The 115343-nt window shown below is 45.5% G+C and carries 101 protein-coding genes and 2 pseudogenes (1 of these 103 running past the window's edge); 90 read left to right on the top strand and 13 right to left on the bottom strand.

Annotation, left to right across the window (positions count from 1 at the left end):
* From GB993_RS07640 to GB993_RS07555, 19 genes and pseudogenes are all read left to right on the top strand, one after another.
* Nucleotides 1–501 carry the 3' portion of an NUDIX hydrolase gene (locus tag GB993_RS07640; RefSeq protein ID WP_161003770.1) on the top strand. The gene continues 24 nt to the left of window position 1, outside the view, so 501 of the gene's 525 nt are visible here — the last part of the coding sequence; the start codon falls outside the window, past its left edge; it ends in the stop codon at nucleotides 499–501.
* A 34-nt stretch (nucleotides 502–535) separates the two neighbouring features.
* Nucleotides 536–754: pseudogene (locus tag GB993_RS07635) on the top strand (nitroreductase family protein); the annotation flags it as partial.
* Between the two features lie 88 nt (nucleotides 755–842).
* On the top strand, nucleotides 843–1136 hold the full coding sequence (locus tag GB993_RS07630) for a metal-sensing transcriptional repressor (protein WP_161003768.1): 294 nt from the start codon (nucleotides 843–845) through the stop codon (nucleotides 1134–1136).
* A 577-nt stretch (nucleotides 1137–1713) separates the two neighbouring features.
* A complete protein-coding gene (locus GB993_RS07625; protein ID WP_161003767.1) occupies nucleotides 1714–2199 on the top strand; it encodes an ASCH domain-containing protein in 486 nt (161 codons plus the stop codon).
* The gene (locus GB993_RS07620; protein ID WP_161003766.1) at nucleotides 2196–2753 is read left to right on the top strand and encodes a GNAT family N-acetyltransferase; all 558 of its coding nucleotides are present in this window, start codon (nucleotides 2196–2198) and stop codon (nucleotides 2751–2753) included. Before GB993_RS07625 ends, GB993_RS07620 begins: the two co-directional genes overlap by 4 nt.
* A complete protein-coding gene (locus tag GB993_RS07615; protein WP_161003765.1) occupies nucleotides 2750–3307 on the top strand; it encodes a GNAT family N-acetyltransferase in 558 nt (185 codons plus the stop codon). The genes GB993_RS07620 and GB993_RS07615 overlap by 4 nt, the downstream gene beginning before the upstream one ends.
* Nucleotides 3308–3343: 36 nt before the next feature.
* On the top strand, nucleotides 3344–4051 hold the full coding sequence (locus GB993_RS07610; protein ID WP_161003764.1) for an AzlC family ABC transporter permease: 708 nt from the start codon (nucleotides 3344–3346) through the stop codon (nucleotides 4049–4051).
* On the top strand, nucleotides 4038–4364 hold the full coding sequence (locus GB993_RS07605) for an AzlD domain-containing protein (protein WP_161003763.1): 327 nt from the start codon (nucleotides 4038–4040) through the stop codon (nucleotides 4362–4364). Before GB993_RS07610 ends, GB993_RS07605 begins: the two co-directional genes overlap by 14 nt.
* Nucleotides 4365–4457: 93 nt before the next feature.
* Nucleotides 4458–4583 carry a hypothetical protein gene (locus GB993_RS13140; protein WP_284142837.1) on the top strand — a complete coding sequence of 42 codons (126 nt, stop codon included), beginning with the start codon at nucleotides 4458–4460 and terminating at the stop codon, nucleotides 4581–4583.
* Between the two features lie 89 nt (nucleotides 4584–4672).
* Nucleotides 4673–5962, top strand: a complete 1290-nt coding sequence (locus GB993_RS07600; RefSeq protein ID WP_161003762.1) for a hypothetical protein — start codon at nucleotides 4673–4675, stop codon at nucleotides 5960–5962.
* A gap of 286 nt (nucleotides 5963–6248) precedes the next feature.
* Nucleotides 6249–6968 (top strand): annotated as a pseudogene (locus GB993_RS07595) (DUF1003 domain-containing protein); the annotation flags it as partial.
* Nucleotides 6969–7287: 319 nt separating this feature from the next.
* On the top strand, nucleotides 7288–7611 hold the full coding sequence (locus tag GB993_RS07590) for a DMT family transporter (protein WP_161003760.1): 324 nt from the start codon (nucleotides 7288–7290) through the stop codon (nucleotides 7609–7611).
* Nucleotides 7612–7702: 91 nt separating this feature from the next.
* Complete coding sequence (locus tag GB993_RS07585) at nucleotides 7703–8146, top strand: MerR family transcriptional regulator (RefSeq protein WP_161003759.1); 444 nt, start codon at nucleotides 7703–7705, stop codon at nucleotides 8144–8146.
* A gap of 462 nt (nucleotides 8147–8608) precedes the next feature.
* Nucleotides 8609–8947, top strand: a complete 339-nt coding sequence (locus GB993_RS07580; RefSeq protein ID WP_161003758.1) for a carboxymuconolactone decarboxylase family protein — start codon at nucleotides 8609–8611, stop codon at nucleotides 8945–8947.
* The gene (locus GB993_RS07575; protein ID WP_161003757.1) at nucleotides 8947–9363 is read left to right on the top strand and encodes a cupin domain-containing protein; all 417 of its coding nucleotides are present in this window, start codon (nucleotides 8947–8949) and stop codon (nucleotides 9361–9363) included. The genes GB993_RS07580 and GB993_RS07575 overlap by 1 nt, the downstream gene beginning before the upstream one ends.
* 25 nt (nucleotides 9364–9388) lie before the next feature.
* Nucleotides 9389–10132 (top strand): SDR family oxidoreductase, encoded by a 744-nt coding sequence (locus GB993_RS07570; RefSeq protein ID WP_161003756.1) that lies wholly within the window; start codon nucleotides 9389–9391, stop codon nucleotides 10130–10132.
* A gap of 406 nt (nucleotides 10133–10538) precedes the next feature.
* Nucleotides 10539–11159 carry an isochorismatase family protein gene (locus tag GB993_RS07565; RefSeq protein ID WP_161003755.1) on the top strand — a complete coding sequence of 207 codons (621 nt, stop codon included), beginning with the start codon at nucleotides 10539–10541 and terminating at the stop codon, nucleotides 11157–11159.
* A gap of 54 nt (nucleotides 11160–11213) precedes the next feature.
* Entirely contained in the window at nucleotides 11214–11573 is a 360-nt protein-coding gene (locus GB993_RS07560) for a hypothetical protein (RefSeq protein ID WP_161003754.1), read from the top strand.
* Between the two features lie 95 nt (nucleotides 11574–11668).
* Nucleotides 11669–12781 (top strand): glycerol dehydrogenase, encoded by a 1113-nt coding sequence (locus GB993_RS07555; RefSeq protein ID WP_161003753.1) that lies wholly within the window; start codon nucleotides 11669–11671, stop codon nucleotides 12779–12781.
* 98 nt (nucleotides 12782–12879) lie between these two features.
* On the opposite strand, the gene GB993_RS07550 is transcribed toward GB993_RS07555, so the two are convergent.
* The gene (locus tag GB993_RS07550) at nucleotides 12880–14652 is read right to left on the bottom strand and encodes an ABC transporter ATP-binding protein (protein WP_161003752.1); all 1773 of its coding nucleotides are present in this window, start codon (nucleotides 14650–14652) and stop codon (nucleotides 12880–12882) included.
* Between the two features lie 728 nt (nucleotides 14653–15380).
* On the opposite strand from GB993_RS07550, the gene GB993_RS07545 reads away from it, so the two are divergent.
* The 13 genes from GB993_RS07545 (at nucleotide 15381) to GB993_RS07485 (ending at nucleotide 35243) form a co-directional block, all read left to right on the top strand.
* Nucleotides 15381–15716: a type II toxin-antitoxin system antitoxin gene (locus GB993_RS07545; RefSeq protein WP_017260562.1), complete on the top strand. Its 336-nt coding sequence runs from the start codon at nucleotides 15381–15383 to the stop codon at nucleotides 15714–15716.
* A 104-nt stretch (nucleotides 15717–15820) separates the two neighbouring features.
* Nucleotides 15821–16639 (top strand): SPFH domain-containing protein, encoded by an 819-nt coding sequence (locus GB993_RS07540; RefSeq protein WP_161002273.1) that lies wholly within the window; start codon nucleotides 15821–15823, stop codon nucleotides 16637–16639.
* 27 nt (nucleotides 16640–16666) lie between these two features.
* Complete coding sequence (locus tag GB993_RS07535; protein WP_161003751.1) at nucleotides 16667–17164, top strand: GNAT family N-acetyltransferase; 498 nt, start codon at nucleotides 16667–16669, stop codon at nucleotides 17162–17164.
* A gap of 175 nt (nucleotides 17165–17339) precedes the next feature.
* A complete protein-coding gene (locus GB993_RS07530; RefSeq protein WP_161003786.1) occupies nucleotides 17340–17939 on the top strand; it encodes a sugar O-acetyltransferase in 600 nt (199 codons plus the stop codon).
* A gap of 291 nt (nucleotides 17940–18230) precedes the next feature.
* A complete protein-coding gene (locus GB993_RS07525) occupies nucleotides 18231–19766 on the top strand; it encodes a BCCT family transporter (RefSeq protein WP_161003785.1) in 1536 nt (511 codons plus the stop codon).
* A 519-nt stretch (nucleotides 19767–20285) separates the two neighbouring features.
* Nucleotides 20286–21734: a helix-turn-helix domain-containing protein gene (locus GB993_RS07520; protein ID WP_161003750.1), complete on the top strand. Its 1449-nt coding sequence runs from the start codon at nucleotides 20286–20288 to the stop codon at nucleotides 21732–21734.
* Between the two features lie 324 nt (nucleotides 21735–22058).
* Nucleotides 22059–23210 (top strand): WxL domain-containing protein, encoded by a 1152-nt coding sequence (locus GB993_RS07515; RefSeq protein WP_161003749.1) that lies wholly within the window; start codon nucleotides 22059–22061, stop codon nucleotides 23208–23210.
* Between the two features lie 110 nt (nucleotides 23211–23320).
* A complete protein-coding gene (locus GB993_RS07510; RefSeq protein WP_161003748.1) occupies nucleotides 23321–24754 on the top strand; it encodes a helix-turn-helix domain-containing protein in 1434 nt (477 codons plus the stop codon).
* Nucleotides 24755–25030: 276 nt separating this feature from the next.
* On the top strand, nucleotides 25031–26662 hold the full coding sequence (locus GB993_RS07505; RefSeq protein WP_161003747.1) for a hypothetical protein: 1632 nt from the start codon (nucleotides 25031–25033) through the stop codon (nucleotides 26660–26662).
* Between the two features lie 44 nt (nucleotides 26663–26706).
* Nucleotides 26707–27495, top strand: coding sequence for a WxL domain-containing protein (locus GB993_RS07500; protein WP_161003746.1), 789 nt, complete (start codon nucleotides 26707–26709; stop codon nucleotides 27493–27495).
* Nucleotides 27496–27529: 34 nt separating this feature from the next.
* On the top strand, nucleotides 27530–28564 hold the full coding sequence (locus GB993_RS07495; RefSeq protein ID WP_161003745.1) for a WxLIP family cell surface protein: 1035 nt from the start codon (nucleotides 27530–27532) through the stop codon (nucleotides 28562–28564).
* A 137-nt stretch (nucleotides 28565–28701) separates the two neighbouring features.
* Nucleotides 28702–28923, top strand: a complete 222-nt coding sequence (locus tag GB993_RS07490; protein ID WP_161003744.1) for a hypothetical protein — start codon at nucleotides 28702–28704, stop codon at nucleotides 28921–28923.
* Between the two features lie 440 nt (nucleotides 28924–29363).
* On the top strand, nucleotides 29364–35243 hold the full coding sequence (locus tag GB993_RS07485; RefSeq protein WP_161003743.1) for a KxYKxGKxW signal peptide domain-containing protein: 5880 nt from the start codon (nucleotides 29364–29366) through the stop codon (nucleotides 35241–35243).
* Between the two features lie 96 nt (nucleotides 35244–35339).
* Here the strand turns inward: GB993_RS07485 and GB993_RS07480 are convergent, their stop codons facing one another.
* Complete coding sequence (locus GB993_RS07480) at nucleotides 35340–35558, bottom strand: hypothetical protein (RefSeq protein ID WP_161003742.1); 219 nt, start codon at nucleotides 35556–35558, stop codon at nucleotides 35340–35342.
* A 191-nt stretch (nucleotides 35559–35749) separates the two neighbouring features.
* The gene (locus GB993_RS07475) at nucleotides 35750–36325 is read right to left on the bottom strand and encodes a nucleotidyltransferase family protein (protein WP_161003784.1); all 576 of its coding nucleotides are present in this window, start codon (nucleotides 36323–36325) and stop codon (nucleotides 35750–35752) included.
* Between the two features lie 124 nt (nucleotides 36326–36449).
* Here GB993_RS07475 and GB993_RS07470 point away from each other — a divergent pair, with 124 nt between their 5' ends.
* From GB993_RS07470 to GB993_RS07425, 10 genes are all read left to right on the top strand, one after another.
* Nucleotides 36450–37232, top strand: coding sequence for a DUF4931 domain-containing protein (locus tag GB993_RS07470; protein ID WP_161003741.1), 783 nt, complete (start codon nucleotides 36450–36452; stop codon nucleotides 37230–37232).
* The gene (locus tag GB993_RS07465; RefSeq protein WP_161003740.1) at nucleotides 37210–37923 is read left to right on the top strand and encodes a hypothetical protein; all 714 of its coding nucleotides are present in this window, start codon (nucleotides 37210–37212) and stop codon (nucleotides 37921–37923) included. The genes GB993_RS07470 and GB993_RS07465 overlap by 23 nt, the downstream gene beginning before the upstream one ends.
* Before the next feature lie 39 nt (nucleotides 37924–37962).
* Nucleotides 37963–38457 carry a hypothetical protein gene (locus GB993_RS07460; protein WP_161003739.1) on the top strand — a complete coding sequence of 165 codons (495 nt, stop codon included), beginning with the start codon at nucleotides 37963–37965 and terminating at the stop codon, nucleotides 38455–38457.
* Between the two features lie 902 nt (nucleotides 38458–39359).
* A complete protein-coding gene (gene tyrS, locus GB993_RS07455) occupies nucleotides 39360–40613 on the top strand; it encodes a tyrosine--tRNA ligase (protein WP_161003738.1) in 1254 nt (417 codons plus the stop codon).
* Nucleotides 40614–40817: 204 nt separating this feature from the next.
* The gene (locus GB993_RS07450) at nucleotides 40818–42350 is read left to right on the top strand and encodes an ABC transporter permease/substrate-binding protein (RefSeq protein WP_161003737.1); all 1533 of its coding nucleotides are present in this window, start codon (nucleotides 40818–40820) and stop codon (nucleotides 42348–42350) included.
* Nucleotides 42350–43375, top strand: coding sequence for an ABC transporter ATP-binding protein (locus tag GB993_RS07445; protein WP_161003736.1), 1026 nt, complete (start codon nucleotides 42350–42352; stop codon nucleotides 43373–43375). Before GB993_RS07450 ends, GB993_RS07445 begins: the two co-directional genes overlap by 1 nt.
* A 201-nt stretch (nucleotides 43376–43576) precedes the next feature.
* Nucleotides 43577–43846 carry a hypothetical protein gene (locus GB993_RS07440; protein ID WP_161003735.1) on the top strand — a complete coding sequence of 90 codons (270 nt, stop codon included), beginning with the start codon at nucleotides 43577–43579 and terminating at the stop codon, nucleotides 43844–43846.
* Between the two features lie 764 nt (nucleotides 43847–44610).
* Nucleotides 44611–45273, top strand: a complete 663-nt coding sequence (locus tag GB993_RS07435) for a TetR/AcrR family transcriptional regulator (RefSeq protein ID WP_161003734.1) — start codon at nucleotides 44611–44613, stop codon at nucleotides 45271–45273.
* 131 nt (nucleotides 45274–45404) lie between these two features.
* Nucleotides 45405–46742, top strand: coding sequence for a dihydrolipoyl dehydrogenase family protein (locus GB993_RS07430; RefSeq protein ID WP_431188880.1), 1338 nt, complete (start codon nucleotides 45405–45407; stop codon nucleotides 46740–46742).
* 18 nt (nucleotides 46743–46760) lie between these two features.
* Entirely contained in the window at nucleotides 46761–47939 is a 1179-nt protein-coding gene (locus tag GB993_RS07425; RefSeq protein WP_161003732.1) for a cation:proton antiporter, read from the top strand.
* A 508-nt stretch (nucleotides 47940–48447) separates the two neighbouring features.
* On the opposite strand, the gene GB993_RS07420 is transcribed toward GB993_RS07425, so the two are convergent.
* Nucleotides 48448–48921, bottom strand: coding sequence for an Rrf2 family transcriptional regulator (locus GB993_RS07420; protein WP_161003731.1), 474 nt, complete (start codon nucleotides 48919–48921; stop codon nucleotides 48448–48450).
* Nucleotides 48922–48970: 49 nt separating this feature from the next.
* The gene (gene helD, locus GB993_RS07415) at nucleotides 48971–51316 is read right to left on the bottom strand and encodes an RNA polymerase recycling motor HelD (RefSeq protein WP_186337675.1); all 2346 of its coding nucleotides are present in this window, start codon (nucleotides 51314–51316) and stop codon (nucleotides 48971–48973) included.
* A 965-nt stretch (nucleotides 51317–52281) separates the two neighbouring features.
* Between helD and trpS the strand changes: the two genes are divergently transcribed.
* From trpS to GB993_RS07345, 14 genes are all read left to right on the top strand, one after another.
* Nucleotides 52282–53316, top strand: coding sequence for a tryptophan--tRNA ligase (gene trpS / locus GB993_RS07410; protein WP_161003730.1), 1035 nt, complete (start codon nucleotides 52282–52284; stop codon nucleotides 53314–53316).
* Nucleotides 53317–53380: 64 nt separating this feature from the next.
* Nucleotides 53381–54316 carry a Ppx/GppA family phosphatase gene (locus tag GB993_RS07405; RefSeq protein ID WP_017260534.1) on the top strand — a complete coding sequence of 312 codons (936 nt, stop codon included), beginning with the start codon at nucleotides 53381–53383 and terminating at the stop codon, nucleotides 54314–54316.
* Between the two features lie 4 nt (nucleotides 54317–54320).
* On the top strand, nucleotides 54321–55604 hold the full coding sequence (locus GB993_RS07400; RefSeq protein ID WP_161003729.1) for a hydroxymethylglutaryl-CoA reductase, degradative: 1284 nt from the start codon (nucleotides 54321–54323) through the stop codon (nucleotides 55602–55604).
* A 621-nt stretch (nucleotides 55605–56225) separates the two neighbouring features.
* On the top strand, nucleotides 56226–57194 hold the full coding sequence (locus tag GB993_RS07395; protein WP_161003728.1) for an IpaB/EvcA family protein: 969 nt from the start codon (nucleotides 56226–56228) through the stop codon (nucleotides 57192–57194).
* Between the two features lie 34 nt (nucleotides 57195–57228).
* The gene (locus GB993_RS07390; RefSeq protein WP_161003727.1) at nucleotides 57229–57936 is read left to right on the top strand and encodes an NAD-dependent protein deacylase; all 708 of its coding nucleotides are present in this window, start codon (nucleotides 57229–57231) and stop codon (nucleotides 57934–57936) included.
* Between the two features lie 79 nt (nucleotides 57937–58015).
* Nucleotides 58016–58336 carry a hypothetical protein gene (locus tag GB993_RS07385; protein WP_017260530.1) on the top strand — a complete coding sequence of 107 codons (321 nt, stop codon included), beginning with the start codon at nucleotides 58016–58018 and terminating at the stop codon, nucleotides 58334–58336.
* A 106-nt stretch (nucleotides 58337–58442) separates the two neighbouring features.
* Nucleotides 58443–59291 carry a DUF72 domain-containing protein gene (locus GB993_RS07380; protein ID WP_161003726.1) on the top strand — a complete coding sequence of 283 codons (849 nt, stop codon included), beginning with the start codon at nucleotides 58443–58445 and terminating at the stop codon, nucleotides 59289–59291.
* Between the two features lie 120 nt (nucleotides 59292–59411).
* A complete protein-coding gene (gene metG, locus GB993_RS07375; RefSeq protein ID WP_161003725.1) occupies nucleotides 59412–61451 on the top strand; it encodes a methionine--tRNA ligase in 2040 nt (679 codons plus the stop codon).
* A 25-nt stretch (nucleotides 61452–61476) separates the two neighbouring features.
* A complete protein-coding gene (locus tag GB993_RS07370) occupies nucleotides 61477–62256 on the top strand; it encodes a TatD family hydrolase (RefSeq protein WP_161003724.1) in 780 nt (259 codons plus the stop codon).
* Nucleotides 62256–62804 carry a ribonuclease M5 gene (gene rnmV, locus GB993_RS07365; protein WP_161003723.1) on the top strand — a complete coding sequence of 183 codons (549 nt, stop codon included), beginning with the start codon at nucleotides 62256–62258 and terminating at the stop codon, nucleotides 62802–62804. The genes GB993_RS07370 and rnmV overlap by 1 nt, the downstream gene beginning before the upstream one ends.
* Before the next feature lie 66 nt (nucleotides 62805–62870).
* Nucleotides 62871–63773 carry a 16S rRNA (adenine(1518)-N(6)/adenine(1519)-N(6))-dimethyltransferase RsmA gene (rsmA, locus tag GB993_RS07360; protein ID WP_161003722.1) on the top strand — a complete coding sequence of 301 codons (903 nt, stop codon included), beginning with the start codon at nucleotides 62871–62873 and terminating at the stop codon, nucleotides 63771–63773.
* A 90-nt stretch (nucleotides 63774–63863) separates the two neighbouring features.
* Nucleotides 63864–64103, top strand: coding sequence for a Veg family protein (locus tag GB993_RS07355; RefSeq protein ID WP_017260524.1), 240 nt, complete (start codon nucleotides 63864–63866; stop codon nucleotides 64101–64103).
* Nucleotides 64104–64830: 727 nt separating this feature from the next.
* Nucleotides 64831–65748 (top strand): 4-(cytidine 5'-diphospho)-2-C-methyl-D-erythritol kinase, encoded by a 918-nt coding sequence (gene ispE, locus GB993_RS07350; RefSeq protein WP_431188879.1) that lies wholly within the window; start codon nucleotides 64831–64833, stop codon nucleotides 65746–65748.
* A gap of 37 nt (nucleotides 65749–65785) precedes the next feature.
* Nucleotides 65786–66718, top strand: coding sequence for an alpha/beta hydrolase (locus GB993_RS07345; RefSeq protein ID WP_161003721.1), 933 nt, complete (start codon nucleotides 65786–65788; stop codon nucleotides 66716–66718).
* 90 nt (nucleotides 66719–66808) lie between these two features.
* Here GB993_RS07345 and abc-f read toward each other — a convergent pair whose 3' ends face one another.
* A complete protein-coding gene (gene abc-f, locus GB993_RS07340) occupies nucleotides 66809–68272 on the bottom strand; it encodes a ribosomal protection-like ABC-F family protein (protein ID WP_161003720.1) in 1464 nt (487 codons plus the stop codon).
* A gap of 604 nt (nucleotides 68273–68876) precedes the next feature.
* On the opposite strand from abc-f, the gene GB993_RS07335 reads away from it, so the two are divergent.
* The 8 genes from GB993_RS07335 to GB993_RS07300 all read left to right on the top strand — a co-directional run bounded on the left by GB993_RS07335 (nucleotide 68877) and on the right by GB993_RS07300 (nucleotide 76580).
* A complete protein-coding gene (locus GB993_RS07335) occupies nucleotides 68877–69812 on the top strand; it encodes a metal ABC transporter solute-binding protein, Zn/Mn family (protein WP_238331625.1) in 936 nt (311 codons plus the stop codon).
* Nucleotides 69799–70551 carry a metal ABC transporter ATP-binding protein gene (locus GB993_RS07330; protein WP_161003719.1) on the top strand — a complete coding sequence of 251 codons (753 nt, stop codon included), beginning with the start codon at nucleotides 69799–69801 and terminating at the stop codon, nucleotides 70549–70551. Before GB993_RS07335 ends, GB993_RS07330 begins: the two co-directional genes overlap by 14 nt.
* Nucleotides 70544–71341 (top strand): metal ABC transporter permease, encoded by a 798-nt coding sequence (locus GB993_RS07325; protein WP_161002305.1) that lies wholly within the window; start codon nucleotides 70544–70546, stop codon nucleotides 71339–71341. The genes GB993_RS07330 and GB993_RS07325 overlap by 8 nt, the downstream gene beginning before the upstream one ends.
* A 142-nt stretch (nucleotides 71342–71483) precedes the next feature.
* Nucleotides 71484–72320, top strand: a complete 837-nt coding sequence (gene purR, locus GB993_RS07320) for a pur operon repressor (protein ID WP_161003718.1) — start codon at nucleotides 71484–71486, stop codon at nucleotides 72318–72320.
* A gap of 12 nt (nucleotides 72321–72332) precedes the next feature.
* Complete coding sequence (glmU, locus tag GB993_RS07315; protein WP_161003717.1) at nucleotides 72333–73715, top strand: bifunctional UDP-N-acetylglucosamine diphosphorylase/glucosamine-1-phosphate N-acetyltransferase GlmU; 1383 nt, start codon at nucleotides 72333–72335, stop codon at nucleotides 73713–73715.
* Nucleotides 73716–73805: 90 nt separating this feature from the next.
* The gene (locus GB993_RS07310; RefSeq protein ID WP_017260515.1) at nucleotides 73806–74792 is read left to right on the top strand and encodes a ribose-phosphate diphosphokinase; all 987 of its coding nucleotides are present in this window, start codon (nucleotides 73806–73808) and stop codon (nucleotides 74790–74792) included.
* Between the two features lie 365 nt (nucleotides 74793–75157).
* Entirely contained in the window at nucleotides 75158–76111 is a 954-nt protein-coding gene (locus tag GB993_RS07305) for a hypothetical protein (RefSeq protein ID WP_161003716.1), read from the top strand.
* A 100-nt stretch (nucleotides 76112–76211) separates the two neighbouring features.
* Nucleotides 76212–76580 carry a DUF3899 domain-containing protein gene (locus GB993_RS07300; protein ID WP_161003715.1) on the top strand — a complete coding sequence of 123 codons (369 nt, stop codon included), beginning with the start codon at nucleotides 76212–76214 and terminating at the stop codon, nucleotides 76578–76580.
* A gap of 564 nt (nucleotides 76581–77144) precedes the next feature.
* Here GB993_RS07300 and yidA read toward each other — a convergent pair.
* From yidA to GB993_RS07285, 3 genes are all read right to left on the bottom strand, one after another.
* Entirely contained in the window at nucleotides 77145–77954 is an 810-nt protein-coding gene (gene yidA / locus GB993_RS07295) for a sugar-phosphatase (RefSeq protein ID WP_161003714.1), read from the bottom strand.
* A complete protein-coding gene (locus GB993_RS07290; protein ID WP_161003713.1) occupies nucleotides 77944–79317 on the bottom strand; it encodes an HD domain-containing protein in 1374 nt (457 codons plus the stop codon). The genes yidA and GB993_RS07290 overlap by 11 nt, the downstream gene beginning before the upstream one ends.
* Before the next feature lie 62 nt (nucleotides 79318–79379).
* Nucleotides 79380–80204 carry a lipoate--protein ligase family protein gene (locus GB993_RS07285; RefSeq protein WP_161003712.1) on the bottom strand — a complete coding sequence of 275 codons (825 nt, stop codon included), beginning with the start codon at nucleotides 80202–80204 and terminating at the stop codon, nucleotides 79380–79382.
* 302 nt (nucleotides 80205–80506) lie between these two features.
* On the opposite strand from GB993_RS07285, the gene GB993_RS07280 reads away from it, so the two are divergent.
* From GB993_RS07280 to GB993_RS07255, 6 genes are all read left to right on the top strand, one after another.
* Complete coding sequence (locus GB993_RS07280; RefSeq protein WP_161003711.1) at nucleotides 80507–80938, top strand: DUF1934 family protein; 432 nt, start codon at nucleotides 80507–80509, stop codon at nucleotides 80936–80938.
* 44 nt (nucleotides 80939–80982) lie between these two features.
* Nucleotides 80983–81576, top strand: a complete 594-nt coding sequence (gene rpoE / locus GB993_RS07275) for a DNA-directed RNA polymerase subunit delta (RefSeq protein ID WP_161003710.1) — start codon at nucleotides 80983–80985, stop codon at nucleotides 81574–81576.
* A 210-nt stretch (nucleotides 81577–81786) separates the two neighbouring features.
* On the top strand, nucleotides 81787–83400 hold the full coding sequence (gene pyrG / locus GB993_RS07270) for a CTP synthase (RefSeq protein ID WP_161003709.1): 1614 nt from the start codon (nucleotides 81787–81789) through the stop codon (nucleotides 83398–83400).
* A gap of 386 nt (nucleotides 83401–83786) precedes the next feature.
* A complete protein-coding gene (gene murA, locus GB993_RS07265) occupies nucleotides 83787–85070 on the top strand; it encodes a UDP-N-acetylglucosamine 1-carboxyvinyltransferase (RefSeq protein WP_017260506.1) in 1284 nt (427 codons plus the stop codon).
* Nucleotides 85071–85315: 245 nt separating this feature from the next.
* Nucleotides 85316–85561 carry a type B 50S ribosomal protein L31 gene (locus tag GB993_RS07260; RefSeq protein WP_017260504.1) on the top strand — a complete coding sequence of 82 codons (246 nt, stop codon included), beginning with the start codon at nucleotides 85316–85318 and terminating at the stop codon, nucleotides 85559–85561.
* 136 nt (nucleotides 85562–85697) lie between these two features.
* Nucleotides 85698–87107, top strand: coding sequence for a DHA2 family efflux MFS transporter permease subunit (locus tag GB993_RS07255; protein WP_161003708.1), 1410 nt, complete (start codon nucleotides 85698–85700; stop codon nucleotides 87105–87107).
* A 98-nt stretch (nucleotides 87108–87205) separates the two neighbouring features.
* Here GB993_RS07255 and GB993_RS07250 read toward each other — a convergent pair whose 3' ends face one another.
* Complete coding sequence (locus GB993_RS07250) at nucleotides 87206–88429, bottom strand: multidrug efflux MFS transporter (RefSeq protein ID WP_161002316.1); 1224 nt, start codon at nucleotides 88427–88429, stop codon at nucleotides 87206–87208.
* Between the two features lie 164 nt (nucleotides 88430–88593).
* Here GB993_RS07250 and GB993_RS07245 point away from each other — a divergent pair, with 164 nt between their 5' ends.
* Entirely contained in the window at nucleotides 88594–89316 is a 723-nt protein-coding gene (locus tag GB993_RS07245; protein WP_161003707.1) for a class A sortase, read from the top strand.
* 613 nt (nucleotides 89317–89929) lie between these two features.
* Here GB993_RS07245 and GB993_RS07240 read toward each other — a convergent pair.
* A complete protein-coding gene (locus GB993_RS07240) occupies nucleotides 89930–90397 on the bottom strand; it encodes a low molecular weight protein-tyrosine-phosphatase (protein WP_161003706.1) in 468 nt (155 codons plus the stop codon).
* A gap of 260 nt (nucleotides 90398–90657) precedes the next feature.
* On the opposite strand from GB993_RS07240, the gene GB993_RS07235 reads away from it, so the two are divergent.
* From GB993_RS07235 to GB993_RS07205, 7 genes are all read left to right on the top strand, one after another.
* Nucleotides 90658–92055 carry a UDP-N-acetylmuramoyl-tripeptide--D-alanyl-D-alanine ligase gene (locus tag GB993_RS07235; protein ID WP_161003705.1) on the top strand — a complete coding sequence of 466 codons (1398 nt, stop codon included), beginning with the start codon at nucleotides 90658–90660 and terminating at the stop codon, nucleotides 92053–92055.
* Between the two features lie 229 nt (nucleotides 92056–92284).
* On the top strand, nucleotides 92285–93844 hold the full coding sequence (cshA, locus tag GB993_RS07230; protein WP_161003704.1) for a degradosome RNA helicase CshA: 1560 nt from the start codon (nucleotides 92285–92287) through the stop codon (nucleotides 93842–93844).
* Between the two features lie 200 nt (nucleotides 93845–94044).
* Nucleotides 94045–94413, top strand: coding sequence for a holo-ACP synthase (gene acpS, locus GB993_RS07225; protein ID WP_017260497.1), 369 nt, complete (start codon nucleotides 94045–94047; stop codon nucleotides 94411–94413).
* 1 nt (nucleotide 94414) lies between these two features.
* Nucleotides 94415–95569 carry an alanine racemase gene (gene alr, locus GB993_RS07220; RefSeq protein ID WP_161003703.1) on the top strand — a complete coding sequence of 385 codons (1155 nt, stop codon included), beginning with the start codon at nucleotides 94415–94417 and terminating at the stop codon, nucleotides 95567–95569.
* A gap of 115 nt (nucleotides 95570–95684) precedes the next feature.
* Nucleotides 95685–95939 (top strand): hypothetical protein, encoded by a 255-nt coding sequence (locus GB993_RS07215; RefSeq protein ID WP_017260495.1) that lies wholly within the window; start codon nucleotides 95685–95687, stop codon nucleotides 95937–95939.
* Between the two features lie 68 nt (nucleotides 95940–96007).
* Complete coding sequence (locus GB993_RS07210) at nucleotides 96008–96370, top strand: type II toxin-antitoxin system PemK/MazF family toxin (protein WP_017260494.1); 363 nt, start codon at nucleotides 96008–96010, stop codon at nucleotides 96368–96370.
* A 315-nt stretch (nucleotides 96371–96685) separates the two neighbouring features.
* Nucleotides 96686–96937 carry a hypothetical protein gene (locus GB993_RS07205; RefSeq protein WP_161003702.1) on the top strand — a complete coding sequence of 84 codons (252 nt, stop codon included), beginning with the start codon at nucleotides 96686–96688 and terminating at the stop codon, nucleotides 96935–96937.
* Between the two features lie 250 nt (nucleotides 96938–97187).
* On the opposite strand, the gene cbpA is transcribed toward GB993_RS07205, so the two are convergent.
* Together cbpA and GB993_RS07195 are read right to left on the bottom strand one after the other, a co-directional pair.
* On the bottom strand, nucleotides 97188–97826 hold the full coding sequence (cbpA, locus tag GB993_RS07200) for a cyclic di-AMP binding protein CbpA (protein WP_017260492.1): 639 nt from the start codon (nucleotides 97824–97826) through the stop codon (nucleotides 97188–97190).
* A gap of 198 nt (nucleotides 97827–98024) precedes the next feature.
* Nucleotides 98025–98987: an L-lactate dehydrogenase gene (locus tag GB993_RS07195; protein ID WP_161003701.1), complete on the bottom strand. Its 963-nt coding sequence runs from the start codon at nucleotides 98985–98987 to the stop codon at nucleotides 98025–98027.
* A gap of 293 nt (nucleotides 98988–99280) precedes the next feature.
* Here GB993_RS07195 and pth point away from each other — a divergent pair, with 293 nt between their 5' ends.
* The 12 genes from pth to lysS all read left to right on the top strand — a co-directional run bounded on the left by pth (nucleotide 99281) and on the right by lysS (nucleotide 114778).
* The gene (gene pth / locus GB993_RS07190) at nucleotides 99281–99838 is read left to right on the top strand and encodes an aminoacyl-tRNA hydrolase (RefSeq protein ID WP_161003700.1); all 558 of its coding nucleotides are present in this window, start codon (nucleotides 99281–99283) and stop codon (nucleotides 99836–99838) included.
* A gap of 29 nt (nucleotides 99839–99867) precedes the next feature.
* The gene (mfd, locus tag GB993_RS07185) at nucleotides 99868–103407 is read left to right on the top strand and encodes a transcription-repair coupling factor (protein WP_161003699.1); all 3540 of its coding nucleotides are present in this window, start codon (nucleotides 99868–99870) and stop codon (nucleotides 103405–103407) included.
* Between the two features lie 2 nt (nucleotides 103408–103409).
* Nucleotides 103410–105029, top strand: a complete 1620-nt coding sequence (locus tag GB993_RS07180; protein ID WP_161003698.1) for a putative polysaccharide biosynthesis protein — start codon at nucleotides 103410–103412, stop codon at nucleotides 105027–105029.
* 52 nt (nucleotides 105030–105081) lie between these two features.
* The gene (locus tag GB993_RS07175) at nucleotides 105082–105357 is read left to right on the top strand and encodes an RNA-binding S4 domain-containing protein (RefSeq protein ID WP_017260487.1); all 276 of its coding nucleotides are present in this window, start codon (nucleotides 105082–105084) and stop codon (nucleotides 105355–105357) included.
* A 156-nt stretch (nucleotides 105358–105513) separates the two neighbouring features.
* Complete coding sequence (locus tag GB993_RS07170; RefSeq protein ID WP_161003697.1) at nucleotides 105514–105897, top strand: FtsB family cell division protein; 384 nt, start codon at nucleotides 105514–105516, stop codon at nucleotides 105895–105897.
* A 108-nt stretch (nucleotides 105898–106005) separates the two neighbouring features.
* On the top strand, nucleotides 106006–106524 hold the full coding sequence (locus tag GB993_RS07165) for a S1 domain-containing RNA-binding protein (protein WP_161003696.1): 519 nt from the start codon (nucleotides 106006–106008) through the stop codon (nucleotides 106522–106524).
* Between the two features lie 375 nt (nucleotides 106525–106899).
* The gene (gene tilS, locus GB993_RS07160; protein ID WP_161003695.1) at nucleotides 106900–108285 is read left to right on the top strand and encodes a tRNA lysidine(34) synthetase TilS; all 1386 of its coding nucleotides are present in this window, start codon (nucleotides 106900–106902) and stop codon (nucleotides 108283–108285) included.
* On the top strand, nucleotides 108278–108823 hold the full coding sequence (hpt, locus tag GB993_RS07155; RefSeq protein WP_161002329.1) for a hypoxanthine phosphoribosyltransferase: 546 nt from the start codon (nucleotides 108278–108280) through the stop codon (nucleotides 108821–108823). Before tilS ends, hpt begins: the two co-directional genes overlap by 8 nt.
* Nucleotides 108824–109039: 216 nt before the next feature.
* Nucleotides 109040–111163 (top strand): ATP-dependent zinc metalloprotease FtsH, encoded by a 2124-nt coding sequence (gene ftsH, locus GB993_RS07150; protein ID WP_161003694.1) that lies wholly within the window; start codon nucleotides 109040–109042, stop codon nucleotides 111161–111163.
* Nucleotides 111164–111302: 139 nt separating this feature from the next.
* On the top strand, nucleotides 111303–112187 hold the full coding sequence (hslO, locus tag GB993_RS07145; protein WP_161003693.1) for an Hsp33 family molecular chaperone HslO: 885 nt from the start codon (nucleotides 111303–111305) through the stop codon (nucleotides 112185–112187).
* Between the two features lie 12 nt (nucleotides 112188–112199).
* Entirely contained in the window at nucleotides 112200–113213 is a 1014-nt protein-coding gene (dusB, locus tag GB993_RS07140; protein ID WP_161003692.1) for a tRNA dihydrouridine synthase DusB, read from the top strand.
* 77 nt (nucleotides 113214–113290) lie between these two features.
* Nucleotides 113291–114778, top strand: coding sequence for a lysine--tRNA ligase (lysS, locus tag GB993_RS07135; RefSeq protein WP_178914918.1), 1488 nt, complete (start codon nucleotides 113291–113293; stop codon nucleotides 114776–114778).
* Nucleotides 114779–115343: the final 565 nt, after the last annotated feature.

Raw genomic sequence — 115343 nt, 5'->3', positions numbered from 1 at the left:
GAATGGTGGGATCAGTACGACGAGCATGGAAATATCGTTGGCAAACAGCAGCGTCGTGACCGCGTTCCTGCTGGACGTTACCACCTTGTCGTTAATGCGTTTATCTTTGACCAAGACGGGGCGGTGTTGCTGCAACAACGAAGTTTGAGCAAACTGAATCATCCCGGAGCGTGGGATTGTTCTGCCGGCGGTTCTGCCTTGCGTGGAGAATCAGCGTTGAAAGCAATTCAGCGAGAAATAGCTGAAGAATTGGGACTGACATCGTTGGTCGATTTAAAATGGCACGATAGTTTTCGAGGATTGGATTGGGTGGAGGACTGGTTTGCCTTTCGCGGAGCGTTCAAATTGTCAGCTGTGAAACCACAGATCGCCGAAGTTGCTCAGATTGCTTTGTTTTCTCCAGAACGGGCGGTGGACAGGCTATATCAACAAGGCATTCTGAATACAAGCAAACAGTTACAAAAAGCGCTTAATTGGTTAGCATTTCAGAAACGACGGTAATTACCCCAGCGGGCATGTTACCGTCGTTTTTGCGCAAACGTTGATGCTCAGTGCCACGGATCGTGGTGTTGACAGTATGCCAGCATACGCGTTGATTGCATATCCCGATGTGTTACGGTCGGCATTAAATATTCCAAGTGATCAAGAAATCGTCATGGGTGTGGCTTTAGGACACGCCAAAGTAGATGATAAAATTAATACGGTTGCGCCAGGACGGTTAGCATTAGCTGATTTTGTTCACATTGCAAAGTAGCCGGTTTCAATGAACGGGAACCTTTTGATTAGTAAACATTATCCCGGGTGGGGTATAATGAACGAAATTAATTTGGAGGTTTTTGCTCATGATGAATGTGCCAGACGTGGCCCAAAAGACGGTGGCCAGCAAGCAAATTACCAATCGTTTAAAGCGTTCGCGTGGTCAAATGGATGGCGTGTTGCGCATGATGGATGAAGGCCGTGAATGTCAGGATATTTTGGTTCAGCTCGCTGCTGTTCGTTCCAGTGTGGATAAGGCGATGAAATTAGTGGTTGCTGAAAACATCCGCCAAACAGTTGAAAAAATGGGCGTTGCTGCTGACAGTGAGGAAGCTGCTTCGCTACAGAAGTCGTTGGATCTGATGATGAAAACGCGTTAAAACAAAGTTGAATATATTGTGTCTTAAGCCATTTCGTCAATGAAATGGCTTTTTTTGCTGCTTTTAGAAAAGTAAAAAACAACTTGCTTAGAAACTAATGAGAATGCTAAACTGTTTATAATTTAAGAGTGATGCCGAAGCTCGGGAAGGTTCGAGCAATTTTCGGTAAATTATGTGAGGGAGGACATTGCAATGTCTGCATTAACGTTTGCTAACTGGTTTGCCAATGCATTTACAATTTCGTATGTATCTGCGTTTAAGGGGACCAGTGTGCACTTTTTTAAACGTTAACGTAGGACTGAATGTCGTCATGGTGGTCATGCACCCGGCAAACAGCCGGGTGCTTTTTTTATAGCGTGATGCCAAAGCTCGGGAAGGTTCGAGCAATAACGTAAGGGTGGCAGCGTGCAAGCGCACTTTGCTTGTAGGATGACGGCTTTGGGTTATGCACAGGACCTTGAGCGACAGGTGCACGTTTTAGAAGAGTGATGCCGAAGCCCTGGGAGAAGTTGAGTAAGGGCTTCGCATTCCCTAAAAGCATTCACCATATCGACATTCCAACAATGGAGGACTCCACATGAAGCAAACTAGTACAACAGTGAAAAAATTCTGGCAAGCATACTGCCAGTCGATCGGTCGGCAATTACCACAACCGGACGCATGGTCGTTTGGGATGACAACGTCAATGGCAAACGAATTAGCCGACTTAGTGGTTAAAGGTAAAAAGACGGCGACGACATCCGCTTTTATTGAGGGTGAAGCGGTCACGCAAGTTGGTGACTATGACATTATTTTAAACGGTGACGATCAGCCAGTCGCGATTATTCAGAATGTCGTTTCGGAGATAATGCCTTATCAGCAGGTATCCGCGGAACATGCCTATCACGAAGGCGAGGGTGATCGTACATTAGCATATTGGCGCCGGGTTCACGAGGCGTTCTTTCGTGAAGAAGGTGCCCAGGACAACTATCAGTTTAGTAATCGGTTATTAATGAGCTGTGAAGTGTTTGAACTAAGGGCAACACAGGTAAGTTTGGCAGACAATCTGGAGGCAAACGAATGATGAGTAATTTTATGAGTGGAGAGTTGGTTCATTTAACTGAACTACGCCAGGGCGATACAGAATTATTTGCGCAAGAACAATGGACTGATGGCTGGTTCAGACAACTGAGCATGGACATGTCACGAGTATGGTTGCCAGAGGACTATAAAGAAGATCTTAAGGGTGAACACTGGGGCACCGATGAGTTCGTGTACGTGGTGCGGGCCAACGATACGGAAGCGACGGTTGGCTGGATCTCACTTGGGGATATTCAACTGAAGAATCGTGGTGCAGAAGTGGGCATCGCCATCGTGGAAAGCCAGCAGGGTCACGGTTATGGCACGGATGCGTTGCGGATTATTTTGAAGTTTGCGTTTGACGAGTTGAACATGCACCGAGTTCATTTAGAAGTCAATGGCAATAACGCTGGGGCCATCCACATTTATGAACGGGTTGGCTTTAAACGTGAAGGGGTTAATGTTGGCGCACTGTATCAAGATGGTCAGCGAATTGACCGGTACAGTTACGGAATCTTGCAAACGGAGTGGCGTGCATTAACGGAGGCAACAAAATGAAAGATGTGTTAAAAGGACGATTAGTGAACCTCACGGAGGCACGTGAAGGGGACGCAACTTATCTGCAAGAGCATCAATGGGCCGGTGCATTTGCGCGGAATAGCGAGTGGGATTTAGCCACAGTTAGAACACACGAAAGCTTCGTTAAAATGTTGGCCAACAACGAGCCAGACGGCATGATGCTGATTGTTCGCAAACAGACTGATGACAGCCCAGTTGGTTGGGTCGAGTTAGACGAGATTCAGTTGAAAAATCAGGTGTGTGAACTAGGAATCGGTATCGTTGACCCAGCCGAACGTGGCCACGGTTACGGGACTGACGCGATCAATTGCATGCTGGCCTATGCCTTCTTTGAAATGGGGCTGTATAAAGTTCGTTTGGGCGTGAACAGTAATAACGCGGCGGCTGTGCACACTTATGAACGTGTCGGATTCAAACGTGAAGTTGTGAACCGCGAGGGCCTTTATCAAGATGGCAAGTGGTTTGACCAATATGAATATGGCATTATGGGGTCGGCATGGATGGCTGCTCACCAAGATTGGCCGGAGTTTTAAGCTTATAAATGAACGTAAAGGAATGTGATTAGCTTCATGACAGATGAGCTCGATATAAAAACAGCAATTAAGGATACGTTGCCAACTGTGTTTGGTTATATTGGCATTGGCTTAGCATTTGGTGTGGTGAGTCAGTCCGTGGGCCTTAGTGTGCTCATGGTAGTGTTGATGTCCGCCATTACATATGCTGGATCCGCCCAATTTATCATGGTTAGCATGCTGGTATCTCATAACCCAGTGGTGTCGATCATGGTCGCTGTCTTTTTGGTAAACGCGCGGATGATCTTAATGAGTACGGTAGTTGCACCTTATTTCAAAAAAGATAGCATGTTGAAGAATATTTTCATTGGCGCGTTATTGACCGATGAAAGTTTCGCGTTGAGCATGAATAAGGTGAATTATACGGACCACAAAATGTCATTTGAGTGGTTTAATACTGCCAATTTAATTGCTTACTTTACATGGATGATCGCGTCGGGTGTTGGCGCGCTGCTGGGACAATTGGTTGCCCATCCAGAGCGACTCGGTCTGGATTTCGCATTAGTCGCCATGTTTATCGGGTTACTGTATTTGCAAGTTATCGCGGATCGTTCACTGGCGAAGTCACTGCAACTGATCGTGATTCTGGCTGAAGCAGTCATTATTTACCTAGGGCTTATTTTTATTCCGGGAAATCTGTTGCTTGTTGTGGGCACGCTGTTGGGCTGTGCGACGGGGGTGGTTATCAAACATGCTTTCTACTAGTTATGTACTTTTAACCATTGTCGGCTGTGGCATTGTGACTTTGTTATCGCGAACGTTGCCCTTTGTGCTGTTAAAAAATCATAGTTTGCCGCCGTTAGTGGTCGAATTACTGAGTTTTGTGCCCATCACGATTATGACTGCGTTGTGGGTAACAAATTTGTTCACGCAACATCTGGGGCATTTACCGAGTGTGAACTATGAAAATTTGTTTGCGTCGGTTCCCACTGTGATTACGGCTGCTATTACTAAAAGCTTGCTGTGGATCGTAATCGTCGGGGTAGTGTCGTTAGCAATATTAAGAGCGGTCATGTAAACGGATTCAAAATGTTTATGCAAAACATTAGGTGTTTGGTGTAAAGCATGATATACTCATACAAAATTACTGACAAAGCGAGGGTGATTATTTATGGAAACCTTGTTAGCAATTGGATTATTAGCTGTTACAACAGTTGGATTAGTCGTTTGTGATGTAAAGCTTGCGCGCCGCATGTCGGACACTGACACAACTGTTAAAGAAACAACCGAACTATAACCAATTATGATAAGTTTTAGAGCGTTCATTTCAAATTGGGATGAACGCTTTTCTTTGCCCAAAAATGAATTTGAAAAGGAAGTGTCCGTGTGGAAGTGTGGCAGGTAATATGGTTAATTATTTTAGTGATTGTTGTGCTGGGCCTAGCCACAGTGGTTACCGCCATTTGGCTAGTCAAACGGCGTTTAGTTCGCTGGCACCAAACGGCGGATAAAATGGCGACACCGACTCAAATTGCCGGTGCACAACGCTTTTATGTCCGGACGATTTATCGCCGGCAACACATAATGTACCTTCGGCGGATCATGATTGGACTATTTGTGCTGGCCGGTTTCATGGCATTGTGGGCTTTATGTGAGCAGTTCAACCTGTATACGACGTTTCCAAACGGCCGGGCGGCAATGAACTGGTTTCTCAGTGACCACACGTCGACACGAAACGTGGCCTTAGTCTTGCTGTTTTTAAATGTTTTAGGTGCATCATTACTGCGCTTGTTGCTGCTGAAACGAGTGGACGAAGTGCAAGTTGAAGAGGCAAATGAATCGGCACATGATATCTATGCGATTCCAGCAATCATGCGGCGCCGGTTGTTTGGCCTGCGGCATTTGTTACTTATTGGATTGCTAACCATTTCATTCTGGCTGGGTCTAGGCGCCATCACTAAGGCAATTCCACGGGCAACTAGTCCGTTTGAAACGAGTCATTCAATCACCCAACCGATTGAAACAAATTCAGCGACTAGTGGGTCAAGCAGTGATGAGATAAGATATGACGACTCATCCGATAATTCTTCATCAACCGCGTCAAATTCAGCAACTAGTAACACTGCGGGCAGTTCAAGTAGCAACGATACTACGGATGATGACCTGCCAATGCCCTCCACGCCGATTGCAGATGTCGTAAAGGCGAAACCTGCCGATAACGCGACGATGAAACAGTTATCGGAAGCTGATCAAGCCAGCCTAACATTCATGGCATATTGGGCCATGGAAGGGCAGGATCCGGCAACTTTATTTGCTACCAAGAATAGCACTGGTGGCGCGACGTTTTATTATCATTGGATTGCTAACAACGGTCATCCAATCATTATGTTTAACAGCTACAGTCCAGTGGCCAAAGCCATGGATGATATGTTTATTGCCAATATTGCAGGCAACGATGTCAGTTTTTATTCATTACATGACGAGACTGCGCAAACGAGTAAGCTGGCTAATATCATGGGTTTGACGATGAGCAACGGATACGCAACACCAAGTCAAGATCCATTAGATCATCGTTCGTATGACTTGCGAAAAATGACGACTGTTTACTACCAACAAGCGGGTTATCAAGCTGTTCATGACACCTTAAAGCCAGGCTATGCAATGACCATCAAATAGTAAAAGTTAGGGAACTATAACATAATTATCTCACTTAATTAAAAAACGCTCAGAAATGGGTAGGTTCGCTTGAACTTTTTTGGGCGTGTCCCCTATAATGGGTTTGTAGCAATAACTCAGGTCAACCTAGGAAAGGCAGGTGGGTTTTATGTCAGACGCAGATTATCATATATGTTCAACGAGTGATGACGGTCCCGCGTGTTCGCAATTCATAACTGGATATTTAACCCATGCTGTGAACTTTGCCGCACGTGAAATTTAGCATTTACTGAGGTGTTTTAGTCTAATGCAAGAATTTAACGGCACGGTTTACTGTCTCGTTGATCATAAAGAATATGATCTCGTAGACGGTGTTTTCCTAGGAGATTTGGATGGTCCGTTGAGGGCGTTGATTCGTCTCGACTTTCCAAAGGCGACAAACCAAGATTTTATCTGTAGTGAGCATTTGGTCCACTACCGTTTATTAAAGATGGATCAGATGATTGCGAAGGACTATCGCCAGAATCATAAGCTGAACCAAAAGCTTACGCGGGTACTTCAAAAAGATACCTATCAGGTGGTTGATGTCCGTCAGCAATTGGAACACTCACTAACAGTTGGTCAGCGGGTTGCGGATGCTGTTGCCCACTTCGGGGGTAGCTGGCCTTTTATTATTTCCTTTGTTCTCATTATGTTATTGTGGATTACTGTTAATTCATTACACCTATTTGGTGTGCATTTCGATCCTTATCCGTTTATTCTTTTGAATTTGTTCTTGAGCATGGTTGCCGCAATCCAGGCGCCACTCATTATGATGAGTCAAAACCGGTCAGCAGAGTATGACCGGATGGAATCGGCTAATGATTATCACGTTAACCAAAAATCGGAAGAGGAAATTCGGGTATTGCACTCCAAGGTTGACCACATGATTCAACAGGATCAGCCGAACATGTTGCAGATTCAAAAGATTCAAACAGAGATGTTGGGTTCGATTGAATCGCAGGTTAATGAACTACGGCGGTTGCAAACGTACTTCGATGATCACATGAATGATCAAGAAGGTAAGCAACCGAAACAACAGAAATCGTCTCAGCCGGCACGTCGGCAAACGGATTCGCCACAATCGGTTTCACATAATGAGCAGAGTCACAAACAATCAGATCACGGTTCACTTCATGTGAATAAATAGCGTGATGATTGGGAAGACAAAACCACAATTGATTAATGCTTAAATCGGACCAAAAATTTATCAGAAGGCCACCCTCGTTGCGGGTGGCTTTTTGCTTTACATCGGCTTTTTTTAGCGACATGATGAGGACCGAGAGAAATTTTATGGGGTGGTCACAATGGGGTATGTATATCTGGCTTTAGCCATTGTTGGTGAATTGATTGGTACAAACTTATTGAAGGCATCATCTGGTTTTACGTTAGTATGGCCCAGTTTAGGGGCTTTAATTGCCTATGGGACGTGCTTTTACTTTCTTGCGGTGTGCATGAAAACGGTGGATCTCAATATTGCTTACGCATTGTGGGCTGGCATCGGTGTGGTGTTGTCAACGTTAGTGGCCGTCTTGTTTTGGAAGGAACCAGTCAATTTGGCCAATGTGATTGGGATTGGCTTCATTCTGGTTGGCGTCGTGATTTTGAACTTGTTTGGTGCCAATGGCTAATTGCCTTTGACACAATAGTGGACAAGACTATGAACTATGAGTTAAAGTCGGCTTTAACTAATGTGCGTATCAACCGCTAGGAGGAACATTGATGACAATAAAAGCAGCTATAATAGAAAAGCATTATCGAATCGGTGAATTTGCAGCTAAAACCGGGTTGTCAGGTCCGACACTTCGTTATTATGAAAAAGAAGGTTTGGTCAAACCACATCGTTCAGACAACGGGTTACGTTACTATACGGATGCAGATGCGGACTGGATTAAGTTTCTGTTGCATTTGAAGGGTACTGGGATGACCATCGAACAGCTAAAACAGTATGTGACTTGGCGTGCTGAAGGGGATGCAACGATTACCAAACGTTTGCAGTTATTGAAGAATGTACGGCGTGGTTTCCTTCAGGAGTTTGAGGAATTACAGCACAGTATGACGATTTTAACTGACAAGATTGATTGGTATCAGGGAAAAGTTGATGGGCATATTAGTGACAACGAAGATTTTGCCAACTACCTTGCCAGTTTGAATCACGAAGAATAAATGATAGCGGTGAATGCCGCTTGCGGTTGTCCCCATTGACTCGCTTGCCGTGGGACCGGTTCAAGCCTCCTAAGTTCGGAGTCTTTCACCTCGTCGCAAGGCCTCGTGGAAAACCGAGTTTTTTCGACCGTCCGTATTGTAAATCCGGCAAAATGCATTCCGGATTAACAATACCTTCACGGTTCGGTATCAATGGGGACGCCCTCCAGCTAATATAGTCGGGACTTCATATTCAACGGAATAACGATTAATTCGGGCGATACCGCAACGAGTGTTTCAGACAATGCAGGCATTTTGAATTTCTATAATTTTGATTTAGAGCGACATAGCAGGTTATGTATCTGTTAAGTCGCTCTTTTTAGTTTTATGAAATTTAGGGCTTTACTTAAAGTGTACTTTAAGTGTTTTAATAAATTCAATCGCGTGAATCACGACGTTTTATTAATCGAGGAGGAACTTAACATGGCTAAAAAACCAACAGCAGGTCGCAAACAGTTGGGTGATTTTGCCCCACAGTTTGCTGCTTTAAATGATGATGTTTTATTTGGCGAGGTCTGGTCCAAAGAAGACGCTTTGTCTGCGCATGACCGTTCCTTAATTACGATTGCTAGCATTATTTCGGCCGGCAATACAGAACAATTGGAAGCTCATTTACGAATTGGCAAACAAAACGGCATTACAAAAGGCGAGATTGTTGCTGAAATTACTCACCTCGCATTTTACGCGGGGTGGCCAAAGGCATGGTCGGCGTTCAACCGAGCTAAGGAAATTTGGTCAGATGAAGAGGAGACACATAAGTAATGGCAAACGAAAAATTTGATACACAAAATATTTTTGGCCAAGGTGATAAAAATGACGCTTACGCGCAGTATTTTATCGGTCAAAGCTACTTAAAAAATTTGGTTAGTGCAGGCGATAATGTCAATGTGAATGTTGGCAATGTGACATTTGAACCAGGATGCCGCAATGATTGGCATATTCATCACAATGGTTATCAAATATTGCTTGTTACCGGTGGTGAAGGCTGGTATCAGGAAGATGGCAAGCCAGCACAGCTACTTCACCCCGGTGATGTGGTTGCCATCCACGAGGGTGTTAAACACTGGCACGGTGCAACAAAAGACAGTTGGTTTAGTCACGTCGCAATCACCACGGGGATGTCTGAGTGGCTGGAACCAGTCAGTGACGCTGCATACGATGCATTATCAAAAGATTGATTAGTCAGTTTAAAGGAGAATTTGAATGACAGTTCAAAATAAAGTTGTTGTAATTACTGGTGCTTCATCTGGGATTGGTGAAGTAACCGCAAAATTGTTGGCCAAAAATGGTGCAAAGGTTGTCCTTGGAGCTCGTCGCGAAGACCGTTTGGAAAAACTTGTCGCTGATATCAAAGCCGATGGCGGCCAAGCAGCGTATCAAACGGTTGATGTGCGGGATGCCGAACAAGTAGCCGCATTAGTCGCATATGCTAAAACCACGTTTGGTGGCTTGGATGTCATTTTCAATAATGCCGGAATTATGCCGACGTCGCCCATCAGTGCCTTGCACACGCAAGAATGGAATGACATGATCGACATTAACATCAAAGGCGTGCTCAATGGTGTTGCCGCTGTCATGCCAGACTTTGTGGCAAATAAGGGAGGTCATATCATTACGACCTCATCTGTTGCTGGATTGAAGAGCTTCCCTGGATCTGGTGTGTATGGTGCCACTAAGTTTGCTGTTCGAAACTTGATGGAAGTGATTCGGACGGAAAGTGCTAGTGAAGGCACCAATATTCGCACGACGACTTTGTACCCAGCGGCGATTAATACGGAATTGTTGAATACAATTTCCGATAAAGCGGCACGCAAGGGAATGGATGCTTTATACGATGCCGTGGGTATTAATCCTGATGCCATCGCGCGGGTTGTGAACTTCGCCATTGGCCAGCCAGAAGACGTTAACGTCAACGAATTTACGATATATCCAACGAAGCAGGCTTAGAGCGTGAACACCGCTGGGTAAAGTTGAGTAACAACGTAAAATGAATATCGTGCAAGCGATTTGTGCTTGTGCGATATTCATTTTTTGTTGTGCGCGGACTTTAGGTGGTGTGAGCGCGTTTGCAACAATGTAAAAGGGCAAGAGAGTTATGCACAGACTTCTGGGCGACAGTATCGCGTTTTCGCTATAAAAAATTCAGTTTGCCCGCTCATTTCCATCGCTCAACGCCGCATTTTAACCATTTCCAGACCTATTTAATTAAGTTAGCCAACTTGCCAAAGCAACCGAGCGGTTATGCTCGCTGATCTGCCTTCAATGGCTTATTTTTTAAGTCAATTAGTAGTTATAATTTTAGGCTACTGATCGATTTCAAACATGGTTATGATATGAAAGGAAGTATAACGATATGACAAGTATGGCAAAACGTTCTGCAGCAGATGATGAATTAATCAATCCGGAGAACAGTGTTTTCGCGTTGGTTGATTTTCAAGCAACACAGATTAATTCAGTTAATTCGATGGATCGGGCAACCTTAATTCGTAATATTGTCGCGACTCAATCGTTGATTAATAATTTTAAAATTCCGACGATTTTGTCTACCGTGAATGTTCAAACCGGGCGTAACCAAGACACAATTCCACAGTTAAAGGCGTTATTGCCAAACGTGACAAGTTACGATCGGACATCGATTAACGCTTGGGAAGATGCTGACTTTAACCGAGCCATTAAGGCCACGGGAAAGCACCAGATTATCATTGCAGCATTGTGGACGGAGGCGTGTTTAACATTTCCAGTACTGGACGCACTTAAGGAAGGTTATGACGTATTTCCTGTCGTTGATGCAGTGGGTGGAACCTCAACGGTGGCGCATGAAACAGCGATTGCACGGATGACGGCAAAGGGAGCTCAGCCAGTTACTATTGCACAGTTGGCTTGTGAACTCCAACGTGACTGGAATCGGACTGACACCGTACCCGGTTTCACCCAAAGTCTGTTTGATATCGGTGCATTTTTAAAGTTGAGTTAGCAATGATTCAGTTAGGGTGGCGGAAGGTCACTCATAGTAAGGAGAGCGACAAGCATGGTAGATGTTCAGGATTCAGTCAATCGTTTAATGGCGACGGCAAATGATCATTTTACTTATATTCAAGCAGGTCACGATTTTATTCGGGCGTGGGCCATTCAATTCGAGCTGGCTTACACCGACTACAGAACAATTGACCTAGCACTGCAATTTGATGGGACAGACAGTGACAAACTGAGGAAGGATTTTGTTAGCGCTTATCAGGCCGTTTACCGATTCGAGTATCCGTTTGCTGTCGGTGGTTTGGAACAATTCGACGAGCAGTGTGAAAACCAAATGCCGGATTATGAAGTCGCGGTTAATCAGCTTGATGAGGTGCTAGAGAAAGTTCGGCAGGTTGATAATTCAGTTGCCTAAATCATTTTGTGTTTCGTTTCAGACAAAGTTGCAGGGCTCAACGGATTAAGTGTATTCTGACTTTGTAAGTAAAATCGCAAAGGAGTTTACACATTATGATGAGTGTTTTTGGCAGTCCTGCAACGTATGTTCAGGGCAAAAATGTGTTATTTGATAGTGCTTCATATATTACCCGTTTGGGTCGTAAAGTTTTGTTATTGGCCGGCTCAACGGCGTACAAAATTGCTGGTCAGAAATACGTTGACTACCTGAAAGACAATGACGTCGACGTGGAATACGTACCGTTTAACGGTGAATCGTCAGTTAGCGAAATTGACCGAGTGACTGAAATTGGCAAGGAGTTCGGTGCTGACTTAGTTATCGGTCTTGGCGGCGGGAAGGCATTAGACAGTGCTAAAGCGATTGCTGACAATCTCCGCGTTAAAGTTGCCATCTTACCGACGTTGGCCTCGACAGATGCGCCATGTTCACGACTCTCCGTGCTGTATACGGACGAGGGTACCTTTTCAGCTTACCGTTTTTACGCGCAGAATCCTGATTTAGTGCTCGTTGATACCAAGATTATCGCCAATGCACCGGTACGGATGCTGACATCCGGTATTGCTGATGCATTGGCAACTAATGTAGAAGCACAGGCAGTAGCGCGTGGCGCTGGCAGCACAATGTTGGGTGCTAAACAAACGATGGTCGGTAACGCGATTGCGTCCAAGTGTGAGGAAACGTTGTTTGCTTATGGCACGCAGGCTGTGGCTTCAGTCGATAATCACGCGGCATCAAAAGCGCTGGAAAAAATTGTCGAAGCCAATACACTGATGAGTGGTGTTGGTTTTGAAAGTGGTGGTCTAGCCGCTGCACATGCCATCCATAATGGTTTAACTGCCTTAAATGGTCCAATTCATGATTTAACTCATGGTGAAAAGGTTGCGTTTGGAACATTAACGCAACTCTATCTCGAAGGTGCAGACCAGGAACGGTTTGATAAATTCCTGAAGTTCGATCTCGAATTGGGTCTGCCAACCACGTTTGCTGATTTGCAGATTCCCGATGTCAGTGATGAGGAGCTGATGCAGGTTGGTCAGTTATCAACGGCACCAAACGACACGATGGTGCAGATGCCATTTACTGTTGAGGCATCCGATGTTGTCGAAGCAATGAAGGGTGTCGATGCGTACAGCCGCTATTATCAAGCACATCACGTTAACAAATAAAGTTTTATCCAAACGAAAAGACTCAGATAGAATTCTTCATTAGGTTGAGGAATTCTTATCGGAGTCTTTTTTGCTGTCGTTTGACGTAGCAGACAGAATCAATTGAACTGTGCATTGTAGAGTTTGGCGTAAGGACCGTTTGCCGCAAGTAGCTCAGTATGTGTGCCTCGTTCCACCACCTGACCATGATCCATCACGATAATCTGGTCCGCATTATGGATGGTTGAAAGTCGGTGGGCGATGACGAGAGAAGTTCGCGACTGCATCAAGTTTTCAAGCGCATGCTGAATCGTCTTTTCGGATTCGTTATCCAAGCTGGCTGTGGCTTCGTCTAAAATGACGAGTTGGGCATTTTTCAACAAAGCGCGGGCAATCGACAAGCGCTGCTTTTGACCACCAGACAGTTTGACGCCGCGTTCGCCAATTTGCGTATCCAGTCCCTGTGGGAGACCGTGAACGAAGTCTGCAATGTCGGCCATTTCAATTACTTGCCAAATTTCATCATCGGTGGCGTTGCTACGGCCGTAGCGGACGTTATCGCGAATGCTGCCATCCAGCATGTAGATGTCTTGGGAAACGATGGCAATATTTTCGCGCAATGACTGTAACTGGATTTGGCTAATGGGACGGCCATCGAACAAAATATCACCGGCGTCAAGATTGTATAGATGGTCAATCAGTTTTGTCAGGGTCGTTTTACCTGAACCAGAGTGGCCAACCAGCGCTGTTGTTTTGCCAAACAGAATGTTGAAGCTGACATGACTGACGGCTGCCGGAATCTCACCAGTGCTCGGTTGGTCCGATTCCGGATAGGTAAATGAAACATCTTTCAGTTGCACGCCCGTAGTCATTGTTGGGAATGGCACCGCGTTTGGCTGATCGACAATAATTGGTCGCAACGCCATGATGTCCATCACACGCCCATAAGAAACTAACGATTGCTGTAGTTGATTCAGAATTTGAGTGAAGGCGCGAATCGGTCCTTGAAGCATGCCAATGTAAGCCAAGTAAGCGACAAGTTGCCCCACAGTTAGCTGATGGTGAATAACAAAGTAAGCACCAAATGCGAGGATGATGGCCGTACCAAGATAATTTACAAAATCAATGAGTGGTGAAAAGAGGGCTTGGTTTTGCGTCGCTCGAATCATGTCTTGTTTGTTTTTGTTAGCAAACGTGCCAAACCGTTGTTCCTCAAATTCTTCATTGGTGTAGCTTTTGATGAGGTCGATTTGTGTTAACGTATTCTGCATTTGATTCGACATCTGTGCTTGCGAAGCGCGAGCAGCCCGAAACGCGTTGTGGATGCGATTGCGAAAAATACGGTAGATCAAAAACATAAAGGGAAAGGTTATCGTGATGGCAATTGCCATTTGCCAATTGAGGATAAAAATGTAAATCCAGACGAAAATAAAGGTGATAATGCTGCCAATCATCGACAGCATGTTTGCTGAAATTAGGCTTTGTAGATTGTTAATGTCACTAGTCAAACGCACCATTAAATCGCCGGTTTTACTAGATTCAAAAAATTGGGTGTCTAGCTGGAGGGTGGATTGATAAAGTTCGGTGCGCAAATTTGTGATTGCGCCTTGGCTCATGACACCCATGTAATACGTTGATACATAAGATAAGACCCCGAGGACGATTGCTGTTGCCAATAAGCCGAGAACCACTTCGGTTAGGAGGCCAATGTCGTGTTTGGGGATGACGTGGTCAATGATGTATTGCGTGTATTGGGGGATGACGAATTCCAATAATGAAATAACTGTCAGCGCGACGATGTTTAGGATCAACAGCCATTTTCGGTTGAGGACTTGGCCGAAAACGAACCTGAACATGTTGCTGAGTGTGACTTTTTCCGTTGACTGTGCCATGTGGACACCTCCAGTTTGATCATCAACTAAAGGCTGTCGGTGTGCCAAACATTGTCTGTGATAGATATTGCCTTATATATGTCGCTTGCGGTTGTCAACATTGACACGCTCGCCGTGGGACCGGTTCGAACCTCCTGAAGGCCGGAGTTTCTCACCTCGCCGCAAAGCCTCGTGAGGAGCCGAGTCTTTGCGCCCGTCCGTGGTGTAAATTCGAATGGTTCTCTCGAATTAACACCACTCTCACGGCTCGGTATCAATGTTGACGCCCTCCAGCTCACATAGTAGTTTTTAGCTTCATCAGCTGGTTCTGTAAGCTACCAGTAAACAGCTAAATGTTACAGATTGCAGCCGAACAGAGACAGAGTTCGGCGTAACGGCAGGTGTCACTTCAGTAGCAATACTTGAGCCTTTAGTTATGAATAAACTAATCGTAATCAACTGAAACTGCCAACAAATTGCTCCATCCATTTATGATAATTAACAAACGTAACGAGCAACGTACTAAAGGCATTAATTTAATGCCTTAAAGAAATGATTTTGCAGGTATCACTAGCATCGCTACGATGAGCACAAGTTGATTCATCGGTAGAACAAAATAAAGTGTATGACAAGCTTTAACATTTTGTAACTATTTATAGGCGTATTAGCTTGAACTTTTATTTGAACGGTATTACAATATCACCGTGATATCAAATCAATATTGAATCGATATCGAAAGGGGCAAAACGATGGCGGATAAACCGAAGGAAAAACGGTTCTTGCTACGACTCGATGAAGATTTGTATGACCGTTTGGCTGCGGCGGCTGACCGTGAAAATCGGAGTGTAAATGCCCACATTGTGACCATCCTTGCAGCCAGTGCAAAACAGACCACGTTTGAGCATCGCCAAATTATTGGCCAAGCAATTGCGGGTAAACAGTTGAATCAAAAGAATGGGTTAGTAGAGTTGTCGGGGATTTACTATCGCTTTTTGATTGAAAACAACGATCCAGTGGATGCCAAGGCAAGCTACACCGTATTGGAAAGTAATGGCAATATTTTAACGTTGAAAAAAATCACGTAGGTTGCCAGTTTTTTCGGGATTACAGCTTCGGATTTTGAAAACAATGAGATGTCGAAACTAGGACAACACTGACTAAACTCGGCACATTGAAGGGGAAAATTATTATGCTTGGATTTAAAATTGTACCTCAAAATAATCAGGGATTAATTGAAACGTTGGGCCGTTACCGCCATAGCGTAGAGTCAGGACTACATTTTTATCTGCCATTTTTCCAAAAGATTCGCAACGTCAGTTTGGCGATGGAACCGTTAGCACTGCCCAACTACTCCATTATCACTAAGGATAATGCGGACGTGTCAGCCAGTCTGACGCTTAACTTTCATGTCACTGATGCAGTTAAATACCAATATGAAAACACGGATTCTGTAGAATCAATGGCACAACTCGTGCGTGGTCATTTGCGTGACATTATTGGCCGCATGGATTTGAATGAGGCACTGGGCTCTACCGCTAAAATCAACCAGGAATTGACGTTAGCTATTGGTGATTTAACGAACACTTACGGCATCAACGTCGATCGAATCAACATTGACGAGCTGACACCGTCTAAGGCCATTCAGGCTGCGATGGACAAACAGCTGACTGCTGACCGTGAAAAAGTGGCTGCCATTGCTCAGGCTGAAGGGGAAGCCCGCTCAATTCAATTGACGAATAAGGCTAAAAATGACGCATTAATGGCCACTGCGTCTGCGGAGGCTACTGCCACGAGGACCCGCGCCGATGCTGAACGTTACCGGATTGACACTGTCCAAGCTGGGTTAGCCAACGCAGATGACAAGTACTTCCAGAACCAGTCAATCAATGCCTTTTCACAGCTAGCTAATTCCAATGCGAACACGATTGTGGTGCCAAACGACGGGGCTGATCAGTTCGGCAAATTGCCGATTGTGGGCAAACTGTTAGAAAAAGGTGCAAACAATTAGTTTGAGCTGTACAAAGAAGGTGAGCGAATGAAAATTACCATTCGACGGCCAATTAGTACTGATCAGCCAGCTCATGTTGCTTCGTTATATTACCGAGTTTGGCAAACGGCTTATCGTGATATTTTGCCAGCAAGGTTTCTAAACGCGCTTTCTGTAAACAGTTGGCATCCTGAAAAACGATGGGCTAACACGTTACTTGCTGTTGATGAACAGAATACAATCTCCGGCGTATGCACGTTTGGCCCGAATCGTAACGATGACTATCTGAATACGTCGGAAATCTATTCGTTATATGTTGATGACGGCTGTCGTGGCAAGGGGATCGGTCATGATTTACTAAGCCAAGCGCTTGGCATGCTGCCAGACGATAGGGACTGCTTTGTCGTCGTGCTTACTGAAAATCGTTCAGCTCGCCATTTTTATAATCGCATGGGGTTCAAACAAAGTGGTGAACCTGAAACTTCGGTGACCAAGTACGGTCCGATCAATGAGGTTACGTTGGTTAAAAATGGCACTAATTTATAAATAAAAGTCTGCTTATTCAATAATCAAAATGTGTTAATTCGAATGAAAAAGTTAGGCTTTAAAAACAAATTTAATTGCCTGCTAGCCGCTTACTAATGCGGTTAGACGGGCATTTTTAGATTGTCGGCTTTTGCATGAAAATGGAATTAGTGCTAGCGTTATACACATGAAAGCAATGAAAACACAACGCGAAATCATGACCGCCGGCGAAAATTACAATCAGTTTGATCCCGAACTGATTGCGCGCCGAGTGGAAATCCGTCAGCAATTGCAGACGTTAAATGCAGAACCGGACAATGTCAAACGTAACCACGGTTTTCAGGATTTGTTGGCAGACAGTGGCCCGCACTTCTTTGTGGAGAGTAACTTCCGTTTTGATTACGGCTGGAACATTCACATTGGGGATCATTTCTACGCCAATTATGACAATACCTTTTTGGATACGTGTCCCATTACCATTGGGAGTCATTGTTATTTTGGCCCGGATGTTGGGCTTTACACGCCAATCCATCCGTTAACGCCTGAAGAGCGGAATGCGGATGTCGAACTTGGTGCTCCGATTACTATTGGCGATAGTGCTTGGTTTGGCGGTCACGTGACCGTGTTGCCGGGTGTTACGCTGGGAAACAATGTGGTCGTTGGTGCCGGATCAGTTGTCACGAAGAGTTTCGGTGACAATGTTGTCATTGCTGGGAACCCAGCAAGAATTATCAAACGTGTGCCTGAGGCTAAATCTTCAGTTGAAGCGGCAGAATTAAACACACAAGAAGTTTAGAGTGATCAATCCTGGCAGGTAACTGCGAGGATTGACGTTCATTTGTATATTCGGCGTTAGCCAATTTTTAACGCTGTGCAGGTGGTTCACTTCGGTGTCGGTGCACAGCGTTTTTGTGTGGAAAATAATTTTAGATTTATAAAAATAGGCGAGTGTTGTGGTGGGTCACACTATCACACAGCCATATCGCGCTCGCAGGTGCTTAAAGCATCTGCTCACGCTCACCCAAAACTTAGGAGGATTATTATTTTAAAGCGTCAGAATGTCGATCGAGCTGTCTTTGTACCAACCATGATTCTGTTTGGAATCGTGTCCCTGGTGTTAATCATTGGTGGCTCAGCCGTTCAGCAAACGATGAACGCGGTCTTGTCATTTCTCACGACGAAAACAGAATGGTTGTACGTCTTGATTTACGTTATTAACTTCATTTTTTTCATGGCGTTAGTGATGTCTAAATACGGGCGCATCAAGTTGGGTAAGCCTGGTGTTAAGGCTGACTACAACGGCTTCCAGTGGGGGAGCATGGTGTTTGCAACGGGGATTGACGCCAGCATTTTAATGTTGAGTGCCACCGACCCGTTACAATACCTGCAACACCCAGCCTTTGGTGCCAAGCCATTCTCATCTGCAGCTTACGTTTATGCAAACGTTGTTGGTGAATTTAACTGGGGTCCAATGGCCTGGATGATTTTCGCCACTGCTACCATTGCGATTGCGTACACCATGCACGTTAAGGGCAAGCATGTTCAACGTTTGAGTGCTGCGATTCCGTTGTTACAGGGACCTGGCCGGACACGTCATGTGTTACGTCAACTGATCGACTTTCTGGTTGTCTTTGGAATTATGGGTGGGATTGGTTCATCCATTGGGATGGAAATCCCCGTTATTGCCAAAGTATTGAGCACCATTACTGGTGTGCCGGATAACATTTATTTGAAATTGGCCTTATTCGTTGTGTTGTTTATTTTATTCGCACTGACGGTTTACGCCGGTTTGAATAAAGGAATTAAGAAACTCTCAGCTTGGCATATTTACCTGGCGATTGGATTCTTAATTATCGTTTTGCTGGTCGGTCCAACCACGAAACTGATCGGCGGCGAGGGGCAAACGTTGGCCCTGATGGTTCAACACTTTACTGCAATGTCATTTAACAAAGCTAATCCTGGTGTAAACAGTTTTGCGCAACACCAAACTATGTTCTACTGGGGCTGGTGGTTGTCTTACATGCCTGTTATGGGTTTGTTTATCGCCCGTATTTCTCGTGGTAAAACCATTCGTCAGGTCATCGTTGGCATGTTGACGTACGGTGTCGGTGGTTGTTTAAGCTTCTACGCAGTCTTAGGTGGCTACGCATTATGGTTGCAACAAACTGGCACGGTTAACTTAGTTCACATCTTGAACACGCAGGGTCAAGCGTCAGTATTGGCAGCATTGATTCAAACGTTACCGATGAAGATGATTATGTTAGTGATGTTTTGCCTGTCATGTTTCGTCTTCTTGGCAACGACCATTTCATCTTCCGCCTTTATCGTGTCTTCGTTCACCAGCCTGAAACTTTCGGGTACTGAACAACCAACGCGTTGGAACCGGATGGCCTGGGTGATTATCTTCATCGTCTTCTCACTGGGAATTGTTCTAGTGGGTGGCTTTGAAACCGTGCAAGCTATTTGTACGATTGCGGGATTCCCGTTGATCTTTGTGGCATTACTATTGCTGCATTCCATTTATCAGTCCGTCATGACGGATCCTTCTGTTCAACGTGCAAACTTGGTCGCACCGGCCAACGAGCGGCGTGAATGGATGCGTCAACGTTTATCTGAACAATAATATTGATATTTTCTTAGTCACTTACCTACATTGATGTTGGTGAGTGACTTTTTTATTTAAGGGCAACGTTTCCGCCTACGGTTGTCCGCTTTTGAACCCTCCTGTGGGACCGGTTCAAGCCCGAAGTTCGCGGTCTTTCACCTCGTCACCGAGCCTCGTGAACCCCCGAGTCTCAGTGACCGTCCTCGGTTGTAAATTCGGATAGAGCACCGAATTAACAACCTTTTCACAGTCGGGTTCAACGCGGACGCCCTTCAGCTCACATCCAATTGGCTTATTTCCGTTCAGTTCATTTTCAGTAAAGTAATATCGATTGGATAAGCGTATTAATCGTTTTTTTCGAAAAAGTTTTTGCAAACATCTTGTAGAGACAAATTATTTTAAAAAGGAGAAAACCGGTTAGTTGAGTTGACGAACAGTAAAGATTTAAAAAGTGTTCCACTATTGGCGACGTTAGCCACTTGTTTCCGTTTGAAAACACTGAGCTGTGATAAGCTAGGCGCACTTGGAGGAAGCAAGATGTATAAAGAAGATTTGCTGAATAAACGTGACCGGTTGGCGTACCGCATTATTTTGGATGTGTATCTGCAGAATGGAGAGACTACGCTAGCAGGCATCAGTCAACGGCTCCAGATACCATTGTCCAGCGTCAAACGTTATTTGGCGGGCTTAGTGCATGATCTGTCGCCGTGGACAAGTAACAAAAGGGTTCATTTTGAGGTCAACGGGACTAAAGTGATTTTCCAATTATTGGGAACGGTCACAATTGATGACTTGCTTGTCACACAGCAACTGCAGACGGCCGATAACGTGGTACTACTCAAATTTTTATACCAACACGGACTGCGTTTTAGAGCACCTCAATTGATGAACGTTATGCACGTAAGTGAAGCATCGCTGTATCGTAAGATAAAAACGCTTAACGAGTTGATAGCGCCTTTCGATTTGCGCGTAGCAAACGGACAATTAGTCGGCGATTTAAGTCAGTTGCAATTCTTCTATTTTAATTTTTGGCGGACCATTGGTGAGCACTTGCCTGCCAGCGATGATTTCGATTTGATGAAGAACTGGCTTAATAATGAAGGTTTTCGTTTAGATAACCATATGGTTGACCGGTTTCAAGACTGGTTAGCTATCGTGCAATATAGCGTGAACAATCAGTGGGCATATCGACGTGAAACGCCATTAAAGAGTCAGCGGTTGATGCGGCAAACACCCATCTTTGAACGACTACAAAGAGAGTCCGAATGGCCGGCGGCAAAGCGTCATGCGATGTTGCTATTCATCTTGTTGCACAGTGAGTTTATGTTTACAGACCAGATGTGGCAGTGTCTGTTATCGTCCAAAGAAACGTCGATTATCAGGTTAATGCGATTGGTAACTACCTGTAAACAGGCACTACGTGAAGCCTGGTCGGGCGTGCCGTTACCAGAGATGCTCACGGGGCAGCGACTTGCTGGTATTTTCATTGTGCCGATGATGACGGTCGGCGACGTGCAAATCTTTGATGATATTAGCTTTCATTATTTCACGAAGGACTTTTTCCGAAGCACAGACCGGCAAGCGTTTGACCGCGTTCGGTATCAATTGACACACACGGAAAGCGCTTGGATCAATCAGTTTGTGCGCCGTCACTGGGCGTATATTGAGCGTCGTTTGTGGCCTTACTTAGTGGTTCAATCACGGCGGGTACCACTTCATGTTGGGCTGGCGTTAGGCTTTTCAACAACGGTGACACAGTTTGCCAAGCGGGCGTTAATGGATGTTCTGACGCAAACGTTAGCGGTGACCATCAGTGATTATCAGACTGGGCAGTCATTTGATCTTGTTGTTGTGAATGAACGAACCGCTACGATGGTTTCAAGCTTAACTGAGACGCCAGTTGAGAAGATTACGGAGCTGGGAACAGAGCGGGATTATCAGCGAATCGCACAACGATTAAAGCTTTTATTAGAAAAACGCGACTGACTGATAGCGACACCGGTAGCCAAAATGTTTGCTCAATTAGTGAACGATGCTGGGTATGGTGGTGGCCGTTTAAAACGTTATTTACCGCAGAATGACGGCGTTTGTTGATATTAAATTGTGAAAAAAAGCAGACCCCGGTGGCCTGCATTTTTTTGACTGAAATACTGACGAAAAGAGGCTATTAATGACTGAAAAAATACGGTTTTTCGGTCATTAATGGCCATCTCAAGGGTCAAAAATGAGCGCGAAAAAGAGCCCCTTTCCGATAGAATAAGCAACGTGAATAACGTTAGCCGATGTTTTGCATGAGGAGGAGAGAGTGACATGACCAGTAACAAACGGCAGCTGGTGATAGCGTTAGCAAGCTTTATCACCGGTTTAGCCTTGTTGGCCGATCCAGGTCTAGCGGCACCGGTTGCTGATTCTCAAACAAGCGATCAACAGACTAGCAGTCAGCAAACGCAAGGTGTGCAATCTGCTGCTGAACCGCTTTCACCCGTTAATGAGATAAGCCAGATGTCCAGCGACGATTCGGTGGCGAGCAGTTCTACCATTGATGGCAGTAGCCTGTCGATGGCTAATCAAGACCGGTCAACCGTCACGGACAAGAATGCGGCAACAAGTCGGGCTGCTGTGATCGCTGGGCTGCCAATTTCGTTCACCATGAAACCGGTGTCCCGCAATCCAATCACGTTTAACGGCAATGATGTCACGGTGCCGATGCTTATGGATATTCCCAGAACTGGGACGGTTAACTTTTACGTGATGTTCTGGTGGGGAATCAACCAGTGGGTGGGTCGGCAAACGTTCAGCAAGGCAGGGGAGCAACAGCCGGTTAATTTTGTTATTCCAGCAAACGTCATTCCGCGTGATAACTCGATTCATACTGTGTCGTTATTTGCGACAGATGAATCTGGTCACCAAACGGGTTTAATTAATTTAATTCTGTTATCAAATGTTTCTGGTGAACAGAATGGTGCGCTTAAAGTGGTGGCACCCGGAAATATCAATTTTAATCAGGGTAAGGATAAATTGACGGTTGACGACGCGTGGGGCCATCAGTTGCCAGCCACAATTGAGGGACCTCAAGGAATCGGTCAAAGCGGCGTTGGTGGCAATCGGTTGGCGGTGCTAGATACGTATGGCAAAAAGCAAAACTGGACACTGACTGCAATGGCGAAGCAACCATTAACTGGACCGGATCGCGAGCCACTGGCAAATGCATTATTCTATGCACGAAATGGCAATCATCAACCCATTGAAGAAACCTCAGCGCTGGTGGCAACGAGCAATGATTACGCTACCGAAACCGTGAATGATGCTAGTAACGTGGCGCGGGGTCGCCAAACCAATATTTCGGGACACTGGGATCGTAATAATGGTCTTTTTCTAGAGGTGCCATATGGCATTGGCGGCGGCGAAACGTACAGTACCACCATTACATGGACGTTGACAGCTGGCGTGCCAAATCAATAAGCCCTTTTTTTAGCCTAGGCACACTCGCGCATTCGTGTGGGTGTGTCTTTTATGTTGAATGGAGGGGCGTTGAGCTGCTATGAGTTGATTGTGATAAGGAAGTGAACAAGGTGGATCGAACTGAATTATTGAATCAGGGGGATCGTCAAGCCTATCGAATTCTTGAGAGTATTTATCTGGCAGACGGTCAAACGAATCGAGCCAAGCTCATGAAAACGCTCGGTTTATCGCCAGCAACGTTAAGTCGTCATTTGCAAAAAATCATGGAAGATCTCCAGCAAGATATTGATGATGGCGCATTGACGTTGACGTTTGACCAAACACATGTGACGTTTGCCATGCAGGGGAAAATGACGTTGGATGGCTTAATGTTTGACCGCCAGGTGTTGCGTTCGGATATGTACCAGATTTATCTGTATCTTTATCAGCATGAATTTCATTTTCAAGTGTGGCAGTTAGCTAATGAACTGCACCTGAGTGAGAAAACGACGGCGCGCAAGATGATCAAGGCAAATGCGCTCCTTAAGGAATTTGGCTTGACGATTTATCGTGGCGAATTGAAGGGCACTCTGTTTCAGGTAACGTGGTTTTATTACAAACTGTTTCGTGAGCTGCATGTCAACCCAACGCAGGTAGCCAGTCACGATGAGTTGATCAAACGATTGACAGAAAGTGGTCTCAGAATCGATGAGTCAATGACCGACCGACTAACTCAGTGGTTGTCGGTAATGGACCACGTTCAGGTCAACTTCGCGCAGTTTAGCGACCAAGTCTCTGCGCTAGATGAACAGTTGACTAATGGCACCAAGCTGAAGGCGGTTGTTGATCGAACGGCATTACAATTGACGGAAAGTGAACGCGAAAATTTAACGTTGTTTCTGCTGCTTCATTGTGGGGCGGTTATCGCGGATACACAATTAGATGACTGGATTGGCATTACCCGGCCACAAAATCGTGAGCTATATGATAATTTACGCCGCATCCAATTACATTTTGCTCATGTTCAGGATATCCAACAGATCGTTCACATTAGCGTGGCACAGTTGTTTAGTTTGCTGGTGGTTCCCATGATCGGGATTGGCAGTATTGATCACTTTGATGATCTGAGCTTTGACCATGCGTTAGCCGTGAACATGCCATGCAATGGGGTGGTTGCGATGGCACGTTTGAAAACAACGTTATTGGAGACGACGACTGGCACGATTCACCATATTATTGACGAACACTGGCGCTATCTATCGCAATATCTATTACCCTTTTACGCATTATTGACTTCGACTACGCGACCAACGCGCCGTATTGGTTTGGCTCTTGGGACTAGTCGGGAGTTGACAGCACTATTTGCCAAACGACTGGTCAATGTGCTTGAACCAGTTGTGCAAGTCTCTTGGGAACTTTACGATGAGCGACATCAATACGATTTAATTGTCGTTAACGAACAAAATCGTCAAACGATTAAAACGGGCCAAACCTGTTACGAAATTTCAGCGTTGGGCAATGAGGATGACTTAAAGGCTATTTTGCAGCAAATGGTCGCGGTATGAAGACCGATGATTGATGAACCTGACTAACGTAAAAGGGGCCTAATTCCCGTATATGGGAATTAAGCCTCTTTTACATTAAACACGAACTCAAAACAAATGCGAGCCGATTTTTTTCCTGAGAAGCATTTGATGGTAGGACGATCGCCAGTAAGTTTGTTAGCTGACTAAAATCCAATTGCCCATTTATGAAATCACATTAGTCAAAATTGACGGTTTCTTAATACTGTTAACCAGTACAATTTAGTCATTCAGTAAAGCGAAAGGAGTAATGCACAGATGATACGTTGGCGCCGACTGGGTGTAATTAGTATGTTGTTGATCATCACGATGCTGTTTATCACGCCCAGTCATCGGATAAATGCGGCAAGTGGACCGGTGGTGACGTTTGCGACCGGCACTCAAGTTAATCCACAAAAAGTGCAGTTTGTTACGCAAAATGACACGGAGCAAAGCGCCACAATAACGCTGAGATTGCCCTCAACACTCATGGCTGATACTGGCGACGAAACGACTGCGGCTTTGAGCTGGAATGAACCGTTAACGCAAGCCAAGCTGACACTTTCTGCGCACCAAACGCAACGTTGGACGATTGCTGTTCAAACATTAACGCCAGGTTCTGGCGCGATTCAGGTGCTTGATAGCCAGCAACATCAATTGGCTGCACAGGAGATATCAGTAACACCGACTCAAAGTGCCAATGCCACAACGTCGAGTGATAGTGATGAGACCAGTACGACGGTAAAAAGTGAGTCGCAGACTGGTGTGAAAGGCAGTGAAGTTAACAGTAATAAAGATCAATCACACGTTCAGTTGACGCCAACTGAGACCGCTGACGCCGGGACATTGTCGACTGGTATGTCAACAGGCAGCTCGAGCATTGCAAGTTTGAAAGCTGTTCAAGATGATGAAGCAAAATCAAAGAACCATGCAAATTTTGATAAGAGTAGCGTTCAAACGTCGACTAATCAGACATCAACAGTAACGCCTTCGTCACCCACTCAAACCGAATCAGCACCGCAATCTAGCGAGCGGCATGCTAATGCTTCGCCGCAAACGCGGGCGGTTGACGATAATTCTGCTCCAGTGATTGATTATGGCGATCCACTTGCTGGCAATTACGTTCACTACACGGGTGGCTCGTTATCATTACCGATATTTTTGACAGTGCCCAAACCTGGTCGTTACCTGGTCTACTTAGAATTATGGTCAGACACATACCAGGGCGTTGATGAAGTTACGGTCGCCACAGCCACTAATCGTCAAAAGATTACCGTAACGATTCCAGCTCAATACATGCCGCAATATAGTGATCAACTGTCAGGTTTCAACATTCGTATTGGCGATGAGGACAATAATTTTAGTGACCCATTGCATTATGTACTGTCTCTGGATGTGCCAGATAAACCGGCTAATGCACTGTCCATCGCCGCACCACACACTGTTACGTTTAACCCGACCGATGAGCCACTAGATGCGGAAACGGTTTGGGGACAAAAGTTGCCAGCACGAATCTTACCGGTCAACAGTGATGAAATTGGCGCCAATACATTAAGTGTGGTCGACAATCGCGAGGGAACAAGATCGTGGACACTAACCGTATCAGCGGATCAGTCACAGCAATTATCCGATCCGGAACGCGATGTTTTACAGGATGCCATGCATTATGTGCGGCAAGGAAGAGATTTGCCAGTCAACAATCATCAAGTTTTGGTCGCTACCCAAGGAGACTATCCTAGCGAGGTTATTCATGACGTCGATTATCACTTATATACAGAAGTAACGAATATTTCACAACATTGGGATGCCAAGACCGGCTTGTTCCTAGAAGTCCCGACTGGCACCGAGGGAGGTGAGGCCTATTCGGGCAGTGTGACGTGGCATGTGACAGATGGTGTCGCAAATAATTAAATTACTTGAACCAAATAAAAATAACGAGAAGAAGGAGCATTAATATGTCATTATCAACAAAAATTAAACTTTTTTCCGCGCTTGGCCTTGCTGTAGCTGGTCTTGGCATGTCAGTGCCGACCGTTGCAATGGCCGCACAAACATCGACAGCAACTACCCGAGCAACCGTTGCATTTACACAGGATGACCAAACGCCTGAAACACCGGTTGACCCAGATAACCCGTCTAAACCTGGCGATGGTAGTAACCCTGGTACTGGTAACACGGGTGCCTTAACCCTGGACTACGTTTCAAACTTTGACTTTGGCGCCCACAAGATTTCACCAGCCAGGCAAACGTATATTGCCTCGATGGATAATGCTAATAAAACAGCCAACTTTGCTCAGGTAACCGACAAGCGAGCCGGCGATCCAAAGGGCTGGACACTCAAAGTGACTGAACAAGGTCAATTGCAGAGTGCCAAATCTCAAAAAGAATTAAACGGCGCTCAAATTAGTTTGACGAATTCACGAGCTGGTAGTGGTTTAGGCCTATCAGTTAATGAGGTTAGTGTTACAGACCAGGCGCTGTCACCAGGCAATCAAGCTGTTGTAATGAATGCTTTAGCCGGCAGTGGTTATGGTCTGTGGACGGACGCTTGGGGCACGAAGGACAACCCTGGCGTTAAGTTGACGGTGCCAACCGGCGCGTACCCTGAAGAAGATGTTTATACAACCAGTTTGAACTGGTCACTAGAGGATATTCCAACAAATGGTAGTAACCCAAATTCCCCAACCCCGACAACGGTTCCGGGTGGGGCTCAGGGGGCAGTTAATGCCGATCAAGGTAGCTAGTGAAGATGAAAGTTAATATTTGGGAGTGAATGAAATGACGCAGAAGAGAATCGGCAAACGTTGGCGGTGGTTATTAGGTCTATTCGTTGCGTTGACGACCCTGTTGTTTGGCATTCACGTCTCGGCAGACGGGCTGGCCTTTTCGGTACAGCCCGTTTTGCCGACTCAACAGGTGAATCAAAAAGTAACGTATTTTGATCTTCAAATGGGGCCTAGTGAACAAACGACACTGGTCGTCAACATTCATAACAATAAGAAAACACCACTACATTTGAGAACTGGCCTAGCGCAGGCCACAACGAACCTAAATGGGGTGGTGGAGTATGGAAAAAATAAGGAACGACTGGACGACAGCGTTCCAGCCGATTTTGCTAAAGTAGTGAAACTGCCTGTCAAGCCGATCACGATTGATCCAAATGGGGATGGTCAAGTGCGGATGCAGGTAATCATGCCGAAACATCATTTTGATGGACAATTAGCCGGCGGACTGACGTTGAGCGATGCAGACGCGGATGATGCGGTATCGTCACCAAATAAGCAACAGGCGGTGGCGATTCAAAATCGGTATCAGTTTGTGGTCGCAATTGTTTTGCGCAACAGTGTGAACAAGGTATCGCCCAAACTGTCATTAGGAACGGTGAAACCTAAGCAGATAAATGCTCGTAATGTTGTCAGCGGCGCCATTCACAATGAAACTGCTACTTTTGTTAATCAGCTGAAAGTAACGGGTGAAGTCAAAAGGGCTGACAGTCAGGCGGCGTTGTATACCACTAAGCAAGTTGGTTACCAGTTGGCACCCAATGCGGTGATGCAGTTTCCAGTATGGTTGAAGAATCGACCATTAAGCGCTGGTCGTTATACACTAACAATTACCGCAGTCTCGCAGAAGCGACGGTGGCAATTTAGTAAGAATTTCAAGGTCACAGCACAGAAAGCCCAGCATTTAAACCGGTCGTCCGTTGAAGTGAAGCCGGATAATACGTGGCGTAATGTTGCTATTGGAGCCGGAAGCGGGGCAACTGTTTTAGCCGGTATGCTGGCGTGGGCGCTTATTCGGCGGCGTCACTAATTAGTTGGCGCCAATAACTTTACGAATTGACGTACTGATAATGGAGAATTAATAATTTTATTTTAGTGAAAGCGTTCACACACTCGCCCTTATTTGTTACACTATTGATACAGTAAGAGATGAGGAAGTGACCCGTCATGATAACTAATGTAGAAGATTTTTTACCAGTATTAAAAGGGGTGCTCAGGGGATCATTTAGTGATGACCGTGAGCTAGTTGGTGGCGTCGTTTCCCGCTTGCAGGATTCTGATACGGTTCACTACGGCGTAACGCGCTGGCGAGCAAAAGACACACAAGATCATGAATTTACGTTTCAGAAAAATGAAGATGGTACATTTACGTATTTATACAAGCATTAAAACGCTATGTAAATGTGACACAAAGCGTGGCTCAATGGAAATTTCCGTAATGAGACACGCTTTTTTTGTACGTAAAGAGCGACGGATATAATTGATAATCGGTAAATATTAAGGAAATGTTAAGAATATAATTCGCGAAGATGACTGTCGATTTTCTAGATATTTTACCGCTTAAAATATGTTACCGGCTAAAGTATCTCAAAATCGTAACAAACCCCAATATAACAGCGTTTATTAAGGACGTTAATTAACTTAATTGTGTACAATTGTTTTTCTCTTAAAACAGCGTTATAACAGGCGAAACTCAATTGCTTTACATTAATAATCGACGATGACTATAATCGTTTGATAGATATAGCTAAATTACTTTTTTAAATTTTAAATGTTTTGTTACAGCGCTGTTAATTTAGTCAAAAGATAGTGGGAGGTTATTGCTAAAAATGACTGAAAATCGCCTAGGTCGTATTCCCGACACACAAAAGCAACATTATAAAATGTATAAGGCTGGTAAGCAGTGGCTTTTTGCGGGCTTAACTTTGCTGACCTTTGGGCTAGTCGAGGCAATGACTCAGGATGACGTGCATGCCGATCAGACACCGACGACGGTTCAAACACAAGCCGGTTCTGCGTCAGCCACTAATACGACATCTGCTGGCTCCGCGGTTCTTTCGACTGCAACCAGTCAGACGCAAACAACTAGTCAAGCAAGTGCCCAAAGTGAACACAGTGGTAGTCAAACATCGGTTGCTACCTCTGCTTCTTCTGAGACAGTTAAAAGCGACACAACGGCTAGTCAATCGAGTAAAACGACCGACTCAGAATTGACTTCTCGTGCCACCCTCAGCGATGCAAGCAGTGAGACTGTGCCAGCTTCTGCACCAGCACAGACACCGGGTTCGGTGACGAATACACTGATTAATCCAGCTACATTGGGCTCGCGGGCAACGCTAAGTGATGCTACAAGTGCGGCAACCTCTGCCAGCTCTACTGTTAGCGCTAAACCGGCCAATTCAGCCAGCCAAACGGAGACAACTTCCGTTAAGACCAATGCGGTAGCCCCAACAACCACTGCCACGACTGACAAAACTGTTGCTGCCTCAACAGAAACAAAGCAGACACCGGCGGCTTCTACAACCAGTGACCAGACTAGTACGGCTTCACAAAGTTTGACGGTGGTCAGTGTAGCCGCAGCAATCACTAATGATGAATTGAATACACTCAAGTCTTCTTTGGCCGCTACTAGCCAACCTGCTGAAATCGTTCGTATGGACGCGACAACGGGTACGACCAATGGCACTACTGGGACGACTACCGATGCTACAGGGACGACTAATGCAACCACTGCGGCACCGTCTAGTGAATACACAGCAGCGGCTCAGGCAGCTGTCACTGCTGCTAACAACGCTGCTACCAGTGCCAATGCTAATCTGACGACCGTTAATCATACATTGGCAACATTAGAAGCAACTGCGGCGACGGATCCAACGCAAACTAATGTGGCCGACTTACTGGCTTCAGCTGCTACGGCCCAGAAGAAGGCTAGTGATGCTGTAGCAACAGCAGGGATTGCACTGAAATCTGCACAGGATTTTGCAAATTCTGCCGCATCAGCTGAGACGGCAGGTGATAACGCAGCTGCCAGCGGCTTTGCCGATGATGCTAAAACGCAACAGACTGCTGCCGAAACGGCGCAAAACACAACTGCGGGCCAAGTTTCCACAATAAATGACTTGAATACTCAAGTAAACACTCAGGTTGCTAACGATAAAAAGGTTGCTAGTATCGGATCGTTTGTACAGGAAGCATCGACGGCTACGGCTAATCAAAATACCTCTAAAGTTGCATTAAGCGACACCGCTGGTCAAGCAGCAGCTGCTGCGGGCAAGGATACGCAAAATGGTTCGGTACAATCAGCCAATAATTCTATTCAAGCTGATTTAAATGAAGCGACCACTGATTCAGCTGCTGCGGTGACTGCATTGGCTAAAGCAAAAATTGCGTCAACTGCGGCAGAAGTATTGGGTTTAAGCTCTGATGCAGCACTGGCATTTGCAGAAGATGCGTCTAATGAAGCTTCAACGGCGACTTCTTTAGCTGACAAGACGGCTCAGGCGCTTGCCAATGCGAAAAATGGCCTCAACAAGATTCAGGGATGGTTGTCAGCGGACAGCATTGCAGCGCAGAGTGCAGCACAGAGTGCAGCTGGTGAAGCTCAAAGCGCAGCTGCTGAATTACCCAAGGTTACTAATGCAAACACACAAACGCAGAGTAATGTTTCGATTGCGGGGTCAATTGCCGGAACCGATTTAAAGAATAAGGATCTTCAAGCTAAAAATACTTCAACCCAGGCTAATGGTACTGATGCTAATGATTTGGTTACTAAAGCTCAAGATGCAGACACAGCTGCAAAAAGCTATGCCAATCAGGCAGCTAGTGCTGCGGATTTGTATGATCAAGTTGCAGCTAAGAGTTATGCAAATTTGGCGGCCAAAGAAAATACGCTGGCTTCTGGCTACACTACCAGTGCTAATTCCCTAGCTAGTGCAACGACGTCAGCTTATGCAAACATCAAGAGTGTTGTGACTTCTGATAGCACCGCGGCCAGTCAGGCGGCTGATTCGGTTGTTAACACGCACAACTATGCATCTGGTGTAATGAAAACCGTTAGTGACCAGATTAAAGCGATAGAGGCCTATACTTCAGAAGTTAATTCTGCAGAAGTTGCGGATCCAGCACTTGCTTCTAATAGTGCTTTTATGTCCGCACAGGCGGCATTAAAGTCGGCACAAACAAGTGCAGTGTCACAACAAATTGCTGCTCAAAATCAGTATGACACTACGTATCCGTATATGATTAATCATGCGCTTTCGGCGGCGGCAGAGAATGATGCTGCTTCAGCTAGTTATTTTGGGTATGACGGTGGTACGCTCCTTAATTCTATGTTTGCTGAGTTCCTTACGAAGACAAACAAAGCTGAATCGGTTGCTAACTCTGCTGCTGAACTCGCACAAAGTATCCTGATTGTTGATAGTACAATGGCGTCGCAACAAGTTACCTCCACTCAAATTGCTGCTGACGATATTAGTAAGCGGGTTAGTTCTGCGACATCTGATGTGAATAGCGTAAATAAGTATGCTAGTTCTGGAATCGCATTGGCTGCTTCTGATACTAACAACAGTGACGTTCAGAACTACAGTAAAAAATTGAAAGCCAATTCGGAATCAACATTAGTAATGCAGAGTGGTTTAACTAGCGGTCAAGCTACCGCAAACTCTCTGCTGTCTGCTGCATCTAATGCAGCCCTTAGTAATGATGTTGTAACTGCGAAAAGTTATGCTACTCAGGCTCTGCTGCTTGCTAGCAATATGGCCGAATTGCAAAATAAAATAGATAATAATCGTGATCAAGCGGCCAATACGTATACTCTTCTGTCAAACGCTGTTCACACGGATTCTATCGCTTCTTCTAACTTTGCAACATCAGCAGATAGTTCGTCAAAAGTTGTGAGTGGGGTTGCGAATAATGTCGACCCTGCGGCCAGCACGAATGCCGACTCTGCTGCAAAGTCAAGCGTGGCCAGTTTAGGTGCGGCAGATACAAAAAATGACAGCGTGCAACAAGCTATGAAGAGTTTGCAGTCTCTCCAAGGATCCCTGATCAGTGCGAATTCCACAATGCAGAGCTTGAAGACTGCAGCTTCTGTCTACGCCTCAACAGCGGCGAGTGCGGCAGATTCAAATAACGATGTCAGTTTGGCAAGCCAGAATGCCTCGGATGCCGCAAAAATGGAAGCTTCAGCGGCCAATGCTGGAACTAGCGTAACAAATTTAGCCTCGAGTATTGCCGATGGTCTCAAGAAGCTTACGGCTTCGGTTCAAGCTGATAGTGAGGCAGCCGCAAAATCCTCGAAAGAAGCGGCAAGTCAGGCGACGAGTGCCGACACAGCAAACACCTCTGCCGCAAAGGACAACACGTCTGCACAAGGACAAAATACGTCGGCACAAAATGCAGCTGATAGTGATAAATCGGATACAGCGGTTCAAAATTGGGCGAAGTCAGCCTCAACACAAGCGGCAACTGCAGCAAAGGCCGCTTCGGATGCGTCGAGTGCGTTAGACGCGGCCAACAGTTATGCAAGTGCAGCCTCCGATGCAGCTAAATTGAACGATGTTAAAGCAGCCAGTACTGCTGCCAGTTATGCTACTTCAGCTAATAAGCTAGCAAATGAAGCAGCAACGTCGGCTCAAAATGCACTGAGTTCATTAACAGACCTGAACACTTCGATTACTAACAAGGTTGAAGCGGATTCAAAGGCCGCTTCGAATGCCGCAAAGAGTGCAAACGACGCTGCAACAAGTGCCGCGACTGCTGCAACAGGTGCCGCAACTGCTTCCAGCACAGCTCCAACCAGTTCTGCCAAGACTGATTTGAGTAATGCTGCGGTACAGTCCATGGCATCGCAGAATAGTGATTGGGCAAAGGGTCTGAGTGCTGCTAATTCGACAGCACAGAAGGAGAATTCCATTGCTCAAAGCTATGCTAGTGCGGCGGATAAAGCGGCGAAAACAAATGATAGTGCAACTGCAATTGCTGATCGAGATTCCGCAATATCGGCCCAGAAAGCGGCCACCAATGCAGCTACTTCAGCAACTGAATTTGCCAAGAGTATTGCTTATCAAAATACCGCAATTGATAAGCAAGTGAAGGCTGATTCACTTGCTGCCTCTGAAGCCGCCGCCAGCGCCAGCGCTGCTGCTTCCACAGCTAACTCCAATGCGAGTGCTACGAATTCGTCAACGACGAGTGCAAGTAACGCTGCTACTAGTGCAACAAGCGCTGCTAAAACAGATTTGACGAACAGTGCAGTTCAGTCAATGGATAAGCAGAACCAAGGTTCATTGGCGGCATTAAGTGCTCAGAACTCCACTGCATTATCTGCTGCCTCAGTTGCTAAGAGCTATGCAGATGCTGCTTCAACAGCAGCAACAACAAACGACAGTGTTACTGCAGCATCTGACAAGGCTTCGGCCGAAAGTGCTGAAAAAGTGGCTGCTAATGCGACAGCTTCTGCAAACACTTTGTTGGGGCAAGTTAACCAATTGAATTCCGCCATCAATAAGGCCGTTAGCATCGATTCCGCAGCTGCTAGTTCATACGGTAGTACTGCTACCAGTGCTGCTACGTCCGCTGATCAGGCTAAGAGTGCGGTTACCAGCGCAACGCAGTCGACTCAGCAAAGTGCTACAGTGGCCGCTAGTCAAGCTGCAACGGATCAACAAAATAGCACCGTTCAATCACTTGCTAGTGAAGCTAACTCATTGATGAGCCAGTTGAACAGTACCGAATCGGCCGCTGCTTCTGAAAACTTGTTGGCTAGTGCTGCTGAGTCCAGTGCGTTGAGCGCTGCCAAACTGAATGATCCGAAGACGGCCAGTCAGTTTGCTTCAGAAGCTCAAAGTGCACAATCAGTACTTGCTGGCTTGAGTGCTGCTGCGGCTCAGTTCAGAAGTCGGATTGATGCAACGTTTGAAGATATTAACAAAGCGGTTAATAAGTACCACCATGATGCAAGTGTTGCAGCCAGTGAGGCCGCTTCCGCCGCGTCAAAGGCCGCTAGTGAAGCTTCTGCTGCTCAAAGCGATGCTGAACGGTTAGCAAGTTTGGCCAACCAGGCACACAGTCAGGGGCAGTCATCACTTGAAAACAAAGCCCAATCCTTAGTTAACCAGGCTAATAGTGCTGCTAGTGCAGCTGATTCATTGGCCAAACAAGCTGCTGAGGATGAAGAACTTGCCAAACAAGCATTGGCAGCAAATGACCCAACTCTCGCTAAGAAGTATTCTGATGCTGCTAGTCAGGCGTTGGATCAGGCAAATAAGTTACGCGAGTTTGCGGACAGCTTGGCTGCTCAGGCCGCTGACATTGAAGCTCAGCTAAAGGCGTTACTGCCCCCGAAGACGGCTGGTGACCCAACCGGGAATAATAGTAGTTCAGACCCAGCTGCAGCGGGCAGTTCCTCGTCTGTCAACGGTGGTTTGGGCAACGACCCATTGTCGGCTAACGGTGAAATGAGTAATGGTCAGTCATCAACGACTGGTACTCGTGTGGCTACAACCGGAGTCAACGGTGCACGTGGTTACAATGGTCAGCTGACTAATGGTAACCAGGCCTCATCACCTGTTGATCCACAGTATGTTGGCCGGCACTTACCGGACACCAACGAAGCAAGTGAACTTGAAGCGCTGTTAGGCCTTCTTGGCTTAACAACGTTGATCGGCTGGTTTGGTCTTCGTCGTAAGCACGATTCATTAAAACACTAGAACAGTATTATTGAACATCAAAAGACCCATCATCGTTGGCCGGTAACGAATTGTTACAGCTACGATGATGGGTCTTTTAAGTGTGTAATGGTCGTGCTAATCGAGCCGAATTTCCCACTGACTGGTTTTAAAGGTGCACGGTTCCTGCCGTGTTCGGGTGAGCACAAAAGCAACGGCACCAAGTTGCTGCCGTGCATTTGGCACGTAGTATTGGGGGAGATGCGTTTGTTGATCAGCATCGATTAGGGCAATAGATTCACAGTCATTGATAATCTTTTTAACTTTTGTTTGACGATTAACAAGTACAAGTTGCATGTGAAATCACCTCACGTTCACTGTAAGCATAGAACGACACTCTATGAAACGGCATCAAAGCCTGTTTCGAAATGCAAACTTTGCCCGTTTTTAGACGTTTGGTTGGTAAATCTGTTAAACGAGCTCGATTATCGTCAGTGTAGCATGGTTGCAAACGGAGATAAAATAGTGTGCTTGTTAGTGTGGTGGCTTTAGTGGGTTGAAATGACGAGCCGTGGCCATTTTTGTTGCCACTGTTTTTGGGCCATTCGTTGATTAAAAATCGCCATGTGTGCGGCGTCTTGTTGGTATGCTTGTACAGGTCGACAGACGAAGTTCAGCAGATCCGCCACGCCGTGTGGTGCAATCAAACGCAGCTGACCGGATTCGTCCAGATATGCGCCGACACAGGTAGGTGTTTCAACAAAATGACCAATCGCATCGGCAACCGAAGTAAATGGCGGCACATTATTAAAATTATGTGTATTCATGTACACTTCGTTTTTTACCTGCCATTCGTATTGTGGCAAACGGTCCTTTAGCTTAGCTTGAATCGTGAGGTTGTCTTCATAAGGACGTTTGGGATCGAAAAAGACGACGTCGATATCAGATGATAGTTGAATTCGTTGATGGCTTAGCACTTGCCACACTGTGTTACGAATACTTCCAGCGGCTAGTGCACCCTGGATGAGATGTTGATTGGCAATGGCGTGTAAAATGGTCATCAATTCTGGACTGTGTCGAATAATATTTAAAACTTGTTGTGATTGTTCGCTTTCATCTTTCATCATCTCAGTGTAGCACGCGTTTGAATGATTGTGCAGGAATGCCAAACCAGATGAATACTGGATTCTGCGATACGGGGTATAATTATTCAATAAAATACTTGTTAGGTTTATGTGGAGGAAACACATGACACAGGAACAACTTTCGTTTATCACACATGTTGCACAGGGAAAGCCGGAAAACATTGTTCATCAGAATGCGGCGTGTCCATTTTGTGACGTCACGCACCTGACAAACATTTTGGCACAGGAAGCGGATAGGATATGGCTCGTGAACAAGTTTCGAGTGTTAGCTGATACATTGCAGACAATCATTATTGAGTCCAGTAATCACACGGGTGACTGGTCAAACTATGATCAGCAGACGGCCGCCGCAATTATGGATTTCTCGTTGCGCAAGTGGGCAGAAATGCAACGAGATCCTCAATACAAGTCTGTAATTATGTATAAAAATTATGGACCACGCTCTGGCGGGTCGTTGGCCCACCCGCATATGCAGATTATTGGGCTCAATAAAGTGGACGGCTATGCGCACGTAACGCCTGCCAATCTTGGCGGTGAACCATTTTTGAACTTGGGAGCGGCGCAGCTAGCCGTTGCAAATGAACCGTTGCTGGGTTTCCTCGAATTCAACGTACGAATTCCCGGGATAAAAGCCGCATCCGATTTGGCTCAAGCTGTACGCGTGTTGACGCACTATATTTTGACGGATTATTTCCATGGGCGTTGTGATAGTTATAATTTGTTTTTCTACAATGTTCAGGATGGTGCGATCGTTTGCAAAGTAGTCCCACGTTTTAATGCCTCACCACTAAGCGTAGGTTACTTGGTTCCACAAGTGTTTCAGTCGGACCGAATCGCTGAAATTGGTCGGGAGGTCATAACCCATGCTAACGCCTATCTTGGATGATCACGCGGTGACAATTTTGTGTCGGGATTATCAACGACATTTGCCGAATACCTTCATGGGTGATTTCGATTTATTACCAGCGGATTTGGACTGGTTGCTAACAGATAAATTTGCCTTGTTATGCGGCGTGATTGCCGACCAATCCATTCCTGCAAACCGAGCTTGGCAACTACCGAAACGTTTGCGCGACCGAATTGGGCGGCAAAACTGGTCAGCTGCGTGGTTTGCCACACATCAATCCGATTTATTAACGGCGATTCAAACCAAACCCGCATTACACCGTTTTCCCAAAACGATGGCGCAAAATTTAGCTAGTCTGGGTCAAACGTTGGTAACGGAAGCGGACGATGACGCTGAGCGGTTTATTTCAACCACTACTTTCAAGGAGTTGGAAGCCCGTTTGTCGCCCATTCATGGCATGGGTCCAAAAAAGGTGAATGCATTAGCACTGATTATCGTGCTAGACTTAAGGCAGTCGCTAACGGGGATGGACAAAAGCAAGGCACTTTTTGACGTCCATTTAGCGCGTATTTTGAGTGATTATTTGCAACGGCCAGCAACGGCTGCAATTGCCAATGTCGTTTGCCAACAAATTGATCCGACCATGCCGGCCCGTGCAGCCACTTATCTGTGGCGGTTGGATCGTCAACACAGAACGTTGGCTTCAATCATTACGCAGCCCGTTAGTTAAAAAGAACGACAAACGAAATTTATTACTGGAGGCACTAAAATGAAAGTTACACATCGTAATTTAGTTACAGAACCAGCTCGCCAATTATTTGGACTCCCATACAAAAAGCAGGAACATGGCTCATATAACTATGCGTGGCTGGACTGGGAAACAACTGATAAGTTCAAACAATTGGAAACCATCAATAAACCACTAGATCCTGCCAAAATTGGCCTATTAGTCATTGATGGTGATGAAACAACTTACTGGATCGGCAAATGGTTCCGTAAGGGTCAGAAGGTGCCAGAAGGCTTTCAAGCCATTGCGGTGCCAGAAAGTTCTGCCGCGGTTGCGTGGGTTAACGGCAATCCTGACACTGGCGACCTGTTTGGTCAACGAGCGATAGAAACGGCGCACCAAGAATTGGTTACCCGCCATATGATGACGGAGGACGACTGGACTAACCTGAAGTATGTCTACGAACGCTATGATCCACAACGCTTCCAACCTGAAGAGAATCCGACGACGCTGGACTATATTTTCTATGTAAAATAGTTTTAACTGCCGCTTACGGTTGTCAGCATTGGAACGCCGCCGTGGGACCGGTTCAAGCCTCCTAGGTTCGGAGACTTTAACCTCGTCGCAAAGCCTCGTGAGGACCGCGAGTCTTTGTGACCGTCCATGTTGTAAATTCGGCAAACCACCGAATCAACAACATTTTCATGGCTTGGTTCCAATGCTGACGCCCTGCAGCTCTGTTTAGTTCATTGCTAAAGTGCAGCGTAAGCGGGCGTCAGTCTCTATTTAAATTTCGAATTATTTACGGTGACGTTTGTGGATCAAGTGATGTGGAACGCTACTTGATTTGTCAGATTATGTTAGTTTTCGGAGAGGTGTAGCTGGCGGGCGCTGATATTGAAGCGGAGTTGTGAAAGTGGCATTAACCCAGTGGGTTTGCTGGGTTTAGGCCACGGACGAGCTTGGAGACTCGGGTTGTGAGGCTTCAAGTCGAGGTCGAAGACCGCAACGCGGGCTAAGACCGGTCCCCACAACGGAGTTTCAATATCAGCAACCAGAAGCGGAAGCATCAGCAATCCAGGTCAAAACTTTTGAAATCCATGGTTGACATCAACGCCAATCAGTCAGTACAATGACAACAATATTTGATAACGAAAACGTGGTCGCTAGTGTCGAAACTGACAACCAAGTAGCGTCTTCAATCCCTCCCCAGAGAGCCGGTGGTCGTGTGAACCGGTGATATTGAATACGCGAAGTACAGCGTTTGTGATCGTTATCTCGGCGCACCCCGATACCGGTGAAGAGTGGTTGCAGTGATGCAATAACTTGGGTGGTACCGCGGAATAAATTCGTCCCTTGTCAACTTGGCTAATGTTAGCCAGTGACGGGGGACTTTTTTGTGCCCTAATAAACTGAAAAAATGAGAAGGAGAATAAGGAATGAATATTATTGATGAACTAAAATGGCGTGGCGCAATTAACCAAACCAGTGATGAAGAGGGCCTACGCGAATTAACTGACAAGAAGTCAATTGGCTTGTACTGTGGGATTGATCCAACTGGTGATTCGATGCACATTGGTCACCTGATTCCGTTTATGATTTTGAAACGATTCCAGTTAGCTGGTCACAAACCTGTGATCGTTATCGGTGGGGCAACGGGTTCTATCGGTGACCCATCTGGGAAGAAGTCCGAACGGGTCCTACAAACGATGGATCAAGTACATCACAACCAAGAGGCCTTGCGTGGTCAAATGGTCAAATTGTTTGGGGAAGACCAATTCCGGTTGGTTAATAACTACGATTGGCTGTCCAAACTATCATTGCTGGATTTCCTGCGTGATTACGGTAAGTTATTCAACGTCAAGACGATGCTGAATAAGGAAGTCGTGGCTTCCCGTTTGGAAGTGGGGATTTCCTTTACTGAATTCACTTACCAGATCTTGCAATCTATCGATTACTTAACTTTGTACCGTGAACAAGATGTGCAATTGCAAATCGGTGGTGGTGACCAATGGGGCAACATCACGGCTGGTTTGGACTTGATTCGTCGTGTGGAAGGACCAGAAACACCGGTCTTTGCATTAACGATTCCACTGTTGTTGAAGGCTGACGGGACCAAGTTTGGTAAGTCCGAAGGTGGCAACGTTTGGCTTGATCCTGAAAAGACAACCCCTTACGAATTTTACCAATTCTGGTTAAACCAAGACGATAATGATGTTGTGAAATTCTTGAAGTACTTCACGTTCTTGGATGAAGACGAAATTAATGATCTGGCCGAACAAGTGAAGAAGGAACCTTGGAAGCGGGCGGCACAACGTCGTTTGGCAGAAGAAGTGACTAAGTTTGTTCATGGTGACGCAGCTTTGAAGCAGGCCGAAAAGATCACGCAAGCACTGTTCTCTGGTGACGTGAAGGAATTAAGTGCTGATGAAATCGAACAGGGCTTCAAGGCATTCCCTAGTGTTGAAACGACTGGCGCAACCCAAAATATTGTCGACTTTTTAGCAGACAGTGGCATTGAAAAATCGCGGCGGCAAGCTCGTGAAGACGTGACAAACGGCGCCATTACTATTAATGGTGACAAACAAACATCTGTTGATGCAGACGTTGATCCCAAGTCCATGTTCGATGGTAAATTCGTTATCGTACGGCGTGGTAAGAAGCGCTACTTCCTTGCTCGCGTAAGTGATTAAAAGCAAATCGTCAATCTCACAAGCCTTTTGTTTGGGTCTTGAAAATAAGTAAGTTTATAATTAAGCACGCTATAAATAGTGTGCTTTTTTCTTATTGTTTGACAAACGTATGTTCGACTTGTAGAGTAAATGTTGCGTTTATCAGAACGAGCTGTGAAGTTTGAAAGCACAGAATTTCACATCGGAAAACGAGGACTTATACTTATGGATGCATTTTTTCAAACGCTGGTTGATCGGCGTTCGGCACTGTTAACTGCATTGTGGCAGCACATTGAGATTTCACTGGTGTCATTGCTGATTGCGATGGCCATTGCCATTCCATTGGCCATCTGGGCAACGCATCACAAACGTTTTGCGGCATTCATGTTGCAAATTGCCGGTGTGTTGCAGACCATTCCATCACTAGCTTTATTGGGATTACTGATTCCCATTGTCGGGATTGGTACTGTTCCAGCGGTCATTGCGTTGGTCATTTATGCGTTGCTCCCGATTTTTCAGAATACATATATCGGGATTGATGACATTGATCCGTCTATTGAAGAGGCTGCTGATGCGTTTGGCATGGGGCAAACGCGCAAACTATTCAAGGTTGAGTTACCTATTGCCGCCCCAGTGATTATCTCCGGGGTTCGTCAAGCGTTAGTCATGATTATCGGGACTGCAACGTTGGCAGCATTGATTGGTGCTGGTGGACTAGGGACCTTTATCCTGTTAGGGATTGACCGTAATGACACCGCATTGACGTTAATTGGGGCCATTAGTTCAGCGCTGTTAGCAATTATTTTGAGTTGGCTCATCAATCGTTTGCAACACATGCGTCCACGCTATCTAATCGGTGGCCTGGTTGTTTTGCTGCTCGGCATCGGTGGTGTCGGTGTTGCTAATGCCGTCCGTCAACCGGCCGATAACATTACGATTGCCGGTAAGCTGGGTTCCGAACCAGATATCTTAATTAATATGTATAAAGACCTGATTGAACAGGATAACAAACATGTTCACGTCACGTTAAAGCCTAATTTCGGGAAAACGAGCTTTCTGTTTAACGCCTTGAACCACAATCAAATCGATATTTATCCGGAATTTTCGGGTACTATTTTGGAAAGCTTGGTCAAAAAGCCACAATCTGATAAGGGATTAACGGCCAATCAAACGTACCAATTAGCACAAAAAGATATGCAGCAACAATTTAAACTCAGCTACTTGAAGCCAATGTCCTACAACAATACGTTTGCACTAGCTATTCGTGAGCAGGACGCAAAGGCTTGGAATGTTCACACAATTAGTGATTTGCAGACGGTAGAAAATAAGCTGAAACCAGGGATGACGCTTGAATTCATTGACCGACCAGATGGTTTGCCAGGTGTGAATAAGACATATGGACTGAATTTAAAAGCTCAGTCAATGGAGCCAAAATTACGCTACGAGGCCATTCATAACGGCAATATCAATGTCGTTGACGCCTACTCAACGGATAGCGAATTACGACAGTATCATTTGACAACGTTGAAGGACAACAAACATTTCTTCCCGTCCTATCAAGGTGCGCCGTTGATGAAAACATCCTTAGCCAAGAAGTATCCAGGCGTTGTAAAGAGTTTGAACAAGCTCGCCGGCCATATTTCTGAAAAGGATATGCAGGAAATGAACTATGAAGTTAATGTCGAAAAGAAGTCGGCTAAAACGGTGGCGCGTCAATACTTGGTTAGCCACCACTTGCTGAAGGGAGATGCTAAATAATGGCAACTACGGTTGATGAAAACAGCATCAATGAGCTGAAAGACGGCGAACCCATCATTCGGTTTGAACATGTTCAGCAGTCCTTTAACGACAATGTTGTGATTCCAGATTTGAACTTAACCATCAACGCCGGCGAACTATTTGTCCTGGTTGGCACTTCTGGTAGTGGGAAAACGACGACCCTGAAGATGGTCAATCAGCTGCAGCCGCAGAGTGGTGGCAAGATTTTTATCAAGGATGAAAACATTACGGATATCGGATTGCAGGAGTTACGGTGGAACATTGGTTACGTGCTTCAACAAATTGCGTTGTTTCCAACCATGACCGTCGCTCAAAACATTGCGGTCATTCCTGAAATGAAGGGTGTTAAACGTGAAGAGATTGACGCCACGATTGATCGATTATTGAATCAAGTCGGTTTGGACCCAGAAAAATACCGGAATCGGATGCCCAGTGAATTATCTGGTGGTGAGCAACAACGGATTGGCATTTGTCGGGCGATTGCTTCTGAACCACCAGTTGTCTTGATGGATGAACCGTTCTCAGCTTTGGATCCCATTTCACGCACACAATTGCAGGACTTAGTATTAAATCTCCATGCAAAGCGGCATGACACGATTATCTTTGTGACCCACGATATGGATGAAGCCCTTAAACTAGGTGACCGCATTGCGGTAATGAGTGAGGGAAAGATTCTTCAAGTGGATACACCTACGAATATTGCTCAACACCCAGCCAATCAGTTTGTTGAAGCATTTTTCTCCCAGAGTGTGGCGCACAATGTGTACGATGTTTATGTAGGGAAGATGGTGATGATGGGCTTTTCTGAATCGGTTTTGCCAGAAAGGCACACTGCGCCAATTGATATTTCATCCGATAAAACGTTAGGCGAGGCATTCGACGATTTGACCAATTGTGAGTATTTACGCGTGATGGATGGTGATCGTCAATTGGGATTTATTGATGCTCAAAACATCGTTAATTATCTGAGTCAGCGTAAACGTGATGAGGATGAAAATAATTAAATAACTAGATTGAAATGAAGCGACTTCATGTGTGTCAATTGCCGGTGGCAAACGCATATGGAGTCGCTTTTTTGAATGTAAAAATAAGTGGAAAAATATTTTTCAAAACGGTTGTATCCGGATTGAAAGGTGCTACAATGATGTTGTTGAGAAAGGCGAGTAATCACTCGCTCGACAATTAAAATCAAAGAAGGGATTATCATGTTTGCAACATCATTTTGGATTTTAGCTGTTTGGTTCGTTATTAACTGCATTTGGACATTCTTTGCAACAAGCAATCAGTCATTGATGAAGACATTTGCCTGGATCAATGTCGTCGCAGTTGTCTGGGGGTTCTGGGCATACTATGGTGCAGCAAGTGTGGCAAGCTTGTCCGGTTGGTTTGCAGCAGTTAACTGGTTGGCGGTTATCTTGGCCGTTGTTCAATTCTACTTTGGCTACCGCTCCGCTCATTCAGCTAAGCAAGCATAGGTGTTTCACGATTGATTTTTAATGGTTTTATCTAACTGAATAAAAAACAGATGACACGTTTGCGGCGTGTCATTTTTTGTAACAATTTGCAAAGTTGCTTAAGTGATGAAAGACCGTTGCGCCGGTAAGAGACGACGTTCCGTGGGGACTGGTCTCAACCCGCAAAGAACGCGGTTTTCGACCTCGATTCTGAGCCACAAATCGTCTCAGAAGTCGTCCCACAACACTAAATGGCCAACTCCATGCCATTAAGTGTTGTCGACACGGAACTCTGTCTCTTACCGCCTCCACTAGATATGTTTTTTGTGCTTGGGTATGTTCAGAAAATAACGGAACAATGTTGCAAATTACTCACATCATTTGTGAACTTTTTTCTTAGCAATTAAGCCTCGAATGTCATGGTTTTAAATTTTGTATGGTTCAGCCACGTAATGCAACGGTTGTCCGACGTTTTTGAGATATGAGCGGGAGGACGCCCGTGTTGAAATCGACGGTGATAGTGTTGTTAATTCGGTGGGTTTTGCGAATTTACAACATGGGACGGTCTGGAAGACACGGTTTAGGTGGCTTCCAGACGAGGCGAAAGACCGTGAACTGCGGGCTTGAACCGGTCCCACAGACGATTTCAAAAACGGGCAACTGGGAGTGGCAGATTTCCGTTTACAATGAATGCAAATACTTTGACTAGCCAAAATGACATTTTCGGAGCTCATGAGGTCTGCTATGATAGCAGTAGTGAATTTGGGAAAGTGATGGAAGAAATAATGGCAGATAAAAAAATCCTTGATGAATTTCCTGATTTAGTAAACGCAAATAAAAATTTAACGCAGAAACAAAAGGATGTTCTGATCGTCAGCATCCAATTATTCGCAAAACAGGGCTACGCCAACACGAGTACGCGTCAAATTGCTGAGGCAGCGCATCAGTCTGAAGGCACAATGTTCAAACACTTTAAGTCTAAAGCCAACATTTTACGCGAGGCCTTGGATCCAATTGTGCGTGAGGTCGTGCCCGATTTGTTAAACGAATTAGCTAGTGAGGCCATTCGTGAACAAACGGATAACATCCATGACTTCTTCGTTTTCTTTGTTCGCAATCGAATGAAGTTTGCCTCAGATAACGAAGATGCATTGAAAGTATTCCTCAGTGAAATTCTATACAACGCAGATCTACGCAAACAGTACTTATCGATCGCGCCAGAACGTTTTTTGAACTCGTTTAAAACGATTATCAAAGCGGCCCAAGATCGGGGACAACTCGTCGACTGGCCGTTCCGAATTATTTTCCGTTATTTGCTGTCTATTTTAGGAAGCTACTTCTTTGATCGCTATATTTTATTTCCGGAGCGAGACTGGGATGATGCGACCGAAGAAAAGTACATGGTCAGCGAACTGGACAAAACCTTGGCCGTTCATCCGGACGACTAAGTTAATTGATACAACGCTTGTATGAGTTTATTTGTTGACCAACAGTTAGCATTACGAGAGAGCATAATACTTTAGTCTCGATGTAAAAATCGGTACACTTTGGTTGCGAATGTTTGAAAGACTGGAGGTAGATTATGACACACGTTGAAACATTGATTATTGGTGGTGGCCCTGGCGGCTTAGCCTTGGCATACGCCCTTAAAGGGGCAGGTCAAACAGTTGCTATTGCAGAAGAAAATCTGTGGGGCGGCACGTGTCCAAACCGCGGATGTGATCCTAAAAAAATCTTATTGGCTGCTGTTGAAGCTAAACGGTCAGCTGAACATATGAATGGTCAAGGACTGAACGGCGACCCGACGATTAATTGGGCAGACCTTATGCGCAATAAGTTTGCCTATACTGACAGTATTCCGGATGGCACATTGAGTGGCCTAAAGCAGGCTGCCATTACGACGTTTACGGGCCATGCAGAGTTTGCTGATGATGGTCACGTCATGGTTGGCAGTGAAGAAGTTGCGGCTGACAAAGTGGTCTTAGCAACGGGGGAACGGCCACGACGGCTGGATATTCCCGGTGCGCAATATGTTGGGACGAGTACTGACTTTTTGAACATGCGTGAGTTACCACGTCGGCTGACATTTATCGGTGGCGGCTACATTGCGTTTGAATTGGCTGACATTGCCAATGCGGCGGGTGCTGACGTTTCACTTGTTTTACACAATGACAAACCGTTGCGCGCCTTTCCGGCAGATCTGGTTGCGAACTTAGTTGCTCAGTTAAAGACTGCTGGCGTTCATATTTATGAAAACGTTGATGTTGCCCAGGTTGATAAAACCGATGACGGATTGGTGTTGACGGACGGTCACGATTTTCAGTTGACGACAGATGCCGTGATTGGTGCAACAGGCCGAATCGCTAACGTTGATACGCTGAATCTGGCGGCTGTCGGCGTAGAGGCGGATGCTCATGGCGTTCAGGTGAACGATCATTTGCAGACCACTAATCCAAATATTTATGCGCTCGGCGATGTTATTGCCAAACGAACAGTACCTAAGCTGACGCCAGTTGCTGGCTACGATGCACGTTATTTAGCGGGACAGTTGACTGGTCAGCAGGCAGATGCACCAATTAGTTATCCAGCCATTCCGACGCTGGTTTTTGGCATGCCGAAGTTGGCCAAGGTCGGTGTGGATGTGACGGCTGCCGCCAAAGAGTCATCACTAACGGTGAAGAAAGTTGACATGACGCACTGGTACACCTATAACCGCATTCACGATGCAGTAGCTAAAGTGACCGTTGTATTGAATGACAAACAGCAACTTGTCGGTGCAGCGGTCTTAAGCAGTATTGCTGATGAAATGATTAATTATCTGACATTTTTAATCAACCAGCATGCTACAGCTGGTGACTTTGAAAACCAGATTATGGCTTACCCATCACCTGCCTCAGATATTGATTACCTCTTGTAAAGTAAAGGAGCGAGGCCCATGGCGTTTATTGGGACGCTGATTTTAATACTTGTTGCCACGACAATTGCTGGCCACTTTTCCGCACGGGTTGGGATCCCAGCCGTGATTGGCGAACTCCTCATCGGGATCATTATTGGTCCCGGTGTTTTGAATTGGGTGCATAATAGCAGCGCATTATCTGTATTTGCTAATATTGGGGTCATTTTACTGATGTTTATGGCGGGGCTTGAGAGTAATCTTGCCCAGTTAAAAAAGGTACTGCGTCCAGCGCTGGCGGTGGCAGTGTGTGGGGTCATCCTGCCAGTTGTCTTAATGGGTGGCGTTAGCCTTGCGTTTGGCTATCACTTTACGGAGGCGCTGTTTATAGGTGTGGTTTTCTCTGCCACATCGGTCAGCATTTCCGTGGTGGTGTTACGTGAATTTCACGCATTGGACACACGTGCCGGGGCGACTATTCTTGGCGCAGCCGTCGCTGACGATATTATCGGTGTGCTGTTGCTAAGTTTGATGGTTGCTCTGATTGGGGGCGGCGCAGGTGAACACGGCAACACTAATATGGGGCTTCAATTCTTGTTCCAGGTTGGTTTCTTTGTTGCCGCGTACTTGCTCGTCAAGTGGATTGCGCCGATGCTGATGCGCATTAGTGAACGGCTACTGATTCCAACTGCCCGCACGGTAACGGCTGTGGTTATCTGTTTGGGAATGGCTTACTTAGCCGAGGTTGTTGGTTTATCTGGGGCGATTGGTGCATTTTTTGCTGGCATTGCCGTTGCCCAAACGCATGTTAAACAGGTTATCGACGACCATATTGAACCAATCAGCAACGCGTTCTTTGTACCAGTATTTTTCGTTAGTATTGGTTTGAACGTGACGTTTGCACACTTCATTACGTCGTTACCGTTTATTGTCTTGATGACAATTCTCGCTGTTGTCACTAAATGGTGGGGTGGCGAGATTGGTGCGCGGCTAACGGGCTTCTCAAAAAGTGGCAGCCGGGTTGTTGGTACAGGGATGGTTGCCCGTGGTGAAATGGCGTTAATCACAGCACAGATTGGCTTTGATGCCCACTTGTTAGCAAACGGACTTTACGTTGACATGATTTTTGTAATCGTCTTTTCGACATTGGCCGCCCCACTGTTGTTGCGGTGGGCGTTGAGCAAGGACGATTCAACAGCAGTTTCCACATCAGATAAATAACCGTGTATACGCTGAAAATTTTGCTTGCGGTTGTCAACAGTGACACGCTCGCCGTGGGACCGGTTCAAGCCTGTAGACCGCAGTCTTTCACGGCTCGGTATCACTGTTGACGCCCTTCAGCTGACTTAGAAGCTGTAGATTAGGTGCGCTAAATAATCTGTGACGATCCGGCAAAGACTTTTGATTGTTATGTGAGTGGAGCTGACTTGAAATAGAGTTCCGTGTCGACACCACTTAATGGTATGGTTTTGGCCATTTAGTGGTGGTGGACGACTTCTGAGACGGTTTGTGGCTCAGAATCGAGGTAGAAAACCGCGTTTTTAGCGGGTTGAGACCGGTCCTCATGGAACGGCGTTTCAAGGCAGTGTAACGGAGTACGATGCGGTACTGCCGGCGTTTGAGGCTCCAAGGACGGGCGTTTCAGGTCAGCGCAACGGACTAAAATTGATATGAATATAAAAGCAGCGACGCTAAACTAAGATTGAAAGTTTAGTGGCGCTGCTTTTGTTTAATTCTGTTTGTTAACTAGATTGATGAAATAACCATGGTCATGCATATCGTTCTTTAGATCGGTCATGGTAAATCGATGGTAGAACTTCCGATAATCGGTATCCGCCAAGGTAAACAAATCCGTGAGGGTCTCGCCAATGTTTGCTGAAATATCCGTCGCATCCGTGTCGCTTTTGGTTAGGCCCTTGGAATCACCGGTAATAAAACGGGCATAACTGATGGTCGGCGGAATGGTGAGATCGTATAATTCACCAACATTCATGTCAGAAAGTGGCCGTTGAAGAAGGTAACCACCGTTTTTTCCCACGGATCCTTCAATGTACCCTTGCTTATGCAAGACGGACAGGATGTTACGGATCATCACCGGATTCAGTTGAAGCGACTTGGCGAGTTCAGCACTCGTGATTTTACGTGGCCGGCTTTCGTCCAAGTAAAGCAGGCTATGGACGGCAACGGAAAAGTCTAATTTCATGGGAGACCTCTTTCTGGAACGACAATTTCATCAATAGTTAAAAAAGATTTTATAACTCATGTTCAATGGACATCAGTTCAGAAGAAACGTGACTAATGACAGGGCTTGCTTCACCAATGGTGACTAATGACAAGTGGTGCATCGCGCGTGACGCAATCGTATAAAGAATTCCAATAGCATCATCAGTTGGGTAATTGCTGACCGACACATCATAGGCGATGACGGAGTCGAACTCGAGTCCCTTTGCTAAATAAACGGGCAGTACAATGACCCCTTTGGGCAATGTGCGGTCCATGTCATTCAGCAGGGTGATGGGAAAGTCATGGTGAAGCTCACGGTAGACGCGCTGGGCGGTGGTGACGTCCTTCGTTAAAATTGCGACGGTGCCATACGTATCAAGTTCCGCTTGCACCAGTTCCTTGGTGGCACTGATGGCGTCTTGTTCATTATACCGCAATAAAATCCGTGGCAAGTCGCCGGGACGATTGAACGCTTGAATTTGGTCACCATCTGGCAATAATCCCTTTGCAAAGTTAGTGATTGGTAGCGTGGAACGGTAGCTTCTGCTTAATGTGATTAAGTTTGGCCGTTTGGCATTAAACGCCTGGGCGAGATTGTCCAATAGTTCCTGTGGTCGCTGCATACGATTGAACAAAGCCTGCTCGCTATCCCCGAGAAGGGTGAACTTAGCTTTCGGAAATGCGTGACGGAAGTAACACATCTGTGTCATCGAATAGTCTTGCATTTCATCAATGAATAAATAGGCGATACTACGATTTTGACCGCCGCCGGTAATAAGATCTCGCAGATACAGCAGTGGCACTGCGTCATCTAAACTGATGCGGTGATATTCAATGTTTGTGTCGAAATCTTGTTCATGCATGTCCCAGTGATCAGCGTCAACATTTGCGGGTGTTACCGTTTGTAGAAAATGATCGTACTGGCGATAAACATCGAGAAAGTAATTATTGAATAATGCGTCATACACTGGCTCGTAACGCTTACGAACGATTTCTCGCGAAGCAAACTCGACTTCATCATCGAGCTCCTTAAATCGGCCAACCCGTTCACCTAGCAAATCGTGATAGTGCTCAGTGTCCAGATTATCGAGTTCTTCGGCGACCCAGTCGTCTTTTGCATCTGTGCGAATTCGCCGTTTGAGCTTTTTAATGAGTCTGTTTTTAGTGGCGAGAATCTTGCCAGTCGTGCTCATTGTCTCGGGTTGTTCTGCATAAATGGCAGCAATCGCTTCCTTGGTGAAGAAGAGTGAACCATCAAGGAGGATGTCGTTAAAACGAATGTCCTGGGTCGGAACATGTTTACAATAAGCCGTGACAGCTTTAACAAACGCGGTGCTTTCAAGATAGTCACGGACATCTCGGAACATTGGATTGGTATCATCAGCGTCTGATTCGTAGCGCTCAAATAACGTTTGAACGTTGAGGCCTTGCAAACGTTGGGTGAGAAAGTCGTCCAGCGTGACCTGCCGCATGTTTCGTTCCCCTAAACTAGGGAGCACTTCTGAAATGTAGTGACTGAACAAACGGTTAGGGGAGAACAGGATCATTTGATCGGCTTGCAATTCACTTTCACCACCGTTACGGCTGTGATAGAGCAAAAAGGCGATCCGCTGCAGAATGGCCGAGGTCTTACCAGATCCAGCTACTCCTTGAACGACCAATAGATCAGAACGGGTGTCACGAATAATATCGTTTTGCTCTTTCTGAATGGTAGCAACGATGTTTTGCATCACTTCGTCGTTTTGTTGCCCTAAAACAGCCTGCAACATTTCGTCACCAACCGTTTCGTTGGTATCAAACATGTTTTTGATCTGGCCATCTTTAATGGTGAATTGTCGTTTCTTCTTCAAATCCGTCGTTTGTTTGCCAGCGGGTGTCGTGTAGGCGACTATACCGAGTGTGCCGTTGTAATAGATACTGGAAATGGGTGCCCGCCAGTCGTAGACAACAAAGTCCTGAGCTTCGTTGGTGAGTGAGAATGTCCCAATGTATAAAGATTCTGGTTTGGACTCGCCGGCATCCTGAATGTCGATGCGTCCGAAATAAGGTGATTCTTTGAGTTGTTTTAAATTGTCGAGTTGTTGACGAATGGTCGCTTCGTTGGTCACGGCCAAATAAACTAATTGTCGTTGCTGTTGCAGCTGCGCGTTGGTCTCCATCGCATCATCGACTTCAAACGTGTTGACTGATGCGTTTTCAGCATAGTTTTTCTGAATGGCGCTAGTTTCGTGGTGTGCCCGTTCAAATTGTTGCTGATTGTCGACCAGCTGGCGGTTGATCTCGTCCATAACTTGATCTACACGCTGCTGCTCATGCTGTCGTTCTTCGTTATCCAAATAATTAGCCTCCGTGTGATCAGTGACAAGTCTGTTCATGACGCCTTGGGGCCTCATGTGAATATAAATAGTTCAATCTAAAAGTCCGCTTCCGGTTGGCGGTGGTGAAAACCGCTGTGGGACCGGATCAAGCCTCCTTAAAATCGGAGTCTTTCACCTCGCCTTGAAGCCGGAAACCGCGTCTTCAAGCGCGTCCGTGTTGTAAATCCGGCCCAAACCGCTGCACTAACAACACCTTCACAGCAGGTTTTCACCACCACCGCCCTCCAGCTACTAATGTGTAGCCTCTATCCACATACAGCTGAAATTTCAGCACTATCTTTTAAAATAGTAGTGAGCATTTATAACAATGTGTTGAAAGTGGGCAACTGTAACAGTAGTGGAGTCGGTCAGGGACAGAGTTTCGTGAAGGCAATCCTTGGTGGCGGGGTGGGCCACTTAGGATTGCGGGAAGAGCTTGAAGACTCGGGTTTGTGAGGCTTCAAGTCGAGGGCTTAGACCGTTCTGGGGGCTAAGCCCGGTCCCATGAAACGGCGTCCCTGACAGACGGAACGCAGGTACTTTATATAGATTTTGATTCGAATATCTAAGTGCATTCAAATTGTTGGTAACTAAACGCAAACCATTTTATGCGCGAAAAAGGTTTGTGTCAATCATGTTGAATTACAGTTTGTGTGACTGTGAGACTGGGCTTTGACAGGCTTCACGAAAGCCGTTATAATTAATTTATTGATCATGTTTTACCACGCTAACCGTAGAGTAGGTCTAACTACAGCGAGACTGAGATGTTGAGAGTCAGTCATCACGACCGAAGTGGGCAGTTAGCTATCAGGGTCAATCAACTAAATGACATTAATAAAGCGGGATGTCGTGTGCGTTTGCACGCCACGCATCCAAAATAGGTGGCACCGCGGGTAACCGTCCTATGATGACAATACAGTATTTGTGTTGGCGTCATGGGACGGTTTTTGTTTCCAACGTCAGCACGAAAAAAGGAGACCAATATGGCAAATGAAAATGAGAAAAAAATAATTTTAACGGGTGACCGGCCAACGGGCAAGTTGCACATTGGTCACTATGTAGGATCTTTGAGAAATCGAGTTGCCTTACAAAATTCTGGTGACTACGAAACGTTTATCATGATTGCTGACATGCAAGCGTTGACAGATAACGCGCGTGATCCAGAAAAAATCCGTAAAAGTTTGACAGAAGTGACGCTAGATTACTTGGCTGTTGGCATCGATCCGAAGAAGTCGACAATTTTAGTTCAATCGCAGATTCCTGCCCTCAACGAGTTGACCATGATCTACTTAAACTTAGTCACCTTAGCTCGTTTGGAACGAAATCCAACCGTCAAGTCAGAAATCAGTCAAAAAGGTTTCGGCCAAAGTATCCCAGCTGGTTTCTTGACGTATCCGGTGAGTCAAACGGCCGATATCACAGCGTTCAAGGCAACAACAGTGCCAGTCGGTGATGATCAAGAACCAATGCTGGAACAGGCACGGGAGCTTGTTCGTTCATTTAACGGTGCTTACCACAAAGATATTTTGGTTGAACCAGAAGGGGTATTCCCACCAAAGGGAGAAGGCCGGATTCCTGGCTTAGATGGTAACGCGAAGATGAGTAAATCACTCGGTAATGCGATCTATCTGTCGGATGACGCCGACACGGTCACCAAGAAAGTCATGTCGATGTATACAGACCCCGAACATATTAAAGTGAGCGATCCTGGCCACGTAGAAGGAAATACTGTCTTTACCTACCTCGATATTTTTGACCCAGACAAAGCCCATATTGCTGATTTAAAGGCGCAGTACCAAGCCGGTGGTCTCGGTGACGTCAAAATCAAACGTTACTTAAACGAAGTGTTAGAAGCAACGTTAGCACCAATTCGCAAACGGCGCGCAGAATACGCTGCTAATCTGGACTACGTTTACAAAGTTCTTGAAGATGGTTCGGCTCATGCCAATGAAGTTGCTAACAAAACACTTCAAGAAGTTCGTGACGCGATGGGCATCAACTACTTTACACAACGCTAGTCAGCCGTTATCCATGCTCGTATAATGGTGACAGCAAGTTTGATGAAGAACGAGGTAACCAAGGATGGAAAATTTAGCGATTGTCGATTTGGGCTCTAATTCTGTCCGAATGGGTGTCACTCAGATTGAAGATGACGGCTCCTTTAAGGAAGTTCGTCGGATCAAAGAAGACACCCGTATTTCTGAGGGCATGGGTGCTGAAAAACGGTTGACTAAAGTGGCGATGGATCGGACTATTGCCGCATTGGTTAACTTTAAAAAAGTGTATGAAAACCTCCCTAATCTGACCGTCCGGGCGATTACTACGGCGGCGGTTCGTCAAGCGGTCAACCAAAAAGAATTCCTTGACCGGGTGAAACACGAGGTTGGACTGTCCCTTCAAGTGTTATCGGGGGATGACGAAGCCTATTACGATTTCTTAGGTGCCATCAATGCACTGCCATTAGATGACTGCCTCATTTTGGATACTGGTGGTGCCAGCTGTGAATTGATTCATGTCGCTAAACGGCGGGCCAAGAACTTGATTAGCGTGCCCTTTGGCGCCGTTAATTTATCTGAACAATTTCATTTTGGCGATGTCATTACCGCTGGTCATTTGTTCTCTGGTCAAGTATTTGTTCGCAAACGTCTGCAAGATGTTTGGTGGTTGAACGAGGCGATGCATTTACCAATCGTGTTACTTGGTGGGGCAAACCGAACGTTGGCACGAATCAACCGTAAGGCTCAGAAAATGGCTCGTGTCGAAGACATTCACGGGTACCGTTTGAAAACGGAAACGGTGTTTAATACGTTTGACCGACTGATTTCAAAGAATAACAAACAGCGGCAGGCAATCGATGGCCTTGAATATGACCGGGCTGACATTATCGTTGGCGGCATGTTGCCGTTGGTTGAATTATTACAACTGCTTGATTCAGATCGGGTCATTTTCTCAGAAAGTGGTGTGCGCGAGGGCATCGTGTCCGAGTATGTCAGCAAGCACCCACGGTATAACGGGTGACCACATGACTGATGATGAAAAACAGAACATGAAAAAGCAGCTTGCTCAATTTCGGCGATTGACGTGGCAGCAGCGATTGGCGGTTGCCAGTCAGTTAGGCGACCTAACGACGATTCAACGGCAAATGCTGGCTGATAATGCCAGTGAGGATGATGCCCTGCTGACAGAAAACTACTTGACGAGTTATCATTTGCCAGAAGGATTGGCCGCGACTATTCGCATGAATGGTCACGACTATCTGGTGCCAATGGTAACGGAAGAACCCTCTGTCATTGCGGCTGCTAGTTATGGTGGCAAAATGGCCGCCGACGGTGACGGCATCGTAACGCGGACGGACACCAACTTGCTGATGGGGCAGATTGTCTTTCAAACGGTGACGGTGGCTGAAATTAGTCGTTTTGTGACACCTAATGAAGCAAAATTGCTGTCACTGGCTAACCAAGCGCATCCAAGCATCGTTAAGTACGGTGGTGGTGCTCGCAAACTGCGCGTCCGTTCGCTTGGAGAGGGTTTTGTTAGCGTTGATTTGTTTGTCGATACTGGTGAGGCCATGGGTGCTAACATTATGAACAGCATGTTGGAGGCTCTCGGCCATCATTTACAGGATGTCCTTGAACAACATCCGGTGATGAGCATTCTAGCAAACGATGGGCAACAGACTTTGGTCACAGCAGCGGCAAATGTGCCAGTCGCTAATTTAGCGAAACACAACGCTGCGGTTGGCCTAACCGTTGCTAAACGAATCGTTGCAGCTAGCCAGATTGCTCAGCTGGATGTTAGTCGGGCAACGACGCATAACAAGGGCATCATGAACGGTGTTGACGCAGTCGTGATGGCGACCGGTAATGACTGGCGGGCCGTTGAAGCTAGTGCGCATGCGTACGCAGCTAGAGATGGTCAGTATCGTGGACTGTCTCGTTGGCAATTAGCTGGTGATCGGTTGGTTGGCTCGCTAACGATGCCGATGCATTTAGGCGTTGTTGGCGGGGCGACGGCGTCATTGCCATTGGCCAAACTGAATCAGCAGATTCTACAAGTCAAGGATGTGGCTACGGTAAACCAACTAGCAGTTGCTTTGGGATTGGCCCAAAATCTGGCAGCGTTGCGAGCGCTGGTCAGCGAAGGTATTCAACAAGGTCATATGCAACTGCAATACCGCAACTTAGCGGTCGCAGCAGGTGCGACACCGGAGCAGGTACCGGCTGTAGTCGAAGCACTCAAAACACACGCCCATCCATCTGCTACCTTAGCCAAAGCAATTGTCACCAAGCTCAATCAACAAGGGTAGTTGCCACTTCCGGTTGGCGACATTGGAACGGCGTCGTGGGACCGGTTCAAGCCTTCTGAAAATCGAAGTCTTTCACCTCGCCGCCGAGCCTCGTGAGGAGCCGAGTCTCCGCGACCGTCCATGCTGTAAATTCGGGACACCACCGAATTAACACCATTTTCACGACTTGGTTCCAATGTCGCCGCCCTTCAGCTGATCTAACAGTTGTCCAGCTATGTATACGTCGATTTGCGTTAGATTACAGACAGGCGATGATTTGCTGATTGTAACTGTGGTTTTACTGAATCGCGGCGATGTTCGAAATTTGTTGAGTACAGCTAATGCTACCTGCAAGTAAGTTTGTCACTGTAGCTGGAGGTTGTCCGCGTTGAAAAAACTGTGAAAGTGATGTTAATGAAGCGGTTTTTGCTGAATTTACATCACGGACGAACTTGAAGACTCGGTTTTGGAGGCTTCAAGGCGAAGTAAGAGACCATGAACTTGCGGGCTCGAACCGGTCCACACAGTGGCTTCAACGCGGACAACCGGAGGCGGAAGCTTAAAGTAACCAACCGTAATTTGGTATTTTGGTATTAAATGTGAAACCGATAATGAATTTTATGTAGAAATAAAGGAGTAAACATGGCAGACATTAAATTAGCGCCAGCGGTTCAAACATTGTTGGACCAAGTCAACGAGCTATTTCCTGGCACGGTAATGGTCCAGTTCGGTGACAAACACGCCGGTTACGTTCGTGATGATCAGGTTGAACAACATGTGTTAAAAGACCGCCTGTTGATCTGGGTTGACGACATTACCGCGCCTCAGTATTCAGCGGCTCATGAACTGAGTCACTTGTTGATGCTGTTGCAAGGATTTCCTCAGATCGAATTTAACCTCACGTTTGGTGACGATGAATTGGATGAACAGCTGATGGCCATGTCGACCCAGTTGTTTAATATCGTGAACCACGTGGTGATTTTTCCAGCCTTGGCTGGTCATGGCTTGATTGACGACAAGGTCAGTGATGAATTTTATAACGGAATTTTTGCGACGATTGATCCTGAACCTGAAAAAGGTGCTGAAGATGACGCACAAAATGCATTACGGTTGCTCGTGTTACTGGATGCGCTCGTGTTTTATGGGGATGGCATCAGTAAGCATGAAAAAGAATTAAGTACTAACTTCCCGAAGACCTACTCAGCTGCTAAAAAGCTGTACGATGTGATGATGGCTAAAAAAATCAATACACCGTTTGAGGTTCGTCGAGCACTGGTTCGTTTGTACAAGGCGTTTGATGCACAACTGACTGACTGGGGTTTACCAGCATTGAATAGTACGGCATTTACAACGGTCACTAGCGTATTGAGTGAACGTCAATTGCGGTTGGAAATGCGTCAGATGTTTGAAATTTTCCATTCTGATTTGAAAGATAAAGAGTCTGGGGAACGGGCTTATGTTGCATTGAATCGTTCTGATCGGCAAAATGCATTTGTGATGACGCCGCCTAAAGATGATGCGGATAGTTCGTCGTTTTTCAAAGAAGTGTATGATACGCCGGTTAAGGATTTCCTTGAGGCGCATAACATTAGTTATATCGTGCGGGATTAGGTTGACGTGATCGGCAAACGGAAGGTGGTTCGTGATGACAGAGAATTTGCAAACATTGTTTGATGAAGCACAGCACATTACGTTTATGACTGGGGCAGGCGTTTCGACTGCTTCAGGCATTCCTGATTACCGGTCCAAGTCTGGGCTGTATTCGGCCAAGTTCAAGGGCTTACCACCAGAGTATTTGTTGAGCCATGATTGTTTCGTTGAGCAGCCTGAAATGTTTTATGATTTTGTGAAAGAGAATTTGTATTTTCCAGATGCCAAGCCCAACGTCATTCACGAAAAAATTGCGGCGTTGTCTCAATCAGGTCGAGCCTCATTGATTACACAAAACATTGATAATCTGGATAGAACAGCCGGTAATGACCAGGTCGTTGAGTTCCATGGTAATTTGTATCGCTGTTATTGTAGTAAGGACGGCGAGCAGGTCGATTGGCATGATTATATGAAATCCATGTATCATGACACTGACCACGGGATCATTCGCCCAGACATTGTATTATATGGTGAGTCTATCTCGGAGTCTGTTCTACAGCGGTCAATGGCTGCTATTGAAGCGGCTGACTTGTTAGTGATTGTTGGTACGTCGTTCAAGGTATATCCGTTTGCCGGGTTGATTAATTACCGTCAGCCCAATGCTAAGCTGATTGTGGTGAATAATGAACCGATTCCAGCAGGGAGCGTAACGGCTCAATATACCGGCGATGCAGAAACGTTTTTTGCTGGTTTAAAAGGTTAAATCAATTGCGTTTTGTGCCGGACTTTCTTACAATTAATGTATTAAATGCAGGTGCCATAAAGAAAGTGGGTGACAGAGGATGAATCGTGATGATATTTTTGCCCGTCTTGGGAGTTTACTGTCACAGATGAAGTGGGTCAATCGGCTACAACTATTATTTGATTTCTTAATGTTTTACGGTGCTTGGCAAGTGTTCTTTGGCGCCCAACCAGCAATGCTGTTTGGTGTCGCCATGCCACGAACGAATGCCGCAATGGTGACCTTCCTGTTTGCGATGATCAGCTGGTCATTTTCTGCCATTCGCAGCAACTACCGGCGTCAGGGATTGATGTTGATCAGCACATTGAAGGGCAAGACCTTATCTGAAGAAGAAACCAACGTTATTCGTCAGTTTAAGTAACGCTAACCATATTTGAAGATTATTCAACGGTGCCCATAATGGTGGCACCGTTTTTGTTAGAAATTATTGCAAGAACGCAAGAATAGATCAAAAGGGGGACAACGAATTGATTACGATTGGATTATCGACATGGACGCGGCATCCACATTTAATTCACGATGAACAGCGTGATGTGCTGTTTTCTGAGTATGCTGGCGTGTTTCCACTGGTTGAATTGGATACGTCTTTTTATGGTGTGCCCAGTATTAAGACCGTTACCAATTGGCGCAATCAAGCACCAGACGGCTTTCAGTACATTTTGAAGGCCCATCAGGTGATGACGCGTCATGATGATGCGAAGTCTGAACAAGTCAGTGATGACGAGCGCTGGCAAACGTTTAATCAATTCCGTCGCGCAGTTGTTCCGTTAGTCAAGGCGGGAATGTTGGCAACCGTGTTATTTCAGTTTCCACCGTACTTCACCCGAAACTTAGACCATATTCGTTATCTGCGTGACGTGCGTGTTCACATGGGCGATTTGCCGATTGCGGTAGAGTTCCGCGATCCCAGTTGGTATGAAGGTAGTTTGAGCAAGGATGTGTTTGATTACTTGACGAGTCTTAACATGACGTACGTAATTGCGGATGAACCGAGTGATGGCAATCGCGGCGTACCATTTACACCGGTCGTCACAACGCCAACGGCAGCGTACTTCAGATTTCACGGTCAGAACCGGCGTGGTTGGTTAGATCACCAGGGAGACTGGCGTAAGGATCGTACCAATTATCGGTATTCAGATGATGAGCTGGCTCGTTTAGGTGAGGCTGTTAAAACAGTTAGCGAACAGGTTGACCAAACGTACGTGATCTTCAACAATAACGGGCATCGAGACGCTGCAGCTAATGCAGAAAGCCTGCGTGATCAACTGGGATTGACGTTTAACGGATTGGGGCCCACCCAATTAGATTTATTTTGAGAAATTCTGTTTGATAAACTCCGTAGCCACGCAAAGTGCTATGGTATACTTATTCAGACTAACGAGGTGTTCGTGATGCCAAACATTGCGGGCTCGCGAACTAAAGGAGAAGATTTGTTCATGGCAGAAAAAAAGCCAACTTACTACATTACTACGCCAATTTATTACCCGTCTGGCAAGTTACATATCGGGAATTCATATACGACCATCGCAGTCGATGCCGAGGCGCGTTACCGGCGGTTAATGGGTAACGACGTCTTCTTCCTGACTGGAACAGATGAACACGGTCAAAAAATTGAAGAAAAAGCCGAATCTTTGGGCAAACAGCCAAAAGAATATGTCGATGGCATGGCTGACCAGATCAAAGACCTGTGGAAGTTGCTGGAAATCAGTAACGACAAGTTTATTCGGACAACGGATGACTATCATGAAGCCGCTGTTCAGAAAATTTTCGATCAGTTATTAGCACAAGGTGACATTTACAAGGGCCACTATGAAGGCTGGTACTCTGTGGATGACGAGGAATTCTTTACGGAATCCCAATTAGCAGAAGTCTTCCGTGATGAAAATGGCAAAGTGACCGGTGGGAAAGCGCCATCTGGTCATGAAGTCGTCTGGACTGATGAAGAGTCCTACTTCTTCAAGATGAGTAAGTACGCTGATTGGTTGATGAACTATTACAAAGAACACCCAGATTTCATTATTCCAAACACGCGGATGAATGAAATGGTGAAAAACTTCTTGGAACCTGGCCTGGAAGACCTGTCTGTTTCTCGGACGAGTTACAAGTGGGGCGTGCCAGTTAAAACCGACCCGAAACACGTGATCTACGTTTGGGTAGATGCACTGTCCAACTATATTACAGCGCTGGGTTACGGTACTGATGACGATAGCAACTTCAAGAAGTACTGGCCAGCTAATGTTCAAATGGTTGGTAAAGAAATTGTGCGTTTCCATACCATTTACTGGCCAATTATTTTACATGCACTTGGCTTACCGTTGCCAAAGCACGTGGTTGGTCACGGCTGGTTGTTGATGAAGAACGGCAAGATGAGTAAGTCAAAGGGAAACGTCATTTACCCAGAGACCTTGGTTCACCGTTACGGACTGGATGCTTTACGGTACTACCTGTTGAAGGCAATGCCGTTTGGTAACGATGGTGTATTCACCCCTGAAGACTTCGTCGACAAGATTAATTATGATTTGGCCAATGACCTTGGGAACTTACTGAACCGGACTGTTGCCATGGTTAATAAGTATTACGACGGGGTCGTACCGGCCTTTGAAAGCAACGTTAACGAACCAGATGCTGATTTGGAACAAACGGCTGTGAATACGATTGCTGAATACCACCAGTTGATGGAAAAATTACACTTTGCGGATGCATTGTCAGCGGTTTGGAAGCTTGTTTCACGTACAAATAAATACATTGATGAAACAGAACCATGGACGTTAGCTAAAAAGGCTAACAATGGTGATGACAAACGTTTGGCTGCTGCCATGAGTCATTTAGTGGCCAGCCTGCGGGTGATCGCGCTGTTGATTCAACCAATCATGACACACGCACCAAAAGAAATTTTGACGCAGTTGGGGTTGCCAACGGATGCTGACAGTATGCAGATTGAAGGCTTAAAGATGGCCAATCTGCCGGTTAACACTAAAGTTGTTGCGAAAGGAACGCCAATCTTCCCACGTTTGGATGCACAGGAAGAAGTCGACTTTATCCAATCACAAATGACCAAGACAGATAAGCAAAAAGGACGTTCTGCAATGGCAGCGGCTGCTGATTCTCAATGGGAACCAGAAAACGTCACCCTGAACTTGACGAAACCTGAGATCAAGTTTGATGAATTTGATAAAACAGAAATTAAGGTTGCTGAAATCAAGTCGGTCAAACCAGTTGAGGGCGCAGACAAATTACTCCAATTCCGTTTGGATGCTGGCGATCAACAAAACCGTCAAATTCTTTCAGGCATTCACGAATGGTACCCTGACTATGAAAAATTAACCGGTAAGAAAGTACTGGCTGTTACGAACTTGAAACCACGGAAGATGCGTGGTCAAATCAGCCAGGGGATGTTGTTGTCCACTGAACGTGATGGCAAGGTGACGTTGGTTACAGTACCGGACAGCTTGAACAACGGGGATGTCCTAGGATAGGTCGATCTCAATAACGGAGATAAAGATGGAAATTTTTGATTCACACACCCATTTGAATGACGATACCTTTTATGAAGAAGCCGCCTCATATAACCACCATGCCGCGGCTGCCCATGTTACACGGATTATGAACGTAGGCTCTGATGCCAAACTGAATGAACGCGGGATTGAGCTGGCGCACCGTTATTCAAACATGTGGGCCGCAGTTGGTTGGCATCCAGAAGAGGTTGCGACATACAACAATGCGGTTGAGGAGACCATGATTGGCCAACTGCAGGACAGTCGGGTGATGGCACTCGGCGAAATTGGTTTAGATTATCATGTGGATAATCTAGATGCTGTCGTGGACGACCAAAAGCGCATTTTTGCTCGCCAAGTTGATATTGCTAAATCACTGGGTAAGCCGGTCATTATTCATAATCGTGATGCGTTTGCGGATACGTACGCCATTTTAAAGGCAGCAGATATTCGTGACATCGGTGGGGTGATGCACAGCTTCAACGGTGATCCGGAGTGGCTCAAACGCTTTTTGGATCTTGGCATGGTCGTGTCTTACTCTGGTGTTGCCAGTTTTAAAAACGCGCATGAGGTTCATGATTCTGTTAAACAAACGCCGTTAGATCGGATGTTGGTAGAAACTGATGCGCCATACCTGACGCCGGAACCACATCGTGGCGAACAGAATGAACCGGCTAATGTAGCCTTTACGGTACAGGCCATTGCTAAACTGCGTGAGCAGACAGAGCTAGAGATTGCGGATGCGACGTTTGCTAACGCGAACCAATTCTTTGGGATTGAAGATTAATGGACAAATTAAAAGAAGTGCTGGTTGTTGAAGGCAAGGATGATACCAAACGCATTCAGCAGGCTGTAAATGCCGATACGTTTGAAACGAATGGGTCAGCACTCAACAAAACGAAACTGGCTCAAATTAAACAATTGCAGGCAACGCGTGGCGTTATTGTGTTGACTGATCCTGATTTCAATGGCGAGCGGCTGCGTAAACTAATTAGTGCAGCGGTGCCAGATGCTAAGCATGCGTTTATTACGCGTAAGCAAGGTGTTCCAGAGAATGCGGGTGGTAGTTTGGGTGTCGAACACGCTGACCCTGCCGTCATTAAATCAGCTTTGCAACATTTGTCTACTGGTTCGTTAGACGATAAACCGCTAATTTTTCAGCAAGATTTGTTGGCAGCTGGCTTAATTGGTCAAGCGGATTCGCGACAACGTCGGGAAAAACTCGGTGAGGCGCTGAATTTGGGCTACGTCAATGGCAAGCAGTTGCTTAAACGGCTCCAACTTTTTCAAGTAAGCCGTGAAGATTTTGAAAAGGCAGTTCAACAATTAGATTAGTAATGTTGAAAAAATCACATTGTTGAGTGTCACACGTTAAAATATTGAAGTGTTCAAGGAGACTAGATGACTGAATCAAAACGGGCCGACCGCCCCGATATTGCTAATCCCGTTCGTACGCGGGCAATTATGAATACGTACGGGATCGCAGTGAAGAAGAGTTTAGGTCAGAACTTCCTGTCAGACGTTAACATTTTGCATAACATTGTGAGCGCAGCTGATATAACAGATGACGATGATGTCATTGAGGTTGGACCTGGGATTGGCGCGTTGACGGAGCAATTAGCTCGGTCTGCCAAGCGCGTTCTGGCATTTGAAATCGACCAAAATTTGATCCCCGTATTGGCGGAAACGTTGGCACCATACAACAATGTCGATGTCATTAATGCTGATATCTTAAAAGTAGATTTGACCAAAGAAATTGCCGAACATCTGCCGGATGCCAAAACTGTTAAAGTGGTGGCCAACTTGCCTTATTACATCACGACCCCGATTTTAATAGGACTCGTGAGTGCACCGATCGACTTTGCCGCGATTGTCGTCATGATGCAAAAGGAAGTGGCGGAACGATTGAGCGCTGAGCCTGGAACCAAAGCGTATGGCGCGCTGACGTTAGCCGTTCAATATAAGATGCAAGCACGTCTGGCATTCACCGTCTCACGGACAGCGTTCATTCCCCAGCCAAACGTAGATTCTGCCATCGTGACGTTAACGCCACGCGAACCGCTAGTTGAAAAACCATTCAGCGATGATGCATTGTTTCGATTGATTCGTGGCTGTTTTGCTCACCGCCGCAAGAGTCTGTGGAACAATTTACAAAGTATCTTCGGCAAGGCACCAGCTACAAAAATTGAACTGCAGGCGAGTTTGGACGAAATGGCATTGGCCCAGTCCATTCGTGCCGAAAGGTTATCATTAGAGCGGTTCATCGCGTTAACAAACGTTTTACACACGCACAATCTGTTTTAACCGCTTGAGAGATGTACGGAGTTTCCTTGTTGGAACAATTGCAAAAAGTACTTGACCATGATATACTGTTATGCATGTGAGGTGAATTGCATGCCAGTAACATTACAAAGTATCAAGGCTAAACTGGACGCTAAATTGGGTCAAAAGTTGATGGTTGTAGCTCAGGCAGGTCGCAAAAAGGTGACTAAGCGCCGCGGCACACTTAAGGAAACGTATCCGGCTGTTTTTGTGGTTGACCTCGACCAAGAGGAGAACTCATTTGAACGAGTCTCTTACAGTTACACTGATGTGTTAACTAAAAATATTGAAATTGCGTTCGACGAAGAATAATCGTCAGCTTAATTTTACGAATGGAGCTCATTTCCTGTGTGGAAATTGGGGCTTTTTTTGTTTGGGTTAGATTTCACACTACACTTCAGATGTGGGCGGGTAGTCCGGTTGTCAACATTGATACGCTCGCCGTGGGACCGGTTCAAGCCGGAAGCACACCGTCTTTCACCTCGCCGTCAAGACTCGGATTTCCACGAGGCTTGACGACCGTCCGTGGTGTAAATTCGAGAGGAGCTTTCGAATTAACATCACCTTCACGGCTCAGTATCAATGTTGACGCCCTCCCATCCACTTGCGTATCAGTAGGTAGCAATGTAAATTACACAAAGTGGCACGGTTAGACTGTAGATAGATGCATTTCGTAAACGATGACCTTCTTTGCAGAAATAACATCGTGCTCTGATCTATGCAGTGACGTGTACTGACTATTCAACAATATGAGCTGGAGGGGAGTGCGCGTTGAAATCGCCAGTGAAGGTGTTGTTAATTGGGTGGGCTTCCGAATTTACAACACGGGACGATCTGAAAGACACGGGGTGTGTGGCTTTCAGTCGAGGTGAGAGACTCCGAATTTTGGAGGCTTGAACCGATCCCCACGGGCGAATTTCAAAAGCAAACGACCGTAGGCGGAAGGACATCGCTAGATAGTACCTTTTATAAGTACCCAAGCTGGATTTTACCGCGAGTTGGTGGCGATTATGGGGGGACTGTAATATACTTACGTTATATATTTCGTGGTAGCGGAGGTGATTTTACGGAGACACTGGAAAAGGCGCCGGCCAAGCTTAATTTGAGCCTCGATACACCCTTTCATCACCATGATGGTAGTGAAGAATGGGACATGGTTTTAACGTCCGTCGATTTGGCGGATTATGTCGCCGTCAAAACACTGGGCCGCAATGGTCGCATTAAAGTCACCACAGATAGTGGCTTTTTACCAAATGACCATCGTAATCTTGCTTATCAGGCTGCTCACTTATTGGCGACCACATATGGTCGTAAAGAGACGATGAACATCCACATTGAAAAGCATATTCCGGTCGCGGCTGGAATGGGCGGTGGTTCGTCGGATGCAGCGGCGGTATTACGAGCCCTGAACCGACTATGGGAGCTCAATTTAGATCAAGCAACTTTGTGTCAATTAGGGTTACAGATTGATGCAGACGTGCCGTATTGCGTTTGTAGTCAAACGGCCCATGTGACGGGGCGCGGTGAGATCATCACGCAATTGCCTAAACTGCCCCCGATGTGGGTGGTGATCGCTAAACCCAAAATCAGCGTGTCAACACCATCGATTTTGCGACGCATTAACTATGCCGAAGTTCAGCACGCGGATACGCAGGCACTAGTCGCTGCGATTCAACGAGGCGACTATGATGAAATTTGTGATTCCGTGGAAAACGTATTAACGCCGATCACGTCACGGCTTTACCCAACGGTTAATCATCTTAAGGAGCAGATGGTTCGTTTTGGTGCAGATGTGGCCGAAATGAGTGGCACTGGTCCAACGGTGTTTGGCATCTGCCGTAAACAATCACGGGCTCAACACGTGGCTAACGGTTTGTCAGGTTTTTGTCGGGAAGTTCATGTCGTGCGTCCCGTCAGTTTGCACACTGATTTTGCGCAACCATCGGCATCCGTTTGAAGGTAGCTTAAAGAAGAATCGGGTTTGGAGTGATTGAATGAATAAAAAAAAGTTAATCAAACGAACTGTACTGGCAGTTGCCACGAGTTACACAACTTTGATAAGTGCTGGCTACGCAGTTTATTTGCTTGCAACCGGTTGGTCTAACAAGCAAAAGTTAGCTGGTCGACAAGCCTCACTTGAGGCCAATACTGACATTGAAAATGAGTGGTTCAAGCATCAAGAACGGTCACCGTGGGCGATTAAAACAGCTGACGGACTAACTTTGCGGGCGACGTTTATGCCAAATGCCCAGAATACCAATAAAGTAGCAATTTTAGCTCACGGTTTGCATCACTCACGCGAACAAATGATTCCTTACGCCCGGTTGTTCATGGACGCGGGATACAGTGTGTTAATGCCGGACGCCCGTGCACATGGGCGTAGTGATGGTAACGTGATTGGTTTTGGTTGGCTGGATCGAAATGATTATCAGCAGTGGATCGACACTGTTATTGCTAATCAAGGTGAGCAAGTTAACATTGTGTTAATGGGAATTAGCATGGGTGCTACAACGGTGATGGCTACGAGTGGTCAAACGTTGCCGCATAACGTGCGCGCCATTGTTGAAGATAGCGGTTTTCGAAATGTTTTTCAGGAAGGCAAGTTTCGGTTGTGGCATAAGTATCATGTGCCCAGTAGCGTGTTGATGCCAATTGCTGATGATTTCGCCAAACGTCAGGCCGGCTATGCCTTTAAAGATGGTGATATTTTAGCTGAGGTGGCTAAAAATCATTTACCGATCTTGATGTTTCATGGTGCTAAAGATCAAACGGTGCCGGTAGGGGACGCTTACGAGCTGTACGCACGAGCAAATGAACCTAAGCAACTGATTATTGATGACGAGGCTGCGCATATCTCAAGTATTCGAACGCAACCGAGCAAATATCGTCAAACGCTAACGGATTTTTTAAATCGTTATGTGAAATAAGATGTGTGACTAAAAAGGGCCGCCAGAACAAGTGAAGTTACTTGTTCTAGCGGCCCTTTTTTGGATGGGTGAATGAGATTGAAAAGACGATTACAAATCACGAAACTGAGCGAGCAATGCCTCATCAGCAGCTTGACGTTGCGCTGCCGTAATCCGTTTGGTAGCCACCTGGTTGGGGTCAACCAGACCATGAGTAGAAAGCTTTAAGACGCGAGTCGCGACGTGTGTCACAAATGTTTCATCATGTGAGACAAACAAAACGGTGCCAGGGTACGTGGTTAAAAATTGTTCGAGTGCCGTGAGCGTTGGTAAATCAAGGTAGTTCGTTGGCTCATCAAGGATAAGCACATTGGCGTCGCTGAGCAGAACTTTAACTAGTGAAACCTTAACACGTTGGCCGCCGCTTAGGTTTTGGGCAGGAATATCTAAGGCAGTCGCTTTAAAGCCAAATTCAGCCAAGACTGTGCGGACGATCGCATTGTCCTGACGCGTATGTTCAGTCACGTTTTGCCAAATGGTAGCGGTTAGATTCAACCGGCTCATATTCTGAGCAAAGTAACCAAATTTAACTGCAGGATTGACGCTAATGGCCTGATTTTGGTTGGCTAAAATGGCCCGAAGCAGTGTCGTTTTACCGACCTGGTTTGGCCCGGTGATGGCAATACGGTCACCAGTGTGGAGGACGAAGTTGACATCGTTTGCCAATGTTCGTTTGCCAGCTTTCAAGGCCAGATGCTGAATGTTGATCGGCGTATGCCTGCCTAAAGTGGCGAACTGTTCCGCCCGTAAGGTAACCGAGGGCTGCTCAGTGGGTTTGGCAACTGGTGTCAGATGTTCAGCGTGATCCTTCATAACGCGCGCTGCTTTGGTCATTTTGCCTTGATTACGGCGAAGTGAGCTTTTCATATCCTGAAGCTCGTTACGACTATGATTGTGGGGATTAGGCTTTGTTATTTTGGCTGCCCGTTCAGTGCGTTTGATAGCGGCGACTTCCAGCTTATGCTTTTGTTGCTGGTAGCTTCGAAATGCAGCTGCCTGATTATTTCGTTGGGCCGTCTCATTAGCCGTAAAGGCATCATAATTGCCGGCAAACGTTGTCAGGGTATGATCAGCGAGCGACCAAGTTGTGGTCGTGACAGCATTGAGTAATGTTCGATCATGCGAAATCAGTAGCAAGGTGCCTTTAAATCGATTGAGCAGATCAATCAACCACTGCTGGTTTGTCTCGTCTAAATTAGCGCTGGGCTCATCCAAAATTAACCATTCGGGTTGTTGACGTAAAGCCGTTAAAATAGCGTTTTTAACCTGTTCACCACCACTTTGCGTGGAAATATCGTGCAATTGGTGGACGACAACAGGCGTCGTTTGGCTGTCGACGATGCCAGCATCAGGGGTCAGCGAGCCAGTCAGAATATCGATTAGTGTTGTTTTACCAGCACCATTAGCGCCAATTAGACCGATGCGGTCACCAGGATTAATGACGAGTTGCTCAATATTAAATAATTGTTGTTGATGCCGTGTGATGGCAATATTTTGTGCTTGAATAACAAACATGAAATCACTCCTTACAAGTTAACTAGATAGGTGTTAAGCGAGAAGAAAATATTTCATTTTATAACCTCCCAAGAACGTGCCAAGACAGTCCAGACATGTGAGGAAAGCGCACAAAAAAAGAGTCCACCCCCGCAACATGTAACTGCTGGCACTGAATGAATTCACAATTATCCATTGAAGTTTCTTCACAGAGGGCAAACGAGGCCAATTCCTGTTGTCTTCTGGATATTTCGTAGATAAAATTATGAGTTCACTTAGTTCCAAAACAGTTATTAGTTGCGCATCGGCGGATCTCCTTAAAAATTGTAGTATTGATAAATCATGTCGGTAATAATGTAACGGTTTTTGGAGCGACTGTCAAGAAAGAGTGCCTTTAGCGTTGGTTTTCAGGATACAGAATGTGGTGAAATACTAAGCGTTGTTCAGTCATTTTGACCTCCAAAAATTCTTATTATATGTGGATATGGATGCTTAAGGTTAATTTTATGCTCTTAAGAAGGGGTTACGTTCTGAAGTTTACCGATTGCAATTTTTTTGGAGTTTCGGTAAACTATTAAACGGTAATCATTACTTTTTACATATTGATTGCAGAAAGGACGTTCTCTTGCGACAACATAAACGTGGCTTACATATCTTCAGTATTATAGCATTACTCTTAATCGCATTGACTGTTAGCTTAGTAGTGGATCAACGAAGAATGATTGCGCGAGCTAAACCGACCTCAAAAATTCGCGTGGTAAGTTCATTGGATTTCTATGCTCAGGCCGCCAGCGCAGTGCTGGGGCAATATGGTCAGGTAACGGCTGTTATTAACAGCCCTAGCGTTGATGCGGAAAGCTTTGAGCCAACGACGCACACTGCAAAGCAGGTCGCTAAGGCTGATGTGATCATTGAAAATGGTTTGGGTTATGATGACTGGTTGGGAAAAGTTGTGGCGGCGAATGGTCAGGAGAAGCGCACCATTAATGTTGGTACGGATCTGATGCACCGACAGGTTGGCGAGAATCCTCACATTTGGTACAATCCGCAGACGATGCCACGCTTAGTTGCACAGATGGTAGCACGCTTTTCACGTTTGCAACCTGAGCATAAAGCGACTTTTAAACGGAATGCCGACCGTTACCTCAAGACACTGTCATCGTGGAAAAAGACGATTAAACAGTTAAAACGCATGAGCCATCATCAATCGGTCGCTGTTAGTGAGCCAGTGTTCAATGACACATTGTCGGCGGTAAATTTAAAAGTCACTGATAATCATTTTGCTCGTGCTGTTGAAGAGGGAACCGATCCATCACCAGCAGACATTGCCAAACTAACGCGTGATTTTAAACAACACAGGGTTGCTTTATGGGTTGTGAACACACAAAACTCACAGCCAATTGTGAACTCAATGACCAAACAAGCACGTCGCTACCACATCCCAGTGGTTCAAGTGACGGAAACGTTGCCGTCCAATCAGTCGTACGCACACTGGATGACCAACGAATTGAACCAAGTCAAAACTGCGTTAGAGGAGGACAATCAGCATGGCAAGCAATGAGACGCATCAAAAGATTGATTCCAATGGTCAACCTGACAGTCAACTAACCGAGGACACCATTATGACCGTGGATAAACTAGGGATGAAGTTTGGCCAAAAAACGGTGTTTCAAGGACTCACGTTCACGTTAAAGCGTGGCGAATTCCTTAGCGTGCTTGGCGAAAATGGGATTGGTAAAACAACCCTTATTCGAATTTTACTCCAACAACTGCGGCCCACGGCTGGCGAAGTTTCATTTTTGCCGAGTCGTTCTCAGGTCACAATCGGTTACGTACCACAATTTAGAAACGTTGATACCGAGTATCCGTTGACCGTGAAAGATTTTGTGGGGTTAGCGCTACATGATCATTTAACGCCATGGTGGTCCAAACACGAAAAGCAACGCTTGAATCAAGTGTTGCACGAAACAGATTTGACGCGGATCGCACACATACCGCTTGGCCGTGTTTCTGGTGGGGAGTTACAGAAGGCTTATTTGGCCCAAGCCTTGATTCGACAGCCACAGTTGCTGATTTTGGATGAATCGACTGCCAGTTTGGACAACAACATGAAGTTTGAATTGTTGGACCTGGTTAAACAATATCAGCAGCACACACAGGCAGCCGTTATCTTCGTAACGCACGATTTGCCGTTAACAAAAAAGTATTCGACCAACTTTTTGTTAATGCAGCCGGGCCCGTATCAACTGGGCACGATTGACCAATTGAACGAAACGGTACTGGAGGCGGCTCATGCTTAATTATCCATTTATGCAAAATGCTTTTGCGGCGGGGACATTAATCGCAATTGTCAGCGGTATCGTTGGGGTCTTTGTGGTCGCTCGAAACATGTCTTTTTTAACGCATACGTTATCTGAAATTGGCTTCGCTGGGGCAGCTTTCGGCTTGTTTGTTGGCTGGACGCCATTGGCGGGGATGCTATTATTTACCAGCGTCAGTTCTGTCGCCGTTGGTCAATTAAGCAGCAAGGCATCCCGTCGTGAGGCGGCTATTACCTCGATTTCGGCGTTGGCGATTGGACTGGGAATTTTGTTCTTGTCGCTATCAAACCAAAATGCGAGTTCAGCTACAAACATATTGTTTGGCTCAGTCATTGGGATCAGCCGAACATCTGTACTGCAAGTTGCTATTTTAGCCTTGGCCGTGATTGTGGTAATTATGGCGGTGTACCGAAGCTTGAAGTTTGATTCATTTGACGCTGTCGGAGCGCGGGTTGCCGGTATTCATGGCACCACACTGGCCATTATCTTTCTGGTTGCATTAGCATTTTCAGTCAGTGTGGCCGCTCAAATCGTGGGCTCCCTGTTAATCTTTATCTTGCTTACCTTACCTGCTTCTGCCGCAAAATATTTTGCGCACGGTGTTGGCAGCATGATTGGTCTAGCTATTCTGTTTGCCTTGATTGGTGTGTGGCTCGGTTTGGCACTGAGTTACTGGACAAACTGGCCGGTCTCTTTCTTCATTGCCGTCATTGAAGTCCTGTTTTACTTTATTGGTCTGATTTTTAATCGCTTCACAGCACGAAATTAAAGAGGTATGAGAACGGCGTCGGAAACGGCGCTTTTTTTGTGAGAAGTGCCCAGTAATTACGAACGTTGTGCTATTATTAACCAAGGAAAGAACGCTTTTTGTCGTTCAATGTGAAATTAAAAATGAGTTGAGGTAGCTAAACGTGAAAGTTAGACGATCAGATCGATTGATTGACATGACGCGCTTCTTATTAGAACGACCACGGACACTGGTTTCGTTGTCCTTTTTTGCTGAGCGTTACGAGTCAGCCAAGTCATCGATTAGTGAAGATTTAACCATTTTAAAACGAACCTTTCAGGAACGCGGGACTGGTTTATTGGAGACCTTACCCGGCGCTGCTGGTGGGGCACGTTTCATTCCATATATTTTGAAGGAAGACGCTTCTGATTACATCGATTATTTATGTAAAGAAGTTTCTGATTCCCATCGGGTGATGCCAGGTGGCTATGTTTACTTATCTGATTTATTAGGCAAACCAGAAGTCCTTCGACAGATTGGGCGTTTGATTGCGACTCAATACATGAACCAAACCATCGATATGGTACTGACGGTTTCTGTAAAGGGAATTCCGATAGCTCAGGCCGTTGCAGAACAATTGAACGTACCGTTTGTCATTGCTCGTCAAGATGGGGCAATCACGGATGGCGCTACGGTCAGTGTGAACTATGTATCGGGTTCATCAACAGCCATCGAAAAGATGCAGATTTCCAAACGGGCTCTGCCAGCTGGTTCACGAGTGTTAATCGTGGATGACTTTGTTAAGGGCGGCGGTACCATTTCTGGGCTTGCTAGCTTAGTTCGTGAATTGGACTGTGAGGTCGCCGGAATCACTGTGTTTGGTGAAGGTCGCTTTAACGGCGAACGCCAATCTGAAAACTTTACATCATTGCTACATGTTGAAACGTTACAAAGTGAATCGGAACCAATTCGGGCCACACCGGGAAACTATATGCACCGTGTCTTTGGCAATGAAAGGTAGGTAAGTTTTTAAATGAGTTCGAGAAATACCATTATTCTTGCGGCTGGTAAAGGAACCCGCATGAAATCGAAGCTATACAAGGTTTTGCACCGCGTGTGTGGTAAAACAATGGTCGATCACGTGTTGACTCAGGTTGAGTCGACAAACATGGACCGGATCGTGACGATTGTTGGCTATGGGGCTGATGATGTTCGCAAACAATTGGGTGACCGCACACAATACGCAATGCAGAAAGAACAATTGGGTACTGGCCATGCCGTGTTACAAACAGAACCGTTACTAGGCGATGTCGATGGTGTCACACTGATTGTCAGTGGTGATACACCGTTGTTTCGGGCTGAAACGCTGCAAAAACTGTTTGATTATCACGAAGCTAAGGGCGATGTCGGTACGATTCTGACATCGATTGCGCCTAACCCGACTGGTTACGGTCGGATTATTCGTAATGATATTGGGCTTGTAGAAAAGATTGTGGAACAAAAGGACGCTACATCAGAAGAACAGGCTGTTAATGAAATTAATACTGGTGTGTATGTTTTTGACAACAAGGCCTTATTTAATGCACTTCACCAAGTTAAAAATGACAATGCACAAGGTGAGTATTATCTAACTGATGTCATCGAAATCTTAAAGGCAGCTGGTCAACGAGTCGGCGCATACCGCATGAGCGATTTCAGTGAATCAATGGGTGTTAATGACCGCAAAGCTTTGGCAACCGCGACAAAAGTTATGCAACGCCGCATCAATGACGAACATATGGCAAATGGTGTGACCTTTATCGATCCAGATCACACGTATGTTGATGTGGACGTTAAGATTGGTGCTGACACTATTATTGAACCGAATGTTCAGTTAAAGGGGCACACGGTCATTGGCGAGGATTGCGTGATTGGTGCCAATTCCGAAATTCGTAATAGTGTGATTCACGATGGTGTCACGGTTACCTCTTCATTCATTGAAGATAGTGACATGGCTGATGGCTCTGATATTGGTCCAATGAGTCACTTGCGGCCAGATGCTCATATTGGTGAAAACGTTCATCTGGGCAACTTTGTTGAGATTAAGAAAGCGACTATTGGTGCACGGACTAAAGTGGGTCATTTGACATACGTTGGGAATGCGCAGTTAGGCACGGATATTAATGTCGGTTGTGGGGTTGTATTTGTCAACTATGATGGTGTTGGTAAACACGAATCCATTGTGGGCGACCACAGCTTCATTGGTAGTAATTCCAATTTGGTTGCGCCGTTAAACGTCGCAGATCACTCATTCATTGCTGCTGGTTCAACGATTACAAAAGATGTTGCGCGGCATGACATGGCAATCGCTCGTGAGCGTCAAACCAATAAACCAGATTACTGGTCAAAGTTACCTCACAAACCGGAAGACAAATAGTGCAGATAGTTGCGTCAATGACCGTTAATGAGTACCATTAAGCTAAACAGATGAGTATGAAAAAATATAATTATCCTTTGTGGAGGGAACATGTCAACTCAATATTTTGACCCCAAATTGAAGATTTTTGCCCTGAATTCAAACCGACCATTGGCAGAAAAAATTGCTAATGAAGTTGGTGTTGAATTAGGTAAAACTTCTGTGGATCGTTTCAGTGATGGTGAAATTCGCATTAATATCGAAGAAAGTGTGCGTGGGGACAACGTTTATTTGATTCAGTCCACATCAGCGCCCGTTAACGATAATTTGATGGAATTGTTGATTATGATCGATGCGCTACGTCGTGCCAGCGCTAATACAATCAACCTAGTTGTTCCTTACTACGGTTACGCTCGTCAGGATCGCAAGGCCCGTTCACGTGAACCTATCACCGCTAAGCTGGTCGCAGATATGCTTGAAAAAGCTGGTGCGACCCGGCTACTGGCATTAGATTTGCATGCTGCTCAAATTCAGGGATTCTTTGATATTCCGGTTGATCACATGATGGCCGCACCATTGTTAGCTGACTACTTTATTACGAATCACATTGCTGAACATGCCGTGGTGGTTTCACCAGATCACGGTGGGGTGACGCGTGCGCGTGCTTTGGCAGAGTTCCTTAAAGCGCCGATTGCAATCATTGACAAACGTCGTCCTCGTGCCAACGTGGCTGAAATTATGAACATTATTGGTGACGTTAAGGGTAAGAAATGTATCATGATCGATGACATGATTGATACGGCCGGCACAATTACTTTGGGTGCCAAGGCGTTAATGGATGCGGGTGCGGAAGAAGTTTATGCTTGTTGTTCACACGCTGTGTTGTCTGGCCCAGCTGTTGACCGTTTGAAAGCATCACCATTTAAACAGGTAGTTGTGACCGACTCAATTAACTTGCCAGAAGAGAAGCATTTCGACAAGTTAGTTCAGGTGTCCATTGCGCCACTGGTTGGGGATGCAATTCGCCGGATCAATGAAAACAAGGCTGTTAGCCCGTTGTTCCGGACCCGTTTTCACCGGGATGGCCGTAACAACTGATTTTCGATTAGTTAAATAGTCTAATTTAATTAGCTTCGAATAAACGAGAGCAAGATGTAACAGGGTGACTTGCTCAGGTAAAAACGACGTTCATGGTCTTTTCCATGAACGTCGTTTTTGTGTTGGACGGGTAAAAGGCAGCGTTCTGGCTCGCGGTTGCGGTACTTTTACCAAGCGTTAAACCGAGTTGCTATGTTCCAATCCCATTATTTCACCGTCTGTATCATAAAACGTTGAAGTTATTAAGCTTTTCTTTCGATATGTAACAATAATGACATAATCACGTAATTTTTGTTACAAGTGATATAATTTAAGTATCAAAAGGCACAGGAGATTTGAAACGTGTCAGAGCGGGGGTACATAAAATGAGCATTCAAACATTTAAGAAAATGATGACAGGTAGTGTAATTTTGGTCAGTACGGTTCTGTTGACTGCTTGTGCAAGTACTTCTGCGACGACAGTCAGCGAGGGGCATCATTCAGATAGTGTTCGTAGCAGCCGTAAGAGCGACGTAAAGATTCCTACACGGACGTCGAATGTCACAACGGTCGCACCTGCTACAACCAGTTTTTCTAGTGATCAGTCTTCATTAGCCGTAACGGGGACAAGTTCATCCGCTTCCGAGACTAGTGCTGTTTCTGATTCGGACACGACATCATCTAATGTAAGCACCGCATCGACGAGTTCGGCGCAGACTAGTAGCGTTCAAAGTAGTTCTGTTCAAGAAAATTCAATTCAGGGTAGCTCAGTTCAAAGCGGTTCCGTTCAGAGCAGTTCGTCACAGAGTAGCCCTGTTAAGGGTAACGCAACTCAAACCAGTTTGAGCAAAGTTGCTTCAGGCACTGTTGCTACGAGCCGCCAACAAGACAACAATCGTGGAGCTAATAGCCAACAAGTTAGTCAAGTTGCAGGTAATGTAAACGAACAGAGTAGCGTTTCTTCGGTATCGAAGACAAGCAGCGAAGCAACGCAACAGCCCGTCTCGAACAGTAACAGCACGACGAAGGGGAGCACCACAACTGCGACCTCCACGAACGGGGTTCTGTCAAACTTTAGAAGCCAGATGGGTTACAACGAGACAAACGGCAGTCGTCAATACACCGTTATTAATAACGGGAATGGCACCTACCAAATCGACGTTCGAACCCAAGCTCCTGATGCAAACATCAGCAATCTTTCCGGTGTTTACACTTACACACCAGCAAACAAAGAAGTAACAACCGTCTTTTCTGGAGCCGATGCTGGCAATGGTGGGGCTAACACGGTTAACACACCAACAACTGACAGCAGTACTTCAACGACGCAGTCAAACCATTAGTGACTGGCTAAAATATAATTTGGACTTTAATACCGCAGATATTTGCGGTATTTTTAGTTACAACAGAATTTATCACAAAGATTAGTTTGGAGAAAAAAGGATGCGACAAAAACAACGACCTGCCGCCTGGTCAGCGATTGGCTTAATCGTCTGTGCCATTATCGGTGGTATTGCATGGACTAGTGGCGTTTCATTAGTTAAACTGTCTGATATATTTTTTATGATTGGGTTGGCGCTGATTGTTATTGGTGTGGTGATGCAATTGAGCCATGCACATCTGTTTGCCGGATTTCGCAGACGCCGTAAACAAACGTATAAGGAAAAGGCGGATAAGGAGCCCGAGTCTAAGATGAACACGCGGGATATTGCCGTTAAAAAGAACGAGCCACTGCGTTTTTCAGATTGGAATCGGTGGCTCTGGATCGACGGTGCCATTCTCATTATCATCGCTGTTGTAGTCACGCTCTGAGCGGTCCACTTTAGCAATCTTTCGTGGCTGTGTGCTTTCAGTTGTCAACAGTGACACGCTCACCATGGGACCGGTTCAAGCCTCCCAAGTTCGGAGTCTTTCACCTCGCCGCAAAGCCTCGTGAGGAGCCGAGTCTTTACGGACCGTCCGTAACCTAAATTCGAGAAAACCACTCGAATTAACGTTACCTTCACGGCTCGGTATCACTGTTGACGCCTTCCAGTTGCTATTGTGGCAACATTTTTGACAGGACAGTAGCTTGACTGCGAGCCAAAGACTAATTGTGAGAAGAGTGGAGCGGACCAGAAACAGAGTTTCGTGTCGGCAACATTTAGCGGCATGAATTTGGCCGCTTAGTGTTGCGGGATGACTTATGAGACGGTTTTTTCGGCTCATAATCAAGGTTAAAGACTCCGGGTTTTAGGAGGCTGAGAACGGTCCCGCGGAACGGCGTTTCTGGTCCCACGGAACGGTACAGACATAACAAAACGCACTGCATTCCAAGTTTATCGAGGAATTACAGTGCGTTTTGTGTTTGAAACAGTTTAGATTAAATTGTTCTGATTAATTTAGTGCGTATTTGTTGATTGCGGCGGCGACACCGTCTTCTTTGTTGGTTAGTGTAACAGCCTGAGCAGCTTCCTTAACTTCGTCGATGGCGTTACCCATTGCAACACCCCAACCAGCAGCCTTGATCATGGAAAGGTCGTTGCCTTGGTCGCCCAAAGCCATAACTTCGTCCATTGAAAAGCCCAAATCACTTGCTAATCCAGTGATTGCGTTGCCTTTAGAAGCCGCTTTGTTCATGGCTTCAAGAAAATAGGGTTCACTACGGACAAAGTAAAAGTCTTGTTTGACATCGTCAGGCAGTTTTTCAACCGCGCTACTGATAATCTTTGGGTCGTCGATGAACATTGCCTTAGATAATGTGATGTCAGTTGGCATTTCTTCAACGGCACGGTAACGGATCGGCATTTTTACTAAGAAGGCTTCGCCGATGGTGTAAGGACTGATGTCTTTGTTAGCCGTATAAATGTGTGATTCGGTTTCTACGTGAAAGTGCGTTTCAAGCGTTTCACTTAGAGTTTGTAACTGACGGTACTGATCGTAATTCAACGTGTGGCGAACGAGAATTTGGCCACTGATTGTTTGTGCTAATGCGCCGTTGAAAGTAATGACGTACTGTTCGTCACCACTGAGCCCAAGTTGGTCCAAGTAATCTTGAACACCGGTCAGTGGGCGGCCGGTACATAGGACAACTTTGATACCGGCATCACGAGCCGCCTGAACGGCTTTGATTGTGGCAGGGTTCAGTGAACTTTTTTCATTTAGTAACGTGCCATCAATGTCGATGGCAATCATTTTAATTGTCATGGGATTCTCCTTGAGGGTGAATAAGTTGGTCATTGTGAATGTAATTTTGAAATTCAATATAAATTGGGCTAAATAAGTCATTTTCTGCGTTCTTGGTTAACATTTCCCGAGGGAAGAAGAACCGCTGATCACCTAATTCACGCCCAGTAATGGCGGCGACTAAGGGGCTCAGTGAGGATAGCTCAATGGTAGAGCCGTCACTTTTCATCAACTGAATTTCGGCAGCTGGTTTGCGAGTCTGGCGACTGTTTGCATTGTATGGCAGATCGTAACTGTCGTTTGTGGCAGTGTAGTACTTGATGTTATAGCCGGCTGTTTCAATTTTGGCGCGTAGAATCGTCAACAAATCTTCCGTTTCACTCGTATATTCCACAGATTTAAAGGGCCGCCGATTTAGGAAACGATTGGCTAAGTCCGACAACACGGCGTCGTCACTGTCAGCCCAGTGTAGGAAGTAAGTGTTAAGTACGCCATCATCTAACTTTAAGTAGTCAGCTAGTGTCCAATCGTGGTTAAAGAATGGTTCTAGCAGTAAGGGACGAAATCCGTCTTCACGGACTGGCTGGTTGTCATAACGGTCCTTAGCACGTAACAAAAGATGATCCAAAATGACTTCCATGGCACGGGAGACAGGGTGGAAGTATACTTGTTGATACATTTGAAAACGGCTGAGAATGTAATCTTCGACAGCGTGCATGCCGTCAATATCAAACGCAATCCCATCCTTGTAGGGTCGCATTACACGCAGTACACGAGTGAGGTCGAAACGACCGTAGTCAGCACCGGTATAGTAGGCGTCACGTAACAGATAATCCATTCGGTCTGCGTCCAATTGACTGGAAATGATCTGAACAACTTGCGGGTTAGGATACGTATGTTGAATGACGCTGGCAACCTGTTGTGGAAATTCTGGTGACACCCGTTTGAGCACAGCGTTGACCTCTGTAGTGGGGGAAGTCAGAATTTGTGCAGTAATTGCTTCATGGTCCGTGTGAAAAATGTGTTCAAACGTATGTGAGTAAGCACCATGCCCAATATCGTGCAGGAGTGCCGCACATAGCGTAACGAGTCGCTCATGGTCGTCCCACAGGCCGTCTCCAGGTGTTTGCGACGGATAATCATGCTCAAAGTTATCACAGATTCGCCGCGCAATTTCGTATACGCCTAAGGAATGCCCAAAGCGACTGTGTTCTGCCCCGTGAAAAACTTCTTCGGTCACACCCAGTTGTTTGACGCGTCGCAAACGCTGAAATTCTTTAGTGTCAATCAAATCCAAAATGACCTGGTAAGAAACGGCGATATAATTGTGAACGGGATCGCGGAATACTTTTTCACGTGGTAATAACTGATGACGATAATCCATTAAATCCTCCTTGAAATATGTGACGGTCACTGTCCAATTTTTTCATGATATTGGCGGTAGATTCAAAAACTCGGTTGATGCTGACTTAGCCGCTTGGCTTCAAAGTCTAAGTGAGCACCAAATTCGGGTTCTTGCATGAGTGTCGCCAAATGTTGTTTGGCAAGATGCGTGCCACTTTGCTGTGCCGCGTCAATAAAGCGCTGACGGGCTGCTTCAATAGTTAACGATTGTGGCAACAAGTCGCCAACGTTCATCATGGTGCCAGGATCGACATCAGGGAAATCCCACTTATTTTCTTCGTGACCCAACCCCACGGTGTAGAAATCGTGAATTAATTGAGCGCGGGCATTTTGGTTACCATTCACGCTTAGATATAACATAATGACGGTGCCACCATTTCGACGGCGTTGAGACATGCCAGCAATCTTATGACCATTTACGCTCAGGTCGTAAGTGCCTGGACAGTAGGACCGAGCAACTTCGCCGGCATCAATAGGAAGTTCAGGAAACGCCCGGTCAACAAGCAACTTCATTTGCTCATAGGCATCATCGACACCCAGTTTGACTAAACTGGGTGGGAAAAAGAGGCTGATATTGAGAACGCCGGCGTCAGCTACCACAGCTAACCCACCTGAGTTGCGAATAAAGCCACTGTATCCGTGATCTGTGAGCACTTTGTGAGCGGCAGACAGATGAGGTACATCAGCATCGCGAAGCCCCATGATCACCGTGTTATCCAGCAACCAAAAGTGGAGCAAGGGCTGATTCTCATGTTCAATAAGACTAAGCAGCGCATTCATGTTTGAAAATGTCGCTAAGCCGTCAGCTTGTTTGAAATGCTGCGACAGTAACATTGTTGTCGGCGCAAGAGCAAGTGCGTCAATCATGTAATCACCTGATTTCTTAACGTTTTGTGGATGGCAAACGAAGTGAATGGGTTCATATTAGTGAGTCCGTTTGCTAATTTATTATCTATATCGATCTCATTTATAAAAATAGCTAAAAGCAACTGCTTTCATTATACCGAATCGCGCTGGGGTCTGCATTATTGAAAGACATTGCGGTTTATTTTCAAAATGAAAGAGACCAAGGTTTCATTAATGGTAATTTATCTAAAAAGCGTTATAATTTCTTACTGATATTCATTGCGGTTTGAAGAAAATTTCAAATAACACTAGGAGGTAGATTTGTGGCACAACAATTTGAACAGGCTGTCACCGTTCATTTATTGACCAATATTACGCAAGATGATGACACGGAGCAATTTGATTTTGATTTGCCAGGCCGCTTGGTGATTGTGAATGACAACATTTATTTACGTTATGTCGAAGATGATAATGGTCAGTCTACACCGGTCACGTTTAAGCTGAATGGTCAAGATGATGTAGTCTTGACGCGTTCTGGTGAAAATGGTTTAAAGTTTCACTTTCTTACTGGAAAGGCAGTGACGACACAGTATCGGACGCCTTATGGCATTATGGCCGTTGAAGTTGCGACAACTGATCTCAGTGTACGGTTGAGCGATGATTTGTCGGCAGGACGGATTGCCATTGATTACCAGTTGTTGGCTGGCGAACAATTAATCGGTGATTATCAAATTAGATTGCATTTTACAGCTTAAGACCTTATGATAAGATGTACACTCTCGAAAGGACGGGCCTGATTTTGGAACTTAAAATTTTCGAAGGTCAAAATAAGAAAGAATTGTCGATGATTGAGGTTGCGCACGCAATTCTCTCACAACATGGGGAAGCCATGGGCTTTGCCGATTTAACCAACCAGGTACAACAGTACTTGGGCAAAAGTGACGAAGAAATTCGTGATCGTTTTGCACAATTCTATACGGACCTAAATGTCGACGGTAGTTTCATTTCACTTGGTGACAATACATGGGGACTCCGTACCTGGTACCCGTTTGACTCCATTGATGAAGCCACTATTAATGGTGAAGAAGACGAGGATCAGCCAAAGCGCAAGAAACGTCGTAAGGTTAATGCCTTCCTGGCTGACGCTGCTGATGACGACGATGTTATTGATTATGATGATGACGATCCTGAAGATGATGACTTTGGTCAAGACTCTGATGATGTTGATGGCGCTGACACTCAAGATAACGATGAGGACAGCGATGACGACGATACTGAAAATCAGGATACCGAGGAAGACTTGCCAGATGGTATCGAGGGTCAATTAGCAGAATTAAATGACGAAGATGATGATGACGATGAGGATGAAGAAAACGACGATGACGACGAATAACTAGTTCGTTGCTTGGTCGTTTTATCTGATAATAAAATTACCGGATAAAATCCTTGACGTTATGACTTGAAGTCGGTATTATATTTTTTGGGCACCGTTCAGAAGGACGGGCACGTTAATGAAGACTTTAGTTGCTCCCAATTCAGATGAATTGGGGGCTTTTTCTTTGTTTAAGGCTTCCCCGAAAAAACAAAAGGAGCGTTTATTTAGATGACCAAATACATTTTTGTCACCGGTGGTGTGGTTTCGTCAATTGGGAAAGGGATCGTTGCTGCGTCCTTAGGCCGTTTGTTAAAGAACCGTGGGCTCAAGGTTACGATTCAAAAGTTTGATCCTTACATCAATGTTGACCCAGGAACGATGAGCCCATACCAACACGGTGAAGTGTTTGTGACAAATGATGGGACCGAAACGGACCTTGATTTAGGCCACTACGAACGATTTATCGACATTAACCTGAATAAATACTCAAACGTCACGACGGGGAAAATTTATCAAGAAGTTCTACAAAAAGAACGTCATGGAGACTACCTTGGCGCGACGGTTCAAGTTATTCCGCATATCACTAACGCAATTAAGGAAAAAATCATGCGTGCTGGTCAAACGACTGACGCGGACGTAGTGATCACAGAAATTGGTGGTACGGTGGGTGACATTGAATCCTTACCATTTATTGAGGCTTTACGTCAGATGAAGACTGATGTTGGTAGTGACAATGTTTTCTACATTCACACAACTTTGATTCCTTATCTGCGGGCTGCTGGTGAAATGAAGACAAAGCCAACGCAACACAGTGTTAAGGAACTGCGTGGTTTAGGCATTCAGCCAAACATGTTGGTTGTCCGGACGGAAAAGCACATCACCCAAACGATGCGTAACAAGATTGCGTCATTCTGTGACGTTGATCCTGAAGCCGTTGTTGAATCGATGGACGTGCCAACGGTTTACACGGTGCCATTGGCTTTACAAGACCAACACATGGACGACATTGTCCTAAACCACTTTAAGTTGTCCGCTCCGGAAGCAGACATGAGTGAATGGCGTAAGCTCGAACAACATGTTCAAAACTTGCACAAGACGATCACCATTGATTTGGTTGGGAAGTACACTGATCTGCAAGATGCTTATATCTCTGTTAATGAAGCCCTAAAGTCAGCCGGCTATGTGGTTGATGCTGATGTTAAAATTAATCACTTCAACTCAGAAGAAATTAACGCAGATAACGTTGATTCCGTTTTGGCTGAAGCAGACGGTATTCTGGTTCCCGGTGGTTTCGGTAATCGTGGTATTGAAGGTAAGATTTTGGCCATCAAGTATGCACGTGAGCATGACATTCCGTACTTGGGTATTTGTCTGGGGATGCAGATGGCTTGTGTGGAATTTGCCCGTGACGTGGTTGGCTTGAAAGATGCCAACTCAACGGAAATTAATGCCGACACACCATACCCGGTTATTGATTTAATGCCTGATCAAGAAAACATCGATGATCTTGGTGGTACACAACGGTTAGGTGCTTACCCATGTAAGTTGAAGCCAGGTACTTTGGCTGCCTCAGCTTATAACAATGAAGAAGTGATTTCCGAACGTCACCGTCACCGTTATGAATTCAATAACAAGTTCCGCGACCAGTTAGCCGCCAAGGGGCTGGTATTCTCTGGGACGTCACCTGATAACCGGTTGGTAGAAGTGGTTGAATTACCAAGCAACAAGTTCTTCGTTGCCGCACAATATCATCCAGAATTCTTGTCACGGCCAAACCGTCCTGAAGGATTGTTCAAAGCGTTTGTGAAGGCTGCTGATGATGAACACATTTCCCGTCAGTAAACAGTAGGTAACTAAAAGTGCAGGCGATTTGACAATGTAAATTACGGAAAAACTGACAGTGCCAGATAGGCGCAGCACTTCAAGAAAGTTTGTTGATGGACAGATACGTCCTCAACAAACTTTTTATTTTGCACAATTTTTCCCGATGTTTTCATTAAGTCAACAGTGGAACCAAAATGCCGTTAAACAGGCAATTATTAAACGATTTGACTGGTAAATGATTGAACAGTGATAAAAAAGTTTCTAAAAATATACTGAGAAGCCAGAAACAGTGTTGTCTTTTTGCCATTCGTTCATTAGTATGGAAGATAATTGTGCTCCCTTTATGGTTGAGCCATGGTAAATCTCAATACGAATTAGTTGCATGAATGAAAGAGGAATAACGCATGAAATCGATGATCATCCAAGGAGGCAACCCACTGTCAGGCGAAGTTACTATTGGCGGCGCCAAAAACAGTACGGTTGCACTAATTCCCGCTGCTATCCTGGCTGATACCCCGGTTCAATTTGATTCTGTTCCGGACATTTTGGATGTACATAACTTGATGGCCATCCTCGAATCAATGAACGTTTCATCACACTTTGAAAATGGTGTGCTGGATATTGATCCAACGCATATCGAAGAAAATGTTTTACCAGGTAAGGCAATTAAGAGTTTGCGTGCGTCATATTACTTTATGGGAGCCTTACTGGGTCGTTTTAGACGGGCTACTGTATCGTTTCCTGGCGGTGATAATATCGGCCCCCGGCCAATCGATCAACACATCAAGGGCTTTAAGGCCTTAGGTGCAGAAGTTACAGAGATTGACGATTCTGTTCATATTGATGCCAGCAAGGGCCTTCACGGCGCACGTGTCTTCTTAGATATCGTGTCTGTCGGTGCCACGATGAACATCATTTTGGCTGCCGTAAAAGCTGATGGCTTAACAGTGATCGAAAATGCCGCTAAGGAACCAGAAATCATCGATTTGGCAACGTTCTTAAATAACATGGGTGCTAAGGTGCGCGGTGCTGGGACAGATGTTATTCGAATCGAGGGTGTGTCACAATTAAAGGCGACTAACACTCACACGATTATTCCTGACCGTATCGAAGCAGGTACGTACTTATCGATGGCGGCTGCCGTTGGCGCTGGTGTTAACATTCAAAACGTCATTCCTGAACACTTGGAGGCTTTCACCGCTAAGTTAATCGAAATGGGCGTCAAGATGGACATCAGTGAAGACAGTATTTATGTGCATAAATCTGAAAAGCTTAAGCCAATTCAGGTTAAAACCATGCCTTATCCTGGCTTTGCGACTGATTTGCAACAGCCAATCACACCGCTGATGGGTCGGGCAGATGGTGCCAGCATCATTATCGACACTATTTATCCTGAGCGAACAAAGCACATTCCTGAACTTAACCGAATGGGCGAAAACATTCGGTTGGAAAACAACATGATTGTTGTCAACCACTGTGATGATTTAACTGGGACCATTGTCGCTGCTGGCGAAATTCGTGCAGGTGCTTCATTGGTGATTGCTGCCTTAATGGCCGAAGGACGCACAACCATTACCAACGCAGAAAATATTTTGCGTGGTTATGATCGCATTTCCGATAAGCTTAAGGCATTGGGTGGACATATACAGATTATTGAAGACACAGATGCAGGTGTTTTCGAATACTAGGCCGACATGTGTTTCGTTAAAGACGTCCAATCGCTGATTTGAAAAGCTGGTTCTAGTAATTTTGAGCAACGATTGCATCGTTCAAACGCGGATTTGTTTGCTACAGTTATAAATTATTGAGTCAAACCAGCTCACAATTATTATTGTCGCTGACTTGCGCATACGCTTAATCCATGCTATATTACTAAAGTTGATTATATGTAACTATGACTCAGCAAATGACTCATGGCAAAGGAGATATTACAATGAAACAAGGCATTCATCCAGATTACCACCAGGTTGTGTTCATGGACTCAACCACTGGCTACAAATTTATTTCTGGCTCCACTGCTACTTCTCAAGAAACAACTGATTGGGAAGACGGCAACACTTACCCATTGATCCGTGTTGAAATCACTTCTGATTCACACCCATTCTACACTGGTAAGCAGAAGTTCACTCAAGCCGACGGTGCTGTTGACAAGTTCAACAAGAAGTATGGTTTGAAGTAAGCGAAATTGAATCAATCTAAAGCTCTTGTCTGCGACTTTACGCTGATAAGGGCTTTTTTTATTTTTCCATGTGCAAATTAAAAAATGTAGGGATAAGATAAAAAGGCATTAATATTTAACTCAGAAAGAGGTAGTTATGGATTCAACGACAACTAAAGTACCACGCTTCGTGTTGTTCTCAATTGTAGGAACAGCGTTACTTTCATTTTGTGGGATTTTAACAGAAACCTCGATGAACGTCACTTTCCCAACGCTCATGAGGCAGTTTCACATTTCTATCGGTGCCGTCCAATGGCTAACGACAGGCTATTTACTCATTGCCTCGTTAGTGATGATTATGGCGTCATATATCCACAAACGGTTTACATTCAAAGCGACATTCGTTACGGCACTTGTATTGTTTGTCGTTGGTTTGGTGGTTTGTGCGGTGGCCATATCTTTTCCAGTTTTGTTGATTGGACGGCTGATTGGCGGGATTGCGACCGGGTTGTGTACGCCCGTGATGTTCGGTATTATTACGCAGTTTGTTCCCAGCTCTAAGATGGGCCGTTACATGTCGATTGGCGGCATGATTTTGGGCTTTGCGCCAACCGTGGGACCTACATATGGTGGTTTGGTGCTGTACTACATGGGGTGGCGAATGATCTTCTGGATTGTGTTACCGATTGTGGCCGTTTCGTTTCTGTTTGGATATTTCAATATTCGCCAACGTGTCGGCACTCAACCGGCGCATTTCGATACGTTAGGCTTTACGCTGATTGCGGTGGCGTTTGTTACCATTTCCTTAGGCTTCAACGATGCATCCAAACATGGTTGGAGTAGCCTCGGATTCTGGGGGCTAGTCCTGGTTGGAATAGTTGCTCTGGTTGGTTATGGATGGTGGGCAACAAGGACGGCTCAACCGCTGATCAATATTGCAATTTTCAAACGGCGAACCTTCGTGCTCAGCTTTTTAACCTACTTGAGTCTGCAATTGAGCAACATTGGCTTGGGCTTTCTTTTGCCAAACTACGCACAGCTGGTCATTGGGGCAAACGCGATGACAGCCGGGCTACTCTTACTGCCAGGGAGTGTTTTACGGACAATATTGATGCCACTCGGTGGTTCATTACTGGATCGTCGTGGACCACGCGTGCCGATTTTAACGGGACTCGTATGTTTGATGATTGCGATGGCTGGCTTTGTGTTGAGCGTCGGCCACCTGTCCGTGGGCTGGATCATCGGTATTTACATTATTTACAGTGTCGGGTTCTCGATGACCTTTAGTAATACGTTGGCAAACGGCATGCAACAGTTGTCGCCTAAACTTATTGGGGATGGTAACGCGGCGTTTAACGCCATTCAGCAATACGCTGGTTCTATTGGGACCGCCGTGATGGCAACGGTTGTGGCAATTAGTCAAAACCAGGCGGGCAAACTGTCTTCTGTTGAAGCCACAGCACGTGGTGGCCTGCACGATTTCATCATTTTGTTAGTGCTCACGATTATCATGATTGTACTAGCTAGTTTTAATTTCAAATTTCAGCAGCAGGATAAAAAAGCTTAATCTGTTCGACAAGTTCGTTATTTGTTCAGTTTAATCAAAAATCCCGACAACCATGAAAACATGGCTGTCGGGATTTTTAGAATTATTAAGTTAATGGTTTAATCTCGTAATGAACGGGTGTTAAACCTGAATAAGACTAGATTTAATGCAACAATCACGCCGGTTGACAGGAACACGGCCCCGTAACCAAACGCGCCAGACACAGTTGAGCCAATCATGGGGCCAACGATGCTCCCCATGGCCATGAATGATTGATTCCATGAGAATACTCGGCCAGTGGTAGAAACAGGGGAGTTCTTTGCCAATAACGTTTGAACGGCCGGCATCATCGTGGCGTCGGAAATACCAATCAGAAAACGGAGCCCGCCTAGTTCCCAAACATTTCGGACAAACGCCATCGGAATGAATACACAGATGGCAAAAATGAAGCCGATGGTCAAAATACGTTCCGTGCCGATACGGTCACCTAACACGCCTAAACGTGGTGCGGCGATGATGGTCGCAATGCCGGGTATAGCGGCCACAAGCCCAGCCACTAAGGAAACAGAGCCTTGACCGTGGAGTAGTTGCCGGACGTACAAACTAAGAATTGGACTGATAGACTGGTTGGCAACTTGAATGATCATGGTGGTAATCAGCATGCCTAAAATGATCTGGGGATGTTTGAAGGAATGAATAACGTCCTTTGTTGAATTGGCGGCTCCTTTTTCAACAGGCGTGAAGTGTTCGTGCACAAACAACCAGCTTAAGAAAAAGACAATCAGTAACAAACCGCCTGTAATGAAGAAAGTTAAACGATAACCGAAACTGGCTGCTAACGTCCCGCCGAGCAATGGCCCCAGCAGGTTGCCGGCAGTGAAACCGGTAACGAGTGTTCCCAATGCTTGACCGGAATGTTCTTTTGGCGATTCCGTAGCTACTAGGGCATTGGCGTTTGAAATGTAACCAGAAAAGACACCCTGAATAAAGCGAAGGCCAATCAGTTGCCAAACATTGGTCACAAGTCCCATAGCGCCAAGCACAATGGCCATTCCCAGTGATGCCCGCAGAATCATCAGTTTGCGACCCTTTCGATCAGCGAGTCGGCCCCATAATGGGGAAACAATAGCAGTAACTAAATATGTAGCGGAAAAAGTGATCCCGGAATAGAAATTAAGCTGAGCAGTTGAAAAATGGCCGAGCGTATCAATATACAGAGACATAAATGGCATGATTTCGCTAAATGCCATGCCGGCAATAAATGTGCCAAACCAGAGGACAAAGATATTTTGTTCCCACGGTAGGCGTTTACGGAAAAGTTGTTGTTTAAGATGTTTGATCAATCGATTTCCTCCTTGAGTGGCACTTTACTTTAACTTAGATGGGTAATGTGGTATTTTTTCGTTAGCAAAATAAATAACAAGATAATATTCTACACCTATTTTATTAGGCATGATGCCAAACGTTTAGGTGGTAAATACTGATGTTACGTTGAAGGGAAAATTTAATGGCTCAAAAAAAGCATCAAAAAGGATCATCTGTTTGGCGGTGGTTTCGTGGCATACTTTTTGTTCTGCTAGTTGCGGTGTCGCTGGTTCTCATTTTTAATGGTCCCATCACCAATTGGTTGGTCAAAACATATCGGCCAACGATTACGCGTACGGATGTCAAAAAAAATGAAAAAACTAAGGGTAATTATGATTTTCGCAGTGTGAACTCATTAGATCTGAAGACCGCTGCCCAGGCGCGTGCTAACCATAAAATTAAGGCGATTGGCTTAGTGGCCATTCCGTCGATCAAATTAAATTTGCAAATTGTTAATGGTGTGTCAGATGCTGATTTAGCATTAGCTACTGGCACACTAAAGCCAGATCAAGTAATGGGACAGGGTAACTATGCAATTGCTGGTCACCGCATGGATCAAAAGGATGCCATGTTTAGTCCGTTATTTTGGAAGAGTCGGGTAGGCCAAAAAATTTATTTGACGGACTTAGCCCATGTTTATGAATACAAGACTACGGAGCGAAAGTTCATTAAAGCGACTCGCGTTGATGTTGTGAATGATGTCCCTGGTCAAAAGCTGGTCACACTAATTACCTGTGATGCAACGGGAGCCAATCGTTTGATGGTCCGCGGTTCTTTAGTTCACAGCTATGACTGGAAAGACGCTCCTGAGGCCGCACTAAAAGGGTTCAGTTACAAACAAAAGGTCGAAACGATTGCATCATAATTCCTGTTTAGACATTGTGATGCTGCCGCTGCGTCAGTGAGAAACGCCATTCCGTGGGAACGGTCTCAGCCCGCTTTGCGGTCTTCGACCTCGCCTTTGAACCCAAGCCCAGGTTTCAAAGCGCGTCCGACAACACTAAATGGCTTAACCCGTGCCATTTAGTGTTGTCGACACGGAATTCTGTTTCTCACTGACTCCGCTTTTCTTGACGTTTAGTTAATCTATGAGTGAAGCGATCATATTGAAGACTGGTCACTTTGGTTAATCGAATTCAGACCTTTTATAGAGTTAATAATGTTGAGACGTGACTTCAATATGAGCTGAAGGGCGGTCAGCATTGAAATCAAGGTATGAAAGTGCTGTTGATTCGGTGGGCTTTGCCGAATTTACAGCACGGACGGTTGCGAAGACTCAGGGGTATCGAGTCTTCGCGACGAGGTGAGAGACCATGATTTTCGGGCTCGAACCGGTCCTATACCAGAATTTCAGTGCTGGCCAACCGTAGGCGCCAGGTCCATATTCATTCCTCTAAAAAATATGCAAACGAAAAATGACGCTGATTCTCAACTTAGAGAGTCAGTGTCATTTCTGTCAGTAATAAAACGATGTTGAGTTAGTGGTTGGCAGCGACAACCTTGTCCAGCCAGTAAGGAAGGACCTCGCTGAGCTGTCTGTAAGTCAATGCAAAATTATGGGAGTACCAGGGATCCGGAATCTCCTGGCCAGCCTTACCGGGAACGATTTCGTAGGCCATGTGGACCTTTGACAGATCTTCAGCGGGCGTTAGTTGTTTTAAGTTGGCTAAGTTTGAACGATCCATCGTAATAATCCAGTCAGCCCAAGCAAAATCCTTGGCAGTGATTGGCCGTGAATGAAGGCCCTCTGCGCTTAAGCCGTGTTCGGCTAACATATGAACGGCTCCGGGATGCGGGGGATTACCTTCTTCCCAGCTGCTTGTTGCCACAGAATCAACATTAATCTTCTCAGATTGTCCGGATTCCGCCACTAAATGGCGAAAAATCACTTCTGCCATCGGGGAGCGGCAGATATTGCCTAAACAGACAAATAATACATTTTGCATAGGTTCCTCCAAATGAATAACGTGCTTAAATGGCTTGTTTATAGTAGTTCCTGCGTTTATTTTGCCGTGATTAATCGACTAATGCAAGTTTAGTGAATTTTTGATTATGTCGCTCACATGGTATAATCTGATTCGACTGCAATAGTAGTTTGCAACAAGTTGATGATTAACGCAATTTAATAAATTAAGTAATTATGGACTCCATAACATCAACACTAGTATCCAGAGATGCGCCTAGAGTGCGCAACGAGAGGTAAAAAATGAAAATGCAATTAGCTGAAATCGCAGCAGCGGTGGATGCACAAAATGAATTGGGCGAATGGTCATCAGTAACGGTGACTTCTGTCCACTTTGATAGTCGTCAATTAACGGCGGGCGCTCTGTTTGTGCCGCTTCCTGGCGAACATGATGGTCACGAATTCATTGCTGGAGCGCGCGCACACGGTGCTGTTGCCAGTTTGTGGGCAGTTAGTCGGGCCGCCGAAGCACCAGCTGACTTCCCAGTATTGCTGGTGGACGATCCGTTGACTGCAATGCAGGCCTTAGCCAAGCATTGGCTGTCAAAAATCAATCCGCAAGTGGTCGCAATTACGGGTAGTAATGGCAAAACAACCACAAAGGACATGACTGCCGGCGTTTTAGGAACGGAATTTAATGTCGTCAAAACATACGCTAACTACAATAATGAAGTCGGTGTGCCATTCACTGTGCTATCGATGGATGCCAACACTGAAGTGTTAGTCGTCGAAATGGGCATGGATCGGTTTGGTCAGCTTGATTTCTTGAGCAAGTTGGTTCAACCAGATGTTGCTGTAATCACAATGATCGGTGAAGCGCACATTGAATTCTTTGGCACTCGGGACAAGATTGCCGATGCCAAGCTAGAAATTACGCATGGTCTTAAGGATGATGGTCGGTTCGTCTTTAATGGTGACGAACCATTGTTGACGAAACGGGCAGAGAATGTGTCTAACGAACATGTGACGTTTGGCCAACAGAGTTCCAATCGCTTATATCCGACAAGCATTGAACAGGACAACGAGTTCCACCAAACGACGTTCAAGGTCAATGCCTGGCCAGAAGAAACGTTTAAGATTCCGTTGTTGGGTGATTATAACGTCAATAACGCATTGGCTGCCTTAACGGTGGGTCAACTGTTCCATATTCGGACGGCTAACTTAGTCAAAGGGCTTGCCGAGGTCAACTTAACGTCTAACAGAACAGAATGGTTGACGGGATTAGCTGGGGAAGCTATCTTGAGCGATATCTATAACGCCAACCCGACGGCGATGAAGGATGTTCTGACGATGTTTGGTGACACACCTGCAGCTGGCCGTCATGTTGCCGTTCTAGGCGATATGTTGGAGCTTGGCGATAATGCAGATGAGTTACACGCCTCAGTTGCCGAGGCGTTAGATCCGACAAAGATTCAAACATTGTATCTGATTGGACCACACATGAAGGCACTGGCGGACAAGGTAATGGATCGCTATGCAGCTGATCAACTGCATTATTATGAGAATGATCAGAAAGCACAGTTAACGACCGATTTAATGGCCGATTTAACTGAAAGCGATGAAGTGATGCTTAAAGCAAGCCACGGTGAACATTTGGAGACCGTTTTAAATGCGCTGCAGAACGGCGTGGCACAGGCATAGTTAGGCAAACTTGCTGGGAGGGTTAATTAAGTTTAACGACTGAGTTAATACTCTTAGTTGCCAAACGACCGCTCACGCGTTAAACTATTACAGTTGCGTTTTTTAGCGTATATGAATGAAAATTGAATAACACACACAAGAATAACAAATCAAAACGGGCATCCCCACGCGTTAGCAGACGGATTTTTGCTAGTGTCGATGAAACCTTTTGATTTGAGGAGGAACTAATTTGAAGTTTGCAGAACTAGGCCTTAATAAGGCGCTATTAAAAGCCATTGATGACAGTGGCTATGAAGAAGCTACCCCAATCCAGGCAGAAACCATTCCGTTGGTCATGCAGGGATTGGATGTCATTGGTCAGGCCCAAACAGGGACTGGTAAAACGGCTGCGTTTGGGTTACCAATCTTGGATAAGATTGATACTGAAAATCCAAACGTCCAGGCATTGATTGTGTCACCAACGCGTGAGTTGGCGATTCAAACTCAAGAAGAACTTTACCGCTTGGGTAAGCATGAACATGCCCGTGTTCAAGTTGTTTATGGTGGTGCAGATATTCGCCGTCAAATTAACAGCTTGAAGAACCACCCACAGATTGTTGTGGGGACTCCAGGTCGGTTACTGGATCATATTAACCGGAAAACAGTTCGTTTGGATCACGTTCAGACATTAGTGTTGGATGAAGCCGACGAAATGCTTGATATGGGTTTTGTTGATGATATTGAAAGTATCATCAAGCAAGTTCCAGAAAAACGGCAAACATTGCTGTTCTCAGCTACCATGCCTGATAAGATCAAACGGATTGGGGTTCAGTTCATGAAGGAACCTCATGAAGTACGGATTAAGGCCAAGGAACTGACCACTGACCTAGTTGATCAGTTCTACGTGAAATCAAAGGAATACGAAAAGTTCGATTTAATGACACATCTGTTCGATGTGCAGGATCCGGACTTGACCATTGTCTTTGGTCGCACGAAGCGTCGAGTTGACGAATTGTCTAAAGGATTAGAAGCCCGTGGCTACAATGCTGCTGGGATTCATGGTGATTTGACACAACAGCGTCGTTCACAGATTCTTAAACAATTCCGTGACGGTAAGCTAGACATTCTGGTTGCGACTGATGTTGCGGCCCGTGGTCTGGATATCTCCGGTGTCACTCACGTTTATAACTATGATATTCCACAAGATCCAGAAAGCTATGTTCACCGGATTGGCCGTACTGGTCGTGCCGGTCATCATGGGACAAGTTTGACGTTTGTTACGCCAAACGAAATGGATTACTTACGTGAGATTGAAAAGCTCACCAAGGTGCGGATGCTGCCCCTCAAGCCACCGTCAGTTGCCGAAGCTTTTGCTGGTCAACTATCAGCTGCTGAAAACAAGGTTGCGGATTTGGTTAAGGAAACAGATACATCCAAGTTTGATAAAGAAGCTACCGAATTACTGGATCGTTATGATGCAGAAGAATTGGTTGCTGCTTTATTGAGTAACTTGACGCCTGGTGATGAACACGACACGCCTGTTCACATTACGCCAGAACGCCCATTGCCTAGTCGTCACGGCGGCGGTCGGGGCAACGGCCGTGGTGGTCGTGGTCACGGTGGCTACCGTGGTAATAACCGCAATGGTCGTAACAACCGGAACTCACATGAACGCGAAAATGGTAACCGTGGTCGTTTTGATCACAAGTCAGGTTCCCGTAACAACAGTTCACGCAGTAACAGTTCCCGGAACGGTGGAAGCAGTAATCATGGTGGCAACAAGCATGGTTACTCAATCAACCATAAATAAGCTAATTACTGCATGAATCAGTTTGAATAGCTAATTCACTGCAGGGTGAGGATTCAGCGACACATCACGTGGAGCTGAATCCTTTTTTCATAGGTCGTTTTTTCGCTGTGTCAGTATGCTATAATTTCGGTTAGACGTTCATGAACAGTGAATTTACTTAACCACGCGTTGTGGTGTGATTAAGTTTTGTGGAGGTTCGGATGATTTACGGAACGGGCATTGATTTAACAGAAATTAATCGGATTCAAACACTAAGGCAACGTTTTGCGGCATTTGTTCCCAAAGTTTTAACACCTGCTGAACAAGACGTTATGAATAAGTTGAAAGGTCAGCGTCAAAATGAATTTTTGGCTGGCCGTTTTTCTGCTAAGGAAGCCTATAGCAAGGCCTATGGGACTGGTTTAGGCAGTGCCGTTGGCTTTCAAGATGTTGAAATTTTGGATGATGATGAGGGCAAGCCACATCTGACCAAACAGCCGTTTGACGGGCCAGCTCATATTTCCATTTCGCACACTGAAACGCTGGTCATGACAGAAGTTATTTTAGAAACCGTGGATTCGACACGGTAACATGAAAGAAGCGATTAATACGGTACCTGCACAGATTATTGGTTTACACCGACCAACAGTGGCCCATGTCAATTTAGCGGCCATTCGTCATAATGTAGAAGCAGAATTAAAACGGACTAAACCAGGTACGGAAATGTTCGCGGTTGTAAAAGCGAACGGGTACGGACATGGCCTTATTGAAGCCGGCCAGGCATGTTTGGAAGCAGGCGCAACAGGTTTGTGTGTCGCCATTTTGGATGAGGCACTGACATTACGGGCGGCCGGAATTACTGTGCCCATCTTAGTGCTCGGCATCACTCAGCATCAGTGGGCCGGTCTCGCAGCTGAACAGGAAATTTCGTTAACAGTAGGCGATTTAGATTGGTTGACGACAGCCTTACCGCTGTTGGCAGATGCCCAGGCTGCGCCCCTGAAGATTCACCTTGGTTTGGATACGGGGATGGGTCGCATTGGCTTCCAAGAACCGGCCGCTTTAAAAACAGCTGTCGACTTCCTGAATGACCATGAGGATGCATTTATCTTTGATGGCATTTTTACGCACTTTGCAACGGCTGATGAACAGGATACAACGTACTTCAATACGCAGTGCCAACGCTGGCAAGCATTTATGGCAGTTCTACCAGAAAAGCCCCGTTATGTTCATGTTTCAAACACAGCTACGTCATTATGGCACGATGCTTGTAACGGCAACATGATTCGCTTTGGTGTCGGCATCTATGGCTTGAATCCGTCTGGTGGTTCGATCACCGCGCCTTATCCATTAGAGCCAGCACTGTCGTTGACGACTCAGTTTGCGTTTGTCAAACATCTGGCAGCGGGCAAATCAGTCAGTTACGGTGCCACTTATACGGCTAAGGAAGATGAGTGGGTCGGCACTTTGCCAATTGGCTATGCCGATGGGTATCCACGGCGAATGCAAGGATTTCATGTTCTTGTTGACGGTCAAGCTTGTGAAATCATTGGTCGTGTTTGTATGGATCAGTTAATGGTTCGTTTGCCACACGAATATCCAGTTGACACGCGTGTAACGTTAATTGGTCAGGATGGTGAACAAACGATTACAATGCAGGACGTTGCTGATTACGCAGGAACGATTCATTATGAAATCGCCACCACCTTAGGCATGCGGGTTCCGCGGGTGTATGAAAACCGGTAAGTATTGGTAAAACGGAATATTACATTTCTGAATTGCAAACGACATTCTGTGGGCTTCATGATAGAATGGATTTACCAAGTTGATTGGTAGTTGTAAAGATGCGGGGGAGTTAGCCATGGCAAGTGATGCACATCAGGTCCCAGTGAGTTTTAACGATACAACACTGACGGATCTTAAAGCATATTGTGAATTTTTTAGTGTTGATCAGGACCAGCTAATTAACACTGTCTTGTGCCATTTTTTAGAAAACCATGAGTCTGCTGATTTAAACAAGTTAGCTCAGGGCTACTTAGCTATGGGTCAACTGAATGAAGAAATCGCGGATGAGTTTTCTGCGTCTGAGGCAGAGGCCTCCAGACTTGACCAGTAGCCGTAACGGGTTAACATTGGTTTAGGAGCTGAATGCTCCGCCTACATATTTTAAAGAGGGTGTCCCAATTGGCAGCAGTTGAAGTTAAACGGGGCGACATATTTTACGCAGATTTATCCCCAGTCGTGGGATCTGAACAGGGCGGCATGCGCCCTGTTTTAATTGTGCAAAACAACATTGGGAATCATTACAGTCCAACGGTGATTGTCGCCGCTATTACAGCAAGAATCAGTAAACCAAAAATGCCGACACATATCGGTATTCCGGCGGATCAAAACGGAGTGGGCAAGGATTCAGTTATCTTGCTTGAACAAATTCGTACGATTGACAAGCAACGTTTACGCGATCGCGTGACGCATCTCGATAATGGCGCCATGAAGCGTGTTGATCATGCGCTTGGTATCAGTGTTGGATTAGTCGAACGAAATTAAATTAAAAAAAGAGCATTCATGAGTTTCAAATTCTCATGAGTGTTCTTTTTGTGTTCGGGGCAATTTTTCGTAGTATTGGTTTAGAGCCTAGCTTTCGCCTTCGGTTGGCCGCTTTTGAAACCGATTGTGGGACCGGTTCAAGCCGGAAGTGCACCGTCTTTCACCTCGCCGCAAAGCCTCGTGAAAGGCCGAGTCATTTCGACCGTCCGTGATGTAAACCCGAAAAATGCATTCGGATTAACATCACCTTCATAATCGGTTTCAACGCGGCCGCCCTAGGGCTGATGCAACAGTAGGTTGCCACTAAAGCGACAAATGCTGTACGCAAATACGAATTACAAGCTGTACATCGACGACCAGACTGTTGCTACATTCCCAACGCTGAGTGAGAATAGCCAACGTTTATCAGACAACGTGCTAACAGTGACGTCTTTTCTAAACTGCGCTTTTGAAATCGTTGGCCTGTTCTTGATGATTGCAAAGGGTGTGGTGGTGAAGTTACTTAACTTTAGTAGCTGGAAGGCGTCAGTGTTGAAACCGACTGTGAAGGCGGCGTTAATTCGGTGAACTGTCCGAATTTAGGCCGCGGACGAGCTTTGAGACTTCGGGTTATGAAGGCTTAAAGTCGAGGTGGAAGACTGCGGAGCAGGCTGAGACCGGTCCCCACAGGAGGTTTCAAAAACTGACAACTGGAAGCGGACGGGTAAAACACTGCAATTAAATTTTTAGGAGTAGCATCCAACAAAAAAGCAGGTACCAGACCGACGTTTTCGTCAATTTGTTACCTGATGTTATTGAATAGTCATCCAACAGGCGGCTATTCCGTTTTTAAGTTTTCAACTTCCGACACACGGAACTGTTTGCGATTCAACGCCTTGATGATTTTCTCGCAACGTTCTTCATCCACATCGGCAGGAAGGGTAAACAACGTCCGGTGAACGAGTTCGCCAGCCTGCACATCCAGGGTCATACATGAAGCGATGGATGTGTATTTAGTAATGATCTTCGACATGTTTGTCAGATCACCACGTTCACCTTGTGAGACAACAGTTAAAACATAACTACCAACGTTGAAGTTCCAACTTTGTGACAGCATATCCAGCAGTCGAGTATGAGTCAAAATACCGTAAAAGTAATTATTTTCATCCAAAACAGCGATGTACGGCAAATCTTTAATTGAGAAGAACACCTTGAAGAAAGCATCGTTGATGGAAATAAACTTAGTCGCATTTTTTAATAGTGTTGTTACAGGTAGGCTCATGTCACCACCACGAGACTTATGACGGTAAATGTGCATCTTGTAAATGTTACCGCGGAAAATTTTACCAGTTTCATCTAAAATGGGCACGCAACGAAAGCCTGAATCTTCAAGAACCTTCAGTGCTTCTTCCAATGACACATCTTCGCGGACGGTCGTGATGCTCTCGTAGGGTTTAACGAGTGTTTTTAATAACATAGGTGTTCCTCCAAAAATTAAAAAATGATAAGAATAGTTGCAATCATCATACCACATTCAGGACCCAAAAAGGGGACTCGTAAATTTATAATTCATTTGCAATGACCTGACCGTTAACGTCAAACCCCTGTAGGATAAAAAAACGCCGATGCCCGGATATCCAAGCGTCGACGCCTTAAATGTTTCAAAGAATGTTGATTACAAACCAGTTTCCTTAAAGCCGTTTTCACGAACTTCTTTTAAGGTTGCTGCTGATTTGCGCATCTTTTCCATTTCACTATCAGACAATGGTACTTCCACAACGTGGTCTAAACCTTCACCGTTAATAACGGCTGGGGTACCAATAAAGGTATCAGTTAAACCGTATTGGCCGTCTAATGCTGCACCAACAGGTAAAATTGCATTTTCGTCACGTAAGATGGCACGTGAGATCCGCATCAAAGCAGTGGCGATACCGTAGAAAGTTGCGCCCTTGCGGTTGATGATTTCGTAAGCTTTGTTACGAGTTTCGTCTTCGATCTTTTCAAGTTCTTCACGAGAAACACCTTGGTCTTTAGCAATCATTGATAATGGCTTACCAGCAATTGTTGCTTCGTCCAAGTTAGCGAATTCTGAGTCACCATGTTCACCCATGATAAAGGCGCTAACGTCACGTGCGTCAACGTTAAACTTCTTACCCAAAGCAACGCGTAAACGTGATGTATCCAAAGAAGTACCAGAACCGATGACACGGCTCTTGTCGAAACCGGAGAACTTCCAAGTGGCATAAGTCAAAATGTCGACAGGGTTTGCAGCAACTAAGAAGATGCCTTTGAAGCCTGAGTCAACGATTGGTTTAACAATGGTTGATAAAATCTTGAGGTTCTTGTTAACCAGGTCCAAACGTGTTTCGCCTGGCTTTTGTGGTGCGCCAGCTGTGATAACAACTAGGTCAGCATCCTTAGCATCGCTGTATTCACCAGAGTAAATCTTCTTTGGTGAAACCCAGGCAAGCGCATCTTCAAGATCGAGTGCGTCCCCTTCAGTATGGTCTTTAAGGATATCAACAATGACAAATTCTTCTGCGAGTCCTTGTTGTGCCATGGCAAATGCGTAACTGGAACCAACAGCGCCATCGCCGACTAGTACAACTTTTTGATGATTTGCAGCCAAAATAATCATCCCTTCACAATATAAAATTTTATTTTGAAACCACTGTCATTATATCATAGGGGACTTTGTGAAATACAGGAATAAGTCGTTTGTCATGAGGTTCTAATGAGTGTGATGCACCAGCGTTTGTGCTATAATTGATGCCTAGACAGAAGTAGGGTGTTTGCCGCACAAGGCAGGCGCCAATGACAGCGAACCAATGCGCAAAAGTGGCTGGTAGATCACGTGATTGTGATTTACCAGCACTTTTGCATGTTTTCAAACGTTGGTTAAGTTTACGAATAAATTGAGGTTATCAAATAATGAAAATGATTGTTGGCTTAGGAAATATTGGACCGCAGTATGACCGCACGCGACATAATGTCGGTTTTATGGTGATCGACCATGTTGCCGAAGAATACGGTGTGACATTCAAACGTGCTAAACAAGAAGCACTGATTGGCAGCACATTAATCAGTGGTGAAAAAGTCTTACTGGTTAAACCGACGACATACATGAATGATTCAGGGCGTGCAGTACGTCCACTAATGGACTATTACAACATTCCGTTGGAAGATGTCATGATTGTCCATGATGATATGGACTTACCAATTGGTAAAATTCGTTTGCGCCAGAAAGGTTCTGCGGGTGGACACAATGGCATTAAGAGCATCATTGCTTACGTTGGCACACAAGCCTTTAAGCGGGTGCGTGTCGGTATTGACCACCCAACCCGAATGAGTGTCGTTGACTATGTGCTTGGCCGCTTCACTGCTACTCAGACGATTGGCATTCGTAGTGGTATGGACGAAGCTCAGGCCGCAATTGAGAAGTGGGTTGAAGGCACAAAGTTCGATGAAGTAATGAACGAATTTAATTAAATTATCACGGACTACTAGAAAGGTTGTTTATGGAAATTCAGGATTTTATGCGCCGTGCGCCTGAATATCAGCAAATTGTTGCCGCAACTAATATGGGACGACAATTAGTAACTGGTATTAACGGCTCAGCGCGGACACTGTTGATGGCGACCATGTTCATGGATCAGCAGCAAACACAGCTAATGATAACGGATACGGCATTTCATGCTGGTCAATTGGTAAATGACTTACAAAATTTATTGCCTGACAACCAAGTTTTTAATTTTCCTGCAGAAGAAATGCTGGCTACTGAAATTGCCACCAGTTCACCAGAATCACGGGCGGAGCGAGTGCAGGCTTTGCACGCGTTACAATCTGACCAGCCGGTCATGGTAGTGACAGATCTGGCCGGATTACGGCGTTTCTTGCCGCAACCTGCTGATTTTAAGCAAGCCAGTTTGATAATTGAAACAGGCAAAGACTATGACATGGCCAACTTGCAAACGCAGTTACACCAAATGGGTTACGGTCACGAGCAGTTAGTGGCACGACCTGGTGATTACGCGATCCGTGGTTCAATTATGGATATTTACCCATTGGACGCGGATTATCCGGTACGGATTGATTTCTTTGACACTGAAGTGGATTCTTTGCGGACGTTTGATCCAGAGAACCAACGTAGTATTGATACGATTGATAACGTAACGGTTTTGCCGGCAACTGAATTCTTGGTCAGCGATGCGCAACTAGCTGCCGGTAAGAAAGCATTGCAAAAGCAAGTTAACAAACAGGCCGAATCGTTGACTGGCGAAGATAAGAAGGCTTTGTTAGCTCATTTTAGTGTATTGCTAGCTGACGATGCGACACCGAGTGCCACCCCTGAATTAGGACTGTATGCGAACTTGTTTTATGACCAAACGGCTGGGCTGATGGATTACTTGCCCAAAGATGCGGTGGTATTAGTTGATGACTATGGTCGTTTACTAGATACTGATCGACGTATTGATGAGGACGAGGCCAACTGGATCACCGACCGTTTGCGAACTCACGAAATGTTACCTGATCAGGACCTAAGCCTAGATTTCCGAACAGTCATGCGGGAAGTTAAGCGCCCACAGATCTTCTTCTCACTGTTTCAGAAGGGGATGGGTAACGTCCGGTTTAACAAGCTGACAAATTTTGTCAGTCGTGAAATGCAAAAGTTTTTCGGTCAGTTGCCTGTATTAAAGGGTGAGGTTGAACGCTGGCAAAAACAGAAGCAAACGGTTGTCATTATGGTCAACAATGAGGACCGGATCAGTAAGGTCAACGATACGCTTCACGACTTTGGCATTTCCGCTTCGCTGGATAAGGCAACTAACCTGACGCCGGAAAGTGTTCAGGTTGTGCCTGCTACATTACAAAGTGGGTTCGAATTGCCGAGTGCTAACTTGGTGGTCATTACGGAAACCGAAATGTTTGCCAAGGTGACTAAAAAACGTGCGCGTCGGCAGACTTTGGCTAACGCTGAGCGGCTGCGCAGTTACACGGAATTGAAGCCGGGTGACTACGTGGTTCACGTCAACCACGGAATTGGTCGTTTTGAAGGGATGCAGACCATGGAAGTGGATGGTGTGCACCAGGATTACATCACAATTGATTATCAAAACAATGCGAAGATTTTTATTCCAGTCACCCAGTTAAATCTGATTCAGAAATATGTTTCATCTGAAGACAAAACTCCGCGCATCAATAAACTTGGCGGGACCGAGTGGGCCAAGACTAAAAGCAGTGTGGCCCGCAAGATTGAGGACATTGCGGATGAACTGGTGGATCTTTACGCTGCTCGTGAAGCACAAAAAGGCCATGCCTTCCCCAAGGACGACGCCTATCAAGAGGAGTTTGAAGCCGCCTTTCCTTATGTGGAAACACCGGATCAGCTTAGAAGCACGGATGAAATTAAGCATGATATGGAACGTAACAAGCCGATGGACCGTCTGTTAGTTGGGGATGTTGGTTTTGGTAAAACGGAGGTTGCGCTCCGGGCTGCGTTTAAAGCCATTGAGGATGGGCGTCAGGTGGCCTTTTTAGTGCCAACGACCATTTTGGCTCAGCAGCATTACGATACCATGGTGTCACGATTCGAAGGTTTTCCGATTAAAATCGGCATTCTGTCACGGTTTGATACGCCAAGCCAGATGCGGGCAACGTTGGCTGAGCTAAAAGCTGGTGATATTGATATCGTTGTTGGGACGCACCGTTTGCTATCAAAAGACGTGGAATTTAAGGACCTCGGTTTATTGTTAGTTGATGAAGAACAGCGTTTTGGGGTCAAACACAAGGAACGAATCAAGCAAATGCGTTCTTCAGTAGATGTCTTGACGCTGACGGCCACTCCAATTCCACGAACTCTGAATATGTCAATGATTGGCGTGCGCGATTTGTCAGTTATCGAAACACCGCCAGCCAATCGTTATCCGATTCAAACCTATGTGATGGAAGCTAGTCCAGCTGCATTACAAGATGGCATTGCTCGTGAAATGGCTCGCGGTGGCCAAGTATTTTACCTGCATAATCGTGTTGACGACATCGAGCGGGTCGTTGAACAAATTCGTCAACTAGTGCCCGAAGCACGGGTTGCTTATATTCACGGTAAGATGAGTGAAAACCAGTTGGAAAGTGTACTCTACGACTTCATTCGTGGTGAATACGATGTGCTTGTAACGACGACGATTATCGAAACTGGTGTGGATATTCCCAACGTTAATACGCTGTTTGTGGAAAACGCCGACAGGATGGGTTTATCTCAACTTTATCAGTTGCGTGGTCGGATTGGTCGGAGTAACCGTGTGGCATATGCGTACTTCACTTATCAACCGAATAAGGTACTGACAGAAGAAAGTGAAAAACGGCTTGAAGCGATTCGTGATTTCACTGAGTTGGGCTCTGGATTCAAGATTGCCATGCGTGATCTCTCAATTCGTGGTGCCGGTAATTTACTTGGCCAGCAGCAGCACGGGTTTATTGACTCCGTTGGCTATGACCTGTATACGCAAATGTTGTCGCAGGCGGTCGCTAAGAAACGTGGTAAAGAGGTGAAGGTTCGTTCTGACACCGAGATTGAACTAGGTGTCGAGGCTTACTTGCCAACAACTTACATTGAGGATCAACGTCAGAAAATTGAAATTTACAAACGAATTCGTGAATTGGAAAATGAAGACCAGTATGTGGAAGTCGACGAAGACCTGATTGATCGGTTTGGCGATTACCCAACTGAAGTTGCCAATCTCCTAGCTATCGGTCACCTTAAGATGGTGGCTGATCAAGCCCTGATTAGTAAAATTCGGCGTGTGGACGACAACATTAATGTGACTTTGTCCAAACAAGGAGCTGTGTTGTTCAATGGTGAAGATATCTTTAAAGCGTTGGCTAGCAATAAATTACGGGCGACAGTCAGTGACGAAGATGGTAAGATGATGGTCAAACTTGTGATTCAACCGAAGATGACCGAGGCCCAGTGGTTAGCATCTCTGTCTGCGTTTGTCAGTGCCTTGGCGGATAGGGCCGAAGAATTGACCACTACGGCATCAACGGCTGAACGAAAGGAGTAGCCATGCGCAAGCAAGCAGCCACATCGTCGCACTCTAACCGGCATCGACAGTCACGTGGTCTGGTGAACGGCGCTTTACTGTTATCCTTTGCTGCGCTGATTGCAAAGGTGTTGAGTGCGTTTTACCGGATTCCGTTGCAAAACTTGGTCGGTAATACTGGCTTTTATGTCTACCAGCAAGTGTACCCACTTTACGGAATCGCAATGACGTTTGCACTGAGTGGGTTACCGGTATTTATCTCAAAGCTTATTGCCGAAATCGATGAGGCGGCAGTTCGTCGTCAAGTTGCCAAACGGGTTTTGATTATTTTAGCCGTCTTTAGTGGTTGTTTGTTTGGACTCCTGTTTTTCGGTGCTCCAGCAATTGCTGTTGCGATGGGTGATCGCGGGTTGATTCCGTTGATTCAAGTCGTGTCGGGGATGGCTTTATTCATGCCGGGCTTGGCGGTTGGCCGTGGTTACGCGCAGGGACTCTTTGACATGAGGCCGACAGCAATCTCTCAGGTTGTTGAACAGGTGCTGCGGGTTGCCATTATCATTCTGGTTGCCTGGCTGGCCGCTTCTCAGCACTGGATTGTGTATCGCATGGGTGCTTGGGCGATGAGTGGCGCGTTGTTTGGTGCAGTAGCGGCATTGATCGTATTTGTGCCTTTTTATCAACAGTTATTTGGCCAACAGGACCGAGTCGTGCTGTCGAGAGACTATGATTGGTTAGTGTTGGCTCGCCGATTATTGCGCGAGGGTGGCACGATCTGCCTGTTTGCAGCGGTTGTCCTGTTACTTCAATTGGTTGATTCATTCACGGTCAAACGTGGTTTGGTTGGCGCGGGGATGACTCAAGCTGGTGCTAAGTCACTTAAAGGTGTCTATGACCGAGCTCAGCCGCTGATTCAATTGGGACTGGTCGTGGCAACCAGCTTTTCTGCAACGTTGTTGCCAACGTTGAGTGCGGCACTTAATGGTCGACGAGAAAAAGCAGTACAAACAACGTTGACGACGCTGATCCATGTCAGTGTGGCGTTATCAGTAACGGCGACTGCAGGACTGATAGTGTTAATGCCAATGATCAACTTGGTGTTGTTTGGTAGTATGACGGGCAGTATGGCGCTTGCCATTTATTGTTTAAGTATCGTTTTCGCCAGTTTAATCAGCACGTATAATAGTATTTTGCAAAGCATGAACCAGTACCGCTTGTCATTAATGGCCTTATCGGCCGGAGTGTTGGCAAAGGCACTATTCAACTATCAGGCGGTCGTTTCGTTTGGAATCAACGGTGCTAGTTGGATGACAGTTATTAGTCTGCTTGTCATGCTGGTGGTGATCTGGCTTGGCAGTCCAGCGGAAATGCGTGAAGCATTAACAGGGGGTCGATTTGTCCGTAAGCTAGGATTAGCAACCCTGGTGATGGCACTCATCACTGGGTTCATTGCCAATCAACTGCAATTATCGTTGGGACCAGGCCGATTACCCGCTATTTGGGTTACTTTGGTTGGCGTCATCGTTGGCGTCATCACCTTTATCGGCATGGCTTTGTGGACCCGACTCTTCTCGACGCGTGAGTGGTTGACACTCCCAGGCGGAAAACGGTTATTGAAAATAATCGTGCAGTTTGAAAATAATTAATTCTTGTGAGAGATAAAAATAAATCGAAATAAAGAAAAGTGAGGAACTAACGATGCGGTTAGATAAATTTTTGAAAATTTCCCGAATCATCAAGCGGCGTCCAGTGGCAAAAGAAATTGCTGATAAGGGACGAATTACAATTAACGGTAACCAGGCCAAATCATCCAGTAACGTGAATGTTAACGATGAACTGGTTATTGCATTTGGCAATAAAACATTAACGGTAAAAGTAGAACAATTGTTGGAAACGACAAAAAAAGAAGACGCAGAAAAAATGTACAAGATTGTGTCTGAAACCTATGCCAAGGATTACCGCACTCAGGAGTAGGGCGGCCGCTTGCATAACGAAAGTACGTTCGTATTAAGATGGAGTTAAACCCTTGATGTGTAACGGAATTGTCATTTACATTCAATTTTTCCGTTGCTATACTTTAAACAGTTGCTTAGAAAAAAGTGAATCTGTGACAAGGTGGCCAAAAAAACGATGGAAAACGGACAATCTGTTCATCAATTGAATAACGATTATGTTAAACAGTTACGTGAAAGCGAACGTCAGCATAATCAGCAGCAACATGATTTGTCCCACCGTCGTCGGCGGCGTGCTTTAAGAATCATAGCGGTGTTTGCTGTGATTGCTGTGCTTAGTTTTTGGGCATACGAAAAAAATGTCGCTAATCTCAACCAGATTAATGCGGAAAATGCAAAGACAAGCCGGCAACTAAAAACCGCAAATGAAAAAAATGGTCAACTTAACCAGCAGGTCAAACAATTGCATAACGATACTTATCTTACACAATTGATTCGTGATAAGTATCTTTATTCGAAGAATGGTGAGATTGTTTACAATCTACCGAAGAATTCTAAATAGTTATTTGTTGAATAACAGCCGCAGTGACTTTGTCCGCGACTGTTTTATGTTACAATCATGGTAATTTTATGATATGCATCATACTAATGCAGGAGGATATATTTTTTTATGGCAGTGGAAGTCGGTAACAAGGTTTCTGGCAAGGTAACAGGCATCACGAACTTTGGTGCGTTTGTTGATTTAGGTGAACACCAGAGTGGATTAGTTCATATCAGCCAGATTTCGAATGAGTACATTAAAGATATTCATGATGTTCTGAATGTCGGCGATGAAGTAACGGTAAAGGTGTTATCGATGGAAAAGGGGAAAATTGCCCTTTCCATGAAAGCTGCTGAAGACCGTCCTGCAACGACTCAAACGCATGGTGAACATAGTCGTGGTGGAAATCATGAGCATCACGAAAATCATGAAGGACACGAGTTTCATAATGGTGGCCACGACAATCACAGCAACAATCATGGTCGCAATGAGCACGGTAATAGTCGCGGTGGTAACCGAGGCCATCAGCCAGATAACAGTTTTGATGGCATGATGGCTAGCTTCTTAAAAGATAGTGAGCAGCGGCTTGCAACACTTAAACATAATACTGAAGGAAAACGTGGCGGTCGTGGTGGCCGTCGCAGCTAGTAATTTAAAGCGAGACACTTGTGATAAAGGCCATTTGGTTGATTGACGGTAGATGTTAAAATCATGAGTACTTGCTTTAATGCAAATGAGGTTGTGACATGAGTTTATTGGGGACGAATAATGTGAACAATATCGCGCTTCAAAGCTCTGAAAATTCCGTTTAACCCCAAACTGACCCATTCCCGAATTTTGGGAATGGGTCAGTTTTACGTTAATGTTCGTTCTCAAATCGGACTTATGTCGCCGTTTCATTTTTATCATTTAGAAAAAACTTGATCAGTGTATTGATCAAGTAGGAGTGTTGATTAAGCAGCCATTTAACGAGTGAGTTAACGAATGAAAATTTTCGCAGACCGGCTTAAAAGGAGTCAATCGATGGAACGAGTTTTACAGCAGTTTTTGACTGCGAATCAAACACATCATTTGTGGCAGTCAGATGATACGGTGGTTGTTGCTGTATCAACAGGCGTAGATTCAATGACGTTACTACACCTTTTTTTGAATTTGCCAATTCAGCAACGACCATCCGTGGTGGTTGCTCATGTAAATCATCGACTGCGAAAGCAAAGTGATGTGGAAGAAGTCTTTTTAAAAGATTATTGCAAACAGTTTAACGTACCGCTGGTGGTTGCCCACTGGTTGCCAAAGGATCATCCCGATACTGGTATTGAAGCTGCGGCTCGCCGTTTTCGCTACGATTTTTTTGAACAAGTGATGACAGAATATCATGCGACATTGTTGGCAACGGCACATCAGGAAGATGAAACGGCAGAAACTGGACTCATGCGGCTTATTGAAGGTCGAAGCATGACGGAACCGCTGGGGATTGCTTGGAAACGTTCGTTTGGTAACGGCGACCTGATTCGCCCCTTACTCGGCATTAGTAAGGCCTACATCCGCGATTATGCACGTCGACAAGATCTGCAGACGTTTGAAGATGAAACTAATACGCAACTGACAACCAAAAGGAATCGGCTTCGCCACCAGATTCTGCCGTTGTTAACGAAGGAAAATCCGTCGTTCAAGCACGATTTTGCCAATAATCTGAATGATCAAGCCGCTGTTAATACATATTTACAGCAGCAAGCCTCATTAGCGCTTGTCGATATTGGTCATTCTGTTGATGCCTTATTGCGGCACCCGATGCCAACCCTGTTGCTTTTACGTCAGGCGTTTTCAGAACGGGTAACGGATGCGCTGACAGTGTCAATCGAGTTAACTGCTTGGCATAATGCGGTTGATGCGCTAATGTCTGCCAAGTCCGAGTTTAACGTCGACTTGGGATCAGGTTGGCAACTGTGTCGACGGTATGATGAATTCACTTTTAAACGATATGGCAATAATCCGCAAAAAAACGCGTCCCAGCAACAACCAGTAAGGGAAACTATGGTAACATTAAACAAATGGACGGCTGTGACAGAGACGTGTCAAGTGGGACTGTTTGACGCAAGCCAAGTAGTTACCATGAGACCAGATTTTCTGAGCGTACATTTGCATGTTGACGTAAGTGAATTACCGTTGTTGATTCGGCAGGCTAAGGCTACGGATCAGTTGGCATTAAAAAATGGTCAGCATCAATCAGTTAGACGAGTGTTAATCAACCAAAAAGTGCCATTGGAGGACCGTTCACATCAATTGATTGTGACGACGGTTAACAATGAGCCATTATGGTTAGTTGGTCGTCGCGTAGCTGTCACAAAGTCGGATCATCAGTTAGTCGAAATTTGCGTGAGATTGAGGCAAGGAGTGGAACATGAATAACGACATTGAAAAAACGCTCTATAGTGCGGAAGAAATTAAGGCAGCCGCACACCGATTAGGGATGCAATTGACAGAAGATTACCGGGACAAACGGCCCATTTTGATTTCAGTTCTTAAGGGCGCTATTCTCTGGACAGTAGACGTCATGAAGGAAATGGACATTATGGCAGAAGTCGATTTCATCGATGTGTCCAGCTATCACGGCGGTCTGGCCTCAACTGGTGAGATTCAGCTCATTCATGATTTAAGTGCGGATGTCGCGGGTCGTAACGTTATCATCATGGAAGACATTATTGATACCGGGAGAACACTTAAGTTCTTGATCGATTTGCTGAATGAACGTCATGCTAAGGACATCAAGGTATGCACCTTGTTGGATAAACCAGAGGGGCGTGTCGTTGAAGCAAAAGCTGACTATGTCGGTTTCCAACTGCCAAAAGAATTTGTGGTCGGTTATGGGTTGGACTACAAAGAATTTTATCGTAATTTGCCGTACGTCGGTGTTCTTAAACCGGAAGTTTACGAGAACGATAATTAATAGTTATGAGCAATAACGCATTAACCAAAATGACCTTGGAAATGAAGACCAACAAGAGTGTTCTCAAGAAACTTTAGGAAAAGCGAAAATAAGCGTTATTTTTGTTTGGTCAAGATAGGTCAATTGTGCTATGATATGATTCATCAACGGGGGTAAACCCGTTCAGTTCAGTTTTCTGAACAAAAAATACTGAATTATGCTGTCAGGAGGCACTGTATGAACACACGCCGAAACGGACCAGTCCGCAACAGCCTGTTCTGGATCGTGATCTTCTTGTCATTTATGGGAATCTTGTATTTCTTCTTTGGCAATAGTTCCGGATCACAGACTCAGAATATTCGCTCTAGTGAATTTGTTCGTAATTTAAAGGATAACAAAATTAAGAACTTTCAGGTGCAACCTGCTGGTGGTGTTTACAAAATTACCGGTGAGTATCGGAAAGCTCAAAAAGTTTCCAATAACAGTAATTCAGCACTTGGACTAGGTAACAATCAATCCAGTAAGGCAAGGAGTTTTACCAGTTCTATTCTTGAAAATAACGCAAGTGTAAAACAGGTAACTGATGCCGCTGCTAAACATAACGTAAAGATGGACACTAAGGCAGAAGAATCCAGTGGTTTCTGGATTAACCTGATTAGTTTAATCTTACCGATTGTCTTGATTGGTTTCTTCTTCTATATGATGATGGGTCAGGCTGGTCAAGGCGGTGCCGGTGGTCGTGGCGGTGTCACGAGCTTCGGGAAATCCCGTGCTAAACCTGCTGACCCCAAGAGCAACACCGTTCGTTTTAGTGATGTTGCCGGTGAAGAAGAAGAGAAACAAGAATTGGTCGAAGTTGTTGAATTCTTGAAGGATCCTCATAAGTTCACCACGCTGGGGGCACATATTCCAGCGGGTGTGTTACTCGAGGGCCCGCCTGGTACTGGTAAAACATTGTTAGCGAAGGCTGTTGCCGGTGAAGCTGGCGTACCATTCTTCTCCATGTCTGGTTCAGACTTCGTTGAAATGTTTGTCGGTGTTGGTGCTAGTCGTGTTCGTGACCTGTTTGATCAGGCCAAGAAGAGCGCACCATCGATTATCTTTATCGATGAAATTGATGCCGTTGGGCGTCAACGTGGCACCGGCATGGGCGGTGGTCATGATGAACGTGAACAAACATTGAACCAATTGTTGGTTGAAATGGATGGGTTCACTGGTAACGAAGGTGTTATCGTCATGGCAGCCACTAACCGTTCTGACGTTTTGGACCCAGCTTTGTTACGTCCTGGTCGTTTCGACCGGAAGATTCTGGTTGGTCGTCCCGACGTTAAGGGTCGTGAAGCAATTCTGAAGGTTCACTCAAAAGGCAAGCCATTGGCGGCCAATGTGGATCTAAAAGAAATTGCGAAACAGACGCCAGGGTTTGTTGGTGCAGATTTAGCTAACTTACTAAATGAAGCTGCTTTGTTAGCAGCTCGTCGTGGTAAAACTCAAATCGATGCGGCTGACTTAGATGAGGCCGAAGATCGAGTTATTGCTGGACCGGCTAAACATGATCGGGTTATCTCTGACCAAGAGCGTCGAACCGTTGCTTTCCATGAGGCAGGCCATACAATCGTTGGGTTGGTACTTAACGATGCACGTGTGGTTCATAAGGTAACAATTGTTCCTCGTGGGCGCGCTGGTGGTTATGCCATTATGTTGCCACGTGAAGATCAAATGTTGATGAGCAAAAAGGATGCTAACGAACAGATTGCCGGTTTAATGGGTGGTCGTGCCGCTGAACAAATCATCTTTAACTCTGAATCATCTGGCGCTTCGAATGACTTTGAACAAGCAACCCAGATTGCTCGTTCAATGGTTACTCAGTACGGGATGAGTGACAAATTGGGGATGGTCGCACTTGAAGGCGAAAACCAAGCTGCGATGGCTCAATATGGTCAACAGCCAAACTATTCACAAGAAACGGCTTCACTGATTGATGAAGAAGTTCGCCGTTTAACCACAGAAGGTTACACGGAAGCTGTTAACATCATTCAGAGTCACCGTGAACAGCACAAGCTGATTGCGGAAGCCTTGTTGAAGTATGAAACGTTGGATGAAAAGCAAATCCTTAGTTTGTTCAAGACAGGCAAAATGCCTGAGACGCAGTCTGCAGATGAAAATCCGCAAGCGGCAACATTTGAACAAGCCAAGAGTGCCTTGCAACAACGTGAACAGGAACGTGCGGCAGAACATGAAGTGTCAACTTCAGACTCTGCTCAACCTGATCAATCTGCAAGTGAGAGTGCAAACAGCCAAGCTAATAGTGCTACAAGTGCGGATCACAGCGATGATTCTTCAGACTCCAACCAGTTATAATAATGAGCACATTATCGGAAATTAGGTTGTTTTCGATAATGTGCTTTTTGTTTTTAGAAAATGGCAGACTGGTGTTTGACTAACGTTTTTAACGTAATTGCGGTATACTAACTTTCAGAATTTTTTCAAGGAGTAAACTATGGCTAACTATTTAGTTAAAAGTATTATTGACGATGGTAATTTTCGTGCTTATGCCGTCAATTCAACCAATGTTGTTGCGGCAGCGCAGCAGCGACATGACACATGGAGTGCGTCTTCGGCAGCCCTAGGGCGTACACTAACCGCTACACTATTACTTTCCACTTCGTTGATGAAGGGACAGGAAAGAATGACTGTCAAGGTTCAGGGGGATGGGCCGGCAAAGGGAATTGTGGTTGATGCAGATGCCAATGGCCACGTTAAGGGCTACATTGTAAATCCCCATGTCCACCTACCGTTGAACGATAAGGGACATATTGATGTTGGCGCCGCCGTTGGCAAGAATGGTGCATTGTCGGTTACCAAAAACTTAGGTTTGGATAAACCGTACACTGGTCAAGTTGCCTTGGTCAGTGGTGAAATAGGCGACGACTTCACGTACTATCTAGCACAATCTGAACAGATTCCATCAGCAGTTGGTGTGTCAGTCTTTGTTGAGAAGGATAACAGCATCGGTGTTGCCGGCGGTTTCATGATTCAGGTGTTGCCAGGTGCGTCCGACAAAGCGATTTCAGAGCTTGAAACTAGTTTGAAGGACTTGCGCCAAGTGTCACAGTTACTTCGTGATGGTAAAACACCGGAAGATATCTTAAATGATCTGTTTGGCAAGGAGCGGGTTAAAGTTTTGGAACGTGTACCCGTTAGTTTTCAATGTGATTGTTCAAAGGATAAATTTGCGAAAGACTTGGCCAGTTTACCGGACAAGGACCTTAAAGATATGATCACTGAGGATCACGGTGCTGAAGCAGTTTGCCGTTTTTGTGGTAACAAGTATCAATTTAGTGAACAGGAACTACAAACAATTTTGAGCGAAAAGAACGCGTAGCGGAGGAAAACGATGAAGTGGAAAATTGGTGATATTGAGATTCCGAATCAGATTGTGGTGGCACCGATGGCAGGTGTGACTAATTCGGCGTTTCGACTTATCTGCAAAGAATTCGGTGCTGGGCTCGTCGTTTGTGAGATGATTTCTGACCGTGGCATTATGTATAAGAATAAGAAAACCCTGTCCATGATGAAGGTTGAAGAGGCCGAACACCCGATGAGTATTCAAATCTTTGGTGGCACTAAGGAAACGTTGGTTCAAGCGGCAGAATATGTCGATCAACATACTGAAGCAGACATCATTGACATTAACATGGGGTGTCCCGTCAATAAGGTGGTTAAAACGGATGCTGGTGCTCGTTGGCTACTTGACCCTAACAAGGTGTATGAGATGGTCTCGTATGTGACTGATGCGGTCAAAAAGCCGGTTACCGTTAAAATGCGGACAGGCTGGGATCCTGATCATATTTATGCGGTGGAGAATGCATTAGCGGCTGAACGTGGTGGTGCTTCGGCTTTGGCCATGCATGGCAGAACACGGTATCAGTTCTATGAAGGGCACTCAGATTGGAATGTCCTTCATGAAGTAGCCAAGGAAATCCATATTCCATTTATGGGAAATGGTGATATCCAAACGCCGCAAGATGCCAAGAAGATGATTGAAGAAGTTGGCGCAGATGCAGCAATGGTCGGTCGTGCAGCGGAAGGTAATCCATGGGTATTAGGACAAATGGCGCACTATCTTGAAACTGGCGAAATTTTGCCAGAACCAACGCCAGCTGAAAAAGTGGCGACTGCCAAAGAGCATCTACAACGACTGGTTGATCTAAAGGGCGAACATGTTGGCCCCCGTGAGTTCCGAGGACAGGCTACGTATTATCTGAAAGGCATTTCTCACTCGGCGCGAACTAAGGTAGCGTTGAATAATGCCGACACACAGGAAGAAATGAACGACATTTTCGATCGTTTCTTGGATAAGCTAGCAGCGCGGGATACTCGTGAAAGTTCACAAATTGCCGGTAGCTAAAGGTTATTTAGTGTAGAATGGTGTTTGTGAGAAATTGACAGAAGTGAGGGATTAATTTGGCAAAGCAAGAAGCAAGCATGAATGACCAGATGAAGGTTCGTCGTGAAAAGCTACAAGAATTGCGCGACGAAGGGATTGAACCATTTGGGCATCGTTTTGATCGGACACATTTAGCACAACAATTGCATGATCAGTTTGGTGAAGAAGACAAGGAAACGCTGGAGTCTCAAGCTAACGTAGTGACCATTGCGGGACGAATGGTTTCTAAGCGAGGTAAAGGTAAGGTTGGTTTTGCGGATTTAAAGGATCGTACGGGCAAAATCCAAATTTACGTTCGTAAAGATGTGATTGGCGAAGACATGTATCATGTTTTCAAACGTTCAGATATTGGTGACTTTATTGGTGTTAAAGGTGATGTCATCAAAACGGATATGGGTGAATTGACGGTTCGTGCACAGGAAGTTACTTTCTTGAGCAAGTCATTACGACCATTGCCGGATAAATTCCATGGATTAACGAACCAGGAGCAAATTTATCGTCAACGTTATTTGGATTTGATTGCCAACGACGACAGCTTTGCTCGCTTCCAAAAGCGGACAAAGATTATTACTGCTATTCGTCACTATCTAGATGGCTTAGACTTCCAAGAAGTTGAAACACCAGTGTTACACAACATTGCTGGTGGTGCGGCTGCCCGTCCGTTTGTCACGCACCATAATGCGTTAAATATTGAATTGTACTTACGGATTGCTTTGGAACTACATTTAAAGCGACTTATTGTCGGTGGTATGGAACGCGTTTACGAAATTGGCCGAGTTTTCCGTAATGAAGGTATCGACACGCGTCATAATCCTGAATTTACAATGCTGGAGTCGTATGTGGCGTACTGGGACTTTCATGACGTCATGGACGAAACAGAAGGTATTTTTAAGGCAGCTGCGCATGCAGTAACACCTGATGCTGTTGTGACTTACCAGGACCAGACGCTTGATTTGAATAAGCCATTTAAACGTGTCCACATGGTAGATGCCATTAAAGAAGTGACAGGAATTGATTTTTGGAAGCCAATGTCATTGGATGAAGCAAAAGCATTGGCCGACAAAAATGGCATTCACTATGAAAAGTTCTGGACTGTTGGTCATATTATTAACCAATTCTTTGAAGACAAAGTTCAAGACACGTTAGTTCAACCAACGTTTATTTATGGCCATCCAGTAGAAATTTCACCATTGGCAAAGAAGAATCCAGATGATCCACGGTTCACAGATCGTTTTGAACTGTATATTATGGGGAATGAATTTGCGAATGCGTTCTCTGAATTAAATGATCCAATTGACCAGCGCGAACGTTTCGAGCAACAAGCTAAGGAACGGGATGCTGGGGATGACGAAGCTCAATTGATTGATGAAGACTTCGTCGAGGCCTTAGAGTACGGCATGCCACCAACCGGCGGTCTAGGTATTGGGGTTGATCGTTTGGTCATGTTATTAACAGATGCACCGTCGATTCGCGATGTTCTGCTATTCCCAACGATGCGCGCTGAGGATAATAGTGAGAATGAATAGTCTTAGTCATATACATGGTCTTATGTGCCTGTAACTAGGTAAGTATATAGACGAACGACGAGCTAAAAAGGGATGATTACATTTATTGTGATCATCCCTTTTTTTGTAGAAAAACGCAGCGATGTAGTGGTAAGATGTTAAGTGCGGTTTTAAGCTATCTATTTTTTCAACAGGCTCGAATCGCAGGCGGTTTTGTGGTCTATCCGTTTGAGAAAAATGGTGTATTCGAATGCTTTTATGATTTTAAATGAGAAAAAAATGATAATTGATATTTGTGCTTGACGATAAAAGCTGAAACTGATAATCTAGATAACGTTGTCAAAAGAGGTCACTTAAATGTGAGCCGCAAAATGACAACTATACCAATTTAAGAAACGTCAATAATTAATTCAAATTAATCGTTGACAACAAAGACTTAAATTGATATGATTACTAAGTCGTCTGATATGTACCAATTACATGAGATGATGTAGATCTTTGAAAACTGAACAACGTTTCGACGAATCAAATGTGTAGGGTCTTTGAACGAAAGTTCGAAGCAATTACAATTGTGAAGTCAATTCAC

The sequence above is a fragment of the Furfurilactobacillus milii genome, from assembly GCF_009864005.1.
Lineage (GTDB): Bacteria > Bacillota > Bacilli > Lactobacillales > Lactobacillaceae > Furfurilactobacillus > Furfurilactobacillus rossiae_B.
The sequence above is the reverse complement of the archived record's forward strand: the minus strand, read 5'-3'. Positions and strand labels throughout refer to the sequence as shown.

Bases quoted from the DNA above. Each gene is read 5' to 3' on its own strand.
- GB993_RS07630 (WP_161003768.1), top strand. From the start codon at position 843: ATGATGAATGTGCCAGACGTGGCCCAAAAGACGGTGGCCAGCAAGCAA.
- GB993_RS07625 (WP_161003767.1), top strand. From the start codon at position 1,714: ATGAAGCAAACTAGTACAACAGTGAAAAAATTCTGGCAAGCATACTGC.
- GB993_RS07620 (WP_161003766.1), top strand. From the start codon at position 2,196: ATGATGAGTAATTTTATGAGTGGAGAGTTGGTTCATTTAACTGAACTA.
- GB993_RS07615 (WP_161003765.1), top strand. From the start codon at position 2,750: ATGAAAGATGTGTTAAAAGGACGATTAGTGAACCTCACGGAGGCACGT.
- GB993_RS07610 (WP_161003764.1), top strand. From the start codon at position 3,344: ATGACAGATGAGCTCGATATAAAAACAGCAATTAAGGATACGTTGCCA.
- GB993_RS07605 (WP_161003763.1), top strand. From the start codon at position 4,038: ATGCTTTCTACTAGTTATGTACTTTTAACCATTGTCGGCTGTGGCATT.
- GB993_RS13140 (WP_284142837.1), top strand. From the start codon at position 4,458: ATGGAAACCTTGTTAGCAATTGGATTATTAGCTGTTACAACAGTTGGA.
- GB993_RS07590 (WP_161003760.1), top strand. From the start codon at position 7,288: ATGGGGTATGTATATCTGGCTTTAGCCATTGTTGGTGAATTGATTGGT.
- GB993_RS07585 (WP_161003759.1), top strand. From the start codon at position 7,703: ATGACAATAAAAGCAGCTATAATAGAAAAGCATTATCGAATCGGTGAA.
- GB993_RS07580 (WP_161003758.1), top strand. From the start codon at position 8,609: ATGGCTAAAAAACCAACAGCAGGTCGCAAACAGTTGGGTGATTTTGCC.
- GB993_RS07575 (WP_161003757.1), top strand. From the start codon at position 8,947: ATGGCAAACGAAAAATTTGATACACAAAATATTTTTGGCCAAGGTGAT.
- GB993_RS07570 (WP_161003756.1), top strand. From the start codon at position 9,389: ATGACAGTTCAAAATAAAGTTGTTGTAATTACTGGTGCTTCATCTGGG.
- GB993_RS07565 (WP_161003755.1), top strand. From the start codon at position 10,539: ATGACAAGTATGGCAAAACGTTCTGCAGCAGATGATGAATTAATCAAT.
- GB993_RS07560 (WP_161003754.1), top strand. From the start codon at position 11,214: ATGGTAGATGTTCAGGATTCAGTCAATCGTTTAATGGCGACGGCAAAT.
- GB993_RS07555 (WP_161003753.1), top strand. From the start codon at position 11,669: ATGATGAGTGTTTTTGGCAGTCCTGCAACGTATGTTCAGGGCAAAAAT.
- GB993_RS07550 (WP_161003752.1), bottom strand. From the start codon at position 14,652: ATGGCACAGTCAACGGAAAAAGTCACACTCAGCAACATGTTCAGGTTC.
- GB993_RS07545 (WP_017260562.1), top strand. From the start codon at position 15,381: ATGGCGGATAAACCGAAGGAAAAACGGTTCTTGCTACGACTCGATGAA.
- GB993_RS07540 (WP_161002273.1), top strand. From the start codon at position 15,821: ATGCTTGGATTTAAAATTGTACCTCAAAATAATCAGGGATTAATTGAA.
- GB993_RS07535 (WP_161003751.1), top strand. From the start codon at position 16,667: ATGAAAATTACCATTCGACGGCCAATTAGTACTGATCAGCCAGCTCAT.
- GB993_RS07530 (WP_161003786.1), top strand. From the start codon at position 17,340: ATGAAAACACAACGCGAAATCATGACCGCCGGCGAAAATTACAATCAG.
- GB993_RS07525 (WP_161003785.1), top strand. From the start codon at position 18,231: ATGATTCTGTTTGGAATCGTGTCCCTGGTGTTAATCATTGGTGGCTCA.
- GB993_RS07520 (WP_161003750.1), top strand. From the start codon at position 20,286: ATGTATAAAGAAGATTTGCTGAATAAACGTGACCGGTTGGCGTACCGC.
- GB993_RS07515 (WP_161003749.1), top strand. From the start codon at position 22,059: ATGACCAGTAACAAACGGCAGCTGGTGATAGCGTTAGCAAGCTTTATC.
- GB993_RS07505 (WP_161003747.1), top strand. From the start codon at position 25,031: ATGATACGTTGGCGCCGACTGGGTGTAATTAGTATGTTGTTGATCATC.
- GB993_RS07500 (WP_161003746.1), top strand. From the start codon at position 26,707: ATGTCATTATCAACAAAAATTAAACTTTTTTCCGCGCTTGGCCTTGCT.
- GB993_RS07495 (WP_161003745.1), top strand. From the start codon at position 27,530: ATGACGCAGAAGAGAATCGGCAAACGTTGGCGGTGGTTATTAGGTCTA.
- GB993_RS07490 (WP_161003744.1), top strand. From the start codon at position 28,702: ATGATAACTAATGTAGAAGATTTTTTACCAGTATTAAAAGGGGTGCTC.
- GB993_RS07485 (WP_161003743.1), top strand. From the start codon at position 29,364: ATGACTGAAAATCGCCTAGGTCGTATTCCCGACACACAAAAGCAACAT.
- GB993_RS07480 (WP_161003742.1), bottom strand. From the start codon at position 35,558: ATGCAACTTGTACTTGTTAATCGTCAAACAAAAGTTAAAAAGATTATC.
- GB993_RS07475 (WP_161003784.1), bottom strand. From the start codon at position 36,325: ATGAAAGATGAAAGCGAACAATCACAACAAGTTTTAAATATTATTCGA.
- GB993_RS07470 (WP_161003741.1), top strand. From the start codon at position 36,450: ATGACACAGGAACAACTTTCGTTTATCACACATGTTGCACAGGGAAAG.
- GB993_RS07465 (WP_161003740.1), top strand. From the start codon at position 37,210: ATGCTAACGCCTATCTTGGATGATCACGCGGTGACAATTTTGTGTCGG.
- GB993_RS07460 (WP_161003739.1), top strand. From the start codon at position 37,963: ATGAAAGTTACACATCGTAATTTAGTTACAGAACCAGCTCGCCAATTA.
- tyrS (WP_161003738.1), top strand. From the start codon at position 39,360: ATGAATATTATTGATGAACTAAAATGGCGTGGCGCAATTAACCAAACC.
- GB993_RS07450 (WP_161003737.1), top strand. From the start codon at position 40,818: ATGGATGCATTTTTTCAAACGCTGGTTGATCGGCGTTCGGCACTGTTA.
- GB993_RS07445 (WP_161003736.1), top strand. From the start codon at position 42,350: ATGGCAACTACGGTTGATGAAAACAGCATCAATGAGCTGAAAGACGGC.
- GB993_RS07440 (WP_161003735.1), top strand. From the start codon at position 43,577: ATGTTTGCAACATCATTTTGGATTTTAGCTGTTTGGTTCGTTATTAAC.
- GB993_RS07435 (WP_161003734.1), top strand. From the start codon at position 44,611: ATGGCAGATAAAAAAATCCTTGATGAATTTCCTGATTTAGTAAACGCA.
- GB993_RS07425 (WP_161003732.1), top strand. From the start codon at position 46,761: ATGGCGTTTATTGGGACGCTGATTTTAATACTTGTTGCCACGACAATT.
- GB993_RS07420 (WP_161003731.1), bottom strand. From the start codon at position 48,921: ATGAAATTAGACTTTTCCGTTGCCGTCCATAGCCTGCTTTACTTGGAC.
- helD (WP_186337675.1), bottom strand. From the start codon at position 51,316: ATGAACAGACTTGTCACTGATCACACGGAGGCTAATTATTTGGATAAC.
- trpS (WP_161003730.1), top strand. From the start codon at position 52,282: ATGGCAAATGAAAATGAGAAAAAAATAATTTTAACGGGTGACCGGCCA.
- GB993_RS07405 (WP_017260534.1), top strand. From the start codon at position 53,381: ATGGAAAATTTAGCGATTGTCGATTTGGGCTCTAATTCTGTCCGAATG.
- GB993_RS07400 (WP_161003729.1), top strand. From the start codon at position 54,321: ATGACTGATGATGAAAAACAGAACATGAAAAAGCAGCTTGCTCAATTT.
- GB993_RS07395 (WP_161003728.1), top strand. From the start codon at position 56,226: ATGGCAGACATTAAATTAGCGCCAGCGGTTCAAACATTGTTGGACCAA.
- GB993_RS07390 (WP_161003727.1), top strand. From the start codon at position 57,229: ATGACAGAGAATTTGCAAACATTGTTTGATGAAGCACAGCACATTACG.
- GB993_RS07385 (WP_017260530.1), top strand. From the start codon at position 58,016: ATGAATCGTGATGATATTTTTGCCCGTCTTGGGAGTTTACTGTCACAG.
- metG (WP_161003725.1), top strand. From the start codon at position 59,412: ATGGCAGAAAAAAAGCCAACTTACTACATTACTACGCCAATTTATTAC.
- GB993_RS07370 (WP_161003724.1), top strand. From the start codon at position 61,477: ATGGAAATTTTTGATTCACACACCCATTTGAATGACGATACCTTTTAT.
- rnmV (WP_161003723.1), top strand. From the start codon at position 62,256: ATGGACAAATTAAAAGAAGTGCTGGTTGTTGAAGGCAAGGATGATACC.
- rsmA (WP_161003722.1), top strand. From the start codon at position 62,871: ATGACTGAATCAAAACGGGCCGACCGCCCCGATATTGCTAATCCCGTT.
- GB993_RS07355 (WP_017260524.1), top strand. From the start codon at position 63,864: ATGCCAGTAACATTACAAAGTATCAAGGCTAAACTGGACGCTAAATTG.
- GB993_RS07345 (WP_161003721.1), top strand. From the start codon at position 65,786: ATGAATAAAAAAAAGTTAATCAAACGAACTGTACTGGCAGTTGCCACG.
- abc-f (WP_161003720.1), bottom strand. From the start codon at position 68,272: ATGTTTGTTATTCAAGCACAAAATATTGCCATCACACGGCATCAACAA.
- GB993_RS07330 (WP_161003719.1), top strand. From the start codon at position 69,799: ATGGCAAGCAATGAGACGCATCAAAAGATTGATTCCAATGGTCAACCT.
- GB993_RS07325 (WP_161002305.1), top strand. From the start codon at position 70,544: ATGCTTAATTATCCATTTATGCAAAATGCTTTTGCGGCGGGGACATTA.
- glmU (WP_161003717.1), top strand. From the start codon at position 72,333: ATGAGTTCGAGAAATACCATTATTCTTGCGGCTGGTAAAGGAACCCGC.
- GB993_RS07310 (WP_017260515.1), top strand. From the start codon at position 73,806: ATGTCAACTCAATATTTTGACCCCAAATTGAAGATTTTTGCCCTGAAT.
- GB993_RS07305 (WP_161003716.1), top strand. From the start codon at position 75,158: ATGAGCATTCAAACATTTAAGAAAATGATGACAGGTAGTGTAATTTTG.
- GB993_RS07300 (WP_161003715.1), top strand. From the start codon at position 76,212: ATGCGACAAAAACAACGACCTGCCGCCTGGTCAGCGATTGGCTTAATC.
- yidA (WP_161003714.1), bottom strand. From the start codon at position 77,954: ATGACAATTAAAATGATTGCCATCGACATTGATGGCACGTTACTAAAT.
- GB993_RS07290 (WP_161003713.1), bottom strand. From the start codon at position 79,317: ATGGATTATCGTCATCAGTTATTACCACGTGAAAAAGTATTCCGCGAT.
- GB993_RS07285 (WP_161003712.1), bottom strand. From the start codon at position 80,204: ATGATTGACGCACTTGCTCTTGCGCCGACAACAATGTTACTGTCGCAG.
- pyrG (WP_161003709.1), top strand. From the start codon at position 81,787: ATGACCAAATACATTTTTGTCACCGGTGGTGTGGTTTCGTCAATTGGG.
- murA (WP_017260506.1), top strand. From the start codon at position 83,787: ATGAAATCGATGATCATCCAAGGAGGCAACCCACTGTCAGGCGAAGTT.
- GB993_RS07260 (WP_017260504.1), top strand. From the start codon at position 85,316: ATGAAACAAGGCATTCATCCAGATTACCACCAGGTTGTGTTCATGGAC.
- GB993_RS07255 (WP_161003708.1), top strand. From the start codon at position 85,698: ATGGATTCAACGACAACTAAAGTACCACGCTTCGTGTTGTTCTCAATT.
- GB993_RS07245 (WP_161003707.1), top strand. From the start codon at position 88,594: ATGGCTCAAAAAAAGCATCAAAAAGGATCATCTGTTTGGCGGTGGTTT.
- GB993_RS07240 (WP_161003706.1), bottom strand. From the start codon at position 90,397: ATGCAAAATGTATTATTTGTCTGTTTAGGCAATATCTGCCGCTCCCCG.
- GB993_RS07235 (WP_161003705.1), top strand. From the start codon at position 90,658: ATGAAAATGCAATTAGCTGAAATCGCAGCAGCGGTGGATGCACAAAAT.
- acpS (WP_017260497.1), top strand. From the start codon at position 94,045: ATGATTTACGGAACGGGCATTGATTTAACAGAAATTAATCGGATTCAA.
- alr (WP_161003703.1), top strand. From the start codon at position 94,415: ATGAAAGAAGCGATTAATACGGTACCTGCACAGATTATTGGTTTACAC.
- GB993_RS07215 (WP_017260495.1), top strand. From the start codon at position 95,685: ATGGCAAGTGATGCACATCAGGTCCCAGTGAGTTTTAACGATACAACA.
- GB993_RS07205 (WP_161003702.1), top strand. From the start codon at position 96,686: ATGCTGTACGCAAATACGAATTACAAGCTGTACATCGACGACCAGACT.
- cbpA (WP_017260492.1), bottom strand. From the start codon at position 97,826: ATGTTATTAAAAACACTCGTTAAACCCTACGAGAGCATCACGACCGTC.
- GB993_RS07195 (WP_161003701.1), bottom strand. From the start codon at position 98,987: ATGATTATTTTGGCTGCAAATCATCAAAAAGTTGTACTAGTCGGCGAT.
- pth (WP_161003700.1), top strand. From the start codon at position 99,281: ATGAAAATGATTGTTGGCTTAGGAAATATTGGACCGCAGTATGACCGC.
- mfd (WP_161003699.1), top strand. From the start codon at position 99,868: ATGGAAATTCAGGATTTTATGCGCCGTGCGCCTGAATATCAGCAAATT.
- GB993_RS07180 (WP_161003698.1), top strand. From the start codon at position 103,410: ATGCGCAAGCAAGCAGCCACATCGTCGCACTCTAACCGGCATCGACAG.
- GB993_RS07175 (WP_017260487.1), top strand. From the start codon at position 105,082: ATGCGGTTAGATAAATTTTTGAAAATTTCCCGAATCATCAAGCGGCGT.
- GB993_RS07170 (WP_161003697.1), top strand. From the start codon at position 105,514: ATGGAAAACGGACAATCTGTTCATCAATTGAATAACGATTATGTTAAA.
- GB993_RS07165 (WP_161003696.1), top strand. From the start codon at position 106,006: ATGGCAGTGGAAGTCGGTAACAAGGTTTCTGGCAAGGTAACAGGCATC.
- tilS (WP_161003695.1), top strand. From the start codon at position 106,900: ATGGAACGAGTTTTACAGCAGTTTTTGACTGCGAATCAAACACATCAT.
- hpt (WP_161002329.1), top strand. From the start codon at position 108,278: ATGAATAACGACATTGAAAAAACGCTCTATAGTGCGGAAGAAATTAAG.
- ftsH (WP_161003694.1), top strand. From the start codon at position 109,040: ATGAACACACGCCGAAACGGACCAGTCCGCAACAGCCTGTTCTGGATC.
- hslO (WP_161003693.1), top strand. From the start codon at position 111,303: ATGGCTAACTATTTAGTTAAAAGTATTATTGACGATGGTAATTTTCGT.
- dusB (WP_161003692.1), top strand. From the start codon at position 112,200: ATGAAGTGGAAAATTGGTGATATTGAGATTCCGAATCAGATTGTGGTG.
- lysS (WP_178914918.1), top strand. From the start codon at position 113,291: ATGAATGACCAGATGAAGGTTCGTCGTGAAAAGCTACAAGAATTGCGC.